Source organism: Nocardioides sp. SLBN-35, assembly GCF_006715725.1.
Taxonomy (GTDB): domain Bacteria; phylum Actinomycetota; class Actinomycetes; order Propionibacteriales; family Nocardioidaceae; genus Nocardioides.
In genome coordinates, this window is record NZ_VFNU01000001.1 from 3089438 (window position 1) to 3203424 (window position 113987).

102 protein-coding genes (2 of these 102 running past the window's edge) are annotated in these 113987 nt (G+C 73.0%); 38 read left to right on the forward strand and 64 right to left on the reverse strand.

Annotation, left to right across the window (positions count from 1 at the left end; all coding sequences use genetic code 11):
* From FBY23_RS15035 to FBY23_RS15090, 13 genes are all read right to left on the reverse strand, one after another.
* Positions 1-832: the 5' portion of a cellulase family glycosylhydrolase gene (locus FBY23_RS15035; protein WP_141798880.1), read on the reverse strand. It extends 314 nt beyond the left edge of the window; 832 of the gene's 1146 nt are visible here — the first part of the coding sequence; it begins with the start codon at positions 830-832; the stop codon falls past the left edge of the window.
* Positions 829-1641 (reverse strand): polysaccharide deacetylase family protein, encoded by an 813-nt coding sequence (locus tag FBY23_RS15040; protein WP_141798881.1) that lies wholly within the window; start codon positions 1639-1641, stop codon positions 829-831. The genes FBY23_RS15035 and FBY23_RS15040 overlap by 4 nt, the downstream gene beginning before the upstream one ends.
* Positions 1638-2213 carry a hypothetical protein gene (locus tag FBY23_RS15045; protein WP_141798882.1) on the reverse strand — a complete coding sequence of 192 codons (576 nt, stop codon included), beginning with the start codon at positions 2211-2213 and terminating at the stop codon, positions 1638-1640. Before FBY23_RS15045 ends, FBY23_RS15040 begins: the two co-directional genes overlap by 4 nt.
* A complete protein-coding gene (locus tag FBY23_RS15050) occupies positions 2210-3499 on the reverse strand; it encodes an O-antigen ligase (RefSeq protein ID WP_141798883.1) in 1290 nt (429 codons plus the stop codon). The genes FBY23_RS15045 and FBY23_RS15050 overlap by 4 nt, the downstream gene beginning before the upstream one ends.
* Entirely contained in the window at positions 3496-5634 is a 2139-nt protein-coding gene (locus FBY23_RS15055; protein WP_141798884.1) for a glycosyltransferase, read from the reverse strand. The genes FBY23_RS15050 and FBY23_RS15055 overlap by 4 nt, the downstream gene beginning before the upstream one ends.
* A 47-nt stretch (positions 5635-5681) precedes the next feature.
* Positions 5682-6788: a glycosyltransferase gene (locus FBY23_RS15060; RefSeq protein ID WP_141798885.1), complete on the reverse strand. Its 1107-nt coding sequence runs from the start codon at positions 6786-6788 to the stop codon at positions 5682-5684.
* 1 nt (position 6789) lies between these two features.
* Positions 6790-7482 carry a sugar transferase gene (locus FBY23_RS26440; protein WP_174245215.1) on the reverse strand — a complete coding sequence of 231 codons (693 nt, stop codon included), beginning with the start codon at positions 7480-7482 and terminating at the stop codon, positions 6790-6792.
* A complete protein-coding gene (locus FBY23_RS26445; protein ID WP_174245216.1) occupies positions 7479-7814 on the reverse strand; it encodes a hypothetical protein in 336 nt (111 codons plus the stop codon). The genes FBY23_RS26440 and FBY23_RS26445 overlap by 4 nt, the downstream gene beginning before the upstream one ends.
* A 36-nt stretch (positions 7815-7850) precedes the next feature.
* Positions 7851-9191, reverse strand: coding sequence for a polysaccharide biosynthesis tyrosine autokinase (locus tag FBY23_RS26450; protein WP_141798887.1), 1341 nt, complete (start codon positions 9189-9191; stop codon positions 7851-7853).
* A 58-nt stretch (positions 9192-9249) separates the two neighbouring features.
* Positions 9250-10200: a hypothetical protein gene (locus FBY23_RS15075; protein ID WP_141798888.1), complete on the reverse strand. Its 951-nt coding sequence runs from the start codon at positions 10198-10200 to the stop codon at positions 9250-9252.
* A gap of 43 nt (positions 10201-10243) precedes the next feature.
* Positions 10244-10624: a hypothetical protein gene (locus tag FBY23_RS15080; protein ID WP_141798889.1), complete on the reverse strand. Its 381-nt coding sequence runs from the start codon at positions 10622-10624 to the stop codon at positions 10244-10246.
* Positions 10625-10772: 148 nt separating this feature from the next.
* Positions 10773-11447 carry a response regulator transcription factor gene (locus FBY23_RS15085; protein WP_141801076.1) on the reverse strand — a complete coding sequence of 225 codons (675 nt, stop codon included), beginning with the start codon at positions 11445-11447 and terminating at the stop codon, positions 10773-10775.
* 2 nt (positions 11448-11449) lie between these two features.
* Entirely contained in the window at positions 11450-12160 is a 711-nt protein-coding gene (locus FBY23_RS15090; RefSeq protein ID WP_141798890.1) for a sensor histidine kinase KdpD, read from the reverse strand.
* Between the two features lie 162 nt (positions 12161-12322).
* Here FBY23_RS15090 and FBY23_RS15095 point away from each other — a divergent pair, with 162 nt between their 5' ends.
* On the forward strand, positions 12323-13294 hold the full coding sequence (locus FBY23_RS15095) for a glycosyltransferase (RefSeq protein WP_141798891.1): 972 nt from the start codon (positions 12323-12325) through the stop codon (positions 13292-13294).
* An 11-nt stretch (positions 13295-13305) separates the two neighbouring features.
* Here the strand turns inward: FBY23_RS15095 and FBY23_RS15100 are convergent, their stop codons facing one another.
* Positions 13306-13926 carry a hypothetical protein gene (locus tag FBY23_RS15100; protein ID WP_141798892.1) on the reverse strand — a complete coding sequence of 207 codons (621 nt, stop codon included), beginning with the start codon at positions 13924-13926 and terminating at the stop codon, positions 13306-13308.
* Between the two features lie 115 nt (positions 13927-14041).
* Between FBY23_RS15100 and FBY23_RS25975 the strand changes: the two genes are divergently transcribed.
* The 3 genes from FBY23_RS25975 to FBY23_RS15110 all read left to right on the forward strand — a co-directional run bounded on the left by FBY23_RS25975 (position 14042) and on the right by FBY23_RS15110 (position 19872).
* Positions 14042-16873, forward strand: a complete 2832-nt coding sequence (locus FBY23_RS25975) for a delta-60 repeat domain-containing protein (protein ID WP_160158250.1) — start codon at positions 14042-14044, stop codon at positions 16871-16873.
* Positions 16874-16914: 41 nt separating this feature from the next.
* Positions 16915-17907 carry a family 16 glycosylhydrolase gene (locus tag FBY23_RS15105; protein ID WP_160158251.1) on the forward strand — a complete coding sequence of 331 codons (993 nt, stop codon included), beginning with the start codon at positions 16915-16917 and terminating at the stop codon, positions 17905-17907.
* Between the two features lie 543 nt (positions 17908-18450).
* Positions 18451-19872: a hypothetical protein gene (locus FBY23_RS15110; protein WP_186348233.1), complete on the forward strand. Its 1422-nt coding sequence runs from the start codon at positions 18451-18453 to the stop codon at positions 19870-19872.
* On the opposite strand, the gene FBY23_RS15115 is transcribed toward FBY23_RS15110, so the two are convergent.
* The 13 genes from FBY23_RS15115 to FBY23_RS15170 all read right to left on the reverse strand — a co-directional run bounded on the left by FBY23_RS15115 (position 19850) and on the right by FBY23_RS15170 (position 35826).
* A complete protein-coding gene (locus FBY23_RS15115; RefSeq protein ID WP_160158252.1) occupies positions 19850-21397 on the reverse strand; it encodes an oligosaccharide flippase family protein in 1548 nt (515 codons plus the stop codon). The genes FBY23_RS15110 and FBY23_RS15115 overlap by 23 nt on opposite strands.
* Positions 21384-22643 (reverse strand): hypothetical protein, encoded by a 1260-nt coding sequence (locus FBY23_RS25980; RefSeq protein ID WP_160158253.1) that lies wholly within the window; start codon positions 22641-22643, stop codon positions 21384-21386. Before FBY23_RS25980 ends, FBY23_RS15115 begins: the two co-directional genes overlap by 14 nt.
* Positions 22640-23551, reverse strand: a complete 912-nt coding sequence (locus tag FBY23_RS15120; RefSeq protein ID WP_141798895.1) for a sulfotransferase — start codon at positions 23549-23551, stop codon at positions 22640-22642. Before FBY23_RS15120 ends, FBY23_RS25980 begins: the two co-directional genes overlap by 4 nt.
* Entirely contained in the window at positions 23548-24843 is a 1296-nt protein-coding gene (locus FBY23_RS15125) for a Wzz/FepE/Etk N-terminal domain-containing protein (RefSeq protein ID WP_160158254.1), read from the reverse strand. Before FBY23_RS15125 ends, FBY23_RS15120 begins: the two co-directional genes overlap by 4 nt.
* A gap of 89 nt (positions 24844-24932) precedes the next feature.
* Positions 24933-25859, reverse strand: a complete 927-nt coding sequence (locus FBY23_RS15130; RefSeq protein WP_141798897.1) for a glycosyltransferase family A protein — start codon at positions 25857-25859, stop codon at positions 24933-24935.
* The gene (locus FBY23_RS15135) at positions 25856-27163 is read right to left on the reverse strand and encodes an O-antigen ligase family protein (protein WP_141798898.1); all 1308 of its coding nucleotides are present in this window, start codon (positions 27161-27163) and stop codon (positions 25856-25858) included. Before FBY23_RS15135 ends, FBY23_RS15130 begins: the two co-directional genes overlap by 4 nt.
* A gap of 87 nt (positions 27164-27250) precedes the next feature.
* On the reverse strand, positions 27251-27829 hold the full coding sequence (locus tag FBY23_RS15140) for a serine acetyltransferase (RefSeq protein WP_222117835.1): 579 nt from the start codon (positions 27827-27829) through the stop codon (positions 27251-27253).
* Between the two features lie 115 nt (positions 27830-27944).
* Positions 27945-30515 (reverse strand): CHAT domain-containing protein, encoded by a 2571-nt coding sequence (locus FBY23_RS15145; protein WP_141798899.1) that lies wholly within the window; start codon positions 30513-30515, stop codon positions 27945-27947.
* 20 nt (positions 30516-30535) lie between these two features.
* Complete coding sequence (locus tag FBY23_RS15150) at positions 30536-31132, reverse strand: hypothetical protein (protein ID WP_141798900.1); 597 nt, start codon at positions 31130-31132, stop codon at positions 30536-30538.
* Positions 31129-31761 carry an RNA polymerase sigma factor gene (locus FBY23_RS15155; RefSeq protein ID WP_141798901.1) on the reverse strand — a complete coding sequence of 211 codons (633 nt, stop codon included), beginning with the start codon at positions 31759-31761 and terminating at the stop codon, positions 31129-31131. Before FBY23_RS15155 ends, FBY23_RS15150 begins: the two co-directional genes overlap by 4 nt.
* Before the next feature lie 182 nt (positions 31762-31943).
* Positions 31944-33458 (reverse strand): GTPase, encoded by a 1515-nt coding sequence (locus FBY23_RS15160; protein ID WP_141798902.1) that lies wholly within the window; start codon positions 33456-33458, stop codon positions 31944-31946.
* On the reverse strand, positions 33455-35086 hold the full coding sequence (locus FBY23_RS15165) for a GTPase domain-containing protein (RefSeq protein ID WP_141798903.1): 1632 nt from the start codon (positions 35084-35086) through the stop codon (positions 33455-33457). The genes FBY23_RS15160 and FBY23_RS15165 overlap by 4 nt, the downstream gene beginning before the upstream one ends.
* Before the next feature lie 119 nt (positions 35087-35205).
* Complete coding sequence (locus tag FBY23_RS15170; RefSeq protein WP_141798904.1) at positions 35206-35826, reverse strand: hypothetical protein; 621 nt, start codon at positions 35824-35826, stop codon at positions 35206-35208.
* A gap of 209 nt (positions 35827-36035) precedes the next feature.
* On the opposite strand from FBY23_RS15170, the gene FBY23_RS15175 reads away from it, so the two are divergent.
* Positions 36036-36626: a hypothetical protein gene (locus FBY23_RS15175; protein WP_222117836.1), complete on the forward strand. Its 591-nt coding sequence runs from the start codon at positions 36036-36038 to the stop codon at positions 36624-36626.
* Positions 36627-36645: 19 nt separating this feature from the next.
* Here the strand turns inward: FBY23_RS15175 and FBY23_RS15180 are convergent, their stop codons facing one another.
* Together FBY23_RS15180 and FBY23_RS15185 are read right to left on the reverse strand one after the other, a co-directional pair.
* Positions 36646-37980, reverse strand: a complete 1335-nt coding sequence (locus FBY23_RS15180) for a HAMP domain-containing sensor histidine kinase (protein WP_141798905.1) — start codon at positions 37978-37980, stop codon at positions 36646-36648.
* On the reverse strand, positions 37977-38663 hold the full coding sequence (locus FBY23_RS15185; RefSeq protein ID WP_141798906.1) for a response regulator transcription factor: 687 nt from the start codon (positions 38661-38663) through the stop codon (positions 37977-37979). Before FBY23_RS15185 ends, FBY23_RS15180 begins: the two co-directional genes overlap by 4 nt.
* A gap of 132 nt (positions 38664-38795) precedes the next feature.
* Between FBY23_RS15185 and FBY23_RS15190 the strand changes: the two genes are divergently transcribed.
* The 3 genes from FBY23_RS15190 to FBY23_RS15200 all read left to right on the forward strand — a co-directional run bounded on the left by FBY23_RS15190 (position 38796) and on the right by FBY23_RS15200 (position 40598).
* A complete protein-coding gene (locus FBY23_RS15190; protein ID WP_141798907.1) occupies positions 38796-39254 on the forward strand; it encodes a DUF2231 domain-containing protein in 459 nt (152 codons plus the stop codon).
* 97 nt (positions 39255-39351) lie between these two features.
* A complete protein-coding gene (locus tag FBY23_RS15195; protein ID WP_141798908.1) occupies positions 39352-40161 on the forward strand; it encodes an SDR family NAD(P)-dependent oxidoreductase in 810 nt (269 codons plus the stop codon).
* Positions 40162-40178: 17 nt separating this feature from the next.
* Entirely contained in the window at positions 40179-40598 is a 420-nt protein-coding gene (locus FBY23_RS15200) for a pyridoxamine 5'-phosphate oxidase family protein (RefSeq protein ID WP_160158255.1), read from the forward strand.
* Between the two features lie 123 nt (positions 40599-40721).
* On the opposite strand, the gene FBY23_RS15205 is transcribed toward FBY23_RS15200, so the two are convergent.
* Complete coding sequence (locus FBY23_RS15205; protein WP_141798910.1) at positions 40722-41084, reverse strand: hypothetical protein; 363 nt, start codon at positions 41082-41084, stop codon at positions 40722-40724.
* Between the two features lie 218 nt (positions 41085-41302).
* Positions 41303-41707: a cyclic nucleotide-binding/CBS domain-containing protein gene (locus tag FBY23_RS15210; RefSeq protein WP_141798911.1), complete on the reverse strand. Its 405-nt coding sequence runs from the start codon at positions 41705-41707 to the stop codon at positions 41303-41305.
* A 157-nt stretch (positions 41708-41864) separates the two neighbouring features.
* Here FBY23_RS15210 and trxA point away from each other — a divergent pair, with 157 nt between their 5' ends.
* The 4 genes from trxA to FBY23_RS15230 all read left to right on the forward strand — a co-directional run bounded on the left by trxA (position 41865) and on the right by FBY23_RS15230 (position 44472).
* The gene (trxA, locus tag FBY23_RS15215; protein ID WP_141798912.1) at positions 41865-42212 is read left to right on the forward strand and encodes a thioredoxin; all 348 of its coding nucleotides are present in this window, start codon (positions 41865-41867) and stop codon (positions 42210-42212) included.
* Positions 42213-42325: 113 nt separating this feature from the next.
* Positions 42326-43522, forward strand: a complete 1197-nt coding sequence (locus FBY23_RS15220) for an NAD(P)/FAD-dependent oxidoreductase (protein ID WP_160158256.1) — start codon at positions 42326-42328, stop codon at positions 43520-43522.
* 92 nt (positions 43523-43614) lie between these two features.
* Positions 43615-43944 (forward strand): GAF domain-containing protein, encoded by a 330-nt coding sequence (locus FBY23_RS25985; protein WP_160158257.1) that lies wholly within the window; start codon positions 43615-43617, stop codon positions 43942-43944.
* A gap of 312 nt (positions 43945-44256) precedes the next feature.
* Positions 44257-44472 (forward strand): hypothetical protein, encoded by a 216-nt coding sequence (locus tag FBY23_RS15230; protein ID WP_141798915.1) that lies wholly within the window; start codon positions 44257-44259, stop codon positions 44470-44472.
* A 12-nt stretch (positions 44473-44484) separates the two neighbouring features.
* On the opposite strand, the gene FBY23_RS15235 is transcribed toward FBY23_RS15230, so the two are convergent.
* The 6 genes from FBY23_RS15235 to fbp all read right to left on the reverse strand — a co-directional run bounded on the left by FBY23_RS15235 (position 44485) and on the right by fbp (position 52739).
* Positions 44485-45804, reverse strand: a complete 1320-nt coding sequence (locus FBY23_RS15235; protein WP_141798916.1) for an erythromycin esterase family protein — start codon at positions 45802-45804, stop codon at positions 44485-44487.
* Positions 45801-47153, reverse strand: a complete 1353-nt coding sequence (locus FBY23_RS15240) for a phosphoribosyltransferase (RefSeq protein WP_260805980.1) — start codon at positions 47151-47153, stop codon at positions 45801-45803. Before FBY23_RS15240 ends, FBY23_RS15235 begins: the two co-directional genes overlap by 4 nt.
* 113 nt (positions 47154-47266) lie before the next feature.
* Positions 47267-49339: a glycogen debranching N-terminal domain-containing protein gene (locus FBY23_RS15245; protein ID WP_141798917.1), complete on the reverse strand. Its 2073-nt coding sequence runs from the start codon at positions 49337-49339 to the stop codon at positions 47267-47269.
* The gene (locus FBY23_RS15250) at positions 49336-50424 is read right to left on the reverse strand and encodes a site-2 protease family protein (RefSeq protein WP_141798918.1); all 1089 of its coding nucleotides are present in this window, start codon (positions 50422-50424) and stop codon (positions 49336-49338) included. The genes FBY23_RS15245 and FBY23_RS15250 overlap by 4 nt, the downstream gene beginning before the upstream one ends.
* A gap of 115 nt (positions 50425-50539) precedes the next feature.
* A complete protein-coding gene (locus tag FBY23_RS15255; protein WP_141798919.1) occupies positions 50540-51670 on the reverse strand; it encodes a YbhN family protein in 1131 nt (376 codons plus the stop codon).
* Positions 51576-52739 carry a fructose-1,6-bisphosphate aldolase/phosphatase gene (gene fbp / locus FBY23_RS15260; RefSeq protein ID WP_141798920.1) on the reverse strand — a complete coding sequence of 388 codons (1164 nt, stop codon included), beginning with the start codon at positions 52737-52739 and terminating at the stop codon, positions 51576-51578. The genes FBY23_RS15255 and fbp overlap by 95 nt, the downstream gene beginning before the upstream one ends.
* 133 nt (positions 52740-52872) lie before the next feature.
* Here fbp and FBY23_RS15265 point away from each other — a divergent pair, with 133 nt between their 5' ends.
* Both FBY23_RS15265 and FBY23_RS15270 read left to right on the forward strand, forming a co-directional pair.
* Entirely contained in the window at positions 52873-53718 is an 846-nt protein-coding gene (locus FBY23_RS15265; RefSeq protein WP_141798921.1) for a universal stress protein, read from the forward strand.
* 41 nt (positions 53719-53759) lie between these two features.
* Positions 53760-54026, forward strand: coding sequence for a DUF1876 domain-containing protein (locus FBY23_RS15270; RefSeq protein ID WP_141798922.1), 267 nt, complete (start codon positions 53760-53762; stop codon positions 54024-54026).
* Between the two features lie 24 nt (positions 54027-54050).
* Here FBY23_RS15270 and FBY23_RS25990 read toward each other — a convergent pair whose 3' ends face one another.
* Both FBY23_RS25990 and FBY23_RS15275 read right to left on the reverse strand, forming a co-directional pair.
* Entirely contained in the window at positions 54051-54227 is a 177-nt protein-coding gene (locus FBY23_RS25990; protein ID WP_160158259.1) for a hypothetical protein, read from the reverse strand.
* 258 nt (positions 54228-54485) lie between these two features.
* Positions 54486-55490: a zinc-binding alcohol dehydrogenase family protein gene (locus FBY23_RS15275; protein WP_141798923.1), complete on the reverse strand. Its 1005-nt coding sequence runs from the start codon at positions 55488-55490 to the stop codon at positions 54486-54488.
* A 144-nt stretch (positions 55491-55634) separates the two neighbouring features.
* Here FBY23_RS15275 and FBY23_RS15280 point away from each other — a divergent pair, with 144 nt between their 5' ends.
* The gene (locus FBY23_RS15280; protein ID WP_141798924.1) at positions 55635-55859 is read left to right on the forward strand and encodes a DUF1918 domain-containing protein; all 225 of its coding nucleotides are present in this window, start codon (positions 55635-55637) and stop codon (positions 55857-55859) included.
* On the opposite strand, the gene FBY23_RS15285 is transcribed toward FBY23_RS15280, so the two are convergent.
* Both FBY23_RS15285 and FBY23_RS15290 read right to left on the reverse strand, forming a co-directional pair.
* Positions 55811-58354, reverse strand: a complete 2544-nt coding sequence (locus FBY23_RS15285) for a cation-translocating P-type ATPase (protein ID WP_141798925.1) — start codon at positions 58352-58354, stop codon at positions 55811-55813. The genes FBY23_RS15280 and FBY23_RS15285 overlap by 49 nt on opposite strands.
* Positions 58351-59241, reverse strand: coding sequence for a universal stress protein (locus FBY23_RS15290; protein WP_141798926.1), 891 nt, complete (start codon positions 59239-59241; stop codon positions 58351-58353). The genes FBY23_RS15285 and FBY23_RS15290 overlap by 4 nt, the downstream gene beginning before the upstream one ends.
* A gap of 212 nt (positions 59242-59453) precedes the next feature.
* On the opposite strand from FBY23_RS15290, the gene gap reads away from it, so the two are divergent.
* Together gap and FBY23_RS15300 are read left to right on the forward strand one after the other, a co-directional pair.
* Positions 59454-60452 carry a type I glyceraldehyde-3-phosphate dehydrogenase gene (gene gap / locus FBY23_RS15295; RefSeq protein WP_141798927.1) on the forward strand — a complete coding sequence of 333 codons (999 nt, stop codon included), beginning with the start codon at positions 59454-59456 and terminating at the stop codon, positions 60450-60452.
* Entirely contained in the window at positions 60449-60841 is a 393-nt protein-coding gene (locus FBY23_RS15300) for a VOC family protein (protein ID WP_141798928.1), read from the forward strand. Before gap ends, FBY23_RS15300 begins: the two co-directional genes overlap by 4 nt.
* 28 nt (positions 60842-60869) lie before the next feature.
* On the opposite strand, the gene FBY23_RS15305 is transcribed toward FBY23_RS15300, so the two are convergent.
* Positions 60870-62363, reverse strand: a complete 1494-nt coding sequence (locus FBY23_RS15305) for a CYTH and CHAD domain-containing protein (RefSeq protein WP_160158260.1) — start codon at positions 62361-62363, stop codon at positions 60870-60872.
* Positions 62364-62523: 160 nt separating this feature from the next.
* Here FBY23_RS15305 and FBY23_RS15310 point away from each other — a divergent pair, with 160 nt between their 5' ends.
* The 3 genes from FBY23_RS15310 (at position 62524) to FBY23_RS26855 (ending at position 65376) form a co-directional block, all read left to right on the forward strand.
* Positions 62524-63486: an ABC transporter ATP-binding protein gene (locus FBY23_RS15310; protein ID WP_141798930.1), complete on the forward strand. Its 963-nt coding sequence runs from the start codon at positions 62524-62526 to the stop codon at positions 63484-63486.
* The gene (locus FBY23_RS15315; RefSeq protein WP_222117838.1) at positions 63425-64219 is read left to right on the forward strand and encodes an ABC transporter permease; all 795 of its coding nucleotides are present in this window, start codon (positions 63425-63427) and stop codon (positions 64217-64219) included. The genes FBY23_RS15310 and FBY23_RS15315 overlap by 62 nt, the downstream gene beginning before the upstream one ends.
* Before the next feature lie 80 nt (positions 64220-64299).
* A complete protein-coding gene (locus tag FBY23_RS26855; RefSeq protein ID WP_313901096.1) occupies positions 64300-65376 on the forward strand; it encodes a response regulator transcription factor in 1077 nt (358 codons plus the stop codon).
* Positions 65377-65441: 65 nt separating this feature from the next.
* Here FBY23_RS26855 and FBY23_RS25995 read toward each other — a convergent pair whose 3' ends face one another.
* Positions 65442-65882 carry an Hsp20/alpha crystallin family protein gene (locus FBY23_RS25995; RefSeq protein ID WP_160158261.1) on the reverse strand — a complete coding sequence of 147 codons (441 nt, stop codon included), beginning with the start codon at positions 65880-65882 and terminating at the stop codon, positions 65442-65444.
* Between the two features lie 274 nt (positions 65883-66156).
* On the opposite strand from FBY23_RS25995, the gene FBY23_RS26000 reads away from it, so the two are divergent.
* From FBY23_RS26000 to FBY23_RS15345, 4 genes are all read left to right on the forward strand, one after another.
* Complete coding sequence (locus FBY23_RS26000; protein WP_160158262.1) at positions 66157-66735, forward strand: hypothetical protein; 579 nt, start codon at positions 66157-66159, stop codon at positions 66733-66735.
* A 5-nt stretch (positions 66736-66740) separates the two neighbouring features.
* Entirely contained in the window at positions 66741-70643 is a 3903-nt protein-coding gene (gene ppsA, locus FBY23_RS26335) for a phosphoenolpyruvate synthase (protein ID WP_141798934.1), read from the forward strand.
* Positions 70640-71353, forward strand: coding sequence for a universal stress protein (locus FBY23_RS15340; protein WP_160158263.1), 714 nt, complete (start codon positions 70640-70642; stop codon positions 71351-71353). The genes ppsA and FBY23_RS15340 overlap by 4 nt, the downstream gene beginning before the upstream one ends.
* Before the next feature lie 75 nt (positions 71354-71428).
* Complete coding sequence (locus FBY23_RS15345; RefSeq protein WP_141798936.1) at positions 71429-71671, forward strand: hypothetical protein; 243 nt, start codon at positions 71429-71431, stop codon at positions 71669-71671.
* A gap of 26 nt (positions 71672-71697) precedes the next feature.
* On the opposite strand, the gene FBY23_RS15350 is transcribed toward FBY23_RS15345, so the two are convergent.
* The 8 genes from FBY23_RS15350 to FBY23_RS15385 form a co-directional block, all read right to left on the reverse strand.
* A complete protein-coding gene (locus tag FBY23_RS15350; protein ID WP_141798937.1) occupies positions 71698-72312 on the reverse strand; it encodes a class F sortase in 615 nt (204 codons plus the stop codon).
* 2 nt (positions 72313-72314) lie between these two features.
* Positions 72315-73178, reverse strand: coding sequence for a hypothetical protein (locus FBY23_RS15355; protein WP_141798938.1), 864 nt, complete (start codon positions 73176-73178; stop codon positions 72315-72317).
* Between the two features lie 150 nt (positions 73179-73328).
* Complete coding sequence (locus FBY23_RS15360; RefSeq protein ID WP_141798939.1) at positions 73329-74771, reverse strand: MBL fold metallo-hydrolase; 1443 nt, start codon at positions 74769-74771, stop codon at positions 73329-73331.
* Entirely contained in the window at positions 74768-75796 is a 1029-nt protein-coding gene (locus FBY23_RS15365) for a hypothetical protein (RefSeq protein WP_141798940.1), read from the reverse strand. The genes FBY23_RS15360 and FBY23_RS15365 overlap by 4 nt, the downstream gene beginning before the upstream one ends.
* A gap of 67 nt (positions 75797-75863) precedes the next feature.
* The gene (locus FBY23_RS15370) at positions 75864-78503 is read right to left on the reverse strand and encodes a bifunctional GNAT family N-acetyltransferase/acetate--CoA ligase family protein (RefSeq protein ID WP_141798941.1); all 2640 of its coding nucleotides are present in this window, start codon (positions 78501-78503) and stop codon (positions 75864-75866) included.
* Between the two features lie 6 nt (positions 78504-78509).
* Positions 78510-79037: an HPP family protein gene (locus FBY23_RS15375; RefSeq protein ID WP_160158264.1), complete on the reverse strand. Its 528-nt coding sequence runs from the start codon at positions 79035-79037 to the stop codon at positions 78510-78512.
* 23 nt (positions 79038-79060) lie between these two features.
* Positions 79061-81778 (reverse strand): pyruvate, phosphate dikinase, encoded by a 2718-nt coding sequence (gene ppdK, locus FBY23_RS15380; RefSeq protein WP_260805986.1) that lies wholly within the window; start codon positions 81776-81778, stop codon positions 79061-79063.
* Positions 81779-81840: 62 nt separating this feature from the next.
* On the reverse strand, positions 81841-82083 hold the full coding sequence (locus FBY23_RS15385; protein WP_141798944.1) for an SHOCT domain-containing protein: 243 nt from the start codon (positions 82081-82083) through the stop codon (positions 81841-81843).
* A gap of 162 nt (positions 82084-82245) precedes the next feature.
* On the opposite strand from FBY23_RS15385, the gene FBY23_RS15390 reads away from it, so the two are divergent.
* The 3 genes from FBY23_RS15390 to FBY23_RS15400 are packed head-to-tail and all read left to right on the forward strand — an operon-like array spanning position 82246 to position 83977.
* Entirely contained in the window at positions 82246-82686 is a 441-nt protein-coding gene (locus FBY23_RS15390) for a DUF1003 domain-containing protein (RefSeq protein WP_141798945.1), read from the forward strand.
* Positions 82683-83567, forward strand: coding sequence for a hypothetical protein (locus FBY23_RS15395; protein ID WP_141798946.1), 885 nt, complete (start codon positions 82683-82685; stop codon positions 83565-83567). Before FBY23_RS15390 ends, FBY23_RS15395 begins: the two co-directional genes overlap by 4 nt.
* Entirely contained in the window at positions 83564-83977 is a 414-nt protein-coding gene (locus FBY23_RS15400; RefSeq protein WP_222117839.1) for a hypothetical protein, read from the forward strand. Before FBY23_RS15395 ends, FBY23_RS15400 begins: the two co-directional genes overlap by 4 nt.
* Here FBY23_RS15400 and FBY23_RS15405 read toward each other — a convergent pair.
* Genes FBY23_RS15405 through FBY23_RS15430 form a run of 6 tightly spaced genes read right to left on the reverse strand, consistent with a single transcriptional unit; the run spans position 83959 to position 91068 of the window.
* Positions 83959-84330 (reverse strand): DUF5655 domain-containing protein, encoded by a 372-nt coding sequence (locus tag FBY23_RS15405; protein ID WP_222117840.1) that lies wholly within the window; start codon positions 84328-84330, stop codon positions 83959-83961. The genes FBY23_RS15400 and FBY23_RS15405 overlap by 19 nt on opposite strands.
* On the reverse strand, positions 84327-85256 hold the full coding sequence (locus FBY23_RS15410; protein WP_141798947.1) for a universal stress protein: 930 nt from the start codon (positions 85254-85256) through the stop codon (positions 84327-84329). The genes FBY23_RS15405 and FBY23_RS15410 overlap by 4 nt, the downstream gene beginning before the upstream one ends.
* Entirely contained in the window at positions 85253-87889 is a 2637-nt protein-coding gene (locus FBY23_RS15415) for a cation-transporting P-type ATPase (RefSeq protein ID WP_222117841.1), read from the reverse strand. The genes FBY23_RS15410 and FBY23_RS15415 overlap by 4 nt, the downstream gene beginning before the upstream one ends.
* Positions 87886-88836, reverse strand: coding sequence for a carbamate kinase (locus FBY23_RS15420; protein ID WP_141798948.1), 951 nt, complete (start codon positions 88834-88836; stop codon positions 87886-87888). Before FBY23_RS15420 ends, FBY23_RS15415 begins: the two co-directional genes overlap by 4 nt.
* Before the next feature lies 1 nt (position 88837).
* Positions 88838-89839, reverse strand: a complete 1002-nt coding sequence (gene argF / locus FBY23_RS15425; protein ID WP_141798949.1) for an ornithine carbamoyltransferase — start codon at positions 89837-89839, stop codon at positions 88838-88840.
* A 5-nt stretch (positions 89840-89844) separates the two neighbouring features.
* Entirely contained in the window at positions 89845-91068 is a 1224-nt protein-coding gene (locus FBY23_RS15430) for an arginine deiminase (RefSeq protein WP_141798950.1), read from the reverse strand.
* A gap of 158 nt (positions 91069-91226) precedes the next feature.
* Here FBY23_RS15430 and FBY23_RS15435 point away from each other — a divergent pair, with 158 nt between their 5' ends.
* Positions 91227-92768, forward strand: coding sequence for a YfcC family protein (locus FBY23_RS15435; protein ID WP_141798951.1), 1542 nt, complete (start codon positions 91227-91229; stop codon positions 92766-92768).
* 17 nt (positions 92769-92785) lie between these two features.
* Here the strand turns inward: FBY23_RS15435 and FBY23_RS15440 are convergent, their stop codons facing one another.
* A complete protein-coding gene (locus FBY23_RS15440) occupies positions 92786-94363 on the reverse strand; it encodes a GAF domain-containing sensor histidine kinase (protein WP_260805989.1) in 1578 nt (525 codons plus the stop codon).
* Positions 94364-94482: 119 nt separating this feature from the next.
* Here FBY23_RS15440 and FBY23_RS15445 point away from each other — a divergent pair, with 119 nt between their 5' ends.
* The gene (locus FBY23_RS15445; RefSeq protein ID WP_141798952.1) at positions 94483-94896 is read left to right on the forward strand and encodes a pyridoxamine 5'-phosphate oxidase family protein; all 414 of its coding nucleotides are present in this window, start codon (positions 94483-94485) and stop codon (positions 94894-94896) included.
* On the opposite strand, the gene FBY23_RS15450 is transcribed toward FBY23_RS15445, so the two are convergent.
* A complete protein-coding gene (locus FBY23_RS15450) occupies positions 94871-95542 on the reverse strand; it encodes a response regulator transcription factor (RefSeq protein ID WP_260805990.1) in 672 nt (223 codons plus the stop codon). The two genes, FBY23_RS15445 and FBY23_RS15450, sit on opposite strands and share 26 nt — an antisense overlap.
* A 129-nt stretch (positions 95543-95671) precedes the next feature.
* On the opposite strand from FBY23_RS15450, the gene FBY23_RS15455 reads away from it, so the two are divergent.
* From FBY23_RS15455 to FBY23_RS15490, 8 genes are all read left to right on the forward strand, one after another.
* Positions 95672-96658, forward strand: a complete 987-nt coding sequence (locus FBY23_RS15455; protein WP_260805991.1) for an Acg family FMN-binding oxidoreductase — start codon at positions 95672-95674, stop codon at positions 96656-96658.
* Entirely contained in the window at positions 96655-97317 is a 663-nt protein-coding gene (locus FBY23_RS15460; protein ID WP_141798954.1) for a hypothetical protein, read from the forward strand. The genes FBY23_RS15455 and FBY23_RS15460 overlap by 4 nt, the downstream gene beginning before the upstream one ends.
* Positions 97318-97401: 84 nt before the next feature.
* Entirely contained in the window at positions 97402-98835 is a 1434-nt protein-coding gene (locus tag FBY23_RS15465; protein WP_141798955.1) for a cytochrome ubiquinol oxidase subunit I, read from the forward strand.
* A 21-nt stretch (positions 98836-98856) separates the two neighbouring features.
* Positions 98857-99876 (forward strand): cytochrome d ubiquinol oxidase subunit II, encoded by a 1020-nt coding sequence (cydB, locus tag FBY23_RS15470; RefSeq protein ID WP_141798956.1) that lies wholly within the window; start codon positions 98857-98859, stop codon positions 99874-99876.
* The gene (gene cydD / locus FBY23_RS15475; protein WP_141798957.1) at positions 99873-103235 is read left to right on the forward strand and encodes a thiol reductant ABC exporter subunit CydD; all 3363 of its coding nucleotides are present in this window, start codon (positions 99873-99875) and stop codon (positions 103233-103235) included. Before cydB ends, cydD begins: the two co-directional genes overlap by 4 nt.
* Complete coding sequence (locus tag FBY23_RS15480) at positions 103225-104148, forward strand: universal stress protein (RefSeq protein ID WP_141798958.1); 924 nt, start codon at positions 103225-103227, stop codon at positions 104146-104148. The genes cydD and FBY23_RS15480 overlap by 11 nt, the downstream gene beginning before the upstream one ends.
* Before the next feature lie 9 nt (positions 104149-104157).
* Positions 104158-105006, forward strand: a complete 849-nt coding sequence (locus FBY23_RS15485; RefSeq protein WP_141798959.1) for a universal stress protein — start codon at positions 104158-104160, stop codon at positions 105004-105006.
* The gene (locus FBY23_RS15490) at positions 105003-105551 is read left to right on the forward strand and encodes a flavodoxin family protein (protein WP_141798960.1); all 549 of its coding nucleotides are present in this window, start codon (positions 105003-105005) and stop codon (positions 105549-105551) included. Before FBY23_RS15485 ends, FBY23_RS15490 begins: the two co-directional genes overlap by 4 nt.
* 4 nt (positions 105552-105555) lie before the next feature.
* Here FBY23_RS15490 and narI read toward each other — a convergent pair whose 3' ends face one another.
* Genes narI through FBY23_RS15515 form a run of 5 tightly spaced genes read right to left on the reverse strand, consistent with a single transcriptional unit; the run spans position 105556 to position 113538 of the window.
* The gene (gene narI / locus FBY23_RS15495) at positions 105556-106272 is read right to left on the reverse strand and encodes a respiratory nitrate reductase subunit gamma (protein WP_141798961.1); all 717 of its coding nucleotides are present in this window, start codon (positions 106270-106272) and stop codon (positions 105556-105558) included.
* Between the two features lies 1 nt (position 106273).
* Positions 106274-106936 carry a nitrate reductase molybdenum cofactor assembly chaperone gene (gene narJ, locus FBY23_RS15500; protein WP_141798962.1) on the reverse strand — a complete coding sequence of 221 codons (663 nt, stop codon included), beginning with the start codon at positions 106934-106936 and terminating at the stop codon, positions 106274-106276.
* On the reverse strand, positions 106933-108597 hold the full coding sequence (narH, locus tag FBY23_RS15505) for a nitrate reductase subunit beta (protein ID WP_141798963.1): 1665 nt from the start codon (positions 108595-108597) through the stop codon (positions 106933-106935). Before narH ends, narJ begins: the two co-directional genes overlap by 4 nt.
* A 1-nt stretch (position 108598) precedes the next feature.
* On the reverse strand, positions 108599-112294 hold the full coding sequence (locus tag FBY23_RS15510) for a nitrate reductase subunit alpha (protein WP_141798964.1): 3696 nt from the start codon (positions 112292-112294) through the stop codon (positions 108599-108601).
* Complete coding sequence (locus tag FBY23_RS15515; protein WP_174245217.1) at positions 112291-113538, reverse strand: MFS transporter; 1248 nt, start codon at positions 113536-113538, stop codon at positions 112291-112293. Before FBY23_RS15515 ends, FBY23_RS15510 begins: the two co-directional genes overlap by 4 nt.
* A gap of 201 nt (positions 113539-113739) precedes the next feature.
* Between FBY23_RS15515 and FBY23_RS15520 the strand changes: the two genes are divergently transcribed.
* A protein-coding gene (locus tag FBY23_RS15520) for a slipin family protein (protein ID WP_141798965.1) crosses the window boundary here: on the forward strand, positions 113740-113987 show its beginning. The gene runs 661 nt beyond the window's last position; only the first 248 of its 909 coding nucleotides appear in the window; its start codon is at positions 113740-113742; its stop codon lies beyond the right edge, outside the window.

Here is a 113987-nt window from a genome sequence, read left to right on the forward strand (position 1 = left end):
TCGGGGTGCTGGTCAGCCGCCACACCGCGCCGACCGACGCGGTCTCGGGCTCCGCGTCGCTCGGCCCGATGTAGGGGTGCACCGCCAGCGCGTCGAAGCAGCCGGCGGCACCGGCCTCGTAGGCCCGGGTGAGCCAGGGCGCGTCGTTGTACATGATGCCGCCGAACAGCACCGGCGCGTCGTCCTGCTCCTTGACCGCCGGGTAGGCGGCGCAGAGCAGGTCGACATAGGTCTGCGGGTCGGCGCCCTCGAAGAAGCCCTCGAAGTTCGGCTCGTTCCAGATCTCCCAGGCGTCCACCCGGTCGCTCCAGCGCTGGGCGGCGCGGCCGATGGCGCGGGCGTAGTCGGCCGGGTCGGTCGGCGGCGCGTAGAGGCTGCCGTTGGCGCCGGCCCAGCTCGGGGTCAGCCAGAACTCGAGGATCACCTTGAGGCCGTGGTCCTGCGCGGCGTCGAGCACGTCGTCGATCAGCTCGGCGTACCACCGCTCGAACGGGCCGCGCCGGGTCGGCTGGAGGGTGGCCCAGCCGACGTCGACCCGCACCCAACCGGCGCCGGCCCGCTGCAGGCGGGCGAGCACCTTGCGGGCATAGCCCGGGCCGGTGCGGTGGTGGGCGGAGAGCTGGACCCCGAGGTCCAGGTCGGCGACCGGCGGGCCGGTGGGCGTCGCGGGGGCCGGTGTCTCGGGAGCGGGCGCGGACGCGACCGGGTCCGGCCGTCCGGACGGCGTGCGGTCGGCCGACTGTGCGGTGGTCCACTGCATCACCAGGGTGCCGGTGGCCCACAGGACGATGACGGCCAGCGCGACCAGGCCGCGGCGCAGCAGGCGTCTCATGACCTCACCACCTCCACCGGCACGGCGGGGCCGGCAACGGCGCCCGGGGCGTCGTACGCGCTGCCGAGCAGGTCGTGGACCAGCCGCCGGGTGCGAGGCACGTGGCGGGAGGTACGACGAGCGGCCGGGTAGAGGCCGTGCAGCTTGACCCGCAGCGTGCGCAGCGTGTCGGTGGCGTTGACGTCCACGCGCTGGATGCCGAACCGGCCGGCGGGGTCGTGCACGGAGAACGCGGCCCGGTAGCCCGCGGCCTCGACCGCGGCCCGCACCCGCCGGTCGTGGAGGCCGTAGGGGAACGCGAAGGTGGCGACCTCCTCGCCGACCAGCTCGGTGAGCGCGGCGCGGGCCTCGACGGTCTGGCGGCGCAGGTCGGTGTCACCGGCCCGGGTCAGGTCCGCGTGGTCGGAGCCGTGGGCCCCGATCGCCATCCCCTGCGCACGGAGCCCCTGCACCTCCCCGGCGGACAGGAGCGGATAGCGGAGGCGGTCGCCCAGCCAGGTGGCGCGGCCCCCCAGCAGGTCGACCGGGACGTAGAGCACGCTCGGGATCCCCAGCGACTCCAGGATCGGAGCGGCATGCTCCCCCACGCCCTGGTAGCCGTCGTCGAAGGTGATCAGCACCGCCTTGCGCGGCAGCCGGGCTCCGTCGCGCGCGGCCAGGTAGGCCTGCTCGGTGACGGGCACGAACCCGGCGGCGACGAGGTGCTCCATCTGGGCGCGGAAGTTCGCGGGGGTCACGAACATGCCGTGCGGGTCCCGCTCGCGCGCGACGTGGTCGACGCCGTGGTACATCAGCACGCGGGGGGTCATGTCCGCTCCCTGATCCGGTACAGGCCGCCGGCCAGCACCAGCGCCGCGAGGCAGAGCAGCGCCGCGACGTAGAGCTGGCGCGGGGGTACGGCGGTCACGCCGGCGGCCCCGGCCTCGACCACGGGCACCACCCGGGTCGTGGTGTCGTCCTCGCCCTCGGCGACGGCGTAGGCCGCGAGCTGGTTGGCCGCATCGATCGCCGCGGTGCGGCTGGTCGACTCGACCACGATCCGCAGGGTCGCGGTGCCGGGGTCCTGCACGGTGCTCACCGAGACGTCGGCGTCGTTGTCGGCCGCGCCGGAGCCCGCGCCGGAGCCATCGGCGCGGGCAAGCTCGGCCGTCTCGGCGGAGCTGAGCGAGACGCCGTACTCGTGGGCGAGCATCTCGACCGAGTCGGCCGGCACATCGGCCGACAGCGGCCGCAGCGCGACCGCGCTGGTCGCGGTGTAGGTGGTGGGGATCAGCAGGATCAGCTGGATCCCGAAGGCGACCGCCAGCGCCAGCCCACCCACCAGGATGCCGATGTACCGCCACCGGTCGCGCTGTCGTTGGGCCTGTCCTGCGGTGGTCATGGGGAGGTCCTCGCTTCTGGCTGGGGAGTGGGCCGGGGGGTCGGGACATGGACGGTCTCGGCGACGATGGCCATGCCGAGGAGGGTCCAGGTGAAGCCGTAGACGATGGGGTTCCACAGGGGCATGTCGAAGACGCCGTGGATCGCGATGGCCAGCAGGCCGGCGAGCACGGCCAGGGCACGCACCGAGAGCACGGCGCCGTCCTCGTCGCCGACCCGCGCCGCCACGGCCTGCGCGGCCAGCTGCCTCCGGACCGCCAGCACACAGCCGGCCAGCACGATCACGCCGGCGGTCAGGCCGATGACACCGCGCTCGACGAGCACGGTGAGGTAGAGGTCGTGGGCGTGCTCGGCGCCGTAGGCCGACACGGTGCTCACCGAGCTGGTGGCGGCCACCCGGTAGCCGTCGGGTCCGACGCCGAACCACGGGCGGTCCGAGATCTGGCGCCAGGCCTCGCCCCAGATCAGCGGGCGGGCGTCGTACTCGTTGGCACCGGTGTCGCCCAGCGAGCGCAGCCGGGTGCCGAGGATGCCGAGCAGCGGGACGTCGGCCGGCAGGACCAGGGCGAGCACGCAGGTGGCGAGCACCGCGGCGCCGGCGCGGCGCAGCAGCCGCCGGGTCCGCGGGACACCGACGGCCAGGCAGGCCAGCGCGACGGTGCCGCCGATCCAGGCCCCGCGCGACATGCTCAGGGTCCAGGCCAGCGCGATGCACAGCGTCGCGGCGGCGAGGACCGCGGCGCGAGCCCGCGAGCGCGCCGTGACCAGGCACGCGACGGCGACGGGGAGCACCCCCGCGCAGAAGATGCCGAGCTCGTTGGGCTGGGCGAACGGACCGGTGAGCCGGCCGTCGACGACCCAGCCACCGGCCGCGGCCTGCAGACCGCCCGCGCCGGAGAGCGCGTAGGCGCCGATGCAGCCACCGACCACGACGAGCAGGTCCGGCCCGCCGCGCTCGTGGCCGGGCCGGTGCGCCATGGCCACCCCGACGGCGTAGCCGAGCGCGATGCACGCGATGAGGACGCGGGTGACGGCGTCGCCGGGGTTCACCCCGCCGGCGGCCGAGACCACGCTCGTGACGATCCCGAGGGCCAGGCCGAGGAGCAGCAGGGAGGCCGGCACCGGCCGCTCGTCCTTGACGAGCAGCCAGGCGGCGATCGCGGCGGGCACGCTCATCGCCACGAACGCGACGCTGAGCCCGATCGAGAAGGCACCGCCGAACGGGAGCACCACGAGGGCGACGACGACCGCGAGGGCCGACGCCGGCAGACGGGCGGGAACCGTCATCGCGGACGGCCCCGGCGGCGCACGGCCGCGGAGAGCGCGCCGTACGCCTTGACGAGGTCGCGGGCGGCGGCGACGGGCGCGACGAGCGGCACTGTGCGCAGCGGATCCGGTGCCTGCAGGGCCCGGCCGACGGGGAGCGAGAGGTACGCCGCCAGGCCGGCGCTCGCGGCTGCCCGGGCACCCGTCGAACCGCGCAGCGCGACGCCGGCCGCCGCGGTGTAGGCGGCGACCCTGGCCAGGTCACGGCCCAGCAGGCGGCGGTCGAGCGAGTTGCCGCTGCCCTCGCCGTAGCGGCGGTACATGGTCAGGTTGGCCCGGAAGGTCGGGCGCTGGGCCCAGCTGACCTCGGCGTCGCGCACCATCCGGGCGGTGCCACCGGCGGCGACGATGCGGCGGCCGAAGAGGACGTCCTCGCCGGTCTGGAGGTTCTCGGGGAAGCCGCCGACGCTCGCCCAGGCGACCCGGGCGAAGGCGACCGAGCGCCCGGTCGGCATCGAGGCGTCGAACGCCCGCCCGAAGAGGCGGCCGTAGGCGCGGGCCAGTGGCGTCGGGCGGGCCAGCTCCTCGACGCTCGGGTACCCGACCGCGGCCAGGGCGTGCTCCCAGGGCTGGGCGGCCCCGACCCGGTAGGTCCCGGTCCACAGGTCGACCTCGGGGTGGCGGGCGAAGGCGCGCCGGAACGCGGCCAGCCAACCGGGCGAGGGGACGCAGCCCGCGTCGGTGCAGGCGATCCGGTCGTGGCTGGCGGCCCGGATCCCGATGTTGCGGCCCTGCGAGATCCCGGCGCCGGGCTCGACCAGCAGGCGCACCCGCTCGTCGAAGGCCGCGAAGGCCCGCACGACGCCGGCGGTGTCGTCGCTCGACCCGCCGTCGACGACGACGACCTCGTCGTGGGGGCCGAGCTGGGGCACCAGCGCCGACAGCAGCTCCTTGGCGGCAGCCTCGTCGTCCAGCACGGTGGTCACGACGCTGATCGCGGGACCGGTGGGCGGCAGGCCGACGCCGGGACGATGGGCCAGGGTGGCGAGGAAGTCGACGAGGACGTCCGCCGCGGCCCGGGCATCCGGGTACGACGCCGCGACCCGGGCGCCCGCCGTACCGCATCGGGTGCGGGTGTCGGGGTCCTCGAGCGCGAGCAGGGCCGCGGCGACATCGCCCGGCGCTCCCGCTCGGACCTCGACGCCGCCCTCCCGGGCCATCGCGCCGAGCGGTGGGGTGACGACGACGGGTACGCCGGCGGTGAGGGCCTCGAAGGCCGTCATGCCGAAGGCCTCGCGGTGCCAGGGCATCGACTCGGTGGGCTTGGTGAGCACGAGGACGGCGTCGAAGGCGCCGGCCAGCCGGGCGAAGCCCGGCACCTCGCCGAGGAAGCGGACCCGGTGCGCGACCCCGAGCTCGGTGGCGAGCGCGACCAGGCGCAGCTGCTCGCCGGGGTCGTCGGGATCGTGGATGCCGGCGACGACCAGGTCCCAGGCGGCCGCGGCGGGATCGGCCAGCGCGCGGATGGCGTCGTCGATGCCCTTGCCGTGGACGATCCGGGTGCCCATGCCGGCGACCAGCCGACCGCTCGGGACCTCCAGGCCGAGGGCGCCGCGCGCCTCCACGCGGGTGAGGTGGTCGGTGGTGCGGGGCGGGTTCAGGAGCAGCGAGCTGCGCAGGCGGCGGCCCTCGAGGAGCCACGCACCGGTGGCCACCTGGCCGTCGCTGACCCGGTCGAGGAGGGCCGTGGGCCAGCCCTCGAAGGAGCCGTCGTGGCGCACCCACACGAAGGGGATGCCGAGGGCGCGGGCGGTCGGGGCTGCCGCGAGCGCCGCCTTGACGCCGTGGGCGACGACGACGTCGGGCCGCGAGGAGCGCAGCGCAGCGCCGACCCGGGCCGCGAGGAGCGGGATCCGCGAGGCGCGCCGCTCCGAGCGGACGGTGGCGACCGGGACGCCGCGACGGCTCCAGGTCGCTGCGGTGGGTCCGCCGCCGAGGGCGACGACGTCGAGGTCGGCGCGGTCGGTGGCCTCGGCGAGCTGCAGCTGCCAGCGCTCGGCCCCGCCGAGGACGCCGCCCTGCTGGACCACGGTGATCCGCAGCCGGTCCTGCTGGCCGGTCCGGGAGACGGCCGCGGGATCGAGAACCTGCGTCATCGTCGTACTCCGCTCTGGTCAGTGCGGTGGCCCGGGCGGGCCTCCCTTCACCGCACCAGTGCGTCGGAGTAGCTGCCGTGATCCATCCGGGCCCGGGGAATTTCGCGAGGGTTCCTCACGGAGGCCGGCACGTGGCGGTACGCCGTGGTGAGCCGGTAGCGCTGGAGCGAGACCGAGTGGTCGGTCGAGAACGCCAGCGAGCGGCGGTGGGCGCGGGCCCAGGCGAGGGGCTCGTGCAGGTCCAGCAGCCGCTCCGCCTGGCCCTCCACCGTGGGCTCCAGCCCGGGGACGTCGTCGCTGACCAGCGTCGGGATCGCCCGGGCCACGATCGGCAGTCCGACGGCCGCCGCCTCGAGGATGCTCACCGGGGCGCCCTCCCACGCGGCCGTGTGCACGTAGGCCTGCGCGGCGCCGAGCCGGGCGACGACCTCGGTTCGGGGCAGCCAGCCGGAGACCTCGACGCCCGCGGTGCGCAGCGCGTCCTCGCCCTCGGTGTCGCCGCTGCCGAGCCACTCCCAGTGCAGGCCGGCCGCGCCGCGGGCCGCAGCCTGGCGGTCGGCCTCGCGCTTGACCTCGACCAGGTGGCGCCAGTCCTTCTGCTCGGTGACCCGTCCCACCGTGACCACCCGGAACGGCTCGCCGCGGCGGACCCGGACCTGCGGCGGGTGCAGGGCCCGGTTCGGCACGGTGACGACGCGGCGGAAGCCCAGCTCGGCCCCGAGGCTCCCCTCGTGGGGGGAGCAGGCCACGAGCACGTCGGTACGACGGACCAGCGACCGCTCGACCTCGCGGATCGCCGTGCGGCTCACCGCACTGAGGTCGGTGCGCTCGAACGCGAAGCAGTGCGGGCTGTAGGCCACCGGGGCGCCGAGGTCGCAGGAGCGCGCCAGCACGCCGGCGTACGACGAGTGGGCGTGGACCAGGTCTGCTCCGACCCGACGCACCAGGTTGCGCAGCCCCCGCGCCGCCCGGCGCGGCGGGCCCGGGAGGACGTGCACCGCGGCGAAGGCCGCGCGCTCGTCGCCGGTGTCGGCATGGTCGCGTCGGTGCCAGATCGCGAGTTGGTGCTCGATGTCTGGCGTCGCGTCGACCATGCTGAGCACCGCGCTCAGCACTCCCCCGCCGAACGACTCGACGACGTGCAGGACCCGCATGTCAGTACGCTCCCCGGCCGCCGAAGACGGCCGGCAGCGTCCGGAGCAGGATCCGCAGGTCCATCCGGAGTGAGTGGTGGTCGACGTACTCGAGGTCGAGGTTGATCGCCTGGTCCCACTCGAGGTCGCTGCGGCCGTTGATCTGGGCCAGGCCGGTCATCCCGGGCCGGACGGCGTGCCGGCGGTGCTCGGCGGGCGCGAACCGCGCCACCTCGGTCGGTGTGTTGGGTCGAGGGCCGACCAGCGACATGGTGCCGTTGACGACGTTCCACAGCTGGGGCAGCTCGTCGAGGGAGAGCCGGCGCAGCCAGTGCCCGACCGGCGTCACGCGGGGATCGACGTGGAGCTTGGTGAGCGGACCCGATCCGTCGTGGCCGCGGGCGAAGACCTCGGCAGCGCGGGCCTCGGCGTCGGCGTACATGGTCCGGAACTTCAGCACCTCGAACAGCCGGCCGCCGTGCCCGACCCGCTGCTGGCGGAACAGCACCGGTCCCCGGCTGGTGCCGACGACGAGGAGGGCGATCAGGATCACCGCGGGGAGCAGCACGACGAGGAGCGCGAGCGCGACCACGGCCTCGCCCAGGTCGCGGGTCCGGCCGTGGGCGTGCACCTCGAAGAAGGGCACCACCACCGGCGCCGGGTCGACCGTCGCGGCCACCGCGACCACGTCCGGCGTCGCCTGCTGGGCGCTCACGGCCGGCCCCGCAGCTCGACCTCGAGCGCGGCGCGGGTGCTCGCACCGAGCTGACCAGCCTCGTCTACGCGGCGGTCGAGGGCGACCAGGGCCGCTTGCAGGATCTGCTCGGCCTGGGCGGTGGACCGGGCCACGATCCGGTCCGCCTCGCGACTGCCCTCGTCGAGCATCTCGGTCGTACGCCGGAAGGTGCTGCCGCGCACCCTGCGGGCGTGGTCGGCCAGCGAGCGCAGGACGCGTGGCGCCTCGGCCTGGTCCACGGTGACCGCGTACTCGAGGTGGGCCAGGAAGCCGTCGATGTCCTCGAACGTCCCGGCGTGAGTGCTGATCATCGATGCCACTCCTTGTGGTGGGGTCGGTCCGTGACGTCAGGACGAGCGGGGCAGCCGCTTGCGGCGTCCCGGCCGGGCACCGACGAGGACGGTGCCGAGGACGCGCAGGCGGATGGTGCGCAGGTGCTCGGCGGCGCGCTGGACCGAGCGCGGGTGCACGCGGCCGGACGGCACGGTGAGCACCATGGCGCCGTGGATCGCCATGATCCGGGCGTCCTCGGAGCTGGCGACCGAGGCGGCGTGGACGATGACGACGTCGTAGAGGCCCTCGGTGTCGTCGAGCAGGCCGCGGAAGCGCATCTCGAGCAGGCTCGGGGCGGCCAGGTGCGCCTGGCCGAGCGGCAGCACGTCGATGCGCGGGGCGGGACCCGCGACGACGACGTCGCGCAGGTCGCAGGAGCCGGCGAGCACGTCGTACAGGCCCGGCTCGCCGGGGTTCTCGAGGGCCGGGTGGACCTTGGCGTCTCGGTCGGCGTTGATCACCAGGACCCGGTGTCCGACGTCGGCGAGGGCCGCGGCCACGTTGACCTCGAGCCAGCCGGCGGCCGGCTCGGAGGTGCTGGCGGACGACACGACGAGCAGGCGGCTCGGGTCCTCGACGCTGGCGAACTCGATGGCGATCCGCAGGGCGCGCAGTGCCTGGAACTCGTCGGCGCGGGGCTCGATCGCCGGGACGCTGTCGAGGTCGTCGGGCTTCGGGATCACGCCGAGCACCGAGGTCTGGGTGATCTCCCCCATCTCCTCGGCGTCGCCGACCGTGCGGAACAGTCGGTCGACGACCGCGGCGGCGAGCACGGCGAGCAGGAGCGAGAGCAGGAGGCCGGCGAGCGCGGTCACGGGGACGTTCGGCGAGCTGAACCGGTCCGGGGCGACGGCGTCCTCGGTCACCTTGAACTCGAAGGAGCCGCTGCTGGGGTCGTGCAGCGGCAGGGCCGCGACCACGAGGTTGGCGATCTCGGCGGCCCGGTCGGGGTCGGTGTCGTGCACCGAGACCTGGATGATGACGGTGCCCGGGATGACCTTGCCCTCGACCTCGTCACGCAGCTGTGCGACCGAGCGGTGCGGCACCTTGGCCGCGACGTCCTCGAGGAGCGGGCGGGACCGGGCGACGTCGGCCACCGTCCCCAGCAGGTCGGTGTAGCTGGCCGGCGAGGTGGTGGTCACGCCCGCCGGCGGGGTCGCGGCGACCCGGGCCGAGGCGGTGTACTCCCGCGGGGCGATCACCAGACCGGCCGCCACCGCATTGACCACGAGCGCGAACACCAGCAGGACGACCCAGCGCCGGCGCCAGATCAGGGCGCCGAGTGCCCGGAAGCCCCCTCGGGCCACCGACGACACCGACGGCTGGTCGGTGGGGTCAAGGTGTGTGGTGGTCATCTGCTGGTCCTCACTGGATGTACGGGTCGTGCGGGGTGGGGAGGCGCGCGGCGAGGAGTCAGTTCGCCTGGTCGCGGAACAGCGCGCCGAGCTTGCGGGAGCCGTCGCCGGCGTCGGACCGGTCGTCCTTCTCGTCCTTCTCCGGCGTCCCGGCGTCCTCCGGCGTCTCGTCGGTGTCGGTGCTCTCGCCCGACTCGTCGCTCGGTGCGTCCTGGGGCTCCGGCGCCGGGGCGGCCGCGGAGTCGCGGCGCACCTCGTCGAGGAGCTGGTCGATCGCGCTGAGCTGGTCGCTGACGGCGCCCGTGGCCAGCTGGAGCACCTGCACCAGCTCGCCGAGCGAGGTCTGTAGGTCGGCCCCGAGCTCGGCGGCGCGGTGCAGCACCTCGCGCGCGGTCCCGCGGATCTCCTCCGCGTCGCGGGCCCCGCGGGCGGCGGCCTCGCCGACGTAGAGGCGTGCGGTCTGCTCGGCCTCGATCATGGCCGAGCGCATCGCCTCGGTCCGGATGTTCTCGGCGTCGCGCTCGGCGTTGCGGGTGAGCAGCGCGGTGGCGCTCTCGACCCGGTCCCGCTGCTCCTTGACCCACTCGACCGCCTCGCGACGGGTGCGCTCGGCCTCCTCGTCGGCGTCCGCGCGGACCTGCTCGGCGGCCGACTTGGCCTCGAGCACGATCTGCTCGGCCTGGTCGGTGGCCTCGCTGCGGGCGGTGGCGGCCAAGGCGAGCATCTCCTCGGCCTTGTGCTGTGCGTCGCGGGTGGCACGCAGGGTCTCGGCGTGCTCGGTGATCCGGTCGGTCACCGACGGTGCGGGGGCTGCTCCGTTCGGTACGGCCGGCTCGGCCGGCTCGCCCGGCTCGGCCGCGGCGGCACCGGTGGCTGCCTCGGGCGCCTCGCCCTCCTCGGTCCCGGCGGGCGCGTCGGCGGCCTTGGAGCCGAGCTCGGCGAGGACGTCGTCGAAGGCCGAGGCGATCGCGGACTGCTGTCCGCTCTGGTTGCGCTGGCGGTTGAACATCGGATTCCTCCAGGGAACGGGGTCGTCGTGGGTGTCGTCGGGGTCAGGCGTCGCGAAGGTCGGCGGCCCGCAGCTCCAGGCGGAAGGCCTCGCGGACCGTGGCCATCAGCCGGTCCGCCTCGTCGAGCCGGGAGTTGAGCGTCGCGAGGCCGATGCTGCGCATGGAGTCCGCGTGGGTCAGCGCCTCGCTGAGGATCCCGCTGGCCTCCCGGTCGGCCTCCGCGAGCTTCTCCGTCGTCATCCGCAGCGCCATCGCCCGCAGCCGTTGCGCCTCCTTGGAGATCATCCGCAGCAGGCGTGCGGCCTCGGCGGGCTCCAGGCTGGCGGCGTTCTCGACGCGCTCGAGCAGCCCGTCGATCTCGCGGTGCGGGATGAACGACGGCCAGCTCGGCTCGGCGGCGGCGTCATCGGTCGGGTCGGCCAACGGAGTTGCTCCTGTGTCGGTCAGGGATCGGGGTGTCAGGTCGGACGGGATGTGGGGCCGGACGACCTGACTCCTCTCCAGTGCGGGCGGTGGTGCGGGTTGATCCACGGGCTGCGCAGAAATCTCGGACGGGCTCTGGTCCTGCCGCCTAGGCGTACGCCGGTGGCTGCCAGTTGCTGCGGTGGGCGAGGGAGACGGCGGCCAGCTGCGAGGACACGTCGAGCTTGGTGAGGATCGCGTGCACCTGGGAGCGGATGGTGGCCTCGGAGACCACCCGGTCGACCGCGATGTCGCGCACGTGCATGCCCGTCATCAGCAGGCCCAGGACCCGGGCCTCCCGGGGGCTGAGCCGGGCGAGCCGGAGGTCGTCGGCGCCGCGCTCCGCCACCCGGCCGCGCCACGCCGCGACGAGCTCGGCGCGCTCCTCCGGGCCGAGGACCGCGTGGCCGTCGTCGACGCGCCGCACGGTCGAGATGACCTCGATCAGCGCGCTCGCCTTGGACAGCACGGTGTGCGCGCCCTCGGCGAGCGCGCGCCCCCAACGCGCCCGGTCGGTCGCGCCGGTGAGGACGACGACCCGCACTCCCGCGCGCTGCAGCGGCGCGATCAGCGTGGTCCCGTCACCGAAGGCGCCGAGGTCGAGGTCGAGGAGCAGGACCCGTGGGCGCAGCCGCACCAGGGCGTCGACGAGGCTGCGAGGTGCGCCGCCGTCGACGGGTACCGGAACCCGCCGTACGTCGTAACCGTGCACGGACAGGGCGATCTCCAGGGACTCGGCCAGCAGCTCGTGGTCGTCGAGGATCGCGACCCGGCGCTCGACCATGCTCACCGGGCGTCCCCCGGCGCCGGCAGGTCGATGACGAACGTGGTGCGGACGGCGTCCTCGAGCCGGAGGTCGGCGTTCCACTCGCGCAGCCGGCCGCGCGCCACGGCCAGGCCGATGCCCTGCCCGGCCGAGCCGGTCCGCTGGCGTCCCCAGCCGAAGACCTCGGGCCGCAGGTCGGCGGGGATCCCGGCGCCGCCGTCGGTGACGCGGACCTCGACCCGGGCGGCGTACCGATGGGCCTCGACCCGGATGTCGTCGCCCGCGCCGTGCCGGGCGGCGTTGTCGAGGAGCACGTTGACCGCCTCGCTCACCACGTCGGCGCAGCCGAGCGCGTGCAGGCCCGAACCCTGCCAGCCGACCCGGCTCCCGCGTGCGATGTGGGCGGCGACGAGGGGCGCCACGACGTCGTCGACGGTGACGACGCCCCAGGTGGTTTCGGGCGCGCCGACGACGACCCGCTGGAGGCGGCGCAGCTCGCTGAGCATCATCGCCTCGAAGCGGCCACGCTTGCCGGGGGGCAGCACGGACAGCAGCTCAGCGGCCGAGGCGAGGCCGGCGACGGTCGCGTTGATCTCGTGCAGCTGGGCCTGGTAGCGGCGTACCTGCGCCTCGGCGGAGATGTCGGCGGAGACGTTGGCGGAGATGTTGGCGGGACGACGGGCGGACCTCGGGTGCTGAGCCGGCCGCGGCCTGGCCTGGAGTGTCGTCATCGGGCGTCCTCACTGTCGAGCGGTCTCACCGGAGCTCCGGAGACCCGGTGCTCCCCTCTCCAGTGCAGGAATGGGCCGTGCGTGATCCATCGCTTTGGCCAAGATTGTTGAAGCTTTCCGATCGGCCACCACCCGGGCGACGCGCTGAGGTTGCGTCGGCCCATGGCCACCGCACTCGACCCCGTCCTGCTGACGTCGTCGGTCGGAGGTCACTTCAACGAGCTGGAGCTGGTCGTCGAGGCCCTCGAGATCCCGCGCCACGAGCGGCACTGGGTGGTGCCGCGACACATCCAGACCGATGACCGGCTGGCCCGCGAGAGCGTGACCTGGTCACCGCTGGTGCAGTCCGGTGAGTACCGCAAGGCGCTGCGCAACCTGCGCTTCGCCGTACGGCTGCACCGGCGGCTGCGCCCGCGACTCGTCGTGTCGACGGGTGCGGCGCAGGCGACGCCACACCTGGTCGCGGCCGCGCTGCTGCGCACCCCGATCCTGTACGTCGAGTCGGTGGCCAGGCTGGACAGCCCGTCGGTCACCGGCCGGCTGGCCGCGCTGCTGCCGCGGACCCGGCTGCTCGCCCCGCAGCCGGGCTGGCCCGAACCCTGGGAGCACGGCCTCGACACGTTCAGCACCTTCGAGGTCGTCTCCGACCCGGACGATGCCCAGGTCCGCCGGGTCATGGTCGCCCTCGGCAGTGAGCACTTCCCGTTCCCGCGGGCGGTCGACGCGGTCCTCGGCACGGTCCCCGCGGGAGTGGACGTCACCTGGCAGGTCGGCGACACCGTCGGCAGCGACGGCGCCGACCGCAACCGCTGGCTGACGGGCAGGGAGATGTCCTCCGCGATGAGCACGGCGGACGTCGTGATCACCCACGGCGGGGCGGGGTCGATCCTCACCGCACTCACCGCGGGCAAGGTCCCCGTGGTGCTGCCGCGGCGTGCCGCTCACGGTGAGCACGTCGACGACCACCAGGTCCGGATGGTCCAGGGACTTGCGGAGCGCGGTCTGGTCGTCGCGGTCCCCCAACTGGAGGACCTGTCGTTCGAGCACCTGCTCGAGGCGGCCGCGCTGACCGTGAGCCGGCGCGGCCAGCAGGCGCGGCCGGGCCTGCGCCCGGCCATGCCGGACGTGGCCTGACCGACGCGCGATCAGCAGTCAGGGTCCGCCGGGAAGGTCTGCTCGACGACCTGCCAGCCCGAGGGCGCCTGCTCGAGGGTGAAGATCAGCCAGGTCCGGGGCGCCCCGGTGCCGGTCGGCAGCCGGTTGCCGGCACTGTCGGTGACCACGACCGCGGACTGGTCGACACAGGCCCGGACCCGGACCCGGGAGCCCTTCCCCCGCACGACGGTGCGCAGGATCGTGGGTTCACCGGTCACCGTCCAGCCATTCTCCTCGTACTCCGCGGCCTGCGCCAGCAGCGCCTCCCTGGCCGCGCCGACCACGGCGTCGTCGAGGATGGAAGGCGCCTCGGCCGGCGTGGCCAGGGCGTCGTTCAGCGAGGTGAGCGCCTTGCCGACCGCGTCGGTGGCGGCCGACGCCCTGGCCGCCGGGACGCCCTTGCCCTGGACCTGGGGCGCGCCGGGCGTGGCGGCGGTCGTGCCGCTGGGGGTGCCGGTCGCGGTGCCGGTCACACCCGCACTCGCGGTGGCCGTCGCGTCCGCGCCACCCGACGCCGGCTCCTTCTGGTCCGGCTCGTCCCCGCCCGAGCAGCCCGCGGCGACGACCGCGGTCGCCAGCACCCATCCCACCCAGGACGTGACCTGCCTCACCCTCGCACCGCTCCTTCTTCAACAACGTTGTGGACGACGCGGAGCGCCTGATCCGGCCAGACTCGTGCCCGCATGGGGCACACCTTCCCATGCCCGACACGTCAGGATCCCCCCGTTGCCCAACCTTCGCGTCCCTGTCGCGCTCCTCAGCAGCCTCGCTCTCGGGGCCGGCCTGGTCACCCTCGGCGCCCCGACGCCGGCACGCGCGGCCGTCGCGAGCCAGACGATCCCGGCGGCCCAGCTGGGCACCGCGCCCGACACCGCGGCCGGCTCCTGCTGGGAGATCAAGCAGCAGCGGCCCAGTGCGCCGAACGGCGCCTATTGGCTGGTGACGCCTGCGATGTCCGAGCCGCTCCAGGTCTACTGCGACCAGACGACCGACGGGGGCGGCTGGGTGCTGGTCGGCAAGGGCCGCAACGGGTGGACGACCGACTACGACGGCCGCGACGCCGACACCGGCCTGCTCGACCCCGGCTACGCAGGCGGCGCGGACGCGCACCAGCTGTCCAGCGCGACCATCGACCAGCTGCTCGACGGCGGCCGGGTCGATGCCCTCGCCGACGGCATCCGGCTGCGCCGCGCCGCCAAGTCCGACGGCTCGAGCTGGCAGGAGACGCGCTTCAAGCTGGCCAGCCGCGACCGCTGGGTCTGGACCTTCGACGCCCGGCACCCACTGTCGTCGTCCACCATCGCCGGCACGACCAGGACCGGCGGCATCACGACGTCCTTCGGCTCCGACAGCACCTGGAAGTGGGTCGACACCCGCAGCCGCGAGGTGACCGGCTGGAGCTACGGCTTCAGCTACGGCACCAAGGCGATCGGATCCAGCTCGGACTCGTCGTACCTCTACTCCCCCACCAACGGTGGCAGCGCGCTGCCGGTGACCCAGGTCTACCTGCGGCCGCGGGTCACCTCGACCGGCTTCACCGCGATCCCCGACGGCGGTACGACGGCCCTCGAGCAGCGCGCGCAGGCCTCGTCGCTCGCGGACTCCCTGACCTGGGGCGTCACCGGCATGGCGTCCACCCCCTCCGCCGAGGGCGACGTGGAGGTCCAGGCCTTCACCCAGTCAGGTGACCGGATGTTCGTCGCCGGCAACTTCCGCTACGTCACCTCCGACGACGGCAGCCAGTGGGAGCAGCCCTACCTCGCGGCCTTCGACGTCGCCACCGGCGCCTGGATCTCGTCGTTCCGCCCGACCTTCGACCAGCAGGTCCGCACCCTGGCGACCCTGCCCGACGGCCGGATCGTGGCCGGCGGCCTGTTCAGCCAGGTCAACGGGCAGTCCGCATCGGCCATCGTCGCGCTCGACCCCCGGACCGGGGCCACCTCGACCGGCTTCTCGACCCAGATCGAGAACCGCATCACCGGTGGCGTCACCTCCGTGCGGTCCCTCGCCGTGGTCGGCGACGACCTGGTGATCGGCGGCAGCTTCACCCACGTGAAGAACGCCGCCCAGTCCGGTTGGAGCTACATGCGCAACCTGGCCCGGGTGCGGGTCTCCGACGGCTCGGCGTGGTCGGGCTGGAACCCGGAGCTGAACGGCACCGTCGCCAGCGTCGCGGGCTCCGACGACGACGCCCAGGTCTACGCGGTCGGCTTCTTCTCCCAGGCACGCGGGGCGATCGCCGCGAAGCGGGCGGCCGCCGTGATGATGGCCGGCGACGGCGCCCTGGCCACACCCGCGTGGAACCCGACCTGGAGCAACACCAACGACTACCAGCGCACCGTCGCGACCGGCCCCGGCCAGGTGTGGGTCGGCGGCTCGGAACACAGCATGTTCGGCTTCTCGCCGGCCACCTTCGCCCGCAAGCGGACCACGATCTTCGACCCGCACGGCGACCTCCAGGCCCTCGCCCGCGACGGCGACGTCATGTACGCCGGGTGCCACTGCAACGCCAACACCTACACCGACGCCGTCACCTGGCCGCTCGACTCCACCCCCTGGAGCCAGGCCGACGCCATCCACTGGGCCGGCGCCTTCGACGCCAGCACCGGCGAGCGGATCCCCGGCTTCACGCCCACCTTCAAGTCCCGCATCGGCAGCGGCATCTGGGCGATCACGACCGACACCAACGGCCGGGTCTGGATGGGCGGCGACATCGTCACCGCCTCCTCCGCGCGCAGCGCGAAGGACCCGTCCGGCGGGTTCGCGCGGTTCAGTCCGCGCGACGTCAGCGCGCCGTCGCGGCCCGGCGACCTCCGGGTCGTCAGCCAGACCGGCAGCGCGGTGACCCTCGGCTGGAACGCCAGCAGCGACGCGGGGAAGGTGCACTACCAGGTGCTGCGCGGCGACCGGCCGGTCGCCACCACGACCGCCACGAGCATCACGCTGCCCTTCGACGGCACCGCACGCTACTTCGTCCGCGCTGCCGACGCGGCCGGCAACGTCTCGGCCAGCACACCCGTCCTCACGGTGGCCCGGGTGAGCGAGCTCGTCGCGACCGACGCGACCTGGTCCTGGTGGTACCAGAGCACCCCTCCGGCCGACACCTGGGCGCAGCCGGCCTACGACGACAGCGCATGGCCCACGGGCTCGGCCGTGCTGGGCTGGGGCACCGCCTCGATTGCCACCCCGATCGACACCTTCCCCACCACCAAGGACCGCCCGCTGACGGCCTACTTCCGGCGTACCGTCGAGGTGGCCGAGCCCGCACAGCTGTCCTCGCTCAAGCTGACCGTGCTCGCCAACGACGGCGCGGCCGTCTACGTCAACGGGGTCGAGGTCGCCCGCAAGGGGCTGCCCGCCGGACCGCTGACCTCGACCACCTACGCCAGTGCCGCGATCCGCGACGCGGCGGCGCAGGCCGACCCGCTGGTGGTGGAGGTGCCGTTGGCGCTCCTGCGGCCCGGCGCCAACGAGATCGCTGTCGAGACGCACCTCAACTACCGGGCCACACCGGACGTCACGTTCCGACTCCAGGCACTCGCGACGAGCGCAGGATGACCTCGCTGCTCCCGGCGCGGACATGGGAGGGTCTCCGGCCGATGCCCGTCGCTGCCCGTCGTCGCCGGGTGGCGGTCGGACTGTGCCTGCTCGCCGCCGTGGCCGCGGTCCTGGTGGCGCTGCGTCTCGACGAGACCGCCGCCCCCGTGAGTGCCCTCGAGGAAGGCGGCGCCGCTACGCCGTCGACCGGTTCAGCCGGCCCGACCCCCTCGGGTCCGCTCACCCTCGCCGACCTGCGGGAGGTACCCGCGGCCAGCCGCGGCTGCCTCCTCGGCCGCCCCCGGGCGGCGATCCGGGCCGACCTGCCGCCGACCTCGGCACGCTGGCGCGAGGACCTCGACGAGGACTTCGACCGGCTCCGGCCACGGATCTGGAACACCCGCGACGAGACCCGGCTCGACCACGACGTGGCCTACCTACTGGGTCGCAATGTCGCGACCCGGCGGGGCCGGCTCGCGATCACGGCCCGCCAGGAGGCGGCCGGCGGGCGCAGCTACACCTCCGGCTTCGTCGACACCGACGGTCGCTACTCGCTCCCGCCGACCTTCCAGGTCGCCGTACGAGCGAAGGCACCGTCACGCCAGGGCCTGTGGGCCGCGCCCCTGTGGCTGCGCCCCACCGACCGCAGCGGCGGTGAGATCGACCTCGCCGAGACGACCCGCCGGCCCGGCGAGCCCGCCCGGGTCAGCCAGAGCATCCACAGCGCCTACGGCGCCGGGCACCGCGTCGCCGCCCGGCGCTTCGAGCTCGCGGGCCTCGGCGACCGCACCGGAACCGCCTGGCACGACTACGTCGTGCGCAAGACGCCCGGCCTGATCGTGATGTGGATCGACGGGCGCGTCTCCTCGGCCTTCTGCGCCGGCTCACCCACCTGGTACGAGGACTACTACGACGCGGGCAAGCGATGGAGCCTGCGGATCAACCTGCAGGTCGGCGGCTGGGGCGGCACACCCCGCATCGGGGACGACTGGTCGGGCGGGCGGTCGACGCTCCTCGTCGACTCGGTGCGGACGTGGGTGCGGGCGCGGGGCTGACCGGCGCCCATGATTTCGGTGGTTGAGGCGCGAGGAGCGCCAGCGACGAGCCTCGAAACCACCTGAGCTATTGCGCGAACTCCCAGCGGGCTTAGGACATGTAGATGGCTTCGTTCCGAAAGGCAGCGACGACGAAGGGGCGCCAGGTGGCCGGGTTCCGCGGCCGGGCGACAGTTCCCGGCCGGAGGTCGAGGAGGTCGCGAGGTGGCTGGGTTCCGCGGCCGGGCGACAGTTCGCGGCCGGAGGTCGAGGAGGTCGCGCAGCGACCGTCACGAGACCACCACAACCGACCTCGCCCGATGGTTGAGGTGCGAGGAGCGCCAGCGACGAGCCTCGAAACCACTGGGCTGGTCGCGCGAACTGTCCGCGGGCTTCGGGTACGTAGCCGGTTGCGTTCCGAAAGGCAGCGACGAGGACGGTCGGGAGGTGGCTGGGTTCGGCGGTCGGGCCGCGGTTCGCGCGCGCGGCCGAAAACCCCTAGAAACAAGGGAAAAGTCCACAACAAGGCTCGCCATTCGAACATGTGTGCGATAGAATCGAAGCATGATCTCGGACCTCTCCAACGCCACGCCGGAGCAGCTGCTCCACGCGGCCGAGGACGGCGTCCGGGATCGGCGGAAGGCCGAGGTCCGGCAGCTCGAGCTGCTGCTCGCCTGGGCCGACCTCCACTCCGGTGACCCGCAGGCCGAGCCCGGCGCCGTACCGGTCCGGTATGGCGGACCGCGGCTGATCAGCCTGGGCGGGGACGGGACCCCGGAGGTCGCGGACCTCGCGCTGGTCGAGATGGCGATCGCCCGTCACGAGCACGTGCTCGCGACCCGTGGCGCCCTGGCCGACGCGTTCGACCTGCGTCACCGACTCCCTGGCGTGTGGGCTGGTGTCCAGCAGGGACGTTGCGAGGTGTGGGTGGTGCGGCGGGTCGCACGGATGTCCCGCAACCTCGACCGCCACCAGGTCCGGATCGTCGACACCGCGGTCGCTGCTGCGTTGGACCAGGCGCCGTCCAGGATCCTCACCATCGCCGAGGCCAAGGTGATCGAGGCCGACCCCGCCGCTCACCAGGCCCGGATCGACAAGAACCAGAACCAGAAGGGTGTCTGGTACCCCAAGCCTCGTCCGGGCTCCCAGCTCGACGAGAGCGACAGTCAGGCAGGTGTGGGGACGGTGTTCGCGCGGCTCGACGAGGCCGACGCCCTCGCCCACCAGCACACGGTCGACGACCTCGCTGCTGCCCTCGCCGAGCACGCCGACGTCCCCGACAGTGCCGAACCACTGTCGATGGACCACTGGCGGGCCGAGGCGTTCGCGATGCTCGCCGACCCGGCCGCCGTCCTCGCGTTCCTGAACGGCATCGACGACACCCCGGGCACCTCGGAGGTCGAGGAGGTTGCGCAGCAACCGTCACGAGACCCCCGCAGCCCGACCGCCGAGCTCATCGTCCACGTCTCCCTGACCGACACCGGTGAGTTCGGACCCGTCACCCGGGTCGAAAACCTCGGACCGCGACTCCTCGACCAGGTCCGCAACCTGCTCCGCCAGCACGCGGCGATCACGGTCCAGCCGGTGATCGACCTGCACACCGGACGGTCGGTCAACGGCTACGAGCACCCCACCGACGTCAAACGTCGCACCCAGCTACGCACGGTCGGGGACGTGTTCCCCCACGCCACCAACCTCTTCACGAAACAAGGTCGAGCCCCCGACCACGACCACACCACGCCGTACGACAAGCACGGACCACCCGGCCAGACCGGTGATCACAACGACACACCCCTCGCCCGGCACCACCACCGCGCGAAGACCCACCACGGCTACACCGTGATGCAGCTCGGCCCCGACAAGTGGATCTGGGGCACACCCCACGGCCTCTACCGCCTCGTCACCGGCGGCGGCACCACCGCGATCACCCGAGCCGAGTACCAGCTCCACGCCGAGCACTCGCTCAGGTTCGACCTCGCCGCCTGACGATTCCCGCGAACTGGTCGAGGTGAAGGAACCGCCGACAGAGCCGCGCCGCGACGACGACACCCAGGCCGGTGATCACGAGCGCGACCACGAAGCCAGCCAGGCTCTGCCCGCCCACGACGATCCCGATCGCTGACGCCGGGCCGGCGACGAGCACGCCGACGCCGATGCCGGCACCGATCCGGCCGACGGACGGGCGGATACCCGTGAGCCGGCTGACCTGGACGGCCGAGAGCAGACCGTCGAGGGTCCAGCACAGCGCCCAGGTGGTGGCCGCGCCGGCGATGCCCCAGACGGGGATCAGGACCAGGTTGCAGGTGACGCTGGTGGCGACCACGACGACCTTGTTGGCCAGGGCGCGACCGCTGCGGCCGGTCATCAGCAGCAGCGACTGGAGGTTGCCGGCGGCCAGCAACGCGACGCCGCCCACGCAGAGCAGGACCATCGCGGTGCGGCCGCTGCCGAACTCCGGGCCCGGGATCGAGAGGACGAACGGCGCGAAACAGGCCAGCAGCACGTAGACCGGGACGCCGAAGAAGACGATCCAGGTCGAGGTGATCGCGTAGAGCCGGCCGGCCTCGGCGTTCTCCCCGGCGGCGAGCCTGGCGCTGAACTGCGGGGCGACCACGATCCGCAGCGCGGTCATCATGACCAGGCCGCCGGCCACGAAGCGGGAGGCGACGCCGTAGACGCCGGCGGCGGCGGGGCCGAGCAGCACGCCGACGAGGACCACGTCGAGCCAGCCCAGGGCCTGCTCGAGCAGTGTCGAGACGGTGCGGGGCAGGCCGAAGCCGAAGATCTGGCGGACCAGGGCACGGGTCGGGCGAGCGGTGCCGGGTCCGCCGAGCGCACGCTCGGCGCCGCGCAGCCGCCGGGCGAGCACCAGCACGGCGAGGCAGGCGCCGGGGACCAGCACCACCGCCCACCCGGTGGCCGCCGCGACCGCCGAGCCACCGAGGACGCCGATCAGCACGACGAGCACGGGCCGCAGGGCGGGTACGGCGATGTTGCCGATCAGGTTGAACGGGAGCACCCCGCCGAAGCCGCGGGTCGCAGCCAGCGCCGTCATCATCACGGCCCCGAACGGGAGCGCCCAGGCGACGGCCGAGAACGCGTCGTCGACCCGGGCGTCGCCGAGCACGGCGCCGTCGCCGAACGCGTCGACCGCCGACCAGGCGAGCGCCACGGCGGTGCCGCCGAGGGCGGCGACCGCCAGCAGCGTGGTGCAGGCCGCGCGCAGGTGGCCGGGGTCCTGGGTGCGCAGCCGGGGCAGCAGCCACACGGCCGTGGTGTCGGTGCCGACCCGCCCCAGCGCGAGGGCGAGCGTGGCCACTGCGATCACCTGCTGGACCACGCCGGCCCCCGTGGCACCGAACTGCCGGGCGAGGACCATGGTCAGGACGAAGCCCATCGCGGTGCTGGTGGCCGCGCCGGCCACGGTGACCACGCCGCCGCGGGCCGCCGAGCGGAGCTCGGCCCCGACCTCGGGCGGACCCGAGGCGCGGGTGGCCTCAGCAGTGGACATCGGCGCCGACCCGCGCAGGAGCCAGCGTGCGGGCGTGGGCGAGGAGCGCGGCCGCCTCGTCGCGGCGCAGCCAGGCGTCGTCCCAGCGCCCGTTGCCGACCGCGAGGGACAGGGCACGCTCGACCAGCGTGGCGACATACACCACCGGTACGACGACGGCGCCGGCGCGGGAGTGCCCGGCGGCGGTGAGCACGGGCGCGGCCCGGTCGAGGGCGGTGGCGATGAGGGCGCCGTCGTAGCGCGTGCCGGCCAGGGTCGCGCCGCCGGCGACCCAGTGGATCGCGTCCAGCCCGGCCACGGCGTCGAGCTCGGAGGACTCCCAGTCCCAGCACCACAGCCGGTCCTGCTCGTCGCGGGCGGAGTTCCACGCGGTGAAGTCGCCGTGCCAGCGCGCCGCGACGGGGACCTCCACGTCCGCGACCAGGGCGAGGAGGTCGTCGAGCGCGTCGACCAGCTCGGGGTCGGCACCGCCGGCGCGCAGCACGTCCAGGCGCAGTCGCAGGTCCTGGAGCTGTCCGGTCCGGGCGAGTACGTCGCGGCGCCCGACCGGGGCCGGTGCGAAGACCTCCTCTGCGGTCGGGAGCAGGTTCGGATCGGGGCGTCGGCTGGCGGCGGGCAGCGGCTCGGTCACGAGGTAGGGCCGGCCGAGCCAGCTGCCCTCGGCCAGCAGCCGCGGCGCCCGCACGGCGTCGGTGCCGCCGGCGAGGGCCCGCAGCGCGGCGGCCTCCCGGGCGACCGCGCCGGTGCTCGCCGGGTCCCAGGCGAACTTCGCGAAGCCCACGGCGACACCGGCGTCGTCGACCAGCTGCAGGGTCGCCTTCCGGTTGGAGCCGGTGCGCACCCCGATCGAGGCGTGGACCCGCGGCAGGCCGAGGTCGGCCGCGACCTGCTCGGTCGGCAGCGGCACGCGCCGTCCTGCGCCGACGCGCGCCTGGACCCGGACCTGTGGGAAGGGCAGTGGTACGCCGCGGGCGGCCAGCGACCCGAGCAGGCGACGCTGGACCCGGGTGCCTGGGTCGCGCAGCCGGCGGAAGTTGAGGAGCGATCCCGCGAGAACGCGGCGCTCGGCGGTGGGCAGCAGCATCGTGGCCGAGGCGATCGACGGCAGCGCCTGGTAGGTCTCGACGTCGGTCCAGCCCGGCGTGGCGCCGCGGCCGAGGTCGAGGCGCAGGTCGCCGGTGGCGAGCGCGGGCCCCCACAGCTGCTCGACGAGGTGCGCGACCGCGCCGAGGTCGGGCCCGGTCACCGCAGCGATCCCGGCGTGGTCCAGCCCAGGTCGCGGCCGAGGAACTCCTCCAGCGCGCGGTTGTGGGGCTCGAAGAACTCGGCGAGCTCGCGGCGGCAGGGCTGCGGCACCGACGACTTGGTCCGGCTGGCGTTGCGCGGTCGTACGTCGGGCAGCGCGTACTCGCGGACCCCGAGGAAGGCGCAGATCCGGTCGAAGACGGCCTGCACGTCGTCGTACATGTCCTCGCTGCGCAGCACGAGCAGCTGCTCGGCCGGAAACACCGAGAGCCAGTTCCGCAGCTGGGGCAGGTAGATGCCGCGGGCGCGGTAGGTGTACCAGTCGTGCGCGGTGCTGTGGTAGCCCGGATCGGCGAGCATCCGCTCGAGCTCGCCGGCGGTGCGTGCCTCCTCGGCGGCCAGGGCCTCGGCGAAGCCGAGCGGCTCGACGCCGTTCTCGGTGCGCTCCTGGTAGTGCGACCAGGCCCGCTCGACCGGGTCACGGACCAACGCGATCGCCTTCACCTGCGGGTAGGCCGCGTGCACCCGGTGCACGATCCGCGGGTCCCACAGGTAGTAGGGCGACGCCTCACCACCCAGCGGCCGCTCCCCCTCCCGGCGGGCCACCCGGGCCCGGTAGGCCTCGGTGTGGAAGTGCGAGCGGTACCAGCGCTCGCTGCGCCCGCCCGAGGCGAAGAAGTGGTCGGTGCTCTTGCGGCCGCGGGGCTGCGGGAACAGCCCGAGCAGCGAGGGGTGCTGCTGGAGGTAGTTGTACAGGGAGGTCGTGCCGCCGCGCTTCGTGCCGACCACGAGGAAGTCCGGGCCCGGTCGTGACGCGGAGGTCCCCAGGGCATAGCCGCGGGTGGTCAGGTTGGCGACGTCCTTCATCCAGCGGGGCGCGGACTCGCGGCGCTCGGCGAGCAGGCTCATCGGGCCTCTCCCGTCTGCAGCTCGGCGGCCGGGGCCGCCGCCGGCGACGCCGCCGCCGGGGCCGGCGCAGGTGCGTTGCCGGCGGCCTCGGTGAACCGGTGCGCGACCACGGTGCCGGCCGGCTCGACGCCGACCGCGCGGAGGTGGTCGGCCAGGGTGGCCAGCCTGCGGACCGTGGTCCGGCCGTCCTCGGCGACCAGCACGACGACGGTGGCGCGCGGGGCGAGCGAGAGCGCGACCGCATAGCCCTCCTCCGCTGGTACGGCGAGCGCGCGGACCCGCCGCGACACCTGGGGGCTCGCGTCGTCGACCGCGGCCGCGGCCAGCTCGAGCGCGCGGGCGACCGCGGCGACCGGCGCGCCGATGGTGGCACCGATGACGAGGATGACCGGGATGTCGTCGGCGATCTGGATGCGGAGCCGGTGCCAGACCGACTGCAGCGCGTCGGCGTCGACCGGCTGGTCGAGGTCGGCCATGGTGCGGGCCTGCAACCGGGCCAGCAGCGGGCCGCCGTTGCCGTCGACCACGTCGGCGGCGTCGTACACCCGGCGCCGGACCATGTCGTCGAGGATGACCGCGAAGGCGCCGAGGAGCAGGCCGAGCACACCGGCGGCGAGCAGCACGGTGGATGCCTTCGTCCCGGTCGCCGGCGGCGTGTCCGCGGCCTTGACGAGCACGGTGCCGCCCGAGGTCGCGAGGCCGGAGACCTTGGTGATCTGGGTGAGGACCAGGTTGAGCTCGCTGAGCAGCGCACTCCGGCCGGCATCGGTCTGCTGCAGCTGGGCGTTGAGCGCGTCGCGGCGCTCGACGAGCGGCTCGAGCGCGTCCTGCTGGCGGGCGGCGGCCTGCTCGCCGCGGTAGGCGAGGTACTCGGTGGCGACCGCGTCCGCGACCGCCTGGGCCCGGCGCGGTTCGGCCCCGGTCCAGCTGATCCGCATCACGGTGGAGCCGGCGACCATCTGGGCGTCGAGGCCGGCGCGCACCGAGCGGGGCGCGGTGCCCTTGCCGAGGTCGGCCGCGGCGCGGTCGATCACCTCGGAGGAGAGCACGATCTGCCGCTCGGTGGCCGGGTCCAGCAGGTCGGAGGACGTGCGCTGAGCAGCGAACGGGTCGGTCGCGATCACGTTGACGTTGACCTGGGTCGTCGCGGTCGACGAGCTCGGGGCGAGCACCGTCCACACGCAGGCCGCGGCGACCAGGGCGGCGCTCACCAGGGCCACCACCTTCCAGCGGCGGCGGAGGACCAGGACGAATCGTCCGATCTCGACCGTGGACTGCAGGTCTGCGCTCACTGTCCGGGTTCCTTGTCTGCTGGGCGTCGTCGCGGTCGGGGTGACGGTCGGGGTGATGGGCGGGGTGCTGGGCGGCGTGTTCGGCGCGTTCACACGCCCCTCCCGAAGCGGTGCAGCGTGTTGAGCACGCGCTCGGCGTTGGGCGGATGGGGCAGGACGGCGAGAGCGACCGCGGCGCGCCACTGCCGCGGATCGGTGCGCACAGTGCGCCGGATCCACTGCCACGACTCGGCGCGGTCACCGGCGGCCGCCGTACCGAAGGCCAGCTGGCCGTAGACCCGGGCGGCGCCCCGGGCGTCGGCAGCGATCGCCGGGTGCAGCTGCAGGATCGCCCGCAGGGCGGCGTTCTTGGAGTCCCAGCGGCGGGCGAACATCGAGGTCCGGCCCCACTGGACCACGGTGAGCGGCTCGTCGAGGTGGGCGATCGGGCGGCGCTGGGCGGCCCGCAGCTTGATGTCCCAGTCCTCGAGCTGGCTCTGCGGCAGCTCCTCGTTGACCAGCCCGATCCCCTCGACCAGCGCGCGGCGGTCGAAGAAGAAGCACGACGAGTGCAGCATCGCGTAGATGGAGCGGGTCAGGTCGGCGTGGCTGACTGTGTCGGTCCCGGCGAAGCGGTCGGTACGGATGCCGTCGTAGTCGACGGTGATCGAGCAGGTCACCATCTCGGGGCGGTCCGCGGCCTCGGCACGGATGACCTGGCGGCGTACCTTCGACGGGAGCCAGTGGTCGTCGTCGTCGCAGAACGCGACGTACTCGGTGTCGAGGGCCAGGATCCCCGTGTTGCGGGCGCCGGAGAGGCCGGCGACGCGTGTGTTGCTGACGACGCGGACCGGCCGAGCGCTGTCGTACGACGCCACCAGGCTGGGGTCGGGCGTCGTACCGTCGAAGACCACGACGGTCTCGACGACGCCCGGGTAGTCCTGCGCGGCGACCGACGCGATGGCGCGGCGCAGCAGGTCGGGACGGTTGCGGGTGGGGATCACCACGCCGACGCGTGGCCAGGCCGTCGCGGTCATGGCAGGTCTCCTTCGGTGGTGGGAAGCTCGGGACCGCGGGCCGCGACAGCCGCAGCGATCATGAGGAGCGGCAGGCCGTAGGGCAACATGCCGTAGAACAGCAGCTGGACGGTCCCGACGAGGAGCGTCGTGCAGGCCGCCACGCCGATCGGGTCGCCTCGCCTGCGGCCTCGCGCGTACATCGCGAGGAAGAACGTGATCCAGGCGAATGCCGCGACCGGGCCGTGCGAGACCAGCAGCATCCACAGCTGGCCCTGGGTGCCGACGCTCGGCTCCAGCGGGTTCGCCGGCGGGATCGGTGTGGCGTGGCCGAGCAGTGGCGAGGAGGCGACGGCCGACAGCGACTGCTCGTAGAGCGAGATCCGGGTGGTGTTGCTGGTCCCCTGGGCGTCCTCGTTCAGGCGCATCCCCAGCCGCTCGCTGATGGGCAGCAGGTTGAACAGCACCACACCCAGCGTCGCCGCCAGCGCGACGACGGCGACGATGCGCAGGTTGCGGGCCAGCACGGCGCGCCCGACGAGGTAGGCGACGGCGATGCCGAGGCTGACGAACATGCCGCGGTTGAGGGTGAGGAACGCCGGGATCGTCGAGGCGACGAGGAGCACGGCGACGGCCGCGCCGCGGCGGGTGCGCCAGGTGTGCAGCAGGTAGACGACGACGAACGGCGCGAGCAGCGAGTACACGCTGCCCCAGTTGTTGGTGTACAGGAAGGGCGCGGTCGGGCGCGGCGACACCTCGAGGAAGCCGCCGGGGTTGTACTGCGCGAACGGCCGGATCGTCATCTGCCCGACGAGCTCGTTGCCGCGGGCGGCCGCCGGCAGCAGGTGGTGCAGCGGCGTGCGCAGCGAGCCGGTGGGGGCCAGGAGACCCAGGCAGCCGCCGAGCGCGACGTAGAGGAACCAGAGGGTCAGCGTGCCCGACAGGTAGCGCGAGGTGAGCGTGGCGCGGGCGTTGAAGACGTAGGCGAAGATCACGCCGGCGGCCACGCAGAGCAGCCACCGGTAGCCGAAGAGCACGACGCCCACGGCGCGGTCGAGCATGACGACCGACGCGAGCGCCCACGCGCAGTAGAGCAGCCACCAGCCGAAGCCGCGCGGCACCCGGACCCCGTGGGCCCGGGTCAGCAGCCAGGCCATGAGCAGGGCGAACGGGATCGTCACCACGTCGAGCAGCCCGCTCGCCCACCACAGCGGCAGTCCGGCGAACATCACGCCGATCGGCCACGTGGGCAGCAGCGTGGCCACGCGCACCCGCACACCGGCCCGGCCGGGAGCCTGGCTGGCGGGGTGCTCGCGCACGTTCATCGGTAGGTCGGGCCTTCTGCTGGGGGCTGGTGTCGCCTCACCAGTGCGTCGCCGGCCGCTCCGTGATCCGGTGATCGCGGAAAACTTTCACCGCAGCCGCATCGGGTTGCCGACGGCGACCCCGCCCGCCGGCACGTCCTTGGTGACGACCGCGTTGGCGCCGATGCGCGCCCCGTCGCCGACGGTGATGCCGCCGATCACCACGGCGCCCGCGCCGATCTCGACGTCGTCACCGATCACGGGGCAGGGACCGGCCGCGACGGCGTTGCCGATGGTCACGCCGTGCCGCAGCAGGACCCGGGCGCCGATCACCGACCGGTCGTTGATCACCAGCCCGACGCCGTGGCGCAGCCGCGCTCCCGGGCCGATCGACGTCTTCCACGGGATCTCGATGCCGAGCACCCACTCGACGACCACCCGGTAGACCAGGCCGTACGCCGTCGCGGGGACCCGGCGGGCGCCGTACCTGTTCCGGCTGGCGTGGTGGGCCAGCCGGAAGGCGACCATGACCAGGCGTCCGCGGAGGTCGGGCCGGTTGGCCCGCCAGTCCTGGAGGAGGTCGGCACGGAGGTTCGTCGGCGGCATGCTCACGGTCAACTGGTGCGCCCGTCCGGTCGCGGTGATCCCGACGGCCGGGGATTTTCGCTCGCGGGTGGCCCAGGTCACGGATCAGACCGGGCTCCGCCGCGCACTGGTGGAGCATGAGGCCCACTCCCCCGGCCACCGAGCCGACCTGCCGCTGCCACCCCTGCTACCACGACCTGGGCGTGCACGCGCCAGGTCACGACGCCGGCGTGAAGTAGCGGAAGGCCGCCCAGTAGTAGGGGTGCGGGTACGACGCCGCGACCCGGCGCCGGGCCAGGCCGAGGGCGCGCCGTGGCGCCTCGCCGGCCGCGAGGTGACGGTAGAACTCGGTCATCAGCTCGACGGTGACGGCGTCGTCGACCACCCACAGGGAGGCGACGACGCCGGCGGCCCCGGCGTTCAGGCAGGCCCAGGCCAGGCCGATCGGCCGCACCAGGTTGCCGGCCGCGCGACCCGAGCCGCAGGCGCTGAGCACGACCACCCGGTCGTGCATGGCGAAGCTGCCGTCGACCAGGTCGGCCGCGGTCAGCCAGCCGTCGGCGAGCCGGAGAGCGGAGAAGAGCGGGTTGCCGGCATGGAAGCGGCCGTGGGTCGCGAGGTGGACGAGGTCCGCGTCGACCATCCGCGCGGCCAGCACCTTGGAGGTCGCCGCCTCTCCGCGGTGCACCTCGGCGTCGGGGAGGAGCGTCGCGATCATGTCCGCCTCGGCGCCGATCTCGGGTGCGTCGTCGTCGGGCAGGGCGAGCACCAGCACGGACGTGGCGGCGACCTGGACGTCGTACGGCTCCTCGACCACGTCCGGCGCGGGGGCGAAGCGCTCGCGCCAGGGCGCGCCGACGTCGAGCATCGCGTCGAACGGGACGCCGAGCAGGTGCCGGTGCCCGGCGACCGAGAGCGGCTCGAGCTCGATGTCGCTGAGCAGGTCGGCGAGCGGCGCGACCAGCACCTCGTACAGCGCGTCGAGGCGTGAGGAGGTGGGGCCGGTGGCGCCGAGCGCGGCGACCATGTGGCACTCGTGCCGCCAGCCGTCGACCAGTCGCGCGGTCTCGGAGCTGATCCCGGTCAGCCGGCGCACGAAGACCTGGGCCTCACGGATGACGAAGGCGATCACGTCGCCGCCGATGACGTAGTAGTCGACGGCCGGGCCCTCGGGCACCGGCGGCAGGTCGGGTGCCTCTGCCCGTCCGGGGTCGGTGGTCCGGTTGCGGGCGGCGTCGATGAGGTCGTCAGTGTCGGCGACAGCCGCGGCGGCGTCGTCGACGTGCCAGCCGGCGGTGTGCTCGCGCAGGGTCGAGAAGGCGGAGGCCTTCGACGCGCGGACCCGCTGCCAGGCCTCGATGACCGTCGAGTGCCGTCCGTCCGCGACGAGCAGGTCGATCAGCTCGTCGCTGGCCTCGGCGAGCAGGCCGCCGCGGGTCGAGGTGGCCCGGGGCCGCTGGGCCAGCAGCGGCTGCATCGCGCACGCTGCACGCAGCTCGTCGGCGGCGTCGCTCACCCGTCCGGCCCGGCGCAGGAACCGGGCGCGCGCGAGCCGCAGCTCCATGCGCAGCTCGGGACGGGCCAGCCGGTCGACCTCGGCGGACGCACGCGCGATCCGCACCTCGGCGTCGTACGGGTCCGTGGCGACCCAGGCTGCGAGCACCATCGCGCGCACCCGGTTGACCTCCAGGGTGGTCTCGTCGCCCTGTACCCGGGCCAGACGGGTGCTGACCGCCGTCTGGTTGCCCTCCAGGTGGGCGAGCCGGGTGAGCAGCAGGCGCGCCTCGTCGCGGGTGACCACGTCGCCGCACTCCTCGCTGAGCCGCTCGGCGGCGTCCAGGGACCGCTCGGCCGCGTCGGTGCGCCCCAGGCGCAGCGCCGCCGCTGCGCAGACGAGCTCGGTGCGCCCGAGGTCGGCGATCCGCCCGAACGCCCGGAACGCGTCGCGTGCCGCGGCCCCCTTGCTCAGCGCCTCCTCGGCGAGGCCCGCGCTGAGCAGCGCCTCCGCGAGCACCCGGTCGCGCTCGGCGAGACCGACGCCCTGGGACTCCAGGACGGGGGCGATCCGCTCGAGCAGCTCCATGGCCGAGACGGGGGTGCCGGCCGCCGCCAGTGCCTCGGCGATGGGGATCACCGCCTTGGCGGCGTCGAGGGTGGCGCCTTCGCGGGTCAGCTCGCGCCGCGCCTCGCTCAGCACGTCGAGGGCGCGGTGGACGAGGCCGTCGGCGACCAGGACCCGGCCGCGCTGGAGGCCGATCTTGGCGACCGAGCGCCGGTCGCCGGTACGACGGGCGAGGTCGTCGGCGAGGTCGAAGTGCCGCACCGCGGCGGCCAGGTCACCGACCGCGGCGTGGGCGGAGCCGAGCTGCTGGTGGGCGCGCACGTGCAGCCGGGTCGCGAGCTCCTCGTCCCCGGCGCTGCCCCGCTCGATGCCGGTGAGGATCCGGCCGACGACGAGCACGACGTCGGCATACTCCCCCGCGGCCAGCATCACGGCGGTGCGCCCGAGCATGGCGCCGCGGGCCTCGAGCGTTCGGCCCGCCGCGAGCCAGTCCATCCGGGCGAGCTGGAAGGCACTCATCGCGCCGGTGAGGCTCCCGCGGTCCAGCTCGATCTCGCCGCGCAGAAAGCCCAGCCGGGCGCGGTACGACGGGTCGTCGTTGGCGTCGAGCAGGCCGGTGATCGTGTCGAGCAGCGCCGTGCACCGGCGCAGGTCCTGGTGCTGGACCCGCTCGGCCTCGGCAAGCAGGCGGGCGACCTTCTCGGTCCGGTCGTCGGTGCGGTTCATCTCAGCTCACGTCGGCTCGGTCAGGACCTGGCCAGCTCGAGCGGAGCGGTCACCCGGATGCCGTCGACCGCGATGCGCAGCTCGTCGACCGAGACCGGCACCTCGTCGAACCCGAAGCGGCCGTCGGCCGTGGAGTGGCCGCGGCGGCGCACGACACCTTCCTCGAGCAGGGTGACCTCCGCGGCGATCGGTGCCCGCTCGGCGAGCAGGAGGCCGCGCAGCTCGAGGTGACCGTCCGACACCGGTCCGGCCTCGAGCACGAACCGGCCGGCCTCGCTCTCGAACGCGAGGTGCGACTGCCCGGTGCCGTCCGCCTCGCGCACGCCGGCGACCCGTGCGCCCCGCGTGTCGTACAGCAGCCGGGCGCGGCTCCAGCCACGGTCGGCCGCGACGTTGCCGGGGCCCTCGAACAGCGCGCGCAGCCGGCCGCGCAGGTCGGCGGGCGGTGCCTCGAGCTGGAGCCGCTCGGCGGTGGCGAGGAAGTCGGCCACCCAGGCCGCGGCGTCGGCCGCCCCCTGGTCGTCACGGACCGCGTCGGCGACGTGGCTCGCCCGGTCGGCGGGCAGGCGCCCCTCGATCCAGTCGACGATCTCGGTGAAGGTCGTGCGCGGAGTCACCAAGCACCTTCCTCGGTGAGGATCCCGCGCAGCTTCTCCAGGCAGCGGCCACGCAGCGGTCCGATGCCGCCGATGGACCGCCCGAACCGCTGCGCGATCTCTGCATAGCTGGGCGACTCGGGGTCGAGGTAGAGCGCCTCCAGCAGGTCCTTGCAGGTGCCGCCGAGCTCGGCGAGGGCGTCGTGGAGGGCCAGGATCGAGGCCCAGTCGTCCTGGGACTGGTCGACCTCCTCGGGCACGACCTCGAGCTGGACGTCGCGACGGCTGAGGTTGCGCACCCGCCAGGACTGGCGTCGGGTGACCGTCATCAGCCAGGACGCGAGGCGCTCCTCGTCCTTGATCCGGTCGAGGGAGTCGATGAGGGTCACGAAGGTGCCCTGCGTGACGTCGGCGGCGTCGTCGGCAGAGAGGCCGTTGCGGCGCGCGACGGAGTAGACGAGCCGCTCGTAGCGGCCCACGAGCAGGTCCCAGGCCCGCGGGTCACGCTGCCGGCAGCGCTCGAGCAGCTCGGCGTCCGTCGGCTCGGCCTCGGTGCGGGACAGCGACCGCAGCGGGATCACCTTCGCCACGGGGGCGTGCGGGTCGTCGGTCTCGGAAGCGGCGTGGATGCCGTGGGAGGGGATGGCCATGGTCCTTCACTGTGGTCGTGGCGTTCGTAGCGTGGGTCACACGTCGATCGCCGGTGGTCGTGCCCGGAACCAGGGCCGCGAGCCCCCACTCCGACATGCATCAAACGCGCTCTCGAAGGCCCCGGTCACGGTGTTGCCCATCGGCGTTCTCAGACCTGATACGTCTGGTCCGGAATCGCCGCTCAGCGTGTCGCGCGCGTCACATCGGCGGCGTCCAGGCCGGACCGGAAGCGGTGGTACGACGACAGCTCGGCCTGCACCGGGTCGACGACCTGGGCGCCCACGACCCGACCGATCACGCGCTCGCACTCGTCGGCGAGGGCCCTGCCGTCCTCGGCCGCGGACCGCCGGACCGCGGCCCGGACCGCGGCCCCACCACCGGCCCCGAGCAGGACGGCCAGCACCGCCAGCGCGAGGGCCGCCAGCGCCCGGCCGGACGTCGCGAGGACGCCTGCGCCGACGAGGGCGACGAGCCCGGCCGCAGCGGCCGCGACCAGGGCGCCCCGGCCGGCCGGCGTACCAGGTCCGGGGCGGAGCGCCCCGAGCTCGGCGTCGAGCCGTTCGATGAGCAGCGGCAACCGCCCGGTCGCCGCCGACCGCACCGGCGCCCCCCAGACGTCGGTGAGGTCGCGCGTGGCCTGGTCGGCGAAGGAGCGAACCGCCGCGCTCACGGCGGCACCGTCGACCGGGCCCACCCGGACCTCGGTCCGGACGCGGCGCTCGGCGCGCTCGACACGGGAGGCCGCTCCCGGGACGCCGCCCGCGTCGGCGACCCGGCGGACCAGGTCGTCGACCCACACATCGGGCACCGAGCGCGGCCCGTCGCCGGCTGCGCGGGCGAGAGTCGTCGCGGCGGCCGTGATGTCGGCCGCCATCCGCTCCTCGGCGTGCCTGTTGTCCTCGACCCGGCGACGGACGGCGGCGCGCAGGTCGTCGACGCCGAGACCGCGGCGGGCGCTGATCCCGAGCACGCGCGGGTCGCGCATCCCGTCGCCGACCAACACCTTGCGCAGGTCGCGCAGCAGGCCCGGCCGCTCCTCCTCGGCGACCGTGTCGACCTGGTTCATCACGACCATGGTCACGGCCCGGTGGCCCGCGAGGGGACGTAGGAAGCGCTGGTGGATGGCCGCGTCGGCGTACTTCTGCGGGTCGACGACCCAGATCATCGCGTCGGCCAGCTGGACGACCCGCTCCGCCTCGCGGTGGTGGGCCGTCTCGACGGAGTCGTGGTCGGGCAGGTCGAGGAGGATCAGCCCGTCCGGGAGGGTGCCGCGGGGCGGGGCGTCGGGCAGCGTCGATCGGTAGAACTGGTTCGCGGCGGGGACGCCGAGCCACGCGAGCAGGTCGCGGGTCTCGTCGTCGGGCTCGCCCCAGACCAGGGCCTTGGCCACCGCGGTCGTGGGGCGCTGGGCGCTCGACTCGGACAGCGGGACGCCGGCCAGCGCGTTGAAGGTCGTCGACTTGCCCGAGCCGGTCGCTCCGGCGATCGCGACCACGGTGTGCCGGCCCGACAGGCTGAGCCGGCCGTCGGCGCGGGCGGTCGTCGCCTCGATGTCGTCGAGCACCGTGTCGTCGACGCGTCCGCGCGCCTCCTTCACCGCGGTGCGCAGGCCGTCGATACGGCGCTCGAGCGACGACTGCCTGCGCACCAACGACGCGGGCGCGTCCCGGAACACGGCCCCGAGTCCACCGGTCATGCCGGCACCTTCCTCTCCGCCGGACCTCCGACGACGTGATCGATCGCCCGCCGCGCTCCACGGACGCGGTGCGGGGCGTCGGGGGTGAGCCCCCAGGTCATGACCGGCTGCAGGTAGCGGTCGCGCTCGAGCGCGAGCAGGTCGCGCAGCATCGCGTCCAGGCTGTGCCGTGCGTTGGCGACCGCCCCCGGCCCCGTCAGCGCTCCGACCGCGAGGGCGAGCGACAGCAGCCGCGCGGCGGTGCCGGACTCGTCGACCCCGGCCGCGCCCGCACCCAGCTCCCGACGCCAAGCGGCGACGGCTGAGCGGCACCGGGCGGCGAGAGTCCGTCCGGGGCGGGCGAGGTCGTCGTCGGACCAGTCGAGCAGCGCGGCGCCGTACGGCGTGGTGCGCAACGCGTCGCTCGTCGCGGCGGCAGCCTGCTCGGCGTGCTCGAGCACGAGCGCCTCCAGCGCCAGGTCGAGGGCGAGCTCGATGGCGTCGAGCTGCTCGCGCCGCTGGCCGGGGGCGAGCGCCGCGCCACGGTCACGGACCCGCTGCATCAGCTCGGCCGTGGTGAGCTGCGCGTCGGTGCCGACCAGCTCGTGCCAGCGGGCCAGGAGGGCGCCGCGCAGCACGGAGCCGTCCCCGGCGGCGCGGGCCAACCGTGCCTGGGCGGTGTCGTAGGTCGTGTCGGCGATGCGGAGCAGCTCGCCCACCGCCTGCACCTGATCGCCGGCCGCGGCCGCCACCTCGTCGGCGACCTTGCCCGCCTCGCGGAGGGCACCGGCCACGCACTGAGCGGCGATCTCGCGACGGATCGAGGGGGCGGCGGAGAGGTCCTCGATCGCCCCGCGGATGGCGTCGACCTGTGTGGTCTGCAGCAGTCCGTCGCTGACCTGCCCGTGCTCGACGACGACGACCTTGCCGCGTCCGATCCCCCGCCGGTTCAGCTGGCGCACCAGGTCGGTGGAGACGACCTCGAGGTCCTCGGTCTGGATCCTGTTGAGGACCACCATCAGCGGGGTGTCGCGCTGGCGGGCGACGTCGAGCTGGTGCCACGGCACCTGGTCGGCATAGCGGTTGGCCGAGGTCACGAAGAGCCACATGTCGGCGGCAGCGAGCAGGCGGGTGGCGAGGCGCCGGTTGGCATCGTCGATGGAGTCGAAGTCGGGCGCGTCGAGGAGCGCGGTCCCCCGGGGCACGGCCGTCGTCGGCACGAGCTGGAGGACCTGCGGGTCGTCGGTGGTGTGGTCGACGCGGTCGAACGCGGTGAGGATGCCGTCGCGCGCGAACCACGCGCTGTCGGCGGGGTGGTGGATCAGGACGGGCGAGCGCGTCGTGGGGCGGATCAGCCCGGACTGGGTGACCCGCTGGCCGACCAGCGTGTTGACGATCGTGGACTTGCCCACGCCGGTGGGTCCGCCGACGACGATCAGGAGCGGCCGATCGGGCTCGGCCAAGCGCGGGAGCAGATAGTCGTCGATCTGGTGCAGCAGGATCTCGCGCCGCTCGCGCACCGGACCGCTCCCGGGCAGCCCCAGCGGCAGCACGGCGGCGTGCAGCGCGTCCCGCAGCCCGTGGGTCGCCTCGGCAGCAACCTCACCCAGGATGTCGGACCCGCCCCACCGGATCTGCGCAGCGCCCACCAGTCACCTCGTGCCTCGCCTCGGGACTGCGCCTGTCGCAGCCCTCGATGCACCAGTGCGCGGAGGCGCGCGAAAAGATCCGCTGCCCTCGGAAATCGTCGGAAGGACTTCTCAGCAGGTCAGGGCAGGTGTTCGAGCCTGACGCTCACCCGCAGGTCGCGGTTCTCGGCGACCACCTCGCAGACGTCGTCGGGGACCGAGTCGAAGGCGAACCGGCCCAGCCGGTCGCCCTCCACCGTCCGGAAGGTCTCGCCGCCGGCGACCACCGAGGCCCGGAACACCGGCGAGGTGTCGGCATCGACCGGCAGCACCTGTCCCTCGATCCGGACCCGGTGCTCGCCGAGCGGGGTCACGTCGAGCATCACGTCGACGTCGTCGCTGCCGAACGCGAGGTGGACGGTCCCGTCGTCACCGGCGCCGGAGCGGGTACCGGTCCGCGTCGGGCCCTGCCGGCTGTCGAAGATCAGCGCGGCGACGACGCTTCGCGGCGCGCTGCTGTCGACCGGGCGGATCGCGGCCCAGTCGCGGAACGCCTGGCGGAGGTTCTGGCGCACGATCGGCGGCGGCGCGGAGAGCTGGAGCGAGGCCGAGGCGGCGTTGAACCTCTGCAGCCAGCGCACGGCGCTCCAGGTCCGCTCGTCCCCGGCGTCGATCGCGCGCTGGACCTCGTCCGCGGCGGCCGGGTCGAGGCGGCCCTCGTACCAGTCGACGATGTCCGTGAATCGCACCACGGTGGTCACCAGCTCCTGTCCTCGGGCCAGATCGCCCAGTGCTCGGCGCAGCTCGGGCTGCCCCCACAAGGTAGGGGCTTCGAGCAGGCTGCGACAGGGGTCCCCCCGACGAGCGGTCGGGGGACCTTCGACCTGCGGACGGGCGACCTCGGTCTCTGCCAGAGCACCCCCGTCCGCTGGTCGACTCGACGTACCAACGATCGAGGAGCTGATCACCCATGACCACCTTCACCACCCACCTCCACCACCTCGTCGACCACACCGTCGGGCACGACGAGGAGGCAGCGGTGGCCGACACCGCCGCCCGCCGGGCCCTGGCGGTGCTCCGCATCGGCTTCGGCCTGACCTTCCTGTGGGCCTTCGCCGACAAGCTGCTCGCGCTGGGGTACGCCACCGGCGCGGCGCAGGATGGCACCGTCGACCGCTTCGGGCCGGATGCCTGGATCCACGGCGGCAGTCCGACCCAGGGCTTCCTCGGCTTCGCCGCCGACGGCCCGTTCCAGGGCTTCTGGAACAGCCTCGCCGGCACCGCGTTCGCAGACTGGGCCTTCATGCTCGGCCTGCTCGGCATCGGCATCGCGCTGACCTTCGGCATCGGGATGCGCCTGGGAACCCTCGCCGGCTTCGTGATGTACGTCCTGATGTGGAGCGTCGTGCTGCCCCCGGCCAACAACCCGGTCCTCGACGAGCACCTGCTCGGCGCGGTCAGCATGGTCGTGCTCGGCCTGGCCGGCGCCGGGGCCACCTGGGGCCTGGGCCACAGCTGGGCGCAGCTGCCCGTCGTACGCCGGTTCCCGGTCCTGCGCTGACCCAGCGCGAGGCGTCGCGTCAGGCGAGCGGCGCCTCCGCCGGTCGGAGCACCAGCCGGATGCCGTGGCGGCCCCCGAGCTCGACGACCTCGAGCCGCCCACCGCCGGACTCGGCGGCCCTCCGCGCGATGTCGAGTCCGAGCCCGGTCGACCCGCCACCTGCCGTCCCGCGGTCGAGGGCCGACACCGCGATGCCGGGGCCGTCGTCGACGATCTCGAGCACCACCCCTTCCGAGGTCTCGTCGAGCCGCACGCTGAAGGCGGTGCCCTCGGGAGTGTGGGCGACGACGTTCTCGATCAGGGCGTCGACCGCCGCGGCGAGGTCGTCGGCGCCGGCCTTCGCCCAGACCGGCCCGGCGGCCAGCTCGATCTGCGTCATGCGGCCCTGGTCCTCGGTCAGTGGTGCCCAGAAGGCTGTCCGCTCCGCGACCACCGCGGCGGCGTCGCAACGCAGATGGACTCCCCCGCGAACCCCGCTCCTGGCCGCCCGGATGAGGTGGGTCAGGCTCCGCTCCAGGCCGCCGACGGCGGCCTCGAGCTCGTCACGCGCCGGGCCGGCCGGCAGACCCTCGACGCTCAACCGCACCGCGGTCAGTGGGGTGCGCAGCCGGTGCGACAGGTCGGCCGCCGCCTCGCGCTCACCGGTCAGGAGCTCGTCGATCCGGTCCGCGAGCGCGTTGAGCTCCGTGGCCACCCGGGCGACCTCGGCCGGCCCGCCGGTCGGCGCGCGCGCTGTGAGGTCTCCCGAGCCCAGCGCGATCGCCGTCTCCGCCGTGCGACGCAACGGCCGCACGATCCTGCGTCCGGTCACCTCGGCCGCCAGCCAGGCCAGCCCCAGCAACAGCGATGCCGTCGCGCCGGCGACCAGGTAGCGGTTGCGGGTGCGCTCCGCGACCCGCTCACTCGAGACCAGCGCCACGACCTGTGCCTCCCCGGTGCTGGTGCGGCAGTCCACGACGACGAACCGGCGTCCGCCGGCCGAGACGATCCGTGGCACCGAGACGACACCCAGGTCGTCGCTGTCGCGGTCGCCGCTGCCCGCGACCGCGTTGCGAGGAATGGCGCTGAGGTCGCGCGGGGCACCGATCACGGTCCCGTCGGGCAGGCGGACCGAGACCGAGGTGCCCTCACGGCGGTTCAGCCGGGTCAGGTAGGCCTCGAGAACGGACTCGTCGGCGGTGCGTGCGCTGAGGTAGTCGGCAGTTCCCTGCGCGGCGTAGGTCGCCTCCTGGTCCGTGCTCGCACGAGCATCGCTGCGCAGCATGAGGGCGAGAGGAATGCCGGCGAGCACGATGACGAGCGTCGCCGTACCGACGGCCAGCGCGATCACCCTGCTGCGCAAGGTGACCCTCACGCCTCCGGCTCCACGATCTTGACGCCGACACCACGCACGCTCACCAGGTAGCGAGGCTGTGCCGCCGACTCGCCGAGCTTGCGCCGCAGCCACGAGAGATGCACGTCGACGGTCCGGTCCGCGCCGCCCCACGGCTGCTGCCACACGTCGGCGAGCAGCTGACGCCTGCTCACGACCTCACCGGGCCGTTGCATCAACGCCTGCAGGAGGTCGAACTCCTTGCGGGTGAGCTCCAGCGCGCGACCATCGAGCGTCACCTCTCGCCCCACCGGGTCCAGGACGAGGTCACCGACGCGCAGCTCGGGCTCCTGATCGGGGGCCGGGCGGGTGCGCCGGAGCACGGCGCGGATGCGTGCGTCCATCTGCGCGGCCGAGAACGGCTTCACCAGGTAGTCGTCCGCTCCGGCGTTGAGGAGCCGGACGACCTCGGCCTCGTCGTCGCGTGCGGTCGCGACGATGACCGGTGCCGCCTTGAGGGCGAGACTGACCTCGAGCACCCGGGCACCGTCCACGTCGGGCAGGCCGAGGTCGAGGACGACGACGTCCGGCGGCCCCGAGCTGAGCTCGGTCATCGCGGCGCCGCCGGTCGCGACGCTCGTCACCGCGTGCCCGAGCGCGCGCAGTCCGCGGACCAGCCCGGCGCGAATGGCCTCGTCGTCCTCCACCAGCAAGACCCGCGCCATGGGGTGAACCGTACGCGGGAGCACGTCGCCGTTGGCGGTCCTTGACGTGGATTTGAGGTTCTCTTGGGGTGGCCATGACGGCCGGGGCGAAAGGATCGCACCGCCTCGTTCCCCAGCTGACGGAGAGTCCGCATGTTCGACCTGGTCAACGGCCTTCCCCTCCACCCCCTCGTCGTCCACGCGGTCGTCGTCCTGTTGCCGTTGGCGATCCTCGGCACCCTGGCGATCGTGGCCCGGCCCGCGTGGCGCCAGCGCTACGGCCTCCTGGTGCTGGGTGTCGCCCTTGTCGCGACGGCGCTCGTTCCGGTGGCGACCTCGAGCGGCGAGGCGCTGGAGAAGCACGTCGGTGACCCGGGCTCCCACGCCCAGCTGGGTGACCAGCTGATCTGGTTCGCCCTCCCGTTGCTGCTGCTGGTGGCCGGACTCGTCTGGGTCGACCGCCGTGGTCCCGGAGCCCGCAACGCGGCGCGGGTCCTGGCCGCCGGTGCCGTCGTGGCCGCGCTGGCCGCCGGCGTACAGGTCTACCGCGTGGGCGACTCCGGTGCCCGTGCCGCCTGGGGCGACCAGGTCACGTCCTCCTCCGCCGAGTGAGCCAAGAGGCCGGGGCTCGACGGGTCTTTGGACCCTGTCCGCCACCGTCACCCTCGCACAGGCTGGTCGTGTCGCACGGACAACGAGAGGACCAGCCATGAGCATCAGCTCACCCAGCATCACCGACCTCATCAGCCTGACCGGGCGCACGGCGATCGTCACTGGCGGTGCCATGGGCATCGGGCGGGGCATCGTCGAGCGGCTGGCCGAGGCCGGGGCCTCCGTCGTCGTCGCTGACGCCGACCTCGAGGCCGCGGAGACGACCGCCAAGGAGCTCGTCGAGCACGGTCGCTCCGCGATGGCGATGTACGCCGACGTCGGTGACGCCGACGACGTCCACCGCCTCGTCGCTGACACCATCGGCTGGCGCGGCCGGGTCGACATCCTGGTCAACGACGCCGGGATCTTCCCCAGTGTGCCGGTGCTCGACATGACGCCCGACGACTTCGACCGGGTGATCCGCACCAACCTGCGCGGCGTCTACCTGTGCTCACGGGAGGCCGCGCTGCGGATGCGCCACCAGGAGAGCGGCGGCCGGATCATCAACGTGACCTCCATCGACGCACTGCACCCCTCGAGCGTGGGCCTGGCGCACTACGACGCGTCCAAGCACGGCGTCTGGGGCTTCACCAAGAACCTCGCCCTCGAGCTCGCCCCCCACGGCATCTGGGTCAACGCCATCGCCCCGGGCGCCATCGCCACACCCGGCGTGGCCACCATGCAGGCGGCAGGAGGCTCCGGGACCGACCCCAAGGCGGTCCTCGAGGCGTTCCTCGCCCAGGTCCCGATGCGCCGGATGGGCGCACCCGACGACATCGCCCGTGCTGCCCTCTTCCTTGCCAGCGACCTGGCCTCCTACGTCACCGGCGCCCAGATCGTGGTCGACGGCGGACGCCTGCTGGCCTGAACGAAGGGATGACGGACATGGACGCCTACGAGGACCTGCAGCAGGCGACGCTGCACGACATCCCGCGCTCGGAGTGCCTGCAGCTCCTCGGCCTGGCCCGGGTCGGCCGCATCGTGTACACCGACGACGACGGGCCGGTCGCGCTCCCGGTCAACTTCCGGATGGACGGCGAGACGGTCCTGTTCCGCGTCTCGCCGGCCAGCCAGATGTGCCTGAGGCTCAACGACGCGACGGTCTCCTTCCAGGTCGACCGGCTCGACGACTTCCACCAGACCGGGTGGAGCGTGCTGGTACGCGGCACCTCGTCGTACGTCGAGAGCGAGGACCTGCCCGCGATGGAGTCGACCCGCCCGGTGCCCTGGGCGCGGGGTTTCCGGCCGGTGTACGTCCGGGTCAGCCCGACGCAGATCAGCGGCCGCCGGCTCGTGGACGACTGAGTCTGCACCGGGGGGTAGCGTCCGGCGCCAGTGCGACCCGCCGAAACGTCACCGAGCCCGCCGCGATCGACCAACTGGTCCAGGAGACGTCGCCGCACTCACCGCTCCGGCTCTCGCCCCGGCTCAGCCCAGTGCCGCCAGCAGGGCGAGCTGGAAGACGTTGACCACGACGAAGACACCCGCGATCACGAACGCCACGACGGTCGGCTCACGGCCCTGCACGTGTCCGTTGCGCATAGCCCGCCGCCCGAAGTGCCCGATCAGCAGGGCCGGCAACGCGAACACGGTCATCGCCGGCACGCCGGCCACGAGAGCGACACCCACGGGCGCGCTCTCCTCTCCGTCGTAGCCGAGGACCGCCAGAAGGCCCTCACCCGTCACGAACGCGCCGAGGAACGACGGGATGAAGAGCCCGAGACACCACCAGGCGCGCCGCACGTCACGATCGCCGCGGGGTGCGGCATCCGGGGATGGGGATGGGGACATGACACCTCCTGGTGCGGGATGAGACCTCCACGCTCGCACCGCATGCTCGACGGCCGCAGGGCGCAACGTCCCGGCAGTCGAGGACTTCTGGCGGGCGGCGGGCGGTCCGGCTCCGCACTGATGACCGAACAGTCGGCCAGATGGTCATGGCGTCGGTCCGCGGCACCGCCGACGGCATCAGGCCCTCCGGTCGGTGCGGTCAGCGCGTCATGGGTTGCTCACGCCGATCCGGTACGCCGGACGTCGGCAAGCACATCGACCACGTCCCGGCACGAGAGCATCCCGACGATCTCGTCACCCCTGGTCAGCGGCAGGTGCCGGACGTCGGCCGTGGCCAGCAGCCGGGCGGCGTCACGGAGGGTGATCGTCTCCGGTGCCGTCACCACCTCGTCGGTCATCGCCTCCCCCGCTGTGACGTGGGTCGGATCGGCGGCGCGTGCGAGGTGGGCGACGACATCGCGCTCAGACAGCACTCCAGCCGGACGGCCGTGCCGGGTGACGACCAGCGCGCCGACCTCCTCGGCGCCGAGGACCTCAATCGCCTCCTGCAGCGTGCAGGAGTGGTCGACGGTCACGACCGGCCACGACATCAGCTCGGACGCGAGCACCTCGGACGGGGACATGAGACCTCCTGGAAGGGGTGGGGACCCCACGCTCGCACTGCGTGCCCGTCCGTCGCAGGGCGCAATGTCCCGTCACCCGAGGACTTCTGGCCGGGAATCAAATATCCCCCCGGGGGGTTATGGCGGTCGTACGCACACCCCCAGGGAGGAACCACCCATGACCACCGTCGACCTCACCGCCGCCACCTTCGAGACCGCCGTGCAGGACAACCCGATCGTCCTCGTGGACTTCTGGGCATCCTGGTGCGGCCCGTGCCGGATGTTCGCCCCCATCTTCGAGCGCGCGGCCGCCGCCCATCCCGACGTCGTCTTCGCCAAGGTCGACACCGAGGCCGAGCGCGACCTCGCCGCGGCGGCCCAGATCACCTCGATCCCGACCCTGATGGCCTTCAAGGACGGTCAGCTGGTCTTCCGCCAGGCCGGCGCCCTACCTGCGGCGGGCCTCGAGCAGCTGATCGACGCCGTACGGAACCTCACCCTCGACGCCGTCGCCGACGCCTCCTGAAGCCCGGGAGGACCTACGGCCCGACCGGGCGGGCCGTAGGCCTCCACCCGCGGCGGACCGGACGCGGCTGAATGGAGGCATCGAACCATCCAGCCAACGCGGAGGAGAACGAGATGCGTCCACGAGTCGTCGTCCTGGGATCGAACTTCGGCGGCCTGACCGCCGCACTGGCCGTGCAGCACGAGCTCGCGGGGGACGTCGACGTCATGGTCGTCTCCGCGAGCGACCGGTTCCTGTTCACCCCGAGCCTGATCTGGCTGCCCTTCGGCAAGCGGATGCCGTCGGACATCACCTTCCCGGTGGCACCGACTCTGGAGCATGCGGGCATCGAGTTCGTGCACGCGGCCGCCACCGCCGTCGACCCCGCTGCACGCACCGTCACCACCGACGACGGCGCGGTCCGTGTCTACGACTACCTCGTGGTCGCCACCGGCTACCGCAACGACGAGGGCGTCGTCCCCGGCCTGGAGAACACCTCCACCATCACCACGCTGGACCGGGCGATCGAGACAGGCGCGGCCTGGCGACGGTTCCTGGAGCAGCCGGGAGACGTCGTCATCGCGGCGACGCAGGGGGCGGGATGCTTCGGCGCGGCCTATGAGTTCCTCTTCAACACCGCCCACCAGCTCAAGAAGGCCGGCCTGCACAAGCGGACCCGGCTGACCTACGTCACGTCGGAGCCCTTCCTCGGCCACTTCGGCATCGGCGGCCTGCCCCACGGCGAGCAGCTCCTCGGCATGTTCCTGAAGAAGCAGGGCATCGAGTCCCGCGTCGGGATCGCGCTCGAGCGGGCCGAGGAGGATGCGATCATCCTCGCGAACGGGGAACGGCTCCCCTTCTCGTTCAGCATGGTCGTGCCCCCCTTCCTCGGGCAGGACTTCCTGCGCGACTCGGGCCTGGCCGACGCCAAGGGCTTCGTACCGGTGCGTCCGACGTACCAGAGCGAGAAGCACGACGAGGTCTACGCCGTGGGCGTGGCGGCCGCGGTCGAGGTGCCGTGGACGACGTCGGTACCCGTCGGGGTGCCCAAGACCGGGTTCCCGACCGAGCAGCAGGCCCACGTCGCGGCACGCAACATCGCGCACCAGGTTCGCGGCGAGGCGCCCACGGACGAGCGGCCGTTCGGCGACATCAAGGCGGTATGTGTCATGGACGCCGGGAACAACGGCGTCGTGATCCTCGCGGACAAGATGCTTCCGCCCCGCAAGCACGGGGTGCTCGTCCCGGGCCCGCAGGCCCACCTGATGAAGCTGGCGTTCGAGAAGTACTTCCTGTGGAAGATGGAGCACGGCTACGTGCAGCTGCCGTGACGCTCCGGGGCGCTGGACCGGACTGCACCGTCTCACCGGCTTCCTTGCGGACACGACCAGTGCCCGGCTTGACTTGTTCCCGGGAGGGGGCTGTGGAGGCGACGGAGGACGCCAGGCGAGCCTGGCTGCTGCCGCGGGTGGACAGAAGGTGCGCCGAGGCGGTCGAGAGGGTCATCGAGTTCGTTGCCGAACATCTCGCCATCGCCACCCTGCAGCGCTTCCCGATCCGGGCCGTGCTGGGCGTGCCCCTGTTGGTCTACGAGCGCGTCGTGGGTGGCGCGTCGGTGGTCCGGTTCTCCGTCGACAGGCCGTTCACCGACCAGGACGAGGCACTCGTCCTGGCGTGCGCGACCCGGATCGCCCCGATGCTCGACCTGCGGACCCGGCTCTCGTCGCTGGTCGACGAGACGACGCAACCATGAGCGTGTGGTTCCGGGCCGACGCGGCGAGCTTGAGTGCCGGCAGCATCCACCGCAACGGACCCGGTACGGCGCGGCCGCGAGCCGAGTACGCGGCATAGACCAGCACGCCCGCCGCCACGCCCAGGACCGTGACCATCGCGACGGCGGCAGGCAGCACAGCTGCGACCGCCCATCCCGGAACATCCGCCACCATCATGCCTCCTCCCTCCGCCAGCATCGGGCGCTCCGAGCGCCGCGCCCAGGGCCGTGGTGCCCCCGGAGGAGGACCTTCGGCCTCTGTGCTGACACCGGCCAGGCTCTGTTCCATGAGGCATGGACGACAACGACGACACCACGACTTCTGCCACGCGCATCGACAGCCGCATGCCCAGCCCTCCGCAGGCCCTGTACGGGCTCGGGATCATCGGCGCCTGGGTCTGGTTCTGGCAGGGCGCCAACGGCTTCGGAGAACACGTGTGGGCCGTGGTCCAGGGCGTGTTCTGGCCGGCCTACATGGTGTACGACGCCCTGCGCGCCCTCCACGGATGAGGCCACGACGACTCAGAACCCTGAGGGCTCCGTCTCGAGCTCGGGCTCGACGGGGGGCGCCTCGTGGTGCAGCGGAACGAGCGCCTGCGTCCGCTCGAGCCAGATCAGGGCGTCGTAGCGCTGCCCGATGACCGTCGGAACGTAGTTGCCGCTCTCCTGGGAGGGCTCGTAGACGACGCCGATGGCGCGGTGCCCGCGCCGGTCGGCGAGCCAGGGACCGGTCCGATCCTCGGGGAAGGCGATCACAGCGGGACGGGCGAGGGCATGGTGCAGGAGGTCCTCGTGGCTTCCCCGGCGCGCCTCCGGCACGGGGAGGACGCGTTCCGGCTCGCCCCACCCCGAGGCGGCGAGAACTGTGCCGCGATGGCCCGCGAACCCCACCAGCGCGACATCCGCGGCGCGGTGCCGTTCGCGCAGGAGCTGGCCGACGTTGACCATCCCGGACACAGCCATGTCGGTCGCTCGCGCGTCGCCGATGTGCGTGTTGTGCTCCCAGACCAGACCCTTCGCCTCGGGCCCGAGGTGGCGCGCGATCCGCTCGACCGTGAGCACCATGTGCTGGTCCCTGATGTTCCAGGAGGCCCGATCGCCACGCACCATGGTGCGGTAGTACAGCTCGGCGTTGGCGGCCACCTCTGCGTTCTGCACGACGGCGAACGCATCCTCGTCCCCCTCGGCGACCTGCCCGTGCCGGCGCCGGACCTCGGCGAGCAGGGCGACGACCTCGTCCTCGCAGGAGGTGGGCACCAAGCGGGTCGCCCATGCGTAGCGATGGGGGTCCTCGCGATAGGGAACGAAGCACTGCCACGCACGACGGGCGTCCGGCAGGGCGTCCGGGGCGTGCTCGGCGAGCCAGTCGTGGATCTCGCGAAGTGAGTCCCACAGGGAGTAGACGTCGAGGCCGTAGAAGCCGACACGGCGGTCGAGCGGCCGGGCGAGGTTGAGGGCGCGGAGCCAGTCGAGGAAGTCGGCGACGTCGGTGTTGGCCCACATCCAGGTCGGCCAGCGCCCGAAGTCCGCGAGCACGTCGCGTGCCGTGCGCCGATCCTCCTCTGGAGCGCGCAGCCAGCGGTTGACCCGCCAGCAGTCGGGCCAGTCCCCCTCGACCCCGATCCAGGTGAATCCCCTCTCCTCGATGAGGCGCCGACTCAGCTCGGCCCGCCACCGGTAGAACTCGCGGGTGCCGTGCGACGCCTCACCGAGGCAGGCGTACCGGACCGGGCCCAGGCGCGCCACCAGTGGATCGAGGTCCGCCGCGGTGACGAGAGGGCGCGCCAAGCGCTGGGCCTGGGACGCTGCCGCCCGGTCGAGGGCGTCAAGGCGAGTACTCATCTGGTGACCACCGGCCCGGTCCCCGACCGGTGCGTCGCGGCCAGCAGGTAGTGGCTGAACCACTCCCGAGCGAGGTGCGCGACCTCACGCAGCGTCCCGGGCTCCTCGAACAGGTGCGTCGCGCGCGGCACGACCCGCAGCCGGCTCACGCCACCCAGCCGGTCGGCGGCCAGCTGGTTCAGTCGCAGCACCTGCGGATCCGCGCCGCCGACGATCAGGAGGGTCGGCGCCGTCACGTTGCCCAGGCGCGGACCGGCCAGGTCCGGACGTCCACCGCGGGAGACCACCGCGGCGATGTCGAGCTCGGTGTCCGCCGCAGCCCACAAAGCGGCGCCCGCGCCGGTGCTCGCCCCGAACAGGCCGATCCGGGCCACGCCGACATCCGGCCGCGTGCGCAGCCACCTGACGGCGGTCGCCACCCGGCCGGCCAACAGGGCGATGTCGAAGACGTTTGCGCGGTCCGGCTCCTCCTCGGGGGTGAGCAGGTCCAGCAGGAGCGTGCCGAGGCCCGCCTCGCGCAGCACGTGGGCGACGTACTGGTTGCGGCTGCTGTGCCGGCTGCTCCCGGTGCCGTGGGCGAAGACCACGACGCCCCGTGGCTGCGCCGGCAGGTGCAGGTGGCCATGCAGGACGACGTCCCCCATCGGGATCTCGACGTCGGCATCGTGGCCGGTCCCGCTCGGCCCGGTCGGCGCCCGGTCGGTGTACGCCGCGTCGAGCAGGGCGACGACCTCGTCGTCGGTGGTGGGCCTGAAGTCGCGGTAGTGCCGGCCGACCGCCCAGAACGGCTCGGGGGCCCGGACCAGGACGACGTCGTCCGCGCCGAGGTCCTGCCGGCGCAGCCCCCGCGGCCCCACCGGCGCGGCGACCAGCACCCGCGCTGCTCCCAGGTGTCGCGCGGCCCGGCAGGCCACGACCGCCGTGGCACCGGTCGCGACTCCGTCGTCGACGATGACCGCGGTGCGTCCCGACAGATCGACGGGTTCTCTTCCACGGCGGAATCGTCGTACCCGGTCCTCGAGCTCGGCTCGCTCGTGGGCCCGGACGGACTCGACCTGCCGAGGTGTCACACCGGTGCGCGCGATGAGGCCCCTGTCGAGTACCTCGTAGCCGCCCTCGCCGATCGCCCCCATGGCCAGCTCGGGCTGGAAGGGCAGGCCGAGCTTGCGCACCACGATCACGTCGAGCGGAGCTCGCAACCCGCGCGCCACCTCGTAGGCGACAGGCACCCCGCCTCGGGGAAGTCCCAGCACCACCACGTCCTGGCCACGCAGGTGCTGGAGCCGCTGTGCCAGCTGGCGTCCGGCATCCACGCGGTCGGCGAACGTCATGTCGGTTCCAGTGCTCATCGCCGGTCCTCGATCCTCGTCTCGTGCGGTCGGCCGTGCAGCGATCCTGCGCCCGGCGCCCACCAGATGGTCAGGGCCGGAAGTCCCCGACCGTAGGACCAGCGACCTGCTGCTCAGGTGCGACGCCGTACCCGGTGCCGCCCGTCGGACGCCACCTCGACCAGGTAGGACGCACCGCGGCTGCGCACCCCGTCCAACCGGAGAGGGAGCAACCCGTGTGGGACGAAGGGCGTGCACGCCAGTCCGTCGTCCGCCGGCGTGAGGCCGATCAGGGCACGCAGCAGCTCCACCGGCACTGCGGCGGCCCACGCCTGGGGCGCACACGCTGCCGGGTAGGGGACGGGGACCGTGGGTGTACCGCGGGCGAACCCGCCGAACAGCTCCGGCAGGCGATGTTCGAAGCACAGGGAGGCGTCGAGCAGACCGTCAGCCACCTGAGCGGCCCCGTCGTGGTAGCCGTAGCGAGCCAGCCCGGAGACAGCGATGGCGGTGTCGTGTGGCCAGACCGACCCGTTGTGGTAGCTCAGCGGGTCGTAGCGCGCCATCGATGTCGCGAGCGTCCGGACGCCCCATCCTGAGAAGAGCTCGGGTGACAGCAGTAGCTCTGCCACCCGATCGGCTCGCGACGAGTCGACGATGCCCGTCCACAGCAGATGGCCGAGTGCCGACGTCAGTGCGTCGACAGGTCGCTCGTCACGGTCGAGCGCGGAAGCGAACCAGCCGAGCTCCGGAAGCCAGAACCGCTCGTCGAAGCGTTCCTTGAGGTCGTCCGCGCGACGACGCCAGGTGTCGGCGCCGCGACCTCCCTCGAGCGCCTCCGCCAGCGTGGCGCGAGCCAACAGGGCCGCGTAGACATATCCCTGGACCTCGGCCAGGGCTATCGGCGCCTCGGCCAGCCGACCGTCAGCGAAGTTGACGCCGTCCCACGAGTCCTTCCAGCCCTGGTTCCGCAGCCCCTGCGGGGTCATTCGGGCGTAGGACAGGAAGCCTTCGTGGTCGCTGGACCTCGCGATCCAGTCCAGGGCCCGGTCCACCGCACCCATCAGGTCGGGCGTCACGGCCTCCGGCCCGCACCAACGCACTATCTCGCCCATCGTCATCACGAAGAGTGGCGTGGCGTCGACGCTGCCGAAGTACGCGCTGCCACCGCCGAGCGCCAAGGTGCCGGCCGGGCCCAGGCGCAGCTCGTGCAGGATCCGGCCGGCCTCCTCCTCCGTCACGTCGACCCGTTCGCGTCCCTGATGCGCGGCTAGCGCGCGGCAGGTGCCCAGCGCCAGATCGGGCGCGAGCGGCAGGAGCATCAGCGACGAGATCAGCGAGTCACGTCCGAACAGGGCCATGAACCACGGAGCCCCTGCCGCGACGGCCTGCTGATCAGGATGCGCCGGGTCCATGATCCGGAGGCTGCCGAGGTCCTCGACGCTGGTCCGCAGCACCTCCCGGGTCCGTCGGTCCGGGGTTTCCAGCGTCGGTGCGGCAGCCCACCAGTCGGCCCGCCGCTGGAAGGGCAGCGCCTCGCTCGCCGGGAGACCACGTGGATGCAGCGCGGCCAGCAGCTCGCCGCCCACCCTCACCAGGACCTCGACATCCGTGGTCCACGCCTGGTGGGGCTCGAGCTCGACGCTCCACAAGAGGCTGCCTGCGTCGGCGACCGCCGCGTCGTCCGGGACGATCACGACACCGGATCCCGACGCACGATCCCCGTCCACCCGCAGGTGGTTGTGACGCTCGACTGTCGTCGGTAGCGGACGTCCGGGCACGCGCCCGTCCTTGACTTCGAACAGGTCGGCCAGGTCGGCCCCGACGAGCAGTCGCAGGTCGACGCGGCACGCTCGCCCGGAGCAGTTCACGAGACCGATCTCCTCCCGCATGCCGTCGCCCACCACCCGGTGCCGGGTCACCAAGACCTCCTGCGCCCCCTCCGCGGAGGGGAGGCGGAGGTGTCCGACGTGCACCACGGAGTACGGCGACTCGTGGTGGACGTTCAGGGGCGCCGCCCTGCGCCCGGCGACAACGAGATCCCAGACCAGCAGCACCCGGGTGTCGCGCACGAACAAGCCTCCCGGGTCCACGCCACCGAGGTCGCCCGCTCCTTCGCCGATACAGAAGGTCGTGCCCTCCATGACGGTGACGCTGGTCGCCGCCAACGTGGCCGGCGTCTCGACGAAGAGCCACGGCTCCGTCATCGGGTCGCCGCCAGGGCCCGCGACTCCAGGGTGCGCGCGACGTCGGACGGCGTCACGATGCCGACGAGCAGGCCGTCCTGGAAGACGAGCGCACGTAGTCCGGACTGCCGGGTGACCCGCGACAGGACTTGGACCAACGGCTCGTCGGGTCCGCAGCGGGCGATCTCCTCCATCCGCAGGCACGCGTCTCGGGCCGAGGTGGTCGACCGGGCCGCGGCGGGGACGGCTCGCAGGCACCCGAGGGTCATCAGGCCGACGACCGCTCCCCCGGCCTCGACCACCGGGTAGCACGAGTGGTGACCGCTCACGACGTAGCGTGAGATGAACTCGTCCACCGTCGTGTCAGCCGAACCGGTACGCACCCCGGTGCTCATCACGTCACGGACGACGATGCCTCCCAGCGCTCGCTCCGCCTGGGTAGCCACCTGCTCGGTGCGGGCCGCGGTCAGCACGAACCACCCGATCATCGTGAGCCACAGCCCGTCGACGACATCACCGAGCAGCACGGCCATGGTCGCGGTCGCGATGAGGCACCAGCCCAGCACCTGTCCGGCTGCTGCAGCTGTGCTGGCGGCGCTGACCCGGTCACCCCGGCGCCACCAGAGCACGGCACGCAGGATCCGTCCACCGTCGAGCGGTGCTCCGGGCAGCAGGTTGAACACGGCGAGCATCCCGTTGGTGAGGGCCAGCCACCCGGCCACGGACACGACCAGCTCGTCGGCGCCGGCCTGCCCGAGCGCGGCCCACACCGCGGCCATGGCGACCGCGATCGCGAGGCTGGTCACCGGCCCCACAGCGGCGATCCGGAGCTCCGCCCGAGGGTTGCGCGGATCTCCCCGCAGCGTCGCGACACCTCCGAACAGCCACAGGGTCAGCCGTTCCACCTGTACTCCCGACCGCCTGGCCGCCACGGCGTGGGCGAGCTCGTGGGCGAGCAGCGATCCGATCAGGGTCAGCGCGCCCACGAGTCCGGCGAGGTAGTACGACAGCCTCGCGTATCCCGGTGCTGCGACCGGCAGCACGCCGTCAGCGAGTGCCCAGGTCAAGATGCCCACCACGACCAGGGTGGACCAGCTGATCTCCACCGGGAACCCCAGGGGGCGTCCCAGTCGCAGGTGTCCGCGCACCTCCCCAGCATGGGACGGCCCCCGACCGCCGGACAGGGCCGAGTGTCCCTGGCCGCAGGGGCCAAGAGTCCGTTCACGACGGACCGCCGGCCGGTGCCCCCGCGGTCCCGCGGCGCAACCACAGGTAGGCACCGCCGGCGAGCGGGATCGGAAGCCAGAACGCGAAAAGGCGCCACGCCAGGACGCCCAGCAGGGCGGCTTCCTGGCCCGTCCCGAAGGACAACAGCACGGGGACAGCGACGCCCTCGACAAGGCCGAGGCCACCGGGTGTGAGAGGCAACAATGCGATCAGCGACACCAGGGCATAGGTCGTCAGCAGGGCGCCGACGCTCGGCGGGTCCCCGAACGCCCACACGCACAGGTACAGGGCGAGGGCGTCACAGGTCCAGTTCCCCAGGCCCCACAGCACGGCCCGGGTCCTGCGGGAGCGGTTGCCCACGACCAGCCGCACCTGGAGCAGCACGGCCCGCACCAGCCGTTCGAGCCCGGCCTGCTGCACCAGCGGCAGGCGGTCGGCGATGGCCGCGGTGACCGTCACCACCAGGTCCGGACGCACGGCCAGCACCGCGACCAGGCCGCCGAACGTCGTCATGGACACCACGGCCAGCACCAGCGCCGTCTTGAGGAAGGGGTGCGTCTCCGGAGCCGGGACTGCGGCGACCAGGCCGATCACGAGGGCCGCGGCCAGCCACAGGACGGAGATCGCCGACTCCAGGGCCGCCGCGCCGACGGCGTCGGACGGCGGCACACCGACTCGGGCAAGGAGCCGGAACCGGAGTGCTGCCGCCGCCGCGCCGCCGCCGGGGACGACGTGGCTGAAGCCGTTCCCCGTCACGTCGATGGCCAGCATCACGGGGTACGGCGGGCGCGCGGCGCTCGGCAGCAGCACGCGGCTGAGCGCGCTGAAGCACCCGGACGACGCCAGCTCCGCGACCAGGGCGAGCACCAGCAGCACCTCGACGGCCGCACCAGCCGACGACCAGGACCGGCGAGTCTCGACCAGCAGCCTCGGCACGACGTAAGCGACGGCTGCCGCGGTGAGGACCAGAAGTCCGCAGCGGGTCAGCCAGGTCCGCCGTGTGGAGTGCCGCGGAGGGGGCCCGGCGGGCTCATCCCTGCCGCTCAGCTCCCGCCCCCTCGGAGTGGGACGCGGATACGGTCTCGCGCGGCTCCGGCGGCGCCGGGATGGGCTGCCAGCGCTCAGCCAGCCGCGCCTCCGAGTCGTGCATCGTCGTGTACTCGAGCTCCGACAGCGGGAGCCGGTGCGGCTCGAAGGGTCCGTGCCGCCGCAGGTAGTCCATCACCTCGTTGGCGGTGCTGCGGGCCCGGTCGAAGCTGGGGTCGGCGAACAGGTCGCGGGGCGGTCCGAGCTGCCCCGCGTGGAGCTGGAAGCCCAGGGCGACGACCCGTGGCGGGCCGTCGAACCGGGTCGGGTGGGCGTCCTCGACGCCGACCGGCATCAGCGGGGCATGGTGCGAGCCGCGCATGCAGCCCGCGACACTGAAGGCCTGGGCGAACGGCTCGACGGCCTCGCCGACCGCCGGGAAGCCCGACTGGCAACGCACGATCATCACGGGGTCGTCCTTGCCGACGTACTTGCCCGCGATCAGCGAGAGTCGCTGGGTGCTCGTGGCCACGGCCACGGCTCCGGTCGCCCGGGAGCGTACGGAGTGGACCACGTAGCGGGCCGGCGCGCCGATGTACATCAGCAGGTCATAGATCTCGTCGGGGCAGCTGAACTCGAGGTACTTCTCGGCGTAGAGGTCGTAGACCTCGAAGACGAACCCGGCGTGCATCGTCGCGTCGATCACCAGGCCGGCCGTGTTGAACGGGTCGGCGAACATCTTGTACAGCGGCAGGTTCCAGGCGCCGGGCTCGGTCTTGTCCGCCAGGAAGCACAGCACGGGCTCGCTGCGCCGCTCGTCCATCTCGAGCTCGGCATAGCCCGGGCCCATCCCCCGCAGGTTCCCGGAGAACGCGTCCTTCAGCAGGTCCTGACCCGCTCCATAGAGCCCGAGCCGGTTGGCGACCTGGGTGGTGGCCTCGAAGACCTCCCATGCGAAGCCATGGATGCGCTGGTCCTCGACGCCACAGTCGTGGGTCATGATCAGGGCCAGGTCGTCGCCGCAGGCGCCGACGTAGCCGTCGATCAACAGACCCGTCTCGCGGGCCCGGACGACGCGCCTTCGCGCCTCCTCCATCTGCTCGCCGTGCACGGCGCTGTGTCCCACCCAGCCCCCGGTGTCGGCCTTGATGATGCTCAACGTGACCATCGTCCGTCCTTTCCGTCGGTTGACCTCCATCCAGTCAAGAGCCGCCGCGCGACCCGCTCCACGGCCTTCCGGCACTCACCGGTAGTGCCCTTTGGCCCTACTGGTCGCCCCCGCACCGGCGCACGCTGACGCCATGACCGAAAGCCCTCCCCGCATCGTCGTCGGGTACGACGGATCGTCCGGCGCGGCCGCCGCCCTCACCTGGGCCGCTGAGAACGCCGCCCCACGGTCCGACGTCCACGTGGTGCTCGTCGGCACCGCGATGGACCCGGTCGTCGGCCACTACCGCGACGAGATGGACAGGGCGGTCCAGGGCTGGCGCGAAGCGGCCGAGGAGCAGCTGCAGGCGCTCGGACTCCCGGAAGCCATCGTGGAGGTCCGCCCAGGACCAGTCGTCCCCGAGCTGCTCCGTGCCGCCGAGAGGGCCGACCTGATGGTCGTCGGGAGCACCGGGCACGGGCTGACAGCGGGCACGTTGACGGGATCGGTCAGCCAGCACGTAGCCCGTCACGCACCGTGTCCCGTCGTCGTCGTGCGCCCCCGGCACTCGAAGGTCGTCGACCGGATCGTGGTCGGCGTCGATCAATCTGCGGCGTCCGCACGCGCGTTGCGGTTCGCCTGCGAGCGAGCCCGGCGTACCGGCGAGGGCGTCACCGCCATCCACGGCTACTTCTCGGTGCTCGCCCACGTGCTGACCTTCGACGGGGCCGAGTCGGAGGTCGCCGACCGCCAGCTGGCCGCCGCGGAGGAGCTGGTCAAGGACCTGTGTCGCGAGTGCGCCGCCCAGTTCCCCGACGTCGAGATCGTCCCGGAGGCGATCCCCGTACGGGCCGGGCCGGTGCTCGTCGACGCGAGTCGGGCCGCGTCGCTGGTCGTCGTCGGGTCACGCGGCCGCGACGCGTTCTCGGAGATGCTGCTCGGCTCGGTGAGCCAGCACGTCCTGACCCATGCCCAGTGCCCGGTGGCCATCGTCCGGTGAGCCGCCGGGTCCCGTCACCTGGACCAACGAAGGAGAGCGAGATGCACGCGACGACCTGGCACGTCGAGATCCACCTGTCCGAGGACGGGCCCCGAACGCGGGCGGAGGCGGTGCTGCGCACCACCGCCGGCACCGAGGTGCGCAGCAGCGGAGTCGCACGACGCAGCCCGGAGGACCGGGACGCCCCGGAGATCGGCGACGAGCTCGCCGTGTGCCGGGCGCTCAGTGGGCTGGCGCACGCGCTGTTCGAGGCCTCCGTGCTCGACGTGGAGGCCAATACCGGCGCCTCGTCGTCCTTCACGATGTGACCGCGGCACGGCGCTTCTCACGTCTCACTCGACACCCTTGGCCGGGATGAGGGCAAGGGCGAGCGGAACTGCCTCGTCGGCCTCGTCGTCGAGGGCGATGTCGGCGCCGTCCTCCTGCCAAGGGTGCTCTCCCGCAGGGCCCGCCTGGGGCCATGGGTGCGAGCCCGTTCCTGCTACCACCCGATCCACCAGCGCTGCCATGGTGCTCCCCTCCTCGTGACCGTCCGTGGGCGACCTTCCGCGCGGACAGTGGCCGGCCCGCCGTCGCTGCCGCTGCATCCGTCATGACGACGGCGGGTCTGTGGTCGGTGACCACCAGTGCTTCGCGGCTGCCGGCGGGCCGGCACTTGCGGGTTCGACCGGCCGTAGGACCGGGGTCTGCCGCATCTCCGATCATGCCCCTCGGCGAGCGCCCGTGGCAGGACCGAAGGTCACCGGAGACCTGCCCGAAGGTCCCGCTCAGGCCTCGGGCATCCGAACCACCGCCGCACCGGCGAACCTGCCCCGGGCCAGGTCGTCCAGTGCCTGGTCCACGGCGGTGAACGGGTAGGTCGTGACCGAGGGCCGCACGTCGAGGGCGGCGGCGAGCCGTAGCAGCTCCTCGCCGTCGGCACGGGTGTTGGCGGTGACCGAGGTCAGCGTGCGCTCGCGGAAGAGGTGTCGCGCGTAGTCGAGAGCCGGGACGTCACTGAGATGGATCCCCGCGATGGCGAGGGTGCCGCCCTGGGAGAGAGCCTCGAGTGCGACGGGGACCAGCTCCCCCACCGGCGCGAACAGGATCGCGCTGTCGAGAGGGCACGGCGGCCGCCCGTCGGCAGGACCGGCCGACGCCGCGCCCAGCTCGAGCGCGAGGTCCCGCGCCGCGGCTTCGCGGGTGAGCACGTGCACCTGGGCTCCCTGCCGGATCGCGATCTGAGCGGTCAGGTGTGCGCTCGCGCCGAAGCCGTAGATCCCGAGCCGGCCGCCCGGCGGCAGGTGGGCGCGCCGCAGCGCTCGGTAGCCGATGATGCCCGAGCAGAGCAGGGGCGCCGCCTCCTCGTCGGAGAAGGCCGCCGGCAGCTCGTAGGCGAACCCCTCCGGCACGACGGCGTACTCGGCGAAGCCTCCGTCCGCGTCCCAGCCGGTGAACGCCGCGTGGATGCACAGGTTCTCCGCTCCGGCGCGGCACGCCTCGCAACGTCCGCACGTCGACCGCAGCCAGGCGATCCCGACCCGGGTGCCGACGTCGAGACGGGTCGTGGACCGACCCGCACCCACCACGACCCCGACCACTTCGTGCCCCGGTACGACGCCGGGGCGGTGGGGTGGCAGCTCGAGGTCGGCGAGGTGCAGGTCGGTCCGGCACACGCCGCATGTCGTGACCCGCACCAGCAGCTCGTCATCGCCGGGGACCGGCACCGACCGGTCCACCGGTCGCAGCCGCCCCGCCCGGCCGGGCATCCCCGACACCTCCCATGCTCGCATCCCCCCATCGTGCGCCCGTCCGTCGCGGCGCAGGAGGGACCCACGGCACCCGCGCCCGAGGACCTACGGCTCTGCCGGCACGCCGCACCACGTCCGAGAGTCGACCTGAACGACGCACCCGCGTCCCGACCTGAGGAGAACGACATGTACGCATCCGTCGGTGACCGCCTGATCGTCCGCAGCAACCGGGTCGGCGGCCCGGTCCGGGACGGCGAGATCCTCCAGGTCCGGCACCCCGACGGCAGTCCGCCGTACGTCGTGCGCTGGTCGGACAACGGTCACGAGTCCGTGTTCTTCCCCGGGCCCGATGCCGAGGTCCATCACTTCCAGGACGGCCTCGCGCCCGATCCCGGCGACGACGCGGGCTGAGCCGCCGGACGGCGGCCCGCGCTCACCTTGACGACCGCGCCCGGAAGCACCGCCAGGGCGAGCACCGTGGCCCAGGCCGCCGGTCCGACGGATCGGGTCCCGAGCAGCTCCTGCAACGGCGTCCAGGTGGCGGCCAAGACCTGGAGCCCGACCGCGGCGGCGACCGACAGCTCGAGCGCCCGCTCCCCTAGCCCACGCGTCGAGCGTGGTGCGCGCAGAGCCAGGGCGAGTGCCAGCTGGGCGAGGCCGAGCGTCAGGAACACCACCGTCGTGGTGGGCCAGGAGTGGGCGGTCGCCAGCAGGCCCGCCGCGATGCTGACTCCGGCGATCAGGAGCCCTCCGACGACGATCCGCCGTACCAGGCCCTCACCGAGCACGGACCGCTCCGGCGATGGCGACGGTCGCTGCATGAGGCGGGGGTCCAGGGGCTCGCCGCCGAAGGCCACGCCGGGGATGCCGTGCGTCAGCATGTTGATCCACAGGATCTGCCCCGGAAGGAGGGGCGTCGCGATCCCGACGAACGGTGCGACCAGGATGACCAGCACCTCGGCCAGTCCTCCGGAGAGGCCGTAGCGCAGGAACGTGCGGATGTTGGCGTAGATCCGGCGGCCCTCGGCCACCGCGGTCACGACGGTCCGCAGGTCGTCGTCGGCCAGCACCAGGTCCGCCGCCTGCCGGGCGACCTCGGTGCCGTGCTTCCCCATGGCGACCCCGATGTCCGCACGCCGCAGTGCCGGTGCGTCGTTCACGCCGTCCCCGGTCATCGCCACCACGTGTCCGCGTGCTTGCCAGGCGTCGATGATGTCGACCTTCTGCTCAGGATGGGTCCGCGCGTACACGTCGATCCGCTCGACCCGCGCCACGTGCTCGCCCCGCGCGACCACGTCTCCGTCGACGACCTCCCCGTCGGGGCGCGCGATGCCGACCTCGCGGGCGACGGCCAGAGCCGTCTCGGCGTGGTCGCCCGTGACGAGGAGCGGACGGATCCCGGCGGCCCGACAGGCGCTCACCACCGCCGCCGCATCGTCGCGCGGCGGGTCGATCATGCCGACCAGCCCGACCAGCTCGGGTGCCCGGTCGGGCGCGCCGTCGGCGACCGCGAGAACGCGGAAGCCCGCACGGGCCATCGCGTGCGCCTCTGCCCGCGCCCGGTCGGCCACCGCACGGTCCGCGAGCCCGTCCAGCACCGTCTCGGGTGCGCCCTTGACCACCACCAGACGTCCTCCCGTGGCGTCCTCGTGCACGGTCGTCATCGACCGGCTCTCGCTGTCGAACGGGGTCTCGTCGACCCGGCGCCACTCCCGAGGAGCGTGCAACAGCCCCTCGTCCAGCCGAGCCGCGGCGACCAGCAGCGCCACCTCCAGCGGGTCCCCGATCCCGGACCACCCGTCTCCGACCGGAGTGAGCCGCGCGTCGTTGCACAGCACCACGTCACGCAGGAGCCGCTCGACCGCGCTCCCGTCGGCGCTCGCGCCCCGCACCGCACCGTCGCGGCCGTACGCCGGACCGTCCACGTCGCAGGCGCCCTCGGCCGTCCACGTCCGGCGTACCGTCATCCGTCCCTCGGTGAGGGTGCCGGTCTTGTCGGAGGCGAGCACGGACACCGAGCCCAGCGTCTCGACAGCCGGCAACCACCGCACGATCGCCGATCGCCGTGCCATCCGGAGCGCACCGAGCGCGAGCGCGACCGAGACGACGGCCGGGAGCGACTCGGGGATCGCCGCGACCGCGAGGCTCACGGCGAGGATCAGGGAGTCGGCCAGGGGCTCGCCTCGCAGCACCGCCAGCAGGAGCACCACGGCGGCGAGGCCGGCCGTGATCCACACCAGCTGTCGCGACAGGCGGGAGAGACGACGCTGCAGCGGCGTGGGACGCAGTCCCGTCGCCGCGATCAGCACCGCGATCCGGCCCAGGCCGCTCTGCGCCCCGGTCCGCACCACCGCTGCCACGGCCCGGCCACGGGTCACGACCGTGCCGGAGAGCACCTCCTCACCGGTACCGCGCCGCACCGGTACCGACTCCCCCGTCATCGCAGCCTCGTCGACCTCCAACGCGACGGCCTCGCCGAGCGACAGGTCGGCGGGCACGACGTCGCCGGCCTCGAGCCGCACTTCGTCCCCGACGACCAGCTGGGCAGCGGGCAGCTCGACGAACCGCCCGTCGCGCCGCACCCTGGCCTGGGGCGAGGCGAGCTCGTCCAGCACCGCGACCGCATGCTCGGCGCGCACCTCCTGAACGACGCCGATGACCGTGTTGAGGACCACGACCGCGCCGATGATGGTCGCATCGACCCGATCGCCCAGGACCAGCACGACCACCAGTGCCGCGCAGAGCAGCACGATCATCGGGTCGGCGAGCTGCCGGGCCACCCTGGCGATCAGGCTGCGCGGTGCGGCCCGCGGGATGACGTTCTCACCGTCGCGTTCGAGGCGCCGGGTGGCCTCCGCCGAGGTCAGGCCGCGGCCCTCCATCAGTCGTGGCCCGAGCGCCGTCATCCGTCCGCGCTCGTGCCCGGCGCGACGACCTCCACCGGCACGTGCGAGGCGCGCAGCACCGAGCGCGCCGTCGCACCGAGATGGGCCCAGTGCAACGGTCCGTGCGGGCGGCGGCCGATCAGCAGGAGGTCGCTGGCCTCCGAGCCCTCGACCAAGGCCTGGGCGGCCTGGCCGTGCACGACCACGGTCTCCACCGCGACGCCGGGGTAGGCACGCCGCCACTCCTCCAGGACGGTGGACAGCAGCTTCGCGCCGGCGGCGCGCCACTCGCGCACGTAGCGGTGCGGGTCGATCACGTCGCTGTACGGGACCGGCAGGTCCCACGCGTGGATGACGACCAGCTCGGCGCCGCGTTGCGCGGCGCGCTCGAACGCACGACCCAGCAGGGGGCGGGCGCAGTCCTCGGACTCGATGCCGACCACCATCCGTCCGTGCTCCACCAGCTGCCAGTCGGCGGGGACGACGACCGTCGGCACCGAGGTGCGCCCCGCGACCGTGGCCGTCGTCGCGCCGGTCAGCAGCCGCCGGACTGCACTCCTCGTCTCCCGGCCCAGGACCACCATCTGCCCGTCGCCCGCAGCCGCCACCAGCTCGTCCGCCTGCGCTCCGGCTGCGAGGACCGTCTCGATGCTGAGATCGGTCCCGAGCGAGCGGGCAGTCGCCTCGGCATCGGCCAGGACCGTGCGTCCGTGGGCCCGCAGGTCCTCGGCGATGTCCGGCGCGAATCCGAACATCGGCTCGGAGAGTGCCGCCGGCGGCGCCACGTGAACGATCCTGAGCGCGACGGCGCGACGTCGGGCCTCGTGGACCGCGTACCGCAGCGCTCCGGCGCTGCGCTCGGTCCCGTCCGTCGCAACGACGATGGGCGCGTGGTTGTCGACCTGCATGGCGGAACCTCCGGTTGTCGAGTGACTCACCGCGATCGTGTCGGTCACCGGGGCCGCTACTGCAGGGTCCGGCGTCGGCAGGCCGGAGGCCTTTGGTCCCGACGACTCGTGCCTGACGCCCCCGGCACGACCGGCCGTCCAGGAAGCACGCTGACCACCGAGCGCAGCCGCGCCACGACGGCAACGACAGCAACGACGGTCAGGAGACGAGCATGGTTCGCATCGGCATCAACGGAGCAGGTCGGATCGGGCGGGCCTTCCTGAGGCTCGCGGCCACGGAGCCCGACCTCGAGGTCGTGGCCGTCAACGACCTCACCGACGTCGCGACGCTGCGCCACCTCCTGCGTCGCGACAGCACCTTCGGCGCGTTCCCCACCCGGGTCGAGGTCGGTGGCGACGACCTCCTTCTGGTGGGCGAACGCAAGGTCGCGGTGACCCGCAGCGCGGATCCCGGCGACCTCGACTGGACGGCGTACGACGTGGACGTGGTGCTCGAGAGCACCGGCCGGTTCCGCAGCAGGGAGCTCGCCCAGGTCCACCTCGCGGGAGGGGCACGGAAGGTGGTGCTGTCCTCACCCGGCAAGGACGTCGACGCGACGATCGTGATGGGGGTCAACGACTCGACGTACGACCCCGGTCGTCATCACGTCGTCTCGAACGCGTCGTGCACCACCAACTGCGCCGCGCCCATGGTGAAGGTGCTCCAGGAGGCGTTCGGGATCCAGCACGGCCTGATGACGACGGTCCACGCCTACACCAACGACCAGAACCTGCTCGACGCCCCGCACAAGGATCCGCGGCGCGCTCGCGCCGGGGCGGTCAACATCATCCCCACCTCGACGGGAGCGGCCCGTGCGGTCGGCGAGGTGATCCCCGCGGTCGCGGGTCGCCTCGACGGCCGGGCTCTGCGGGTTCCCGTCGTCGACGGCTCGATCGTCGACCTCAGTGTCCTGCTGGATCGCAACGTCAGCGCCGCCGACGTCAACGCCGCGTTCGCGAAGGCGGCGAAGACGGGGCCGCTGGCCGGACTGCTCACCTACGAGGACGACCCGCTGGTCTCCTCCGACGTCGTACGCGACCCGGCGTCGTGCGTGTTCGACAGCACGCTCACCCAGGCCTCGGGACGGCTGGTGAAGGTCTTCGGCTGGTACGACAACGAGTGGGGCTACACCTGCCGGCTCGCCGACCTGGTCCGCCTGGTGTCCCGATGAGCCGCCCCGAGGTGCCCGCCCCGGGGCGCGGCGTCATCCACTGGGAGATCGGCGCCCGGGACGCCGAACGCCTGCGCAAGTTCTACGCGGACCTGTTCGGGTGGGAGATCAGGGACGCCGGCCCCGGATACTCGCTGATGGTGTCCGACGGCGACGGCATCGGTGGCGGCATCCTGCAGGTCGAGGATCCGATGCCGACGTACTTGACCGTCCACGTCGGAGTCGATGACGTCGAGACCGTCCTGGCACGCAGCGCCACGCTGGGTGCGACCGAGACGGTCGCGCCGACCTTGATCCCCGGCGTCGGGTACTTCGCGATGTTCCGGGACCCCGAGGGGCACGACATCGGTATCCTCGCTCCCCTGCCGACTCGGCCTCTGCAGAGCTGACCGCGCGCCGTCGGTGGCCGTCGGTGGCTCACGAGAGCCAGCGAGCATGCCTCGAGTGCCGCAGCCGTAGCCATTCCTCGCCGTACGTCGCGCGCTCGGCGGACTGTTCGGCTCCCAGCTCATCGACGATCCTCGCCACTGTCAGGGAGCGCTCCCGCCCGAACCCGGCGACGGCCACCCTGGCGACCGCATCGTCGTGATGCCGCCCGAGCGCCTCCTGCAGGGAGGCCATCGCCTCCGCGAGGTCCGTCGCACGCTCGCCGAGCCGCCCCTGCGCGGCCTCGGCCGCGTAGCGCAGCCGCTTCGCCACCTTCCGCACCTCGTGCAGCGACTCGTCCCGTCGAGCGGAAGGGGCATGCTCGGCCGCCTTCGCCGCGGCCTCGAGCCGCGTCCACTCGGCGCGCAGGCCACGGCGGAGCTCACGACGTGCGGGGCGCCGGGCGTTCGGCGACCAAGGCGGCCACGCGGCCGGATCCGTGAGGGCCAGGACCAGGGCGTCGTACCGCCCGCCGTCCAGGGCACGACGTGCGGTCTCGCGAGCCGCCGCCAGGTCGCGGGCCAGGGCCTCGTCGATCCAGGCCTCCTGCGCCGCGTCGGTGGATTCGTGCTGGGCCACCAGCGCACCGAGATGGTCGCGGAGCACCTCCAGGTCACGCTCGCGTCCCAGGACGTCGACCAGCCAGCCCAGCTCGGCGCGCACGTGCGAGGCTGCCCGGCGGTCGAAGTCACGGCGGTAGCAGGCCAGGACCGCCCGGATCCGGCGGCACGCGACGCGCATCTGGTGTACCGCGTCGGGCAGATCGGCACGCACCTGCGGATCGAGCTGACGCAACCGGCGCACCTGCGCATCGAGGTAGGGCGCCAACACGTCACGGGCACTCGCGGCGCCCGGGCTCGCCCCGGTCACGTCCTGCGGAGGCACGACATCCAGCACGTGGGCCAGCTTGGAGGCATACCTCGACGGCGATGCCCCCGCCTCCCGGAGACGGGCGGTCGTCGCGCGGGCCAGCTCGGCGTCGTCCTCGGTGAGCTCGACCTCCCACTCGCGCCAGACCAGTCGAGCCTCCCGCTCGCCGCGCCGGCGTTCGCCGACGACCCGGTCGTCGCAGACCTCGGCGACGAGGTTCCCGGCAGCATCGACGACGGGCAACACCGTGCGTCGGGTGCTGACCGTGCCGACCTTCCTCAGACGTGCGCCTCGCGTCGTGCCCCGCAACAGCTCCTCCAGCCGCTGCGGGACCCGCTCGTCGTCACCCAGCGGGACCCGGACCTCGTGACGGCCCTTGTCGCTCGGCAGCTTCAGGTGCCAGCCTGCGTCCTCGCCGCCACGGCGACGACGCAGCGTGATGCCCAGGCTCATCAGGTCGAGGGCGGCGGTGTCGTAGTAGCTGGCCTCGAGATCGACCTCCCTGGGCGCGCCGACGGCGCCCGCACGAGGCAGACCGGTGAGGTCGGGGAGCGTGGCGTCGACAGGCACCTCGAACTTCGACTCGATCTCCAAGACGTGCGTGTCGACGCTCATGCTTCCTCCGTCCGAAGTGCTCTCCGGCTCGATCGTCTCGTGGTGCCGGGCCGCCGACAGGGGCCCAAGGTCCTGCTGCGGGCGGCAGTTCGCCTCTGACCGGTGCCTGTCAGCGTGGCCACGATGGACGACTGGCGGCGCGAGGAAGGAGACCCACGCCATGGGAGCGCGAAGTCCTGCCGTCCGGACCACCGGACTGAGCAAGCGGTTCGGCAAGAGCGTGGCCCTCACGCATCTGGACCTGGTCGTCGCGCCGGGCACGATCTGCGGGTTCCTGGGCCCCAACGGGGCTGGCAAGACGACCGCCATCAAGCTGCTCGCCGGCCTGTACCGCCCCACGGCCGGGAGCGTCGAGGTCCTCGGGCACGACGTGGCCAGCGCGCGCGACCGCGTGCAGGCATCGATCGGCTACCTGCCGGGCGACTTCACCGGGTACGCCGACCAGTCGGGTCGCCGCTTCCTGCGACTCCTCGCGCAGCTTCGTGGCGGCGTGGACGACTCCTTCGTCGCGCACCTGGCCGAGCGACTCGAGGTCGACCTCGAGCGCCGGATCGGGACGCTGTCGCGGGGGAACCGACAGAAGATCGGCATCATCCAGGCGTTCATGAACCAGGCCCCGCTCCTCCTGCTCGACGAGCCCACCAGCGGCCTCGACCCCCTCATGCAGCGAGAGTTCCACCTGATGCTCCACGAGGCGAGGGACCGCGGCCAGACCGTGCTGCTGAGCTCGCACGTGCTCTCGGAGGTCGCCGAGGTCGCTGACGACGTGGCCATCCTGCGCGAGGGCTCGCTGCTCGACCTGCGCTCGATGGCCGACCTGCGCTGCGGCCTCTCCCGTCGCGTCGAGCTCCGGTTCGGGGACGACGTCCCCGCAGCCGCGATCCGCCAGGTCGCCGGCGTGCACAACCTGGAGGTCCTCGGCCTGACGGCCCGGCTCGATCTGACCGGCGAGGCAGCCGAGCTGCTGCGGGCGGTCCTCCCCTACGACCTGCGCGACGTACAGATCCACGACACCGAGCTGGCCGATGTCTTCCTCGGCTACTACACCCAGGAGGCCCCCCGTGCTCACGATCTGCCGCAAGGCACTGTGGGATCAGCGCCGCACCCTGCCCGCCTGGGCTAGCGGCATCGTCCTCTCCGTCGTTCTCGAGGCGGCGATGTGGCCGTCGATCTCGTCGATGTCCTCGCTCGACTCCTACCTGACCGAGTTCCCCGAGGCGCTCAAGGACATGTTCTCGATCGACCAGATGTCGACAGGCACCGGCTTCCTCAACGCCGAGCTGTTCTCCTTGATGCTGCCCCTGCTCTTCGTGATCTTCGGCATCCTGCGCGGAGCGCGAGCACTCGCCGGGGAGGAGGAGGCCGGAACGCTCGACCTGCTGCTGGTGACACCCCTGTCCACCACTCGACTGCTCCTCGGTGAGGCCCTCGCGCTGACCGTGGCGATCACGGTGCTGGGCGTCGCGACACTCGGCGGCACCCTGGCCGGCAGCGCGCTCTTCGACCTCGGGATCCCGGTCCGCTCGGCCGCGGCGGGCGCGAGTGCGTGCACCCTGCTGGGGCTGGTCCACGGCGTCCTGGCGCTGACGGCCGGCGCCGTCCTGGGCCGGCGCGGTCCGGCCATCGGCGTGGCGACCGCGGCCGCGCTCGCGGCCTACGTCCTCTACGTGGGCGGTCTCTTCGTCGACCGGCTCTCGGACGTCCGGGGCATCTCCCCGTTCCACCAGGCCCTGCACGCGGGTCCGCTCGCCACCGACTTCCCGGTCTCGTTCCTCACCCTGCTGCTGGTGTCGGCCGGTCTGGTCGCGCTCGCCCTGCCTGTGTGGGCGCGGCGCGACATCGGCGCGCATCGCTGAGCAGGCTCGGGACGTGACGTGCCGCGCCCCGGGACCTTTGACCCTGCCCGTGCGGATCCCGCCGAGGGATGCTGAGCCTCATGCAGGCTCCTGAGATCGGCGCGTGGAGGTGTGCGCTCGCCCTCCTCACCAGCGGCCCCGTCGAGCGCGCGGCGCGGCTCCGGGAGGTCGACGCGGTCCTCGACGACCTGCCGTCCCACCTCGGTGCTCCGCTGCGCCGCGCCGTCGCCGCGCTCACGGACCCGCTGGGCACCACGATGTCCGAACCCTCGCCGGCCTCATGCGACGCGGATGTGGCCGACCTGTGCAACATCCTCGACACCGCCACGACCTCCGACCCCCTCGGAGGCGGGCTGGTCCTGCGTGAGCGTCGCGAACGGATCGAGGCGCTGCAAGCCCGCCTCGAGGCGGCAGCGAGTCCCTGGGAGGGGGCCGTCGACGCGGTGTGCGCCAGCTTCCGCGCACAGCCCGCGAGGCTGACGGTGGTGCCCGATCCCGAGGTCCGGCGGCTCGACGACGGCCCTGCACGGCTGCGGGTGTTCCTGCTCGACGACCACGAAGTCGTCCGGCGGGGCCTGCGCGACCTGCTGGAGGGCACCGGGGAGTTCGAGGTGGTCGGCGAGAGCGGCAGTGCCGTCCGGGCCCGGGCGATCATCCCGGCACTACGACCGCACGTCGCCGTCCTCGACGGGCGACTCCCCGACGGCACCGGCATGGAGGTCTGCCGCGACGTCCGCTCCGTCGATCCCACCATCCAGGCACTGATCCTGACGTCCTACGACGACGATGACGCCCTCTTCACCGCCATCCTCGCCGGTGCGGCCGGCTACGTCCTCAAGCAGGCGTCGAGCGAGGACCTCGTCGACGCCGTACGCGTCGTCGCCGGCGGCCGCTCACTCATCGACCCCGCTCTGACCGCCCGCGTCCTCGACCGGCTGCGCAGCCCCGAGCCCGAGAGCGACACGCTGGTCGGCATCACCGACCGTGAACAGGAGATCCTCGACCTGATCGCGGACGGACTGACCAACCGGCAGATCGGCGAACGACTGTGCCTGGCCGAGAAGACCGTCAAGAACTACGTCTCGACACTCCTGGCCAAGCTCGGCCTCGAGCGCCGCACGCAGGCGGCGGTCCTGGCCACACGCCTGCGCCGCTGACCCTGCGACACGCGACAGCGGCTCCCTCCTGCCCGGGCAGGAGGGAGCCGCTGTCGGTCTCCACGTCAGGATGCGCCCGCCGCGTCCTGGGTCCCATGGGCGATCGGGACCTGGACCGGCGCCGCCTCGGGCTCGGCCACGGGCATCGACACGGTCAGCACACCGGCGTCGTAGGTCGCCGTGACGTCCTCCGCGCGGCAGCCGTGCGGCAGCCGCAGGCGGCGCGTGAACGAGCCGCAGTGCATCTCGGAGCGGTACTTGTCGTGCTCCTCTCCGCGTCGCTCCCCGTGGATCGTCAGAGCGTCGTCCGCGATGCTCACCTCGACGTCCTTGTCGGGGTCGATCCCGGGCAGGTCGGCACGCACGACGTAGTGCCCGTCGTCGACGTACTCCTCCACGGGGATGTAGCCGTCGTTCAGGACCGCCCGGAACGGTCCTGTCGTCTCCAGCCAGTCGAACACGTCGGTGAGCGGGGTGAAGCCACCCCTGCGAACCAGTTGCGTCATGGTCTCCATGTCCTTTCTCGGGATCCCCCGCACTCGGGAGGCGGGGCGTGCCTCCATCGTGTGACGCGGCACGGCGCCGCAGAGCGGCCATTGGTCCCCGTCAGCGCGGACGAACGGCCCGAGCTGTGCGGACGACGTCGAAAGGCCGGCTGCCTGCCGTCCCTCGTGACCTTGGTCCCGTCGGATCCCGTCCCTCGCCCCTGCCGGGCTGACGCCCACAGGAGTGGGATCGAGGAGGCAGTCGACAGCGAGACGAAGGAGAGGTGCGAGGGCGATGCACGAGCGAAGGACGGCGCAAGGACTGGCACGCAGGCTCGGGATCGAGCGCAACCCCCTGCGCCGGCGCAGCGACCGTCTCGAGACCCGCGCCCGCATCGCCGCCCTGCTGCTCTGCGCGGTCGCGGTTCCCGTCGCGGTCGAGGCCGGTGTCCTGGCCCACCACCACCTGTCGGCCGCCGCCGCGCACGAGGTGGCGACGCGACAGCGCCACACGGCCGTCGTCGTGGACGAGCCCCACGTGAGCGCGGCACGGTCCGTGCTCGTGACGACGGCCCGCGTCGCGTGGACCGGTACGTCGGGCGAGACCAGGAGGGCGACGGTCCTCGCACCGCCCGGCACCCGGGGCGGTGATCGGATGACGGTCTGGAGCACGCCGGACGGCGTCGTCACCGCCCCGCCCCTGTCCGGTCGCGACGTGCTGGCGCTCGCGGTCCTGACCGGAGCCGGCCTGGTCCTCGGCGCGGTCGCCCTGAGCCTGGTGCTCCTCGCCGTGCTGCGCCGGCTGCTCGACCGCCGGCGCCTGCGTGCCTGGGAGACGGAGTGGGCCCAGATCGACACCGCCGGGCGGCGGTGACGACGATGACCACCCCCGCCCCCTCCCAGCCCCTCACGACGTCCACGGACCGCGCGTTCGTCCGCTCCTTCTCCGACGTCGGCCTGGCCGACATCGCGCAGGTCGGTGGCAAGAACGCCGGCATCGGCGAGCTGCACCGGATCCTGGTCGACACCACGGTGCGGGTCCCGGACGGATTCGCCGTCACGGCCGACGCCTACCGTCACACCCTCACCGCGGCCGGCCTGTGGCGGCCCTTGGCCGAGGTCTTCACGGATCTCGACCTCGACGCTCCCGACGACCTCGCGCGCCGCGCGGACCGGGCGCGCGGCCTCGTCGAGGGCGCCGGCCTTCCCGGCGACCTCGCTGCGCAGGTGCGCCGCTCCTACCGCGCCCTGGAGCAGGTCCACGGCCCCGGAGTCGCGGTCGCGGTCCGGAGCAGCGCGACCGCGGAGGACCTGCCCGAGGCGAGCTTCGCGGGCCAGCACGACTCGTACCTCCAGGTGAGCGGCCTCGACGATCTTCTCGACGCGGTGCGGCGCTGCTTCGCCAGCGCGTTCACCGCGCGCGGCGTGCACTACCGCGCCCGGCACGGCTTCGGCCAGCTCGACGTCGCGCTCTCGGTGGGAGTCATGACCATGGTGCGCTCCGCGTCCTCGGGCGTCGCCTTCACGCTCGATCCCGAGTCCGGCCACCGCGGAGTCGTGCTGGTCACCTCCTCCTGGGGAGTGGGCGAGACCATCGTCCAGGGAAGGGTCGACCCCGACGAGTTCCACGTGCACAAGACCACCTACGAGGCCGGATTCCGGTCGGTGCTGCACCGCCGCCTCGGCGGCAAGGAGGTACGCACCGTGATCGGCCCCACCGGCCTGGTCGACGAGCCCACCCCGGAGCCCGACCGCCGGCGGTTCAGCCTGGCCGACGACGACGTCCTGGACCTCGCCGGCGCCGCACTGGCGATCGAGCGGCACGTCGGTCGCCCGATGGACGTCGAGTGGGCCAGGGACGAGGCGGACGAGCACCTGTACGTCGTCCAGGCTCGCCCGGCCACGGGCACGGCCACCCGCGACACCAGCGTCCTGGAGCGCTTCGCCGTGCTCTCCCCCGGTCCCGTCCTCGTCACCGGCAGGGCGGTCGGGAGCCGGGCCGCGACGGGGCGGGTCCGGGTCGTCCGCTCCACCGCGGACCTGGCAGCCTTCCGGCCGGGCGAGGTGCTGGTCGCCGCCACGACCACCCCGGACTGGGAGCCGGTGATGAAGACAGCCGCCGCCGTGGTCACCGACCGAGGCGGACGGACCTGCCACGCTGCCATCATCGCCCGCGAGCTGGGCCTGCCGGCCGTGGTCGGGTGCGGCGAGGCGACCACGCTGCTGCACGACGGGGACGACGTCACCGTCTCCTGCGCAACAGGCGAGACCGGACACGTGCACCAGGGCCGCGCCGAGATCAGCGTCGAGCAGGTGCGGCTCGACGAGCTGCCGCGCCCCCGCACCCGGCTGATGGTCAACCTGGGCAACCCCTCGCTCGCCCTCGCCACCTCGCTGCTGCCGTCCGACGGCGTCGGCCTGGCCCGGACCGAGTTCATCTTCAGCGCGTCGGTGCGCGTGCACCCGCTCGCCGCGCTGCACCTCGAACGCGTGACCGACCCGGCCGAGCGGGCTCGGGTGGAGGCGCTGGTGGGACCGGACGGAGCGTCGTACGTCGTCCGGCGGCTCGCCGAAGGGGTGGGCATGATCGCCGCCGCGTTCCACCCCCGCCCGGTCGTCGTCCGCCTCTCCGACTTCAAGACCAACGAGTACGCCGACCTGCTCGGCGGTGCGGACTTCGAACCCCGCGAGGAGAACCCCATGCTCGGGTTCCGCGGGGCCTCCCGCTACGCCCATCCCTCCTACGCCGAGGGCTTCGCGCTCGAGTGCGAGGCGATGCGCAGGGTCCGTGACGAGATGGGCCTGACGAACGTCGTCCTGATGCTCCCGTTCGTACGACGCCTCCCCGAGGCGGACCTCGTCCTCACCCGGATGTCCGAGCTCGGGCTCGCGCGGGGACGCAACGGCCTCGAGGTCTACGCGATGTGCGAGATCCCCAACAACGTCGTGCTGGTCGACGACTTCGCCCGTCGCTTCGACGGTCTGTCGATCGGCTCCAACGACCTGACCCAGCTCACGCTCGGGGTCGACCGGGACAGCGACGTCGTCGCCTTCGACTACGACGAGCGGGATCCCGGCGTGCTGCGGATGATCGAGCTCGCCATCGACGGCTGTCGCCGCAACGGCATCCACTCCGGCATCTGCGGCCAGGCGCCATCCGACCATCCCGATCTCGCGCAGCGTCTGGTGCGCGCCGGGATCGACTCGATCAGCCTCAGTCCCGACAGCCTGGTGCCGATGCTCCAGATCGTCCACGACGCGGAGGCAGCCATCGCCGCGGACACAGCCCGGCCCACGGGTCCGAGCGAGCTCCGCGAGCCGTGGTGCGCCGCGCAGGAGACCCATTCCGGCACCGTGATCCTCCTCGGCGAGCTCGCGTACAAGGTCAAGAAGCCCGTGCGACTCGGCTTCCTCGACTTCAGCGACCGGGCGACGAGGCAACGGGTCTGCGAGCGCGAGGTCGAGCTGAACCGCCGCCTGGCCCCCGATGTGTACCTCGGCGTGGGTGCTCTCTCCGCGCCCGGCCAGGACGCCGAGCCGGCCGTGGTCATGCGCCGGCTGCCGGAGGAGCGCCGGCTCAGCCACCTGGTGCGCAGCGGCCAGGACGTGAGCGACGAGGTGCGGGCGATCGCCCACCAGGTCGCGGCCTTCCACACCCGGGCCCGGACCGGCCCCGAGATCGCCCGCGAAGGGACCCGCCAGGCCCTGCGATCGCGGTGGGAGGCCAACATCGCCCGGGCCCGTGCCACCGGACACCCCGGCCTCCGGTCGACGGCGCTGGCAGAGGTGTCGCTCCTGGTCAGCCGCTTCCTCGCGGGCCGCGAGGACCTCTTCGCCGACCGCTTGCGGCGAGGAGCGGTCGTCGACGGCCACGGGGACCTGACGGCAGACGACGTCTTCTGCCTCGACGACGGCCCGCGCCTCCTCGACTGTCTCGAGTTCGACGACCGCCTGCGCTACGTCGACCGGCTCGACGACATCGCCTTCCTCGCGATGGGGCTGGACCAGCTCGGCGCACCCGACTCCGCCCGCCTGCTCGTGGACACGTGGGCAGCGGCCCTCGACGATCCCGCACCACCGTCACTGGTGCACCACTTCATCGCCTACCGCGCCTTCGTCCGGGCCGAGGTCGGCGCGCTGCACGGGGCCCAGCACGAGGCCGACGTCACGTCCTACCTCGCCACCTCGCTGACCCACCTGCGTGCCGGCGCGGTGAAGCTCGTCCTCCTCGGCGGTCCCCCGGCGTCCGGGAAGTCGACCCTGGCCGGGTCCGTCGCCGACCGGCTCGGCATGGTCGTGCTCTCGACGGACCGCGTCCGCAAGGAGATCGCCGGGATCGACCCGACCAGCCACGCGCCGGCGCCCTACGGCGCGGGGATCTACACGCCTGAGCACACACGGGCGACGTACGCCGCCCTGCTCGACCGGGCCCAGCGCCTCCTCGCCCGCGGCGAGTCCGTCGTGCTCGACGGAACCTGGAGCCACGCGGACGACCGCGCACGAGCCGCCGAGCTGGCCGCGCGGGCCACGGCCGACCTGGTCGAGCTGCGCTGCGAGATCGACGAGGCGACCGCCCGGCGCAGGTTCGTCACCCGCGACTCGATCTCCGACGCCGACCAGGAGGTCGCGGCCCGGATGCGGGTCGACGCCGACCACTGGCCGACCAGCCACCCGATCGACACCGGGACCGACCTGGTCACCTCGACCGACCAGGCATGCCGCCTGGTCCGCCCCCATCCCCTGCCCTCGGCGCTGCCGTTCGGTGCGCGCCCGCCGTCGTGAGACCGGCGACGGTGCCGCACGGCGCGGTCGTGGTCGGCATCGACGAGCGTCGCTCGGGCTGCGCGGCCCGGGCCTGGGCGAACACCGTGGCGACCAAGGAACGACGCCCGCTCGTCGTGACACGTGCACCACACCCGGCCCGAGTGCTGGGCAGCCTGTCCGAGCGCGCCCACCTCGTGGTCGTCGGCGCCGGACAGCGCGGCTCGGACTCCGCTCTCGTCCGAAGGAGCCGGTGCCCGGTGGTCGTCGTGCCCGACGACGTGGGGCACGGCCACGGTGTGGTCGTCGGGATCGGCGGCGTCCCGGGTTCGCTCGGCACCGTCGAGTTCGCCTTCCACACCGCCTCGTTGCTGGGCGAGCCTCTGATCGTCGTCCACTGCTACCAGGAGGCCGAGCGCATGTCGGGGCGTGCGCTCGTGTCGCCTCCCCACTCCGACCTCGCCGAGGAGCGCCTGCTCGTCGCCGAGACACTGGCCGGCCTGCGTCCGGGCTATCCCGAGGTCGCGGTCGGGGTCCGCCTCGAGCGCGGCCTGCCCGAGGACGTCCTCGGCGACCTGGCCCACGACGCCGCACTGGTCGTGGTCGGCGAGACGAGGCACGGGTTGCTCACCGACCTCGTGCTCGGCTCGGTCGCGCGCAGCCTCCTCGCACGCGGATCGTGTCCCGTGGCCGTCGTTCCCCGCCCCGGTCCCGCGACGTTGGGGCCCTGACGGACTCGGGACCTTCGGCCCTGCCCCGGACCCGCGACACGGTGCAGGCTGGTCGTCGAGTACAAGGAGATGCCCATGTCGGACCCACGAGCGCGCCGCCAGGCCCGCCAGCACCTCGCTGACCGGTTGATCCTCGAGTACGCCGGTGCGGTCCCGGCCGGCCAGGTGCTGGCCGCGGTCCTGCGGGCCGAGCAGCTGCTGCAGGCCTACCACCCGGACGAGGGCCGGCGGATGGCGCTGTGCGAGGAGCTCGTCCGGCACCGGCTCGCCGAGAGCCTGACCCGCCGCCGCGCACCCCGGCTCGTCATCGCGTCCTGACCGGGCCGTCCGCGTCCACGCCCGACCTACCCGGCGGGAGCCGCACGGACGACGGTCGTCGTCCGGTAGTGCTCCCCGTCGTAGCCGCTGCAGGTGGTGAGCACGAGCCGCGGTCCGCCCGTCGCCGAGAAGAGCTGCGGGGCGAGCTCCGCGATCCGGTCCCGCGGGTATGCGGCGACGGCCTCGACCCGGTAGCGAACGACGCCGTGGTCGGTGACCACCCGCACCCGGTCACCGGGGACGAGCTGCGCCAGGCGGTCGAAGACACCGTCACCACGACTGTAGGTGTGCCCGGTCATCAGCACCGCTCCGCGTTGGTCCCCGGGTTCGGCGCCGCCCTCCCACCACCCGACGACGCGTACGTCGTCCGGCGGGGTGAGCACGTCCCCGGCGACCGCGACCGGCTGGATCCGGGCGGACACGTCGATGGCCGGGATCTCGACCCGGATCGGACGGCCCCGCACCGGGCTGGCCGGCGCTGCAGGCGGTGGCGAGGCCTCCGCGGGTCGGGCGCCTGACCTGTGCGGCGGGACCGCAGTGTCTGGCTCGTCTCGCCACGGGCGCGCCACGGACATGCCGGCGGCGGCCAGCACCAGCCCCACCAGGGCCAGCGCCGCCGCCGTCCGGCGCGCTCGGGGCACGCTCACCCCACGCGACGACCGACGGTCGCCGACATCACGAGGGCTGCCGCCACCAACGCGATGCCCGCACCGGCGAGTCCCGAGCCCCACAGGTCGCGGGTGGTCCAGCCGGTCGCCCCGGCGTCGATGACCTTCGGCACGTCGTTGCCGGCGCTGCCCTCGTGGACACCGGCCACCTCGCCGCCGTCACCGGATGAGGAGGGCTGGGTGGTCGCCACGCCGCCCACGTCGGACGAGCCGGCGTCGGTCGGAACGGTGGTCGCCTCGGTGGTCGGCTCGGTCGGCTCGGTGGTCGGCTCGGTCGGCTCGGTGGTCGGCTCGGTCGGCTCGGTCGTGGGCTCCGTCGGCTGGTCCGGCGGGAGGCACTTGAAGACCTTCTCCTTCCACCCGTCCTTGTCGTCGTGGGTGACGAACGCTGTCACCTTGACCGGGATGCTCCTGCCGGCGTCGTCCTGGGTCACGGCCAGGTCGAGGTCGTAGCGTCTCTCCGCGTTCAGGCCGTCGCTGCCACCGGCCGGTGCACCGAGGGTGAAGGCGGCGCCGGTGAGGATCGGAGTGCCGGACCCGGGGCGCTCGAACACGACGCTGGTCACCTCGGTGCCGGCGGCGAAGTCGAAGAACCGGACCGTGACCGAGCAGCTCACCTTGGGGTCGTTGCGGGGGTTCCCGGCGTAGGGCGTGTCACCCACGTCGATCGAGCCCTGGTTGCCGACCGCACTCGCTGCCGGCGCGCCGGCCGGGTCGGATGTGGCCGGGCCTCCCGTCATCAGCAGGACGGCCGCGGCCAACAGGGAGACGAGCCCGCACAGCCCCAACAGGAGGGGGATGCGGGGCGTGGAGGAGGTCGTGAGGGGTGAAGGAGTCATCATTGCTCCGTTCCGGGGTCAGGGCGTCGTGGTACGCCGTTCGAAGGTCCCGCCGCGCCCCGATGCCCGGCTGCCACCAGCCTGTCCCGGGCGCCGGTGCGCTGGAACGGTCCAAGGTCCCCGCCACGACGGACCTTTCGCCGAGCCCTCTCAGTCGACGCGCACCCGCTCGCCGAGCAGGGGGACGACGGCGCAGATGCCCAGCTCGTCCTCGATGCGCTCGGCGAGAGCCGCGGACGAGTGCGGCTCCCCGTGCACGACGTACACCGTGGTCGGGGGCGCAGCCGCTGAGGCCACCCAGGTCACCAGGTCGTCGGCGTCGGCGTGCACCGAGAAGTCCGGTACGTCGACGACCTCGGCGCGCACCGGGACGTAGTGGCCGTGGATCTTCAGGTGCCGAGCTCCGTCCTGCAGCTGACGTCCGCGGGTGCCGGGTGCCTGGTAGCCCGTGAGGACCACGCAGTTGCGCGGGTCGGGCAGCTGGTGGGCGAGGTGGTGGACGACCCTCCCGCCGGTGGCCATGCCGGATGCCGAGACGATGATGCACGGCTGGTCCGGGTCGTTGAGGCGGCGCGACTCGACAGCATCCCGCACGGCGTGGAGGTCGAGCGCGCGCAACCTCTCCAGCGCCTCCGCCCGATCGGCCCTCAGCTGTGCCGAGCCCTCGTGCAGGGCCCGGAGGTACACCCCCAGGGCCTCGAGCGCCATCGGGCTGTCGACGTGCACCGGCACCCGCGGGATCAGCCCGGCGCTCTCGAGCCGTTCGAGCTCGAGCAGCACCAGCTCGGTCCGGTCGACGGCGAAGGCGGGGATGAGAACCGTGCCACCGCGGCCGATGGTGCGCCGTACCGCGCCGGCGAGGACGCCGGGCTCCGCCGTCGGGTGGACGCGGTCGCCGTAGGTGGACTCGAGCACCAGTGCAGTGGCGGCCGCGGGAGCGGGAGGCGGCTCGAGCAGTGGGTGCCCGTCGCGGCCGAGGTCACCGCTGAAGACGACGACGTCGCCGGCGATGTCCACCTCGAGGGTCGCCGAGCCGAGGATGTGGCCGGCCGGGTGGAGACGGACCCCGACGGATGCCGTCACCGCGTGGTGCTCGTCGTACGGCAGCGGCGCGAACCGGAGCAGCGTCCTCTCGACGTCCTCCGCGGTGTACAGCGGCAGCGCCGGCCGGTGCCTCGACCAGCCCGACTCGTTCGCGTAGCGCGCCTCCTCCTCGAGGAGATGGGCGCTGTCCCTCAGCACGATCGCGGCCAGCGCGGCCGTCTCCTTGCTGCAGTGGATCGGACCGGCGAAGCCGTCCTTCACCAACCGCGGCAGCTGGCCGCAGTGGTCCAGGTGGGCGTGGGTGAGCAGCACGGCGTCCACGGTCGCCGGGTCGATCGGCAGCGGCTCCCAGTTCCTGCGCCGCAGCTCGGACGGGCCCTGGTAGAGGCCGGCATCGACGAGCACCCGGCTGGTGTCGTGCTCGAGCAGGAAGCAGCTGCCCGTGACCGTCCCGGCCGCTCCCAGGAAGGTCAGGATCGGACTGGCCGGCCCCACGGTCGCGCCGGCGCCCGGCGTGGCCGTGGTCCGGTCGGTCGTCGGCGCGCTCATCGGGTCGCTCCGACGACGAGGGCCACGGCCACGAGGACCACGACGGACACGGCGACCGCGACGCGCGGGTCGCCCTCGTCGTACCTGCGGCGCCGGGCTCCCGCGTCGCGACCCGTGTTCGCGATCCACACGCCCGCACCGATGAGCCCGACGCCGGAGACGATGAGCACGAGTGCAGCGGCGAGCGATCCACCGAACCAGTCCTGGACGGCCATCGGCAGCACGAGAAGCACCCCGGCCGCACCCACGCCGAGCACCGGCACGTCCCTCAGACGCAGCGCGAGCAGCACCAGCGCGCCGGCGGTGACCAGGGCCAGCACGGTGCCTGCATCGGTCTCCGCCGCGAAGACCCCGCCCACGACCGCGGCTACGGCGCCCAGCGAGAACGCCGTGCGGGACGGACGGAGCAGACCGCCGCGGGCCAGCAACAGCCACACCACTCCGACCGCCCACGGACCGAAACCACCTACCCTGCTGTCCGGGTCGGCGAGGAACACGACCGACGCCGCCGTGGCGGCCAGAGCCGCCAGAGCGGCGGCCTGTTGGAGGATCGTGGGTCGGATGCGCCACAGGACGACGGCGGAGGCCGCCGCGCCCGCTGCGGTGAGCACGGCGGTCGGACGCTCGGCGAGGTCCAGCGCCTGGCGGGCCAGCACGGCGAGGAAGACCGCGGTCAGGGCGACCGAGGCGGCCCAGAGCACCGCGCGGAGCCGAACCCCGGCGGGTCCGGCAGCAGGAGGCACCAGAGCGCCCGCCGCGGTCAGGCTCGCCGCGACCAGGCCGACGACGACCAGGCGCCAGGAGGTGGCCAGGTCGCTCCAGAACTGGTCGGCCAGCAGGGCCGCGCCCACGACGACCACCACGCCGCCCAGGTAGCCCAGGGCCTCGGGGACCAGCGACGAGCGGGCCCCGACGTGGCGGGCCTCCCCGCCGCGCGGCTCGCCGTCGTGGAGGGGTGAGGACAACGTCGGTGTGGTCGGCATCGCAACGACCTTCCTGCTCAGCGGTGCGGTGGTCTCACTCACCGACGCTAGGAGCGGCGTCGGCGCCGCGACAGGGTCCTAGGTCCCCGGCCCGAGGGCCGTGATGCCGTCAGGTCCGGCGGAGCTGTCGCGGCTCGTCCAGCGACTCTCCTGCGGCGAGGCGCACCTTGACGTCGACGAGGTGGATCCCGTCCGGGGTGACGATCACCGGGTTGAGGTCCAGCTCGGCTATCTCGGGTACGTCGACCGCGAGCTGCCCGAGCCCTGAGGCCGCGCGCGCGAACGAGTCGACGTCCACCCGCGCCGCGCCCCGGAAGCCGTCGAGCATCGGCCAGGTGCGCAAGGTGCGCAGCACCCGCAGGATCTCCCCCGGCACGAACGGCGGGAGCAGGAACGCGCGATCGTCGGCGAGATCGGTTCCGACACCGCCTGGCGCCACCATCACGAGTGGGCCCAGGACGGGGTCGCGCACCATGCCGAGCGCCATCTCGACGCCGCTGACCATCGGCTGCACCAGCACCGGGCACGCCCGGCCCATCCGGCGCTCGATGTCGTCGGCGGCCAGAGCCACCTCCTCCGCGGACATCAGGCCCGTCGCGACCAGCCGCCGCTCGGTGCGGTGGACCACGTCGGCGCTCGCGACCTTGACCGCCACCGGGAAGCCCATCTGCGCGGCCGCCTGCGGTGCGTCCGCGGCGAGCACGACGACGCCGGCGGACTCGAGTCCGTAGCGGTGCAGCAGCCCTGCGGCATCGCCGGGCACGACCCAGCCGTCGACGCCGCTGCGGGCGAGCAGGTCGATCGCCTCGTCGCGGGCCGCCCGCGCCCGCGCCGGGTCCGGAGCCGGACCGGGTGGGAGCACGTCGCGACGCCATGCTGCGTACACCGACGCCCGCCCGAGTGCGGCCAGCGCGGCCGCGCTCGATCGCAATGTCGTGACTCCCGCGTGGGGCCCGTCCCCGTCCACGCCCAGCCCGACCGCGACCACGGGATGGTGCGGGTACCTGTGCCGCACGCCGGCCAGCGCATCCAGCGCACCCGCGACGTCGTTCGTGTCCGTGGCGACCAGGACCACGAGCAGGGCGTCCACCTCGTCCGAGGCGAGGACCACGTCGGCGATCGCGGCCAGCCGGCCGGCGTCCGCGCCCGCACCGGCGTCCACCGGGTTCGCCGAGCCGGTGGTCTGCGACACGAGGGCACCGACCTCGGCCCGCAGCGACGCGGAGAACGCGGCGACGTCGAGACCGGCGTCCTGCGCCGCGTCGGCCGCCAGGACGCCCAGTCCGCCCGCGTTGCTCAGCACGCCGAGCCGGGTCCCGGCCGGGAGCGGCTCACGGGTCAGGACGGTCACCGTGTCCGCCAGCTCCTCGGCGTCGCGGCACGCGATCACCCCGCTCTGCGCGAGGAGGGCCGTCACACCGACCACCGGACTCGCGGCCGCGGCCGTGTGCGAGCTGCCGGCTCGCCGCCCGCCGGCGGACCGGCCGCCGACGACGGCGACCAGCGGCTTGCGCTGGGAGAAGCGTCGGGCGAAGCGAGCGAACTTGCGGGCGTTCCCGAAGGACTCGAGGTAGAGCGCCGCACAGCTCACCTCGGGGTCGTCGTACCAGGCAGCAAGGAGGTCGTTGCCGGACACGTCGACCTTGTTGCCGAGCGAGACGAACGTGCGAACGCCGACCCCGTCGTGGGCGAGCAGGTCCATCAGGGCGATGCCGACGCCACCGGACTGGCTGGCGACGGCCAGGCCGCCGGGACCGGGCGCCCGCAGGCCGAAGGTGGCGTTGAGCCGCACGTCGGGAGCATTGTCGAGCACGCCGAGGCAGTTGGGACCGACGAGCCGGACCCCGTGACGACGAGCGGTGCGACCGAGCTCCTGCTGCAGCCGCGTCCCGTCCGCGCCCATCTCGCCGAAGCCGGACGAGATCACCACGGCGCCGCGCGCTCCCCCGGCGATCGCGTCCTCGAGCGCGTCGAGGACGCCGGCCACCGGCACCGCGATGATCGCCAGGTCGACCGGCGCCCCCTCCGCCAGGGCGCCACGGGCCGGCACGTCGCCGACCACGTCCGCGCGGGGGTGTATCGCCACCACCTCACCGGTGAACCCGTCCCGGCGTACGGCGCTCAGGACCGCCGCGCCGATCCCGGTGCCGTCCCGGCGGGCGCCGTAGACGGCCACCGAGCGCGGCGCCAGGAGCGGGCGCAGGGACCGGGCCTCCGACGTGAACTCGCGCAGGTCCGCGGCCTCCTGGACCGCCGGGGTGACCGCGGTGTCCATGGTCAGCTCGCACTCGCCGTGACTGCTCGTCCGGGCGAGCGTGAAGCCCGCGCGGGCGAACACGTCGAGCATCCGGTGGTTCTCCGAGAGCACCAGGGCGACGAATCGGCGGATCCCCCGGTCCCGGGCCCGTGCGGCCAGGTGCTCGAGGAGGAGGGTGCCGAGGCCGTGACCGGCGAGGTCGTCGGCCACGAGGAAGGCCACCTCGTAGGTCAGGGCATCGACGGGTTCCGCGGTGGCGAGGGCCACGACTCTCTCGCCCACGAGTGCGACCAGGGCCATCGTGTCGGAGGAGCCGAGCACCCGGTCGACGTACATCCGCGCCGCGCGAGGACCACCGCTGAAGAACCTCAGCCGCAGCGCGTCGCTGGAGGCACTCTCGTGCAGCGCATGCAGGCCCGGGCCGTCGCGGCGCTCCAGCGGGCGGATCTGCGCCAGGCCACCGTCGCTCAGGAGCACCTCGGCCGTCGTCATCGCCGATCACCCTCTCCGCACGGCCACCACGCCCGGCGTGGCGACGACCGCATCGAGGATGGCGGCCAGCCGTGACCCGTCGGTCGCGTCCAAGCCGGTGAGCTGCACGATCCCGTTGCGCACGCGCACCTGGCATCCCGACACCCGGGCATGCGCGAGGACGTCGGCGACGTCCTCCTCGAGCCTCTCGTCGTCGTGGGAGAACGCGCGGACCAGGTCGCTGCGGCTGACGACGCCGACGACCTGGTCGGAGGCGTCCACGACCGGCAGGCTCTTGACCGCCGTGCGGGTCAGGACGGCACGCAGCTCGATGACGTCCGTCTCAGGGTGCACGAGCGCGACGACCCGGCTCATCGCCTCCCCGACCGGGTCGGTGAGAGAGCTCCGGGCGATCACGTCGGCCTCGCTGATCACACCGACGATCCGAGCGTTCTCGTCGACCACCGGCAGGGCCGTGACGGCGTGACGGGCCAGGGCACGTGCGGCAGCGCCGATCGGCTGGTCGGCCCGGACCGTCAGCGGCCGCGCGTTCATGATGTCCTCCACCAGCACCGCGATCACCCCGCCGTCGCAAGGAGCGGCACGTCCAGCTCGTCGAACCGGTCCGGTGGGCATCCCTCGGCCAGGACCGCGGCGCGGCCGGCCTCCAGGCGCGCGACGGGAACGCGGAACGGCGAGCACGACAGGTAGGTGACGCCGATGCCGGCCAGGAACCCGATCGAGGCGGGGTCTCCGGCGTGCTCACCACACACGCCGACCGGGATGCCCGGCCGCGTGCGCCTGGCCGCGTCGACGGCGCGCGCTGCCAGCTCGCCGACCCCCTCCTCGTCGAGGGTGGCGAACGGTGAGACCCGCAGCAGGCCCTCGTCGAGGTAGCGCGGCAGGAAGGAGCGCTCGGCGTCGTCACGCGACAGTCCCCAGGTCAGCTGGGTCAGGTCGTTGGTCCCCAACGACAAGAAGCCCGCCACCTCGGCGATCCGCGCGGCCGTCACCGCGGCCCGCGGTGTCTCGACCATGGCACCGATGCGGTACGGCACCCGACCGCGGCGGGCACCGACGTCCTCCGCGGCGCGAGCGACAGAGCGGGCGACCGCGGCGAGCTCCCCCACGGAGCTCACCAGCGGCACCATCAGCTCGAGGTCGAAGGGGCGTCCGCGCTCGCGCAGGTCCGCTGCGGCCTCGAACGCCGCCGTCGCCTGGGCGACCACCAGCTCGGGCCGCACGATCGCCAGCCGGACGCCGCGCAACCCGGTCATCGGGTTCTCCTCGTGATGCCGTCGTACGGCGGCCAGCCTGGCCTGGAGCGCCTCGTCCGGGCAGCCGCGGACGGCCGCCGTCGCCACCCGCACCGCCAGGTCGGTGAGGTCCGGCAGGAACTCGTGGGCCGGTGCGTCCAGCAGGCGGATCGTCACGGGGCGGCCGTCGGCCGCGGCGAGCAGGACGGCGAAGCTCTCGCGCTGGAGGGCGCCCAGCTCGCGCAGCGCCGCCACCTGCTCGGCCTCGTCGCCGATGAGCACGCGCTCGACGTAGGTCCGGCGGTCGCCGAGGAACATGTGCTCGGTGCGGACCAGGCCGACGCCCTCGGCACCGAAGCGCACGGCACGCGCGATGTCCTTCCCGGAGTCGGCGTTGGCTCGTACGCCGACCCGACGGGTGCGGTCGGCGTGGGCGAGCACGCGGGCGACGGCGGACACCAGCGGGGACTCGACCTCGTCGCCGTCGAGCCACCGGGTCACCTCCGAGGGCACGGTGCGGTGGTGTCCGTGATAGACCCTGCCGGTCCCACCGTCCACCGAGACCACGTCACCCTCGGCGAACAGGTGCTGTCCGCCCAGGCTCACCCGGCGGTGGGCAAGGTCGATCTCGAGGCCCTCCACGCCGCACACGGCCGGCAGGCCCATGCCCCGCGCGACGACGGCGGCGTGGGAGGTCCGCCCGCCCCGCGCGGTGACGACCGCACGGGCGGCCACCATGCCGGGAAGGTCGTCGGCCCGGGTCTCGGGGCGCACGAGGACGACGTCCTCGCCACGAGCGGCGAGGGCGACGGCGGTGGCGCTGTCGAGGACGATCCTGCCGACGGCGGCCCCCGGCGAGGCGGCGAGCCCCGCCGCCGCCGCCCGCCCGGCCGCACCCGCGTCGAGCTGCGGGAACATCAGCTGCGTGAGCTGGTCACCGGTCACGCGCACGAGTGCCTCGTCCTCGGTGATCATCCCCTCCTCCACGAGGTCGGCCGCGATCCGGAAGGCCGCGGCGGGGCTGCGCTTGCCGACCCTGGTCTGCAAGATCCAGAGCCGGCCGTCCTCGATGGTGAACTCGACGTCGCACAGGTCGCGGTAGTGGTGCTCCAGCGTGCTCAGGATGGAGCGAAGCCCTCGGTACGACGGCAGGTCGAGCTCCCGCAGTCTCGCCAGCGGGACTGCGGTGCGGGTTCCGGAGACCACGTCCTCGCCCTGGGCGTCGGCGAGGTACTCGCCGTAGTCGCCGCGCTCGCCGGTGGCCGGATCGCGGGTGAAGGCGACGCCGCTGCCCGAGGACGCTCCCCGGTTGCCGAAGACCATGGCCTGGACGTTGACAGCGGTGCCGAGATGCTCCGGGATGTCGAACCTGCCGCGGTAGACGCGAGCACGTTCGCCCTGCCAGGACGCGAACACGGCATCGATGGCGAGGTCGAGCTGCTCGCGGGGGTCCTGGGGAAGCGTCCGTCCCGAGACCTCCCGGCACAGCGCCTTGCCGCGCACGACCAGGTCGCGGAGTCCGTCGGCACCGACAGCTGCGAGGGCCTCGACGCCCTGGGCGGCGACGACGTCCGCGTACAGCTCGCCGAACCGCTCCGCGGGAACCCCCAGGACGGTCTCCCCGAACATCTGCACGAGTCGCCGGTAGCAGTCCCAGGCGAACCGCTCGTCGCCGGAGGCCCGCGCCAGCGCGACGACGGTCTCGTCGTTGAGGCCGATGTCGAGGATCGTGTCCATCATGCCCGGCATCGAGACCGCCGCGCCGGAGCGCACCGCGAGCAGCAGCGGCCGCTCACGGTCGCCGAGGCGGAGTCCGGTCCGCTCCTCGAGGAGCGCGAGATGGTGCTCGACGTCGCCGGCCATCCCGGCCGGGCGGCCGCCCCGCTCGAGCGCGTGGCGGCAGGCCGCGGTGGTGATGGTGAAGCCCGGCGGGACCGGCAGGCCGAGCTGCACCATACGGGCGAGCTCGGCGCCCTTGCCGCCGAGCAGGTCGCGGTCCGGCGTACCGGGAGCGTCGAAGGAGTGGACGTAGCTGGTCACGCGAGGATCGTCGTCGGACCGGGTCGACGCGGGGCAGGGCCGAAGGTCCTCAGGCAGGCGGGTCATCGGGTCCGCGCCACCGGGCGCCGGTCGGTGATGGCCTGCCACAGCCGGGTGTACTCCTCGACGTCGATCTCACCACGGGCGAGTCGCTCGTCGAGGATCTCGAGCGGATCCGATGCCCTGTCGCGGCCGAGCCACCGGGCGCCGTAGTAGACGGCGACGCCCACCAGGCCCCAGGTCGCCACCATCACCAGGAGCATCCCTGGCCAGCCGAAGTAGTAGTGCCCGTCGTTCCACATCATCGCCTTGCTCCTTCGCGTCGTCGCGGTCCCGTACTCCGACGGTCCCGCCCCCAGCAGGCGCACGTCAGGGGCGAACCGCCTCGCCCGCCGGGACCAAGTGCCCGCCCTGCCGGGGACGCAACTCCCTGCCCGCCACGGCGCCCCACTCCTAGCGTCGGAGGCATGCATCGACCTACCTCCCCGGGTCACCGAGGCTCCGGTGCCGCCCGCCACCCGGGCATCGAGCGCTACTTCCAGCGCCGCGCCGAGGACTGGCAGTCCCGCCTGGCCGACGCGATCACCGCGTTCGCGGGGTCGATGCCGTTCGTGTGGATCCACACGGCGGTGTTCGCGCTCTGGATGCTCGCCGCGGAGCGCAGTCCCTGGCCGACGCTCACGCTGGTGGTCTCGCTCGAGGCCATCTTCTTGTCGACCTTCGTCATGATCGGCCAGAACCGCCAGGCGGAGGTCCAGCGCGCGAAGGCCGACCACGACTTCGTCGAGCAGGAGCTCGAGCTGAAGACCAACACCGAGCTCACCCGTCAGATCCACGTGCTGACCCAGGAGCTGCACCGGCGGCTGGTCGATCCCGAGGCGAGGCGTTCGGAGGGACTCGAGGCATGACCGACGTGCGACCCGCCGCGGCTGCGACCACACCACCCCACGCCCCGACGCGGCACTCCGGCCGGGCCCTGGGCCCGGTACTCCTGGTGATCGCCGCCGCGCTGGTCCTGAACAGCGCGCTCGGGCCGTTGGGGGCGGACGTGCTCGCCTACCCCCTGCCGGACTCGCTCCTCAACCAGCTGCTCGGTCTCGAGCTGGTCACGCTGGCCCTCGTGGTGCCGACGCTGGTCACGGCCGCCGTGCTTGCGCTCCACGACCGCCCGGGAGCGGCCGTCCTCGCCCTGGGACCGACGGGCTACACGGCCTACATGTTCGTGCAGTACGTCGTCGGACCCGAGCGCCTCGCGTACTCGCCCACCGTCGTCCTCCACCTCGCGATCGCGACGCTCGCGGGTGTCGCGGGCGTGTGGTGCTGGTGCCGGGCCGTCGCCGCTCCTGGGCGCCGGATCTCCGATCGCACCCGGCACGCACGCGTCGCCTGGTTGGTCCTCCTCGTGACGTTCGTCGTGGCGCGCTACCTGCCGGTGCTCGCAGGATCGGTGACCGCGAGCCCGATCCCGGCCGAGTACGCCGAGGCTCCCGCGTTCTACTGGTCGATCGTGCTGCTCGACCTGGGTGTCGTCGTACCGCTCGCCGTGGCGGCGGCCGTGGCCGTCGGTCGCGACCGCCCGGCCGCCGAGGCAGCCTGGTTCGCGGTGGTGTCCTGGTTCGCGCTCGTCCCGCCCTCCGTCGCGGCGATGGCCGCGGTGATGGTCATCCGCGACGACCCGCACGCGTCGGTGACGACCCTGGTCATCACCACGGCGGCCAGCCTCGCCTGCGCCGTCCCCGCCCTGCGCGCCGGTCGGTCGGTGCTGCGTCGAGCCATGGCGGCGTCATGATGACGGCACCGCGCCGCCCGCCGCCCGGTCCGCTCGCACGCCGCGTCGTGGGCGCGTTCTTCCTGGTGACCGGAGGCGTCCATCTCGGCATCGTCGTTGCCGATCCTGAGTTCTACCGGCCGTTCGCCGACGAGTCCCTGTTCCCGTTCGTGCGTGACGCATGGGCGGAGGTCGTCATGGCCCGTCCCGAGATCTACGGACTGCTCCTGATGGCCGGCGAGATCGCGCTCGGCGGGTGCCTGCTCGTGGGCGGGCGCGCAGCCCGCGTCGGGTGGGTCGGCGTGATCGCCTTCCACCTGCTGCTGGTGCTGTTCGGCTGGGGATTCCTGTTCTGGGTCGTGCCGGCGCTGGGGCTACTGGTGCCACTGGCGTGGCGGGACCTCTCATCGCCTCAGGTCCGCGGCTCCTGAGCCTGGCCCCGGGCGAGCCGGATCCAGCGCCGGACCTCGTCGTCGACCTCGGCCGCCGAGCGGAGCTCGAGGTGGTGCATCCACGTGCCGCGGGCGACCTGCACTACCTGCTTGAAGCGGGTGGACTCCAGCCGCTGGCGCAACGGGAGCGACAGGACGAGTGGTACCTCGGAGCGCAGGTAGCGTCCGGGTCTCCACTCGATCGCGAAGGTGCGTCCGAGCCGGTAGGCGACCTGGGAGCGGCTGACGTGCACCACGACGCCCTCGACCGCCGTGAACTCGCCCACCAGCCGGTCGTGGATCTGCCGTGCGGTCGGGTCGCCGTCGAAGAACTCGTCGACCGACCCGGTCATCGCAGCAGCGTGCCCTCGCGCTCCAGCTCGAGGTCGAGGGGCGGGAGCTCTGCGTGCGTGGCAGGCACCACCAGGACCGGGCAGTCCGCGGCGTGGAGCAGGGGACGCAGCACGCCGCCGAGGTGAGGGCCGAGGAGCGGAGCCTCGCCCCGCAGCAGGACCAGCAGGTCCGCCGCGGCGGACTCCTCGAGAAGATCGGCGCGTGGGTCGCCCAGGTGGACCTCGACGTTGACGACCACTCCGGGGTAGGCGCGCCGCCAGGGCCGGAGCAGGTCGTCGATCGACGCCGCGGCCCGCTCGACCAGCAGGGCCTGAGGAGTCCATCCGTCCGGGCGGTGGCCGTCGACCCGGTCGTCCGGCTCCCACGCGTGGACCACTCGCAGCGCCCCGCCGGACTGTTCGGCGCGGCGGAAGGCGGCCCCGAGCAGCTCCGTGCTGTGTGCGGGTGCCTTCAGAGCGACCACGACCCGCTGCCGGGAGGTGTGACCGTCACGCCAGCCCTCGGGTACGACGGCCAGTGGTGCGTGGGCGTGCGCGGCCACGTCCTCCGTGGTGGCGCCTCCGAGGAACCTGCGCAGACCCGTTCGGTTCTCACGTCCGATCACCAGCAGACGGGCGTCGTCGGCTGCCCCCAGGAGCACGGGGGCCGGCGCGCCGTGGCAGGTGACGACCTGCACCTCGACGTCGTCGGCCAGGCGGGCGACCTCGGCACCCAGCGTCGCCTCGACCTGCTGACGCTCGGCGTCCAGCTCCTCGGCGAGGACGGGGAGGTCCAGGAACGCCGAGGTCTGCAAGGGCATGGCGTGCACGACCCGCAACGGAGCCTCGCTGCGCCGGGCCTCTCCGATCGCGAAGCGCAGCGCGCCGCTGCTGGCGTAGGTGCCGTCGTGCCCGACGACGACCGGGCGGGGCGGGGTGGTGGTCATGGTTCCTCCTCGGGGTCGCTCCGAGCCTCGCCGCCGGGCCGGATCGCGGGCAGGGTCGCCGCGCCCGTGCCTGCGGGGACCTTGGTCCTGCGCAGCGTCTTGGCCAGGCCGTCGACCAGGAGCAGGGCCATGGCCGACGCGACGACGACGAGCCAGCCGCCGACGTCGGGGAAGCTGCCACCGAGCAGCTCGGCGACCGGCGGGACGCCGAGGAAGATCATGAGCAGGAGGACCTCGGCGGCGACCGCCACCAGGACCAGCCGGTTGCTGAGCAGGTCGAGCCGCCACACGGGCAGGCGGGTGCTGCGGCAGGCGAAGGCGTTGGCCACCTGGGTGCCCGCGATCACGGCGAAGGCCGTGCCCGAGGCGAGCGCCAGGGTCGACTCCTGCGGGGTGGCGCCCCACCGCCAGCCGTGTCCCACCAGCACCGTGGTGAACGCCGCCAGCGCCAGGACCGCCTCGGTCAGGCCGAGCACCAGGAACGCCCGGACGGCGAGGGCCCGGTCGATCAGCGTGCGCCGGCGTCGTCCGCGCATCACGTCGGAACGACCCGGTTCGGCGCCCAGCGCCAGGGCGGGCAGCATGTCGGTACCGATGTCGAGCGCCAGCACCTGGAGCACACCGATGGCGAGGGGAAAGCTGCCCCCGCTCAGCGCCCAGGCGGCGAAGGGGGCCAGCTCGGCGACGTTGTCGGTGAGGTGGAAGGTGAGGAAGCGGCGGACGTTCTGCGTCGTGGCCCGGCCGAGCTCGACGGCGGTGACGATGGTCGCGAAGTGGTCGTCGAGGAGCACGAGGTCGGACGCCTCCCGCGCCACGTCGCTGCCACTGGCTCCCATCGCGACGCCGACGTCCGCCGTACGCAGCGCGGGGGCGTCGTTGACGCCGTCGCCGGTCATCGCGACCACGTGTCCGTTGCCTCGCAGCGCGCGAGCGATGCGGAGCTTGTCGGCGGGCGCCACCCGGGCAACGACCGCCCCCTGCTCCGCATCGAGCAGCGTCGCGAGGTCACGGTCGTCCGCGGGCAGGTCCTTCCCCTCGACGACCACTCCCCCGTCGTGCAGCAGTCCGACCTGGCGCGCGATCGCCTGCGCGGTGCGCGGGTGGTCCCCGGTCAACATGGCGACCCGGATCCCGGCGCGACGGCACTCGCCGAGGGCCTGTGCGACGTCGGGGCGTGGCGGATCCTGGAGGCCGAGCAACCCGAGGAAGCTCAGGTCGTGCTCGCCGGCCTCACCCGCGTCCTCGCCGCCGGAGCGGCCGGCGACGGCGAGGACGCGCAGACCGACATCGGTGAGCTCGGCGAGCGCCGTGCGGATGTGTTCGGGCACGGCCCGGCACCGCGCGAGCACCGCCTCCGGCGCACCGAGGACGGCGACCTCTCCGTCGTACCACGCCGAGCTCACCATCCGCTCGGCCGTGTAGGGACGCCGGACGACGACCTCCTCGGCCGCAGAACCCACCCGCAGCGCCAGCGCGTGCAGCGCGGCCTCCATCGGATCCCCGACAGGAGACCAGCCGCCGTCCTTCTCCCGGACGCGGCCCGTCACACAGCGCAGGGCGGACCGGGCGGCCCGCTGCAGTGCGCTCGGGTCACCGGTCCCCGTCACCGTCGCGGTCGGCGCGTACCCGTCGCCGGCGATGTCGTGCCTGCCGGAGGAGGTGATGACCGTGACCACGTTCATCCGGTTCTGCGTGATGGTCCCGGTCTTGTCCGTGCAGATGAAGGTGGTGGCGCCGAGCGTCTCGACAGCGTCGAGGCGTCGCACCAGTGCCTTCTCGCCGGCCATCCGCTGGGCGCCGCGGGCGAGCGAGAGGGTGACGGTCGGCAGCAGTCCCTCCGGCACGAGAGCCACCGAGACTCCGACGCCGAAGAGGAACGCCTCGGTCGGGTCGAGGCCGAGCGCGAGCGAGCCCAGACCGAGGCCGATGCCGACGGTGAACGCCACGACCGCCACCACGCGCACGACCTTGCGCAGCTGCACGGTGAGCGGACTCGGCGGACGGTGGGCCGTCTCGGAGAGCCGCGAGATCCCGGCGAGAGTGGTGTCGGGACCCACGGCCACCACCCGGGTCCGGGCCCGTCCCTGCGTGACGAAGGTGCCGGACATCAGCCTGTCCCCGGCGTCGTGCGGGACCGCTGCGCTCTCCCCCGTGAGCAGCGACTCGTCGAGGGCCAGCGCTTCCGCGGAGACCACCTCGAGATCGGCGCCGACCCGGTCACCGGCCTCGACCAGGACGACGTCGTCGACCACGAGATCGGCCACCTCGGCGAGAACCTGGTGTCCCGAGCGGACGACCAGCGCCCGGGCGGGCAGCAGGGCCCGCAGGCGCTCCGTGGACCGGTCGGCGTGGAACTCCTGCCAGAACGCGAACAGCGCGTTCAGCACGACGATCAGTGAGATCGCGATGCCCAGCTCAGGCATCCCCGCGACCACTGCCAGGCCGGCCGCGACCCACAGCAGGACGGCGAGCAGGTGGGTCATCTGGTCGAGGAGCAGTCGCCAGGCGGGCTTGCGGCGGACCGAGGCCACGACGTTGGCGCCGTGCGTGCGCCGACTCTGCTCGACCTGCTCCCCGGTCAGTCCCGCTGCGGCTGCCGCGTCGACCGGCGCCTCGGGGGCGAGCCCGGTCACGGCGAGCCCTCCGGCGCACGGACCGGTCCCTCGTAGCGGCCGGTCGCGGTGACGACGGTGCCCGAGGTGCCGGCCAGGACCGCAACGGCGTTCTCCAGCGCGCCGATCGCCGCCACTCCCCCGGTGCGCTCCACGAACCGGCACACGGCGTCGACCTTGGGACCCATCGAGCCTGCCGGAAGGTCGAGCTGGCGCAGGCCGGCCGGCGTCTCGCGGTGGATCGCCGCCTGGTCCGGCGTACCGAAGCCGCGCATGACAGCGGGGACGTCGGTGAGGACCAGCAGCGCGTCGGCGTCGAGCGACTCGGCCAGGACGGCGCTCGTCAGGTCCTTGTCGACCACAGCCTCCACCCCGCTGAGCTCGCCGAGCTCGTCGCGCACGACGGGCACCCCGCCGCCGCCGGCGCACACCACCACCGCGCCGAGACCCAGCAGGCCGCGGATGAGCGGTGTCTCCACGACCCGCTCGGGGCGGGGTGACCCGACCACCCGGCGCCAGCCGTCGCCGTCGGCGCGCACGGTCCAGCCCCGCTCGGCGGCGAGACGGTGGGCCTCGGCCTCGGCGTACACCTCGCCGACGAACTTCGTCGGCCGGTCGAACGCCGGGTCCGTGGCCGAGACCAGCGTCTGGTTGACGATCGCGGCGACCTGTCGGCCGGGCAAACGGTTCTGGAGGGCCTGGAGCAGCCAGTAGCCGATCATGCCCTGGGTCTGGGCGCCGAGGACGTCGAAGGGGTACGGCGTCGTCAGCCGCGGGTCGGAGGCGCTCTGCAGCGCCAGCACACCGACCTGGGGCCCGTTCCCGTGCGTGATGACCAGCTCGTGCCGAGCGGCCAGCGGGGCGAGTGCGGCCACGGCACGTCGTACGTTGGCCTCCTGGACGTCGGCGTCCGGGTGCTCGCCGCGGGCCAGCAGCGCGTTGCCGCCGAGCGCCGCCACGATCCGCATCTCAGTCCCCCAAGGTCGCGACGAGGACGGCCTTGATCGTGTGCATCCGGTTCTCGGCCTGGTCGAACACGATGGAGTGCCGCGACTCGAACACCTCGTCGGTCACCTCGAGCGCCGTGAGCCCGGTCTGCTGGAAGATCTCCTCGCCGACCGTCGTGTGCCGGTCGTGGAATGCCGGCAGGCAGTGCAGGAACCGCACGTCCGGGTTGCCGGTCGCCTTCACGACGGCCATGTCGACCTGGTAGTCGCGCAGCAGCGCGATCCGCTCGGGCCAGCGCTCCTTCGGCTCCCCCATCGAGAGCCAGACGTCGGTGTAGAGGAAGTCGACGCCGGCGACGCCCTCGCCCACGTCGTCGGTCAACAACAGCCGTGCGCCCGTCTGCTCTGCGAGCTGCCGGGCCCGGGCCACGACGCCGTCGGCGGGCCATAGCGCACGCGGAGCGACGACACGCACGTCCATGCCCATCATCGCGCCGGCGACCAGCAGCGAGTTGCCCACGTTGTTGCGAGCGTCGCCGAGGTAGGCGAACGAGATCGCCTGGTCCGGCTTGGCCGCGTGCTCGCGCATCGTCAGCATGTCGCACAGCGCCTGCGTCGGGTGCCACTCGTCGGTGAGCCCGTTCCACACCGGCACCCCGGAGCGCTGCGCGAGCACCTCGACGTCTGCCTGGCGGGAGCCGCGGAACTCGATGCCGTCGTACATCCTGCCGAGGACGCGGGCGGTGTCGGCCATCGACTCCTTGTGGCCGATCTGCGAACCGGTCGGGTCGAGGTAGGTGACGTGTGCGCCCTGGTCGTGGGCGGCCGCCTCGAAGGCGCACCGGGTCCGGGTCGAGGTCTTCTCGAAGATCAGCGCGATGTTCTTGCCGGCCAGCCGGGGCTGCTCGGTGCCGGCCCGCTTGGCCGTCTTGAGGGCGGCGGCGAGGTCGAGGAGGTAGCGCCACTCCTCCGGGGTGAGGTCCAGCTCCTTGAGGAAGGAGCGGTTGCGCAGGGGCGAGGCCATCGCGTTCAGATCCCCTCGCGCTCGATGGGGCAGGTCATGCACCGCGGGCCGCCGCGGCCCCGTCCGAGCTCGCTGCCCTCGATGGTGATCACCTCGATGCCGTTCTTGCGCAGGTGGGTGTTCGTGGTGACGTTGCGCTCGTAGGCGACCACCACGCCGGGGCGCACGGCCAGCACGTTGCAGCCGTCGTCCCACTGCTCCCGCTCGGCCGAGCGCACGTCCTGGGTGGGCGTGAGGACCCGGATCCGCTCGAGGCCGAGGGCGGCGGCGATCGCGGCGTGCATCTCCTGGGGAGCGTGCGCGGTGATCGCGAGTTCCTTCTCGGTGTCCCCCGGCTCGATGGTGTACGACGGCAGCGGGCCGAGCCCGGCGTACTGGGTGAAGGTGTCCTCGTCGACCATCGTCATCACGGTGTCGAGGTGCATGAAGGCGCGCTTCTGCGGCATCGCGAGGGCCACGATCCGCTGGGCCCGACCGGCGTCGAAGATCCGCCGGGCCATCCGCTCGACCCCCTGCGGCGTGGTCCGCTCGCTCATGCCGACCAGGACCGAGCCACGCCCCAGGACGAGGATGTCCCCACCCTCGGTGGTGGCCGGAGCACCGGTGGAGCCGTCGGCCCACCACCGGAAGCCCGCGTCGGCGAAGGCCGGGTGCCAACGGTAGATGGCCTCGTAGTGGACCGTCTCGCGGGTGCGGGCCCGCTTGCGCATCGCATTGACCGAGACTCCGTCGTACACCCACGCGGAGGTGTCGCGGGTGAAGAGATGGTTGGGCAACGGTGCGATGACGAAGTCGTCGGCGTCCATGGTCTGCACCGCGACCGACCGCGGTTCGTCGATGTGCTCGAGCAGCTCGCGCTTAGTGAGACCGCCGATGAGCATCGTCGCCAGCTCCTCGGCCGGGAGCCCGGCACCGAGGTTGTGCAGCGCGTCAGCCGCGAGCGGCCCGTAGACGCGCTCGTCGAACGTGCTGTCCAGCACGTGACGCCGGGCTTCGGGGATCTCCATCGTCTCGGCGAGCAGCCGCTCGAGCAGGTGGACCGTGACGCCCTGGTCGCGCAGCACCTCGGCGAACGCGTCGTGCTCCTGCTTGGCGCGCTTGACCCACAGCACGTCGTCGAACAGGTAGGCGTCCTTGTTGGTGGGCGTCAGGCGCATCAGCTCCAGCCCGGGCCGGTGCAGGATCGCCTGGCGCAGCGTGCCCACCTCGGAGTCGACGTGCAGGTTCATGGGACTTCCTCTCTGGTTTCCTGGGGCCGATCCTGCGCGGCGCGGCGCCCCGGCGGAGGGGTCCTAGGTCCCGACGCTTGGGGCACATCGACCGATCTCGGTGCCGTGGCGGCGGTGCTTCCGTGGTGCGGACACGCCATTCACAGGAGGTACCCACCATGAGCACGATCCACCGAGCGGAGCGACCGAGCGCCCCACCACCGGCGAGCGAGGCACGGGCTCGTCGCAGCTTCCACTTCCCCAGCGCCTTCGCCGTGCTCTTCGGCGTCACGATCGCGGTCTGGCTGCTCGCCTTCGTGATCCCGTCCGGGACCTACCAGACCGACGCCGACAGCGGCCGGCCGATCCCGGGCAGCTATGCCGCCTCGGACAGCGGCCTGTCCTTCGGCGACCGGCTCATGGACCTCTTCATGGCTCCCGTCAACGGGCTGTACGGCATCCTCAACTCCGACGGGAAGATCGGGCCCTACGAGTCCGGTGAGCTGTACGGCGCCGCGGGGGTCTTCCTGTTCGTCCTGGCGATCGGCGTGTTCATCACCATGGCCATGCGGACCGGCGCGATCGACGACGGCGTGGCGCGGGTCGCCCAGCGCATGAGCGGACGGGGCACGGCGCTCATCGCCGTGCTGATGATCCTGTTCTCCATCGGCGGCACCACCGAGGGGATGGCCGAGGAGACCCTCGGGTTCTACGCGCTCCTCATCCCGTTGATGCTGGCGCTCGGCTACGACCGGATGGTCGCGGCCGCCACGATCCTCGTCGGTGCCGGCATCGGCGTGCTCGCCTCCACCGTGAACCCGTTCGCCACCGGCGTCGCCTCCGACTCGGCCGGCATCTCGATCGGCGACGGCATCGGCTTCCGCTTCGCGATGTACCTCGTGCTCGTCCCCGTGGCGGTGTGGTGGGTGACCCGCTACGCGCGCCGGGTCAAGGCCGACCCCTCCCGCTCCCTGGTCGGTCCGGTCGACGGCGACGACGAGCTGCGCGGGCACGGACTGCGGGACGTCGCGGCGCTGTCCGGCCGCCAGAAGTCGGTGCTCGCCATCGTCGCCGCGACCTTCGCGTTCATGATCTTCGCGATCGTCCCCTGGGCCCAGGTGATCCACGGTCCCGACGCCTCGAGCTTCTCCTGGCAGCTCGACTGGTACTTCCCCGAGCTCGCGGCCCTGTTCCTCGTCATGTCGCTGGTCGTCGGAATCGTCGGCGGTCTCGGCGAGCACGGCGTCAGCGAAGCCCTCACTCGTGGCGCCGGCGACTTCGTCGGGGTCGGGCTGATCATCGTCCTCGCCCGTGGCGTCACCGTGATCATGAACAACACCGAGATCACGGGCACGGTGCTGCACGCGATGGAGAACACCGTGAGCGGCACCTCCTCGGGCGTCTTCGGCGCCGTCATGTTCCTCATCAACGTGCCGCTGGCCTTCCTGGTGCCGTCCACGTCCGGGCACGCCGCGCTGGCCATGCCGATCCTGGCGCCCCTGGCGGACTTCGCGAACGTCCAGCGCTCGATCGTCGTCACCGCCTTCCAGTCGGCCTCGGGCGTGGTCAACCTGATCACCCCGACCTCGGCGGTCGTGATGGGTGGCCTCGCCCTGGCGAAGGTCCGCTACGACCAGTACCTGCGGTTCGTGCTGCCGCTGGTCGGCATCCTGCTGGTGCTGGGTACCGCGGCACTCGCCCTGGGCGCCGCCATGTCCTGAACGGGTCTCTCGCCGGGCTACCGCGGCACGGTCCACACCAGGGCCGTGCCACCCCCGGACGCCGACTCCACAACGAGCGTCCCGCCGCGCTGCTCGGCCCGAGCCCGGATGTTGGCCAGGCCGCTCTCGGCCACGGCGCCCGACATCCCGCGTCCGTTGTCGCGCACGGTGAGCACCACCCGCTCGCCGGCCTCGAGCACCACCTCGACCGAGCTCGCCTCCGCGTGCCTGCTGGCGTTGGACAGGCCCTCGGCCAGCACCGCCAGCAGGTCGGGCACGACCTCGTCGGGGACCAGCGTGCGCACCGGCCCCTCGAAGCTCAGCGAGGGCCGGAACTTCAAGGTCGCCGCGGCCCGGTCGACCAGCCGGGTGACCTCGGCCTGGACGTCCCCGGCCGACTCCAACGAGCTCAGTCCGAAGATCGCGCGCCTGATGTCCTTGATGGTGGCGTCGAGGTCGTCGACCGCCTGCTCGATGCGGGCCGCGACCGCGGGCTTCTCGACCATCCGGGTCGCCCCCTGCAGGCCGAGCCCGACCGCGAAGAGCCGCTGGATGACCAGGTCGTGCAGGTCGCGGCCGATCCGGTCGCGGTCCTCGAAGACCGCCAGCCGGCGCTGGTCCTCGCGGGCCTCGGCCAACTGCAGCGAGAGGGTCGCCTGCTCCGCGAACGCGGCGACGAGCTTGGCGTCCAGCACGTGGTAGCGGTCCTCGTGCTCGGGCGACCAGGCGAGCGACAGCGTGCCGCTCGCGCCGGCCGACGGACTGAAGGGGACGGCGAGCACGGGGCCGTGGGCACCGACATCCTCCGCGCCGCTGTGGGCCAGCCGCCGCGTCGCGCCGTCGTCGGACATCACCTCGGCCCACGCGGCGTCCGCGCCGGCGAGATCGCGCGCCTGGACGACGAGGTCGGTGACCGGATCGTCGGCGGGATCGGGGGCCGCCAGAGCGGTGCCCAGCGCAGCGGTGGCCCGGGCCCAGGTCTCGCGGGTCGTCGTCTCCTCGTAGAGCCGGGCGTTCTCGATCGCGACACCGGCCGCAGCGGCGAGCGCGACCACGATCTCCTCGTCCTGCACGGTGAAGTCGCCGCCTCCGGCCTTCTCGGTCAGGTAGAGGTTGCCGAAGACGCGGTCCCGGATCCGCACCGGCACGCCCAGGAAGGAGCTCATCGGCGGGTGGTGATCGGGGAACCCGTACGACGCAGGGTGCTCGGCGATGTCGTGCAGGCGCAAGGGCTCGGGCCGGTCGATGATCAGGCCGAGGAGGCCGTGCCCGGTCGGCAGGTCGCCGATCTCGGCGGCGAGCTCGCCTGAGATGCCGTGGTGGATGAAGGTGCGCAGGCGGCGCTGGCGGCCGGCGCTGAGGACGCCCAGCGCGGCGTACTGCGCGTCGACCAGCCGGCTCGCGATCGCGACGATGCGGGACAGCACGCCGTCGAGGCTCAGGTCGGCGGAGATGGTGACGACCGCGTCGAGCAGCAGCTGGAGCCGGGCCTGCTGGTCGAGCGCTCCGTGCATCCGGTCGCGGACCTCCCGAACGAGCTCCTCGAACTCGAACTGTCCCAGGTCCATCGACCCACCGGGCTCCTCGCGCTCCACGCGACAGACGCTACCCCGCGCGAGGGAAAAAGTACCCGCGAATCCCGGGACCCGCGGACCTGCCGCGCGGACGGCAACCGCACGACGATGGTCTCGTCCCCGAACTGGAGGTGGTCCCGATGCCGACGTCCGATGTCCGGCCAGGCCGACTGGTGGTGCTGTCCGACGACGAGTGCTGGGACCTCCTCCGAACCCGCCCTGTGGGGCGGGTCGCGTGGTCCGGCATCCAGGGGGCGTCGATCGTCCCGATGAACTTCGTCGTCGACGGCGACGCCGTGCTGCTGCGCACTACGCCGTACTCGCTGATGGCGCGTGACTGCGCGGGCCGCGAGGTCGCCTTCGAGGTCGACGAGATCGACGCGGAGCACCACACCGGCTGGAGCGTGATGGTGCGCGGCCGCTGCGAGCGCGAGGAGCGACCCGCCGACGGACCGCATCCCTGGGCCACGGGCACGCGGACCCTGGGCCTGCGCGTCACGGTGCGGTCCATCACGGGCCGACGTGTCCTCAGCTCGGCCGGGGCGGGTTCTTGACGGAGTAGATCGCCGCCTGGGTCCGGCTGGACATCCCCAGCTTCGCCAGCAGCGAGGACACGTAGTTCTTCACCGTCTTCTCCGCCAGATGCATCTCGCGCGCGATCTGTCGGTTCGTGAGCCCCTGACCGATCAGGTCCAGGATCCGTGCCTCCTGGTCGGTCAGCGACTCGAGCTCCTTGTTGACCGGCGGACCGGAGCGGATCCGGTCGAGGACCTGGGCGGTCACCGACGGGTCGAGCGTCGACTGCCCCGCCGCCACCCGCCGCACGATGTCGAGCAGGTCCGTCCCGCGCACCTGCTTGAGGACGTACCCGGCCGCGCCGGCCATGATCGCGGAGAAGAGCGCGTCGTCGTCGTCGTAGGACGTCAGGATCAGGGCCTTGATCGACGGGTCCTGGGAGCGGACGTCGCGGCATACGTCGATCCCGGAGCCGTCGGGCAGCCGCCCGTCGAGGATCGCCACGTCCGGGCGCAACGCGGGAATGCGGCGCGCCGCCTCGGCCGCCGACTCGGACTCCCCGACGACCACGATGTCGCCCTCGCTCTCGAGCAGGTCGCGAATGCCCCGGCGGATCATCTCGTGGTCGTCGAGCAGGTAGACGCGGATCTGCTGGTCGGCCCCTCGGGTCACTTCCTCAGTCACGTCCTCCACGGTAGCCCGGCCCGGCTCCGTGCGGGACCGCACTCCCGCGAGTTGGGGACCTTTTCCCCTGCTGCGCACGTCCCGGGTGCGGCAGCGTGGACGACAACGAAGTTCGAGGGGGACCAGACCATGACCAACCGACTCGGGACGCGCACGGAGCGGGCGCCGGCCGCCGTGATCGAGCGCCTGGTCTCGTTGGCCTGCCTGGCGCCGAGCGTGCACAACACGCAGCCATGGCTGTGGCGGTACGACGGCGGAGTGCTCGAGCTGCATGCGGACCTGCGCCGGCGCTTGCCGGCCGAGGACCCGCATGGCCGCAACCTGACCATCAGCTGCGGAGCCGTCCTGCACCACCTGCAGTTCGCAGCCCGCGCCCTCGGCTGGGAGACCACCGTCGACCGGCTGCCGGACGGGTTCCCCGAGACCGTGCTCGCCCGCGTGACCGTGTCCCGCCGGGCGCACCACGCCGTCGCCCGCGGCGACATCGACCTGCTGCGCAGCCGCTGCACCGACCGCCGCCGCTTCACCGCATGGCCGGTGCCGGCCGATCGACTGGCCGACCTCTGCGAGCGCGCCACGCTGTGGGGAGCGCGCGCCGAGGCCGTGACCACCGACGCCGCCCGGTTCCGGCTCGAGCTGCTCGCCAACCGCGCGATCAGCTTCCTCGAGGTCGAGGGACGCCGTCTTCTCGAGCAGGACCGCTGGATCGACCGCGACGGCCCCGACGGCATTCCCCTCGAGCTGCTGCCCGACGACCCCGACCCGCTGCAGGCTCGCTCCCGGTTCCGGCCGGGCGTGCTCGAGGACACCCGACTGGTCATCCACAGCGGTGAGCGGGTGATCGCCATCGGTGGGGACGGCGACGACGTGGGAAGCTGGCTGCGCACCGGCGAGGCCATGAGCGACCTGTGGCTCGAGGCGACACGCACCGGCATGTCCGTGGTACCGATGACGCAACCCATCGAGGTCGAGAGCACCCGTCACGAGATCGCCAGGACCGTGCTGACCACCAGCATCGAACCGCACCTGCTGCTCCGGGTGGGCTGGCAGGCGATCGGTCGCCGCGACCTTCCCCGCACCCCGCGGCGGCCGCTGGACGACGTCCTGCAGCGATGAGGCTCACCTGGCTGGGCGCCTGCACGCTGGCCGAGGCGATCGGCATCACCGCCGCCGCCGGCGCTGCCCGCCTCGCGACCTGGCTCACCGACGTCCGGGAGGCGCCGCCGGCCGTCGCGCTCGGGGTGGTCGTCGCCGGTGGTCTGGTCGAGGGCACCGCCCTCGGCGTGCTGCAAGCGCGCGTCCTGCGGACCGCGCTCGGCCCGGCCGCCGCACGCCGCTGGGCCGGCGCCACCGTCCTCGTCGCGGGGCTGGCCTGGGCGGCCGGTTCCGCGCCTGCGACCCTCTCGACCGACGACGGCGGCCGCCCGCCTGCGTTGCCGTTGGTGCTCCTCGGCGCCGCGGCGCTCGGCACCATGGCCGGCGCGCTGCTCGGCGCGGCCCAGGCCGTCGTCGTCCGGCGCCGTGTCGAGCACCCGTGGTCCTGGGTCCGGGCCAGCACGATCGGCTGGACGGCCGCGATGCCGGTGATCTTCCTCGGCGCCGGAGTCGCAGGTGCGGACTGGTCGTGGCTCACCGTGGTCCTCCTCGGCACGGCGACCGGGACCCTCGCCGGTGCCGTGCTCGGAGGCACGACCCGGCACGCCGCGGACGCGTTCCTGATCGCGGACCGGCGCCGCGGGCCAAAGGTCCCGTCACCGCAGGAAGTCCGGCCGTAGGGCTCGACCCCCGCGGCTTCCTAGCGTGGTCGTCACCGGGCGCCTGCCCCAGCGCGCCCCTCCCGACACCTGCCAGGAGCACCCGTGGACCCGACCGACATCGCACGGTGGCAGTTCGCCATCACGACCGTCTACCACTTCCTGTTCGTCCCCATCACGATCGGCCTCTCGGCGATCATCGCCGGTTACGAGATCACCTGGCTGCGCACCCGGGACGAGCGCTGGCTGCGCCTGACGAAGTTCTTCGGCAAGCTGTTCCTCATCAACTTCGCGATCGGCGTGGTGACCGGCATCGTGCAGGAGTTCCAGTTCGGCATGAACTGGAGCGACTACTCCCGCTTCGTCGGCGACGTCTTCGGCGCCCCGCTGGCGATCGAGGGGCTGCTCGCCTTCTTCCTCGAGTCGACCTTCCTCGGCCTGTGGATCTTCGGCTGGGACCGGCTCTCGCCCAAGCTGCACGCGGCCTGCATCGTGCTCGTCCACGTCGGGACGCTGTTCTCGGCGTACTTCATCCTCGCCGCCAACTCGTGGATGCAGCACCCGGTCGGCTACGCCTTCAACCCCGAGACGGGCCGGGCAGAGATGGACGACTTCGCTGCGGTCCTGTTCAACAAGGTCCAGCTCGTCACGTTCCCGCACGTCGTGCTGTCCGCCTACATGACCGGAGCCGCCTTCGTGCTCGGCATCGCCCTGTGGCACCTGCGCCGGGCCCGGTCCGAGGAGGACCGTGGCGTCTACCGCCCCGCGGTGCGCACCGGTGCGTGGATCGTGCTGGTGGCCGCTCTGGGGGTCTTCGTCAGCGGCGACGTCCAGGGCAAGATCATGACCGAGGTCCAGCCGATGAAGATGGCCGCGGCCGAGGGGCTCTACGAGACCGAGCAGCCGGCGGACTTCTCGGTCTTCCAGCTCGGCAGCCTCGACGGCGAGAAGGAGACCTTCTCCATCAAGATTCCCGGGCTGCTGTCCTTCCTCGCCACCGGTACGCCCGACGGTGAGGTCGAGGGGATCAACGACCTGCGCGCCAAGTACGAGGAGGCCTACGGCGCCGACCCCGGCGCGGCGTACTACTCCCCCGGCGACTACACGCCGGTGATCCCGCTGACCTACTGGACGTTCCGGCTGATGATGGGCCTGGGCATCGCCGGCGCAGCCGTTGCCGCGTGGGTGCTCTGGGCGACCCGGAAGGGCCGGAGCCCGCAGGGGCGCGCCGTCCTGGCCGCCGCCGTCGCGCTCCCGTTCCTGCCGCTGTTCGCCAACTCCTTCGGCTGGATCTTCACCGAGATGGGACGCCAGCCCTGGGCCGTGTTCGGCCTGATGACGACCGAGCACTCGGTGTCCCCGGGGCTGTCCACCACCGAGGCCTGGATCTCGTTGCTCTCCCTGACGGCGGTGTACGGCGTGCTCGCGGTGGTCGAGGTGCGGTTGCTGCTCACCTGGATCCGCAAGGGCGCCGAAGAGCTGCCGCCCTACGTACCGACCGACAGTGGCGAGGACCGTCCCCTCGCCTTCGCCTACTGAGCGCCCGCGAGGAGACCCACCATGGAGCTCACCACCGTCTGGTTCGTCCTGATCGCCGTCCTGTGGATCGGCTACTTCACCCTCGAGGGCTTCGACTTCGGGGTCGGCCTGCTGCTACCGGTCCTGGCTCGCGACGACACCGAGCGTCGCGTCATGATCAACACGATCGGCCCGGTCTGGGACGGCAACGAGGTCTGGCTGCTGGTCGCGGGCGGCGCCACCTTCGCCGCCTTCCCCGAGTGGTACGCGACCTTGTTCAGCGGCTTCTACCTCCCGCTGTTGCTGATCCTCGTCGCCCTGATCGTGCGCGGGCTGGCGTTCGAGTACCGCGCCAAGCGGCCCGACGCCCGCTGGAAGGCCCGCTGGGACCTCGCGATCGTCGTCGGCTCGTTCGTGCCGGCCCTGCTGTGGGGCGTGGCGTTCGCCAACATCCTGCGCGGCGTGCCGATCGACGCCGACCTCGAGTACGCCGGTGGCTTCTTCGACCTGCTCAACCCCTACGCAGTGCTCGGCGGGCTGACCACGCTGGCCCTGTTCGTCACCCACGGCGCCCTGTTCATCGCCCTCAAGACCGACGGCGAGATCCGGCACCGCGCACGCGGCCTCGCCCTGCCTTCGGTCGCCGTCACCGCCGTGCTGGCGGTCGCGTTCCTGGCGTGGACCCAGCAGCAGACCGGAACGACCGGGTCGGCGGTCGCCTTCGTGCTCGCCGCTCTCGCGTTGGTCGCCGCGGGCCTCGCCGCCCGCGCAGGCCGTGAGGGCTGGGCCTTCCTCGGCACGTTCGTGACCATCGCGCTGGCGGTCGCCGGGATGTTCCTCGCCCTGTTCCCCGACGTCATGCCGAGCACGTTGGCCGGCGGCGCGAGCCTGACCACTACCAACGCGGCCGCGACGGCGTACACGCTGAAGATCATGACGGTGACCGCCGTGGTGTTCACCCCGCTGGTGCTCGCCTACCAGGGCTGGACCTACTGGGTGTTCCGCAAGCGGATCGCCACCCACCACATCCCCGCGCCCGCCGAGAGCGCGAGCGTCCGATGAGGCCGTCGGACCCGCGGCTGCGTGCCCTCCTGGCGCCGGCCCGGGCCGAGCTGACCGGTGTCGTCGTGGCCGGCGTGGCCGGCGGCCTGGTGGTCCTCGCGCAGGCGTGGGTCGTGTCGGGCCTCCTCGTCGCCGTGCTGCGCGGCCAGGACCTGTCGGGCTGGGCGTGGGGCGTCGTCGGCGTCCTCGCGCTGCGGGCGGCGAGCGGCGCGAGCGCGGACCTGTGTGCCGCGCGGGCCGCCTCGGTGATCGGCACCGTGCTGCGCCACCGCCTCGTCGGGGCGTACGTCGACCGGGCCGGGCCCACGACCGGCACCGGCGAGGAGGTCGTGCTCGCGACGCGCGGCGTCGCCGCCGTGGAGCCCTACGTCACGCGCTACGTCCCCGCCCTCGTGGTCGCCGCCGTGCTGCCGCCGCTCACGGTCGTCGCGATCGCGACCCAGGACCTGCTCAGCGCGGTGATCGTGCTCGCCACCCTTCCGCTCGTGCCCGTGTTCGGGGCCCTGGTCGGGCTCGCGACCCGCGATCGCGCCGAGGAGCAGTGGCGCGCGATGGCCTCACTCTCGGGTCACTTCCTCGACGTGGTGCGCGGCCTGCCCACGCTGGTCGCGCACCGCCGCGCCCGGGCCCAGTCCGCGCGGATCGCCGAGGTCACCGACCGCTACCGACGCGCCTCGCTGGGCACCCTGCGCATCGCCTTCGCGTCGTCCGCGGTCCTCGAGCTGGTCGCGACACTGTCGGTCGCGCTGGTCGCGGTGACCGTCGGGGTCCGCCTCGCCTCGGGCGGGCTCGGCCTGCACACCGCGCTCGTGGTCCTGCTCCTCGCGCCCGAGGCGTACTGGCCGCTGCGCCGGGTCGGTGCGGAGTTCCATGCCGCCGCCGAGGGCGCCGCGACCTTCGCCGCTGCGCACGACGCCCTGGCGGCAACGCCGGACGACGGTCTCGACCGGGCGGCGCCGACGGGTTGCCCCCTCGTCCTCGACCACGTCACCGTCACCTGGCGCGGACGTACGACGCCCGCCGTGCGCGACGTCTCCGCGGTCATCCCGGCGCGCGGCATCACAGCTCTCACCGGACCGTCCGGGTGCGGCAAGTCCACCCTGCTCGCTGCGGCGGCCGGACTGGTGTCCCTCGACAGCGGCACGATCAGTGCCGGCGGCCAGGAGGTCGGCGGCCGCGCCTGGCAGGCCCAGGTCGCATGGCTCCCGCAACAGCCCCTGTTCGTCTCCGGCAGCATCGCCGACAACCTCCGCATCGCGTCCAGCGCCGCGACCGACGACCACCTGTGGGCGGTGCTGCGGGAGGTCGCTCTCGAGGAGCGCGTCCGCGCCCTGCCCGACGGACTCGACAGCGACCTCGGCGAGGACGGCCTGACGCTCTCGGCGGGCGAGCGGGCGCGCCTGGCCCTGGCGCGGATCGTGCTGGCCGAGCGTCCCTGGGTGTTCCTCGACGAGCCGACCGCCCACCTCGACGAGCTCACCGAGCAGGTCATCGCCGACACCATCGTCACCCTCGCCCGGAACCGCGGCGTCGTGGTGGTCGCCCACCGCCCGAGGCTGGTCGACCTGGCCGACCGGCGCATCGAGCTGCCACCGCCGCCGACCGCTGCCCCGCCTCTGCTGCGGCCGGCTGTGGTCCCGGCGGCACCGATCGGCCCAGCGGCGCAACGCTCCGCCGAGCCGGGCGGAGCCGAGAATCGCCGACTCGTGGGAGCCACGGTGCTGGGTGCCCTCGCTTCGGCCTCCGGCGTGGCGCTCACCGCGACGGCCGGCTGGCTGATCGTGCAGGCCTCCACGCGACCTGCAGTGCTGACCCTGCTCGTCGCCGTCGTGGGAGTCCGGGCCTTCGGCCTCGCCCGGCCCGTGCTGCGCTACGTCGAGCGCCTGTGGTCCCACGATGCGGCGCTGCGCCTGTTGGCGCGCCGCCGGGTCGAGGTGTACGACGCGCTGGTCCCGCTGGTGCCCGGCCGTATCGGCCGGCGACGGGGTGACGTCCTCAGCAGCGTGGTCGACGACGTCGACAGCGTCGTCGACCGCCAGCTGCGGGTCCGGATGCCGATGACCCAGCTCGGGCTGGTCGGCCTGTCGGCAGCCCTGGTCGCAGCACTCCTGCTGCCCGCCGCGGGCGCCGTCGTGGCGTCGCTCCCGCTCCTGGGGGGCCTTGCGTTCGTGGTGGCACGCCACGGGGCACGCGCAGCCGAACGCCGTCTCGTCGGGCTCCGCGCCGCCCTGTCCGACACGGTGGTCGAGGCGGTGCAGGTCGGCAGTGAGCTGCGCATGTGGCAGCGATCGCTCCCGGCGGCCGGACGCGCCGCCGGCACCAGCGCACAGATCGGGGCCGTGTCGAGCTCCGCCGCACGGTGGCTGGCGGCAGCCCGCGCCCTGATCCTCACGGGCAGCGGTGCAGCCGTCGCGACCATGGCGGTCGTGTGCTCCGGCCCCCTCGCGGACGGGCGCATCTCCGGTCCGGTCATGGCGCTTCTCGTCCTCCTCCCGCTGGCCCTCGCCGACGTCGCCCTGCCCTGTGCCGACGCCGGCGTCCTGGCAGCGCGCACCGCCGCCGCCGACGACCGGCTGCAGGCCCTCGAGACGACCCCGCCGGCAGTCTCCGACTTCCCGAGCCGCACCGCCTCGCAGGGCGACGCGGTCGCGCTCGACGCGGTCACGGCGAGGTGGGACCTGCGCGCTCCCCTCGCCCCGCCGGTCTCCCTCGATCTGGCTCCCGGCCAGCGCATCGCCGTGGTCGGGCCCTCCGGCTGCGGCAAGAGCACCCTGGCCGCCGTCCTGCTGCGCTTCCTCGACCCCATGTCCGGAGACGCTCGCCTCGGCGGCGCGCGCCTGGAGCACCTGGCCCCGGACGACGTACGACGGCAGGTCGGCCTCGTCGACGACGCCCCCCACGTCTTCGCCACCACGCTGGCCGAGAACGTCCGTCTGGCGCGGCCCGGCGCGAGCGACGCCGAGGTCGACCAAGCACTGCGGCGCGCTCACCTCGGCGCCTGGCTGGACGGCCTGCCGGACGGCCTGGGCACCTGGCTGGGCGCCGGGCACGGAAGTCTCTCCGGCGGCGAGCGAGCCCGTCTCGGCGTCGCCCGCTCGCTGCTCGCCGATCACCCCGTGCTGGTGCTCGACGAGCCGACAGCGCACCTCGACCACCCCACGGCCGAGGCCGTGGCCCGCGAGCTGCTCGCCGGGCCCCGCGACCGATCGGTGCTGTGGATCACCCACGGTGCGGTGGGTCTCGACCTGGTCGACCGGACGGTCCGGATGGAGCCGCGGGTCGAAGGTCCCGGCCGGTCCGGGGCATCGGCCCGTACCGGCGCGAGCGGGCCCGCACCACGCTGGACGCATGACCACTGACTCTCTCGACCCCGTCGCCGCGAACAGCATCGTCGTCGCCACCGACGGCTCCGACGACGCCGACCGCGCCGTCCGCTGGGCCGCCGAGCAGGCCTTCCTCGAGCGACGCCCATTGACCGTCGTCACCGCCGTGAACGGGCCCGAGGTCCCCACCGCGGCCTGGAGCGGCATGGGCGCCGTCTACTCCTGGGATCCCCACCAGGCCCTCGTCAGCGCCCGTGCGCTGGCGCAGGAGGCCGCCGAGGTCGCCCTGCACCTGCACCCCGGCCTGGACGTGACGACCGCGGCCCGGATCGGCGATCCGCGCCACGTGCTCGTCGAGATCTCCCGGGATGTGCCCCTGCTCGTCCTCGGCTCCCGGGGCCGCGGCGTCCTGCGCAGCAAGCTGCTCGGATCGGTCAGCGCCGCGGTCAGCCGCGATGCCGGCTGCCCGGTGGTCGTGTGCCGCCCCGAGCGGCACGAGGACCGGACCCGGCAGGGCATCCTCGTCGGTGCCGACGGCACCGCTGAGTCCCTGCCCGTCATCGAGTTCGCCTTCCAGCAGGCGTCGCTGATGGGCCTCCCCCTCACCGTCGTCCACGCCGTGTGGGACGAGGTCGGGGCCATGCACGGTCCTGTCATGGTCTCGCCGCGCGAGACCGGCCTCGACCAGTACCGGGTCCTGCTCGGCGAGAGCGTCGCCGGGATCGCCTCGAAGTTCCCCGAGGTGTCGGTGGATCTCCGCCTCGCCCGCGGGATGGCCGAGGACTGCCTGAGCGACACCGGTGCCCTGTGGAACCTCATCGTCGTCGGCCGGCACCCGGTCGACTCCCTGCTGCGTCTGGTGACCGGAGCGGTCGCCACCTCCGTCGTCGAACGCTCGCACACCACCGTGGTCGTCGTACCGCAGGCCGACGCCCCGGCCGAGAGCTGAGGGATAGCGATGAGCACCACCACCATCCGGCCCGGCAGCATCGTCGTGGGCGCCGACGGCTCGAAGCACGCCGCCCGCGCCATCGCCTGGGCCGCGGAGCAGGCCGCCCTCGAGCGCCGGCCCCTCGTCGTCCTCAGCGCCGACGAGGGCGCCGTCCACCGCATCAACGCCGAGGCTGTCCGGCTGGCGCGCGAGGCGGCGCCCGACGTCGACGTGACCGGCCTGACCGCTGCTGACGACCCCCGAGGCACCCTGGTCGAGCTCTCCCACGACGCGCACCTGCTGGTCGTCGGGTCCCGGGGCCGCGGCACGGTCCGCAGCATGCTGCTCGGCTCCGTCAGCGCCGCGGTCAGCCGGCTCTCGTACTGCCCGGTCGTCGTGTGCCGTCCTCGAGCCGAGGAGCACCGCGGCAAGGGTGTGCTCGTCGGCGTCGACGGCACCGAGTCCTCCCTCACCGTCCTCGACTTCGCCTTCACGCAGGCCTCGCTGCGCGGTCATGCCCTGACGGTGGTCCACGTCGTGTGGGACGTGGTCACCGCCGTGGCGGGCCTGCGCAACGTGCGTGTCGAGGACGTCGACCTCGGACCCGAGGACGAGGCACACCTGCTGCTCGCCGAGACCGTCGCCGGCTTCGCCGAGAAGTACCCCGACGTCCCGGTGACCATGCGCGTCACCCACGGGCTCGTCGACGACGTCCTCGGCGGCCGCACCGCGGCCTGGGACCTCGTCGTGGTCGGCCGGCACCCGCTCGACACCGTCGGCCGCCTGGTCACCGGATCGATCGCGACGGCCGTCGTGGAACGGGCGCACACGACCGTCGCGGTCGTGCCCGAGCCGACGGTCGTCCTGCCGTCATGAGCCGCGAGGCACCCAGCGCGCTCGTGGTCTACGAGTCGCTGTTCGACAACACGGCCCAGGTGGCGCAAGCGATCGTGCGGGGCCTGCAGCGCTCCGGCTTCGAGGCGCACCACGTCCCCGTCACCTCGCTGGCCTCCACCGGCCCCGTCGACGTCGACCTGCTCGTGGTCGGCGCGCCGACCCACGCCTTCTCGCTGAGCCGGCCGAGCAGCCGTCAGGACGCCGTCCGTCAGGGCGCACCGGCCGAGCGGGCGAAGATCGGAGCCCGCGAGTGGATCGCGCACGCCGTACCGGACCGGTTCGGGACCAGCCTGGTCGCGGTCTTCGACACCCGGGTCGCGAAGGTCCGCAGGCTCCCCGTGGCGGCCGGCGTCACCGCGGCCCGGCTGCTGCGGCGCCGCGGCTTCCACCTGCTCCGCAAGCCCGTCGCCTTCCTCGTCGACGGAACCCGCGGACCACTGTGCCCTGGTGAGGACGCCCGCGCCGAGCGCTGGGGGCAGATGATCGGTGCCGCCTGCGTCGCCGAGCTCGACCACGCAGCCTGATCCGTCAGGCCCGCGGGCTCCACTGGGTCGCCCGACCGGCGTGCGCGTCGCGGCTGCGGTAGACGATGTAGGGCCGGGTGAGGTAGCCGAGAGGCGCGCTGAACACGTGCACCAGCCGGGTGAACGGCCACAGCGCGAACAGGCCGAACGCCACGAGGGCGTGCAGCTTGAAGCCGATCGGCGCCTGCGCCATGAGCGAGGCGTCCGGGGTGAAGGCGAGGAACGATCGGTACCAGACCGAGACGCCCTCCCGGTAGTTGTACTCACCGCCGAGGGTGAAGATCGACCCGGCGATCGTGTTCCACATCCCCAGCACGATCACGGCGCCGAGGAAGGCGTACATCACCTTGTCCATCGGCGTGGTCGCCGAGAAGACCGGACCGACGGTACGGCGGCGGTAGACCAGGATCGCCATACCGGCCAGCGCCATCACGCCGGCAACGAGGCCACCGGCGACGGCGACCAGATGGTAGGTGTGGTCGCCGATCCCGATCGCGTCGGTCCAGGCACGCGGCACCAGCAGCCCGATCACGTGTCCGCCGACCACGCCCAGCATCCCGAAGTGGAACAGGGGCGAGCCGAGGCGCAGCAGCCGGTTCTCGTAGAGCTGTGAGGAGCGGGTCGTCCAGCCGAACTTGTCGTAGCGGTAGCGCCACACGTGGCCGACCACGAAGGTCGCCAGGCACAGGTAGGGCACGATCACCCAGAGGAAGACGTCCACCTCAGCTCCTCACCGCGAGAGTCGCGGGCGCGATCAGCGCCGGGCCGGCGCCGTACCCGTCGAGGCCGACCTCCTCGGCCGGCGGCCCCTGCTCCACCAGGCGACGTACGGCGTCCGCCTCGTCCCCGCGCAGCTCCGGCAGCGTGCGGCACACCGCGGCCAGGGCGCCGGCCCACGGCGACCCGGTCGAGCCGTCGTCGTTGCGCCACCCGGCGAGCGCGAGTCGCAGCATCTCCAGGCCGGCCCGATGGTCGGTGAGCAGCCCTGTCGCGGTCGCGACGTCGACGGTCGCACCGAGCTGGAGCACGGCGCACAGGTGGTCGGGCAGCTCGCCGGTCGCCTCGTCCCAGCGCACCCCCGCGGCGCGGTAGGCCTCCTTGAACCGCAGCAGGGCCTGCCCCCGACGCCGGGTGTCGCCGTAGGCGAAGTAGGTCAGGTGCAGCGCGCACTTGCGGGTGTGGTCGAAGGTCGCGACGTACTCGGCCTGCAGCTCTCCGAGCCCGCTGCCGCGCAGGTGGGCGAACAGCCCGGCGAGATCGGGATCGGCTGGGACCAGCGCCTCGATGTCGTCCAGCGTCGCCAGCAGCGCGGGGGTCGGGTAGTCGAGCAGGGCCGCGCAGGCCGCCCACACCGGGCGTACGTCGACACGATGGCGGCGCCTCACGAGGCCTCCTCCTCGGAGCCGTCGGCACGGGGCGGGAACAGCCCGTCGGGCACGCCCTTGCCGTCCCAGTTGAGCAGGTTGACCCGTGCCCCCTTGTCGTCGGGCGCGGCGAAGGTGTCGCTGGTCTGGCGCTCCTGGAGCATCCGGAAGTTCTCCACCGCGACCGGCGTCGGATAGCCGGAGCCCTCGCCGAACAGGTCCCGCTGCCCACCGCCGTACTCCGACACCGGACAGTCGGTGGCCAGCTCCTCCAGCGCGTGCGCCTGCTCGGCGTGCGCGGGCGGGATGACATAGCGCTCGTCGTACTTCGCGATCGCGAGCAGCCGGAACATCTCGTAGATCTGCTCCCCGGTCATCCCGACCGCGGCCGGGATCGCGTCGTCGGGATCGCGGCCCAGGTTGATGTCCCGCATGTAGGAGCGCATCGCCGCGAGCTTGCGCAGCACCCGGTCGACGGGGGCCGTGTCACCGGCGGTGAACAGGTTGGCGAGATACTCGACCGGGATGCGCAGGGTGTCGATCGCGGCGAACAGGTTGCCCCGGTCCTCTGCGTCCTCGCCGGTCTCCTTGACCGCGTCGACGACCGGCGAGAGCGGCGGGATGTACCAGACCATCGGCATGGTGCGGTACTCCGGATGCAGCGGGAGGGCGACCTCGTAATCGTTGATCAGCCGCCACACCGGCGACTTGGCGGCCGCCTCGATCCAGTCGCCGGGGATGCCGGCCTTCTCCGCAGCCGCCCGGACCGCCGGGTCGTGCGGGTCGAGGAAGCAGGCCCGCTGCGCGTCGTAGAGCGCGTGCTCGTCCTCGATGCTGGCCGCCTCGAGCACCTTGTCGGCGTCGTAGAGGACCAGGCCGAGATAGCGCAGCCGGCCCACGCAGGTCTCGGAGCAGACGGTCGGGATGCCGACCTCGACGCGCGGGTAGCAGAAGGTGCACTTCTCGGCCTTGCCGGTCTTGTGGTTGAAGTAGACCTTCTTGTAGGGACAGCCCGACACGCACATGCGCCAGCCGCGGCAGCGGTCCTGGTCGACGAGCACGATGCCGTCCTCGGAGCGCTTGTAGATCGCTCCGGACGGGCAGGACGCCGCACACGACGGGTTGAGGCAGTGCTCGCAGATGCGGGGCAGGTAGAACATGAAGGTCTGCTCGAACTCCATCTTCACCTTGTCCTCGATGCCCCGGATCATGACATCGCGCGCGGCGTGCTCCTGGGAGCCGCCGAGGTCGTCATCCCAGTTGGCCGACCACTCGACGTTCATGTTCTTGCCGGACAGCAGGCTCTTGGGCCGCGCCACAGGGAAGTTGTCGCTCTGCGGCGAGCTGAGCAGGTTGTCGTAGTCGTAGGTCCAGGGTTCGTAGTAGTCCTCGATGGAGGGCAGCTTCGGGTTGGAGAAGATGGTGAGCAGCTTCTTGAACCGGCCGCCCGCGCGCAGCGCGAGCCGCCCGTTGGGCTTGCGGATCCAGCCGCCGCGCCATTCCTCCTGGTCCTCGTAGGTGCGCGGATAGCCCAGCCCGGGGCGGGTCTCCACGTTGTTGAACCAGACGTACTCCGTGCCGGTGCGGTTGGTCCACGCCTGCTTGCAGGTGACCGAGCAGGTGTGGCAGCCGATGCACTTGTCGAGGTTCATCACCATCGCCATCTGAGCCATGACGCGCATGTCAGTACTCCACCTCCGCGGTCCGCTTGCGGATCATCGTGACCTCGTCGCGGTTGTTGCCGATCGGGCCGATGTAGTTGAAGAAGTACGCCAGCTGGGCATAGCCCCCGACGATGTGGTTGGGCTTCATCAGGATCCGGGTGAGGCTGTTGTGGATGCCGCCGCGCTTGCGGTCGCGCTCGGTCAGCGGTACGTCGATCAGCCGGTCCTGGGCGTGGTGCATGTAGACCGTGCCCTCCGGCATCCGGTGGCTGACGATCGCGCGGGCCGCGACGACGCCGTTGCGGTTGACCATCTCGATCCAGTCGTTGTCGCGGATCCCGATCTTCGCGGCGTCCCGGTCGGAGACCCACACCGACTGGCCGCCGCGCGACAGGGAGAGCATGAACAGGTTGTCCTGGTACTCGCTGTGGATCGACCACTTGTTGTGGGGCGTCAGGTAGCGCACCGAGACGCCCAGCTCGTTCCGCTCGCCGATCGGCGCCTCCCCGAACAGCGTCGTCATGTTGAGCGGTGGTCGGTAGACGGGCAGCATCTCGCCCATCCCGAGGAACCAGTCGTGGTCGACGTAGAACTGCTGGCGTCCGGTGAGCGTGTGGAACGGCTTGTGCCGCTCGATGTTGATCGTGAAGGGGCTGTAGCGCCGCCCGCCCGACTCCGAGCCCGACCACTCCGGCGAGGTGATCACCGGCACCGGTGCGGCCTGGGTGTCGCGGAAGGTGATCTGCTTGCCCTCGTGCTCGGCGGCGAGGTCGGCGAGCTTCGTGCCGGTGCGCTTCTCCAGGAACCGGAATCCCTGGGTGGCCAGGTGTCCGTTGGAGACGCCCGCCAGGTGCAGGATCGAGTCGGCCATCTGCACGTCGGTCTCGACCCTCGGCTGCCCGGCACCCGCACCCGTCTGCGCGGTGCCGTGCCGTTGACGCAACAGGTCGACCTCGCGCCGTACGTCGTACAGGACGCCCTTGGTCGTCATGCCGACCTTCTCGAGCAGCGGCCCGATCGTCGTCATCTTCTCGTGGATGGCGGTGTAGTCGCGCTCGGCGACCGCGATGACCGGCATGGTCTTGCCGGGCACGGGCTCGCACTCCCCCGCCCTCCAGTCCTGGACGACGCCGTGCTCGCTGGCCATCGCCTCGGGGGTGTCGTGCCACAGCGGCTTGGCGACCACGTCACGCCGGGTGCCGAGGTGGTCGACCGCCATCTCGGAGAACCGCTGGGCGATCAGCTTCCAGGTGTCCCAGTCCGACTTGGTCTGCCACGGCGGCGGGATCGCCGGGTTGAACGAGTGGACGAAGGGGTGCATGTCGGTCGTCGACAGGTCGTGCTTCTCGTACCAGGTCGCCGCCGGCAGCACGACGTCGCTGAGCACCGTGCTGCTCGTCATCCGGAAGTCGATCGTGGTGAGCAGGTCGAGCCGGCCCTCGGCCGCCTGCTCGGCCCACACGACGTCCTTCGGCCGCAGCTCGGGTGGCGCCTCCTTCGCGGTGGCGGCGCTGTCGGTGCCGAGCAGGTGGCGCAGGAAGTACTCGTTGCCCTTGGCCGAGGAGCCCAGCAGGTTGGAGCGCCACAGCGACAGGATCCGCGGGTGGTTGTCCTCGTGCTCGGGGTCCTCGACGGCGAACCGCAGCCGGCCCTCCTTGAGCTCGCGGGCGACGTACGCCGGCACCTCCATGCCGGCACCCGCCGCGTCGTCGGCCAGGGCCAGTGAGCTGCGGTCGAAGGTCGGGTAGCTCGGGCTCCAGCCCAGCCGGACCGACTGGGCAAGCAGGTCCATCACGGTCTTGCCCTCGAAGATGCCGGTGCCGGCGTCGAGGTCGTCGGCGCTGAACGTGTCGTAGCGGTACTGGCTGGTGTTCACGTACCAGTACGCGGTCTGGTTCATGTGCCGCGGCGGGCGGTGCCAGTCGAGGGCGAACGCGAGGTGCTGGAAGCCCATGATCGGGCGTACCTTCTCCTGCCCGACGTAGTGCGCCCAGCCGCCGCCGTTGCGGCCCTGGCATCCGGTGATCGTGGTCAGGACCAGCATCGCGCGGTAGATCTGGTCGGAGTGGAACCAGTGGTTGACACCCGCACCCATCAGGATCATCCCGCGGCCCTCGGTGTCGATCGCGTTCTGCGCCCACTCGCGTGCCAGTCGGCGCACCTGGGCCGCGGGCACGCCGGTGTGCTGCTCCTGCCACGCCGGCGTGGCGACGCCGTCGGGATCGTCGCCGCTCGCCGGCCACTGGCCGGGTAGACCGTCGCGGGCGACGCCGTACTGGGCGAGCATCAGGTCGAGGACCGTGGTCACCAGCCGGTCGCCGATGCGCTTGACCGGGACGCCACGGCGGTGGTGGCGGACCTTGCCGTCGGGGGCGTCGAAGCGTGGCAGCTCGACCTCGACGACCTCCTCGCGGACGTCGTACAGGCTCAGGGCGGGGTCGAGGTCGCCGAGCTCGAGGTTCCAGTGCCCCAACCCCTCCTCGCCGTAGCGGTGGCCGATCGAGCCCCGTGGGATCCGCACCTCGCCGGTGGTCGCGTCGAGGACCGCCGGCTTCCACAGCGTGTTCTCGGTGCCGCCCTCGGGGTGGTCGATGTCGCCGGCGACGAGGAACTTTCCGGGGCGGTAGGCCGCCTGACCGGTGGTTGAGCTTGTCGGAACCGGGTCCAGGCAGACCAGGTGGGGCAGGTCGGTGTAGCGCTTGTTGTAGTCGGTGAAGAAGGGCACCTGCTGCTCGACGAAGTACTCCTTGAGCACCACGTGTCCCATCGCCATCGCCAGCGCGCCGTCGGTGCCGGGCGCGGGGCTGACCCACTCGTCGGCGAACTTCACGTTCTCGGCGTAGTCCGGGGCCACCGCGAGCACCTTCTGCCCGCGGTAGCGCGCCTCGGTCATCCAGTGCGCGTCGGGCGTGCGGGTCAGCGGGACGTTGGAGCCCCACATGATCAGGTAGCCCGCGTCCCACCAGTCCCCCGACTCCGGTACGTCGGTCTGGTCGCCGAACATCTGGGGCGAGGCGTTGGGCAGGTCGGCGTACCAGTCGTAGAAGGAGAGCATCGGCGCGCCGATGAGCTCGAGGAACCGGGCGCCCGAGGTGTAGGACACCGGCGACATCGCGGGGATCGGCGAGAAGCCGGCGATCCGGTCCGGTCCCCAGCGCTTGACCGTGTAGACGTGGGCGGCCGCGACGATCTCGGCGGCCTCCTCCCACGTGGCCCGGACCAGCCCGCCCTTGCCGCGGGCGCGCTTGTAGGCACGGGCCTTCTCGGGGTCCTGGACGATCGATCCCCACGCGACCACAGGGTCGCCGTACTGCTGCTTGGCGGCGCGGAACATCTCCAGCAGCACCCCGCGGACGTACGGGTAGCGCACGCGCGTGGGACTGTAGGTGTACCAGGAGAACGCGGCGCCCCGGGGGCAGCCGCGGGGCTCGTACTCGGGACGGTCCGGGCCGGCGCTCGGGTAGTCGGTCTGCTGCGCCTCCCAGGTGATGATCCCGTCCTTGACGTAGACCTTCCACGAGCACGAGCCGGTGCAGTTGACGCCGTGGGTGCTGCGCACGACCTTGTCGTGGCTCCAGCGGTCCCGGTAGAAGACGTCGCCCTCGCGTCCGCCTTGCTTGAACAGGGCCCGGTCGTCGTCACTCACCTCGGCCTTCGTGAAGAACCGTCGGGAGCCGATCGCGACCTGCTGCAGGCGGGACTCGAGGTCGGTCATACGGCGTTCTCCTTGTGCTGGGCGACGGTCCGGCTGACGACGGTGAAGGTGAGCACGAGAGTGGCGGCCGCGGCCGCGGCGAGCAGCCACAGGCCGATGGCGTAGGAGTCGGTGCGGCCGTAGACATAGCCCATGACGAGCGGGGGGACGAAGCCGCCGAGCCCGCCCGCGGCGCCGACCAGGCCGGTGACGCCACCGACCCGGCCGGGCTCGGTGACCTGGGCGACCAGAGCGAAGGTGGCACCGCTGCCCATGCCGAGTGCGGCCGCCATCGCGAGGAAGGCCACCGTGCCGCCGGCCTCGAGCGGCGGGGTGCCTGCCGCGATCGCCGCGCACACCGTGACCACCGCGAAGCCCACGCCGAGCACCTGGATCGCGCCGATCCGGTCCGCCAGCCAGCCCCCGACCGGCCGCATCACCACGGCCACCACGACGAAGCCCGCCATCCGGTTGGCAGCATCGGCAGGCGTGAGGCCGTGCGCGGTCTTGAGGTACGCCGGCAGGTAGACCGAGAACGCGACGTACCCGCCGAACGCGACGGCGTAGAGGACGCAGGCCTGCCAGGTGATCGGCAGCCGGGCGGTGGCCGCCAGTCGCTGGCCGAGCGGGGTGGTGGGGATGCTCCGGCCGGGCGCGTCGCGCAGCACCAGCCAGGCCAGGATCCCGTACGCCGCCAGGGCCGCGGCAGTGATCAGGAAGGGCGCGCGGTGCCCGAGGCCGTCGTAGAGCTTCACCGTGGTGAGCGCGCTGATCGCCGTACCGCCCATGCCCGCGCCGAAGATGCCGACCGCCAGCCCCCGCTTCTCGGGCGGGAACCACGCGTTGACGAACGGCACGCCGACCGCGAACGCGGTGCCGCCGATGCCGAGGAAGAAGCCGCCGACGAGCAGCAGGGCGTAGGAGTCGAGCGCCACGAAGGCCACGAACAGCACCGGCACGACGGTCGCCAGCGACACCAGCGGGAACATCACCCGCCCACCGAACCGGTCGGTCAGCGCTCCGACGACGATCCGCCCGAGCGAGCCCACCACCACCGGCACCGCCACCAGCAGCGACACGTCGGACTCACTGAGCGTGCCCAGCGTCCCGGTGTCGCGGAACAGCGGGCCGAGTGGACTCAGCAGTGCCCACGCCCAGAAGTTCACGACGAACCCGAGGGTGGCCACCCCCAGCATCAGCCATCGCGTGGCGCCGGTGCTCGGCACACGACTGCCCTGGTCGGTTCCCCCGGTCGTGGTGGCCATCGACGCCCCTTCGGCGCTCACAATCCCCAGATCCATGGTCCGACCCTGACGCGCGCGGCGCCCGAGCCACAGGGCCAAAGTACCCGACATCGACCCGTCCGCGCGCGAGCACAAGGTCCCGGTCGCCGTGCCCTTCGCCTCTGGGCGGCCTCGGCCGGACGGAGCACCGTGGAAGGTGTTCCCCAGTCAAGGAGACTCCAGATGAATGCCTTCCTCACGACGGTCATCGCCGTCCTGGCCGTGCTCGCGGTCGTGCTCGGCGCTGCGTTGCGCATCGTCAACCAGTACGAGAAGGGCGTCGTGTTCCGGCTCGGCCGGGTGCAACACGTGCGCGAGCCCGGGCTCCGTCTCATCATTCCCGTCGTCGACCGGCTGCGAAAGGTCTCGCTCCGCATCGTCACCATGCCGATCCAGTCCCAGGGGATCATCACCAAGGACAACGTGAGCAT

Bases quoted from the DNA above. Each gene is read 5' to 3' on its own strand.
- FBY23_RS15040 (WP_141798881.1), bottom strand. From the start codon at position 1,641: ATGACCCCCCGCGTGCTGATGTACCACGGCGTCGACCACGTCGCGCGC.
- FBY23_RS15045 (WP_141798882.1), bottom strand. From the start codon at position 2,213: ATGACCACCGCAGGACAGGCCCAACGACAGCGCGACCGGTGGCGGTAC.
- FBY23_RS15050 (WP_141798883.1), bottom strand. From the start codon at position 3,499: ATGACGGTTCCCGCCCGTCTGCCGGCGTCGGCCCTCGCGGTCGTCGTC.
- FBY23_RS15055 (WP_141798884.1), bottom strand. From the start codon at position 5,634: ATGACGCAGGTTCTCGATCCCGCGGCCGTCTCCCGGACCGGCCAGCAG.
- FBY23_RS15060 (WP_141798885.1), bottom strand. From the start codon at position 6,788: ATGCGGGTCCTGCACGTCGTCGAGTCGTTCGGCGGGGGAGTGCTGAGC.
- FBY23_RS26445 (WP_174245216.1), bottom strand. From the start codon at position 7,814: ATGATCAGCACTCACGCCGGGACGTTCGAGGACATCGACGGCTTCCTG.
- FBY23_RS26450 (WP_141798887.1), bottom strand. From the start codon at position 9,191: ATGACCACCACACACCTTGACCCCACCGACCAGCCGTCGGTGTCGTCG.
- FBY23_RS15075 (WP_141798888.1), bottom strand. From the start codon at position 10,200: ATGTTCAACCGCCAGCGCAACCAGAGCGGACAGCAGTCCGCGATCGCC.
- FBY23_RS15085 (WP_141801076.1), bottom strand. From the start codon at position 11,447: ATGGTCGAGCGCCGGGTCGCGATCCTCGACGACCACGAGCTGCTGGCC.
- FBY23_RS15090 (WP_141798890.1), bottom strand. From the start codon at position 12,160: ATGACGACACTCCAGGCCAGGCCGCGGCCGGCTCAGCACCCGAGGTCC.
- FBY23_RS15095 (WP_141798891.1), top strand. From the start codon at position 12,323: ATGGCCACCGCACTCGACCCCGTCCTGCTGACGTCGTCGGTCGGAGGT.
- FBY23_RS15105 (WP_160158251.1), top strand. From the start codon at position 16,915: ATGCCCGTCGCTGCCCGTCGTCGCCGGGTGGCGGTCGGACTGTGCCTG.
- FBY23_RS15110 (WP_186348233.1), top strand. From the start codon at position 18,451: ATGATCTCGGACCTCTCCAACGCCACGCCGGAGCAGCTGCTCCACGCG.
- FBY23_RS15115 (WP_160158252.1), bottom strand. From the start codon at position 21,397: ATGTCCACTGCTGAGGCCACCCGCGCCTCGGGTCCGCCCGAGGTCGGG.
- FBY23_RS15120 (WP_141798895.1), bottom strand. From the start codon at position 23,551: ATGAGCCTGCTCGCCGAGCGCCGCGAGTCCGCGCCCCGCTGGATGAAG.
- FBY23_RS15130 (WP_141798897.1), bottom strand. From the start codon at position 25,859: ATGACCGCGACGGCCTGGCCACGCGTCGGCGTGGTGATCCCCACCCGC.
- FBY23_RS15135 (WP_141798898.1), bottom strand. From the start codon at position 27,163: ATGAACGTGCGCGAGCACCCCGCCAGCCAGGCTCCCGGCCGGGCCGGT.
- FBY23_RS15145 (WP_141798899.1), bottom strand. From the start codon at position 30,515: ATGAACCGCACCGACGACCGGACCGAGAAGGTCGCCCGCCTGCTTGCC.
- FBY23_RS15155 (WP_141798901.1), bottom strand. From the start codon at position 31,761: ATGGCCATCCCCTCCCACGGCATCCACGCCGCTTCCGAGACCGACGAC.
- FBY23_RS15160 (WP_141798902.1), bottom strand. From the start codon at position 33,458: ATGACCGGTGGACTCGGGGCCGTGTTCCGGGACGCGCCCGCGTCGTTG.
- FBY23_RS15175 (WP_222117836.1), top strand. From the start codon at position 36,036: ATGACCACCTTCACCACCCACCTCCACCACCTCGTCGACCACACCGTC.
- FBY23_RS15185 (WP_141798906.1), bottom strand. From the start codon at position 38,663: ATGGCGCGGGTCTTGCTGGTGGAGGACGACGAGGCCATTCGCGCCGGG.
- FBY23_RS15190 (WP_141798907.1), top strand. From the start codon at position 38,796: ATGTTCGACCTGGTCAACGGCCTTCCCCTCCACCCCCTCGTCGTCCAC.
- FBY23_RS15195 (WP_141798908.1), top strand. From the start codon at position 39,352: ATGAGCATCAGCTCACCCAGCATCACCGACCTCATCAGCCTGACCGGG.
- FBY23_RS15200 (WP_160158255.1), top strand. From the start codon at position 40,179: ATGGACGCCTACGAGGACCTGCAGCAGGCGACGCTGCACGACATCCCG.
- FBY23_RS15205 (WP_141798910.1), bottom strand. From the start codon at position 41,084: ATGTCCCCATCCCCATCCCCGGATGCCGCACCCCGCGGCGATCGTGAC.
- FBY23_RS15210 (WP_141798911.1), bottom strand. From the start codon at position 41,707: ATGTCCCCGTCCGAGGTGCTCGCGTCCGAGCTGATGTCGTGGCCGGTC.
- trxA (WP_141798912.1), top strand. From the start codon at position 41,865: ATGACCACCGTCGACCTCACCGCCGCCACCTTCGAGACCGCCGTGCAG.
- FBY23_RS15220 (WP_160158256.1), top strand. From the start codon at position 42,326: ATGCGTCCACGAGTCGTCGTCCTGGGATCGAACTTCGGCGGCCTGACC.
- FBY23_RS15230 (WP_141798915.1), top strand. From the start codon at position 44,257: ATGGACGACAACGACGACACCACGACTTCTGCCACGCGCATCGACAGC.
- FBY23_RS15235 (WP_141798916.1), bottom strand. From the start codon at position 45,804: ATGAGTACTCGCCTTGACGCCCTCGACCGGGCGGCAGCGTCCCAGGCC.
- FBY23_RS15240 (WP_260805980.1), bottom strand. From the start codon at position 47,153: ATGAGCACTGGAACCGACATGACGTTCGCCGACCGCGTGGATGCCGGA.
- FBY23_RS15245 (WP_141798917.1), bottom strand. From the start codon at position 49,339: ATGACGGAGCCGTGGCTCTTCGTCGAGACGCCGGCCACGTTGGCGGCG.
- fbp (WP_141798920.1), bottom strand. From the start codon at position 52,739: ATGGTCACGTTGAGCATCATCAAGGCCGACACCGGGGGCTGGGTGGGA.
- FBY23_RS15265 (WP_141798921.1), top strand. From the start codon at position 52,873: ATGACCGAAAGCCCTCCCCGCATCGTCGTCGGGTACGACGGATCGTCC.
- FBY23_RS15270 (WP_141798922.1), top strand. From the start codon at position 53,760: ATGCACGCGACGACCTGGCACGTCGAGATCCACCTGTCCGAGGACGGG.
- FBY23_RS25990 (WP_160158259.1), bottom strand. From the start codon at position 54,227: ATGGCAGCGCTGGTGGATCGGGTGGTAGCAGGAACGGGCTCGCACCCA.
- FBY23_RS15275 (WP_141798923.1), bottom strand. From the start codon at position 55,490: ATGCGAGCATGGGAGGTGTCGGGGATGCCCGGCCGGGCGGGGCGGCTG.
- FBY23_RS15280 (WP_141798924.1), top strand. From the start codon at position 55,635: ATGTACGCATCCGTCGGTGACCGCCTGATCGTCCGCAGCAACCGGGTC.
- FBY23_RS15285 (WP_141798925.1), bottom strand. From the start codon at position 58,354: ATGACGGCGCTCGGGCCACGACTGATGGAGGGCCGCGGCCTGACCTCG.
- FBY23_RS15290 (WP_141798926.1), bottom strand. From the start codon at position 59,241: ATGCAGGTCGACAACCACGCGCCCATCGTCGTTGCGACGGACGGGACC.
- gap (WP_141798927.1), top strand. From the start codon at position 59,454: ATGGTTCGCATCGGCATCAACGGAGCAGGTCGGATCGGGCGGGCCTTC.
- FBY23_RS15300 (WP_141798928.1), top strand. From the start codon at position 60,449: ATGAGCCGCCCCGAGGTGCCCGCCCCGGGGCGCGGCGTCATCCACTGG.
- FBY23_RS15305 (WP_160158260.1), bottom strand. From the start codon at position 62,363: ATGAGCGTCGACACGCACGTCTTGGAGATCGAGTCGAAGTTCGAGGTG.
- FBY23_RS15310 (WP_141798930.1), top strand. From the start codon at position 62,524: ATGGGAGCGCGAAGTCCTGCCGTCCGGACCACCGGACTGAGCAAGCGG.
- FBY23_RS26855 (WP_313901096.1), top strand. From the start codon at position 64,300: ATGCAGGCTCCTGAGATCGGCGCGTGGAGGTGTGCGCTCGCCCTCCTC.
- FBY23_RS25995 (WP_160158261.1), bottom strand. From the start codon at position 65,882: ATGACGCAACTGGTTCGCAGGGGTGGCTTCACCCCGCTCACCGACGTG.
- FBY23_RS26000 (WP_160158262.1), top strand. From the start codon at position 66,157: ATGCACGAGCGAAGGACGGCGCAAGGACTGGCACGCAGGCTCGGGATC.
- ppsA (WP_141798934.1), top strand. From the start codon at position 66,741: ATGACCACCCCCGCCCCCTCCCAGCCCCTCACGACGTCCACGGACCGC.
- FBY23_RS15345 (WP_141798936.1), top strand. From the start codon at position 71,429: ATGTCGGACCCACGAGCGCGCCGCCAGGCCCGCCAGCACCTCGCTGAC.
- FBY23_RS15355 (WP_141798938.1), bottom strand. From the start codon at position 73,178: ATGACTCCTTCACCCCTCACGACCTCCTCCACGCCCCGCATCCCCCTC.
- FBY23_RS15360 (WP_141798939.1), bottom strand. From the start codon at position 74,771: ATGAGCGCGCCGACGACCGACCGGACCACGGCCACGCCGGGCGCCGGC.
- FBY23_RS15370 (WP_141798941.1), bottom strand. From the start codon at position 78,503: ATGACGACGGCCGAGGTGCTCCTGAGCGACGGTGGCCTGGCGCAGATC.
- FBY23_RS15375 (WP_160158264.1), bottom strand. From the start codon at position 79,037: ATGAACGCGCGGCCGCTGACGGTCCGGGCCGACCAGCCGATCGGCGCT.
- FBY23_RS15385 (WP_141798944.1), bottom strand. From the start codon at position 82,083: ATGATGTGGAACGACGGGCACTACTACTTCGGCTGGCCAGGGATGCTC.
- FBY23_RS15390 (WP_141798945.1), top strand. From the start codon at position 82,246: ATGCATCGACCTACCTCCCCGGGTCACCGAGGCTCCGGTGCCGCCCGC.
- FBY23_RS15395 (WP_141798946.1), top strand. From the start codon at position 82,683: ATGACCGACGTGCGACCCGCCGCGGCTGCGACCACACCACCCCACGCC.
- FBY23_RS15400 (WP_222117839.1), top strand. From the start codon at position 83,564: ATGATGACGGCACCGCGCCGCCCGCCGCCCGGTCCGCTCGCACGCCGC.
- FBY23_RS15405 (WP_222117840.1), bottom strand. From the start codon at position 84,330: ATGACCGGGTCGGTCGACGAGTTCTTCGACGGCGACCCGACCGCACGG.
- FBY23_RS15410 (WP_141798947.1), bottom strand. From the start codon at position 85,256: ATGACCACCACCCCGCCCCGCCCGGTCGTCGTCGGGCACGACGGCACC.
- FBY23_RS15420 (WP_141798948.1), bottom strand. From the start codon at position 88,836: ATGCGGATCGTGGCGGCGCTCGGCGGCAACGCGCTGCTGGCCCGCGGC.
- argF (WP_141798949.1), bottom strand. From the start codon at position 89,839: ATGGCCTCGCCCCTGCGCAACCGCTCCTTCCTCAAGGAGCTGGACCTC.
- FBY23_RS15430 (WP_141798950.1), bottom strand. From the start codon at position 91,068: ATGAACCTGCACGTCGACTCCGAGGTGGGCACGCTGCGCCAGGCGATC.
- FBY23_RS15435 (WP_141798951.1), top strand. From the start codon at position 91,227: ATGAGCACGATCCACCGAGCGGAGCGACCGAGCGCCCCACCACCGGCG.
- FBY23_RS15445 (WP_141798952.1), top strand. From the start codon at position 94,483: ATGCCGACGTCCGATGTCCGGCCAGGCCGACTGGTGGTGCTGTCCGAC.
- FBY23_RS15455 (WP_260805991.1), top strand. From the start codon at position 95,672: ATGACCAACCGACTCGGGACGCGCACGGAGCGGGCGCCGGCCGCCGTG.
- FBY23_RS15460 (WP_141798954.1), top strand. From the start codon at position 96,655: ATGAGGCTCACCTGGCTGGGCGCCTGCACGCTGGCCGAGGCGATCGGC.
- cydB (WP_141798956.1), top strand. From the start codon at position 98,857: ATGGAGCTCACCACCGTCTGGTTCGTCCTGATCGCCGTCCTGTGGATC.
- cydD (WP_141798957.1), top strand. From the start codon at position 99,873: ATGAGGCCGTCGGACCCGCGGCTGCGTGCCCTCCTGGCGCCGGCCCGG.
- FBY23_RS15480 (WP_141798958.1), top strand. From the start codon at position 103,225: ATGACCACTGACTCTCTCGACCCCGTCGCCGCGAACAGCATCGTCGTC.
- FBY23_RS15485 (WP_141798959.1), top strand. From the start codon at position 104,158: ATGAGCACCACCACCATCCGGCCCGGCAGCATCGTCGTGGGCGCCGAC.
- FBY23_RS15490 (WP_141798960.1), top strand. From the start codon at position 105,003: ATGAGCCGCGAGGCACCCAGCGCGCTCGTGGTCTACGAGTCGCTGTTC.
- narH (WP_141798963.1), bottom strand. From the start codon at position 108,597: ATGCGCGTCATGGCTCAGATGGCGATGGTGATGAACCTCGACAAGTGC.
- FBY23_RS15510 (WP_141798964.1), bottom strand. From the start codon at position 112,294: ATGACCGACCTCGAGTCCCGCCTGCAGCAGGTCGCGATCGGCTCCCGA.
- FBY23_RS15515 (WP_174245217.1), bottom strand. From the start codon at position 113,538: ATGGCCACCACGACCGGGGGAACCGACCAGGGCAGTCGTGTGCCGAGC.